Raw genomic sequence first — 115,343 nt, 5'->3', positions numbered from 1 at the left:
ACATCCGCAGCTTCCTGATGAAGCGTGACTTCCTGGAAGTGGAAACGCCGATGCTGCAAACCATTCCGGGTGGTGCGGCGGCCAAGCCGTTCGAAACTCACCACAACGCGCTGGACATGCAAATGTTCCTGCGTATCGCGCCGGAGCTGTACCTCAAGCGTCTGGTTGTCGGTGGCTTCGAGAAAGTGTTCGAGATCAACCGCAACTTCCGTAACGAAGGCGTTTCGACCCGGCACAACCCCGAGTTCACCATGCTCGAGTTCTACCAGGCCCACGCCGACTACGAAGACAACATGGACCTGACCGAGGAACTGTTCCGCGAACTGGCGCAGCTGGTCCTGGGCAGCACCGACGTGCCTTATGGCGACAAGGTGTTCCACTTCGGCGAGCCGTTCGTGCGTCTGTCGGTGTTCGACTCGATCCTCAAGTACAACCCGGACCTGACGGCCGATGACCTGAACGACATCGACAAGGCCCGCGCCATCGCCAAGAAGGCCGGCGCCAAGGTGCTCGGCTTCGAAGGCCTGGGCAAACTGCAGGTGATGATTTTCGAAGAGCTGGTCGAGCACAAGCTGGAACAGCCGCACTTCATCACTCAGTACCCGTTCGAAGTGTCGCCGCTGGCCCGTCGTAATGACGAGAACCCGAACGTCACCGACCGTTTCGAGCTGTTCATCGGCGGCCGTGAAATCGCCAACGCCTATTCCGAGTTGAACGACGCGGAAGACCAGGCCGAGCGCTTCATGGCGCAGGTGGCCGACAAGGATGCCGGCGACGACGAAGCCATGCACTACGACGCCGACTTCGTTCGCGCGCTGGAGTACGGCATGCCGCCAACGGCTGGTGAAGGGATCGGCATTGACCGACTGGTGATGTTGCTGACCAACTCACCGTCGATCCGCGATGTGATCCTGTTCCCGCACATGCGTCCGCAAGCGTAAATGTTTCAATTAAAAAGCCGCCTAAAACAGGCGGCTTTTTATTGCCTGTCTGGTACAAACGTATCAATTGGTTACTTTTGACGTTTAGAGAGGAATACCTGTCGTGAATCGTGCAATGGCTCAAGAAGGTGCAGCGGATATCGCCACTGCGGTCGCTGAAAGTGTTCAGTACCAGGGCCGCAAGGCCAGCCGACAGGGCAGCGAACAGCGTCGACAGGACATTCTCGACGCGGCGATGCGCATTGTCGTGCGTGATGGCGTGCGGGCCGTACGGCACCGTGCGGTAGCTGCCGAAGCGGGGGTGCCGCTGTCGGCCACCACCTACTATTTCAAGGACATCGATGACCTGCTCACCGATACCTTTGCCCAATACGTGGAACGCAGTGCGGCATACATGGCCCGGTTGTGGGCCAGCAACGAAGGCCTGTTGCGCGAGATGGTTGTCAGCAGTGATGGCACCGCCGAGTCGCGCTCACAGCTGGCGGACGATATCGCACGGCTGATGGCTGACTATGTTCATCGACAATTGATCAATCGCCGCGAGCACTTGATGGCCGAGCAAGCCTTCCGCCAGGAAGCGTTGCTTAACCCGCGTCTGGCGTTATTGGTGCGTTCCCATCAGCAAATTCTCTTGCAGGGCACCTGCCAGCTTTTCGAAGTATTGGGTTCCCGCGAGCCACAACAAGATGCCAAAGTGTTGACGGCGATTGTCGGACGGATGGAATATCAGGGCCTGCTCAACGATGCCGAGCCTGTTGCCGAAGAGGAAATGCTCGGCATCCTGACCCGCTACATGCACCTGGTACTGGCGTCGGCGTAAATCCCTTGTGGGAACTCAACCCTGTGGGAGCGGGCTTGCTCGCGAAGGCGGTGTGTCAGACAACGAAGAGGTTGAATGTTAAACCGCTTTCGCGAGCAAGCCCGCTCCCACAGGATAGTGACCAATTGAGGGCGTTGTGTTCATAGGGAGTGTTGAATGAAAGCCTGGCGCGTCGTTGTGATCGCCTTGTCGTTCCTGCTGCTCAGTGGCTGTCTGGTGACCTTCAAGGAACCGCTGCCCGCCAGCGAGCCCGTGCCCAAAGGTCTGCTCGGCAAATGGACCAGCACCAACGCCTGGGGCGAGCCGATGAACCTGGAACTGACGCGCATCGGCGACCACCGCTATCAGGCGGTCAGCTACTTCAAGGCCAAGCCCCATGAGCGCGAAGCCTATCCTTTTACGGTATCGCGCCATGGCAGTCGCTGGTACCTGTCGGCGAAGGTGCCGGCGCAGTTCGGCGGGCATTTCACCATCGCCGGTTTCGAGCTCAACGAAAAGCACGAACTGGTGGTCTACAACCTCGACCTTGAGCAGATCAGACAGGCCATGGGGCAAGAAGCCCTCAGTGGCGAAGGCTTTCAGACTGACAATGGCGAGGGGGTGTTGATCAACAACAGCCTGGATCAGGTGTTCGCCTACCTCGACGACCCGGCCAATTCCGATGTCTTCGTCGAAGCGGTGCGCTATCAGCGCCTGGCCAAAACCAGATAAACCCAGCACGTAACGGTTTTACTACAGGAGTTTCGGGTGGACGAATACCAGCAGACGATACGCATGTTGTCCGATCGCATAGTGCTGGCGCAGACGCCGATTCGCATTCTGGATGCGGTCAAGTGGGATGACAGTATTCGCAAGGGGTTCCTCAAGGGCAAGGGCAAGGAAATGCCGGCCGTGGACCGCGACTACTACCTCAATCGACCGCTGTCGTTCGACTCCAGCAAAGTGAAGCTGGAATTCCAGAACATCGAGCGCGACATCACTCGGCAACTCGGCCAGTTCAACCCGGTCGGGCAGATCATGCGCCGCATGTGCAAGGAATACCGCATGGTGGTGCGCATGCTTGAAGCGCGCGGCACCGAGGATTTCGGGCTGATTTCCCAGGAATTGTACGGCGCGGCGTCCGATGCGTTCCACGCTGGCGACCCGACCCTGGCCGATCTGGGGCTGATGCTCTCCGATTACCTGAACAACATCGACGGCCGTGGCGATCTCAAGGACGAACCGAAAGTCCTCACCGCCAAGGAAGCCGTCGACCTGTTGCAACATCGGTTGAACAAGGTGTTTGGCGAAAACGAGGAAACCATCCGGGTGTTCGAGTCCGACGGGATCGTCGCTGACGCGGCAGCCGGCGCCGACTACATCAAGATCCGCACCGACGCGATGTTCAACAACCGCGACGTGCGTGCGCTGGAAGTCCACGAAGGGCTGGTGCATGTGGGCACCACCCTCAACGGCCTGAATCAGCCGATCTGTACGTTCCTGTCCAAAGGCCCGCCGTCGTCCACCGTGACTCAGGAAGGCCTGGCGATCCTGATGGAAATCATCACGTTTGCCTCCTACCCGAGTCGCCTGCGCAAACTCACCAACCGCACCCGCGCCATTCATATGGTGGAGGAGGGCGCGGACTTCTTGCAGATCTTCGAGTTCTTCCGCGCGCAGGGCTTTGAAATGGCCGAAAGCTACGGCAACGCCAGTCGGGTTTTCCGCGGCTCGGTGCCGACCGGTCTGCCGTTTACCAAAGACTTGTCCTACCTCAAGGGCTTTATCATGGTTTACAACTACATTCAGTTGGCCGTGCGTAAAGGCAAGCTGGAGCAGATACCGCTATTGTTTTGCGGCAAGACCACGCTGGAAGACATGCGGACCTTGCGCCAATTGGTGGATGAAGGCCTGGTGGTGCCGCCCAAGTACTTGCCCGAGCAATTCCGCGACATGAACGCGCTGTCGGCGTGGATGTGCTTCTCCAACTTCCTCAACCACCTGAGCCTGGACCGGATTGAGGCGGATTACTCCAACATCCTCTAACGATAACCCAGTCCCAATGCGGGAGCGGGCTTGCTCGCGAAAGCGATTTAACATTCAACATATTAGTTGTCTGACACGCCGCCTTCGCGAGCAAGCCCGCTCCCACATTGGGTCCGTATTCCAACCCCGATTTTTGCGAGGCTTCACCGGATGAGAATCCTCGGCATCTTCTGTCTGCTTCTGACCCTCGGCGGTTGTGACTCTTTGCTGTTCTACCCCGAGCCCGGCCAGCCGTTCACCCCGGAAAAAGCCAAACTCGACTATCGCGACGTCACCCTGGTCACCGCCGACGGCCTCAAGCTGCATGGCTGGTGGCTGCCGGCGAAACCAGGCGTTCAGGTCAAAGGCACCGTGCTGCATCTGCACGGTAACGGCGGCAATCTGGCGTGGCATCTGGGCGCAAGCTGGTGGTTGCCCGAGCAGGGCTATCAGGTGTTGCTGGTGGACTATCGCGGGTATGGTTTGTCCGAAGGTAAACCGGCGTTGCCGGCGATTTACCAGGACATCGACGCCGCTTTCAAATGGCTCGACCAGGCGCCGGAGGTCAAGGGCAAGCCGTTGATCCTTCTCGGTCAGAGCCTCGGCGGTTCGATGGCCGTGCATTTCCTGGCCCAGCATCCCGAGCGTCAGCGGCAACTCAAGGCCTTAGTGCTCGATGGCGCGCCTGCCAGTTACCGCGATGTCGGGCGTTTTGCTCTGAGCACCTCCTGGATGACCTGGCCGTTCCAGGTGCCGTTGTCCTGGCTGGTGCCGGATGGCGACAGTGCGATCCGTTCCATGACACAGCTCAATGGCGTACCGAAACTGATCTATCACAGTATCGATGATCAGCTGGTGCCTCTTTCCAACGGCATCCGACTGTATCAAGCTGCGCCGCCACCGCGAGTGCTGCAACTGACCCGGGGCGGTCATGTGCAAACCTTCGCCGACCCGGTCTGGCGCAAAGTCATGCTGCGCTACCTCGAAGACCCGCAGCATTTCAACGGCCTGCGCCGCCTGGGTGAAGTCCCGAATTACCCAGCACCCCCGAATTCTGAAGATGAACCACCAGAGAGTCCGCAATGAGTGAAGAACGTAACGCCATCCCGCTGATCATCACCGGTATCTGCAGCATCCTCGGCACCGTCGGGGCCCTGTGGTGGTACGGCTACCTGCACTTCGCCAAACCCGAAGATGCGCTGCTACTCAGCGACTTCACCATGCTCAAGACCGTGCCGGGCGAAGACTACAAAATTTCCCTGGAACCGGCCGCGCAAGTGGCCCAGTGCATCGATGGCGTGCTGGTGATGTTTGATACCGAACAGAAAGGCCTGACCGGCGTACTGGTCAACAACAAGAAAAAAGCCGTGCGCTGCATGGGCCAGGAAACCCCGCAAAAACTCGAACAGTAAAGTCCCGCCTCCATTGGCAATGATGAACCCTTGTGGCGAGGGGGCTTGCCCCCGTTGGCTCGCGAAGCGGCCCTAAAACCTGCATTCGCGTTTTGTCGGGTACACCTTGCGGGATGGTTTCACGACTGCTTCGCAGCCGAACGGGGGCAAGCCCCCTCGCCACAGGGTTGCTTGGCCCCAGGACAAGTGTTCGATCAATAAGAAGCCCCGCCTGATCCGATCAGACGGGGCTTTTGTGTTGCAGACGAAGCTCAGTTAGAGCTGACGGCCGAACGCGGTATCACCGGCTGGTTGTCGTTGGAAATGGTCACTTCCACCCGACGGTTCATCGCACGGCCGGAGACGCTGGTGTTTTCGGCCACCGGGTATTCCTTGCCGTAACCCTGGACCACAATGCGCGCCGGGTCGACACCCATCTTGATCAGGGCCACTTGCACCGAGGTCGCGCGCCGCTCGGACAGCGACTGGTTGTACGACGCCGAGCCGGTGCTGTCGGTGTAGCCTTCGACAATCACCTTGCGGTCGGGGTTTTCCTGAAGGAACTGTGCCAGTTTGTTGATGTTCACCAAGCCGTTGGGCTTCAGGTCGGCCTTGTTGGTGGCGAACAGCACGTCGCCGAACGTTACCAGCGTACCGCGATCGGTCTGTTTGGCGTTGAGGCTGTCCTGCAATTGTTTGATCTGCTGGTCGCGGGCATCCAGACGCGCCTGGGCTCGCTGGGCCGCGGCGTTCTTCAGGTTGTTTTCAGCGGTGCGCAGGGCGATGGTCTGCTTGGCCACTTCAACACGCTGATTAGTCAGGTAAGCCAGTTGGTCGACCTTGTTCTGGTTTTCCTTGTCCTGATAAGCCTTGTCGGCCTTGTCCAGGTAATCGCTGGCGTCTTTGGTCTCCAGTGCCGCGACTTTGCTGGCTTGCGGGTTGGCTTGCAGGCCGGCGTAGTTGGTGCGGGCTTGCTCCAGGTTCGCGTTGGGCGGTGTGGAGCAGGCAGCCAGTGCAACGCTTGCGGCCAGGAGGGCGGGGATCATCAGTTGTTTGCGCATAATGGTTCGTCCTTTCTATCGATGAGTGTCAGGCCTGAAAATCGGGATGCGCGCTTACTGCACGGTGCGCTGACTTTCCTGACGCAGTTCCTGAACACCTTTCTGTGAGTCCTTTACAGCCTGTTCGGCTTTCATCGCCTGGGCCTTGCGTTCAGCCACACGGGCGTCCCACTCGGCCTGTTCGGCGAGCATTCTGGCCTCGTCATACTTTTTGTCGTGCATGGCGATTTCAGCTTGTTTGAGCTTGTCCTGAGCGGACTTCATTTCCACCGCGGCGAATTCGGTGCCGCCGGCGCTGACGGCACTGTTCACGGCCGATTGAGTCACGGCATATTGCTCGGTGGGCGGGTTACCGGCGCAACCGGCCAGAACCAAGCTGCTGCCGATGGCCAGGGCCGCCAGTTTGAGACCGCGCAGGTGGGTGAACGAGGAAGAAGCAGTGCTGGTCTTCATGGTTTTCAACTCCATTGGATAACTCCTGAAAAACATCTGAATCCATCCTGGGCAAGGAGCCGCAACCTTCGATTTCCAGTGCATTTCAAAACGGCCGTCCCAGGCGTGGTTACTGGGTTGACCCAAAGTGTTTTTTAAAAGTTCAGAGAAAATGGCCTGTCGCCGGAAAAACCTTGACCGAGCGGACAAGGCTCTAAATCGGGAACTTTGGTGATGTCAGCAGTATTCCCGACCGTTTCATGATCCCGGGAATACGCAATTATCGAAGGAGTATGCAAGCCAATGTGGGAGCGGGCTTGCTCGCGAAAGCGGTGTGTCAGACAACAGAGATGTTGAATGTTAAGCCGCTTTCGCGAGCAAGCCCGCTCCCACAAGTTCGACGGTAAATTCAGTGTTTTTGCTTGTCGTTATCGGCCGACAAATCGTGCAGATGACGACGGGACAACGCGAGAAAACGCGGGGTCGGGCCGACATCTTCATACAGCGGATCGCCTTCTTCATCAGTGGCGACCACCGTTGACCCTTTCACATACGGAAAGCTCTCTTCGAGCTCTTCAAGGGCGGCGCCGATCAATTCTCCGAGCAGTTCTTCGGGGTGCCGCTTGGGGTACATATCGATAATCGCCGCCAGCCGTGCGGCGGCCTCCACGTCCAGACGAATCGTGTAGCCGGAGTCGGTCAGGCGACCCTTGGCGTTTTCTTCCCAGTGCTTGGCGAGCTCGCGGATTTTCATAATGACCTCATTGCGCACCTGCTCGTGGCAGGCCGGGTGAGTATCCGGCGGTGGCCGGTGTAAGCCGTTGTACGGCTTGATATTGAGACTAGCTGCAACGTTTGGAGTTTGCAGTCCCTCGTCGTTTACTTGTAAGAACCGCTTTACAGCGGCACTCTCTATTCAAAGCCTCTTACACAAAAGCATAGCCGCCCGGATTTTCGCTGGAGAACTGCTGATGACTGATATTGATGCACGCTTGCGCGAGGACGTTCATCTGTTGGGTGAACTGTTGGGCAACACCATTCGTGAGCAGTACGGGGACGGCTTTCTCGACAAGATCGAGCAGATCCGCAAAGGCGCCAAGGCCGACCGTCGCGGTTCGATGGACGCCGAACTCAGCGCCAGCCTCAACCAGTTGAGCGAAGACGAGTTGCTGCCGGTGGCGCGGGCGTTCAACCAGTTCCTCAACCTGGCCAATATCGCCGAGCAATATCAGCTGATTCACCGCCGCGAAGAATCGCAACCCGCGCCGTTCGAGGCCCGGGTGTTGCCGGAACTGCTCGCTCGCCTATTGACTGCGGGGCATGACGCCGAATCCCTGGCCCGGCAATTGGGCCGGGTAGACATCGAGCTGGTGTTGACCGCGCACCCCACCGAAGTGGCGCGTCGCACGCTGATTCAAAAGTACGACGCCATCGCCGCGCAACTGGCCGCCCAGGACCACCGCGACCTGACCACCGCCGAGCGCGAACAGATCAAGACCACGTTGCAACGCCTGATCGCCGAAGCCTGGCACACCGAAGAAATCCGCCGCACCCGCCCGACACCGGTGGACGAAGCCAAGTGGGGCTTCGCGGTGATCGAACATTCGCTGTGGCAGGCGATTCCCAACTACTTGCGCAAGGCCGATCAGGCCCTGCATGCCGCCACTGGCCTGCACCTGCCACTGGAGGCCGCGCCGATTCGTTTCGCCTCGTGGATGGGCGGCGACCGCGATGGCAATCCTAACGTCACCGCCGCCGTAACCCGCGAAGTGCTGTTGTTGGCACGCTGGATGGCCGCCGATCTGTATGTGCGCGATGTCGATCACCTGGCTGCCGAGTTGTCGATGCAGCAGGCCAATGACGAATTAAAAGCCAGGGCTGGCGACAGCGCCGAGCCTTACCGCGCGGTGCTCAAACAGTTGCGTGAACGCCTGCGCGCGACCCGTAACTGGGCCCACGCCTCCCTGACGGCCACCACGCCGGCGTCCGCCGACGTGTTGCAAAACAACCGCGAGCTGCTGGCCCCGCTGGAGCTGTGCTACCACTCGCTGCATGAATGCGGCATGGGCGTCATCGCCGACGGTCCGTTGCTCGATTGCCTGCGCCGCGCGGTGACGTTCGGGCTGTTTCTGGTGCGCCTCGATGTGCGCCAGGACTCCTCGCGCCACACCGCGGCCATGACTGAAATCACCGATTACCTCGGCCTCGGTCGTTATGAGGACTGGAGTGAAGAAGAGCGCATCGCCTTCCTGATGCGCGAACTGAACAACCGCCGGCCGTTGCTGCCGGCGTATTTCAAGCCGTCTGCCGACACCGCCGAAGTGCTGGCGACGTGCCGGGAAATCGCCGCCGCGCCGGGGGCTTCCCTCGGCTCCTATGTGATCTCCATGGCCGGCGCCGCTTCCGACGTGCTGGCTGTGCAATTGCTGCTCAAGGAATCCGGCGTATTGCGGCCGATGCGTGTGGTGCCGCTGTTCGAAACCCTCGCCGACCTCGACAACGCGGGCCCGGTGATCGAAAAACTGTTGCTGCTGCCGGGCTATCGTTCGCGCCTGCAAGGGCCACAGGAAGTGATGATCGGCTATTCCGACTCGGCCAAGGACGCCGGCACCACGGCGGCAGCCTGGGCGCAGTATCGGGCGCAGGAGCGTTTGGTCGATATCTGCCGTGAGCAACAAGTGGAACTGCTGTTATTCCACGGTCGCGGCGGCACCGTAGGCCGTGGCGGCGGCCCGGCGCATGCGGCGATTCTGTCGCAGCCGCCGGGGTCGGTGGCGGGGCGTTTCCGCACCACCGAGCAGGGGGAAATGATTCGTTTCAAATTCGGCCTGCCGGACATCGCCGAGCAGAACCTCAATCTGTACCTGGCGGCGGTGCTGGAAGCGACCTTGCTGCCGCCACCACCTCCCGAACCTGCCTGGCGCCACTTGATGGACGAACTGGCCGCCGATGGGGTCAAGGCTTACCGCGCCGTGGTGCGGGAAAATCCGCAGTTCGTCGAGTATTTCCGTCAGTCCACCCCGGAGCAGGAGTTGGGGCGTTTGCCGTTGGGCAGCCGCCCGGCCAAGCGCCGCGCCGGTGGCATCGAAAGCCTGCGGGCCATTCCGTGGATTTTCGGCTGGACCCAGACGCGCCTGATGCTGCCGGCCTGGCTTGGCTGGGAAACGGCGCTGAGCAAGGCGCTGGAGCGCGGCGAAGGGGTATTGCTGGGGCAGATGCGCGAGCAATGGCCGTTCTTCCGCACCCGCATCGATATGCTGGAAATGGTGCTGGCCAAGGCCGACGCCGATATCGCCCAGTCTTACGACGAGCGCCTGGTCGAGCCGGATCTGCTTCCTTTGGGTGCGCATTTACGCGACCTATTGTCGCAGGCCTGTGCGGTGGTCCTGGGGCTGACCGGTCAGTCGCAACTACTGGCACATAGCCCAGACACCCTTGAATTCATCCGCCTGCGCAACACCTACCTCGACCCGCTGCATCTATTGCAGGCCGAACTGTTGGCCCGTTCGCGGCAACAGGATGGGGCGCAGGGCAGCCCGGTAGAACAGGCGTTGCTGGTGTCTGTGGCGGGGATTGCCGCCGGTTTGCGAAATACCGGCTAAGGTTTTCGTCATAGGGAACAGGCACTCGGTGTGAACGTCGAGTGCCTGCCGGCGAACGGTCGAAAAGGTCTGTCACGCGACAGTTAATGATGGGGTTGCGACTTGGGGTACCCCTTCGAAAGGGCTCATCCGGCACAGGTTTCTCCGACTTTCGGCGGCTTGTGTGGGCAGGGCCTGCTGTGTATCTTGATCAGCCTTTGGCCGTTTGGGCGGTCACGACCCTATTTTTTTGAGATTGGCCCTACGAGGCGAATCCATTGTTTTGTTTAAGTAATTCTAAATAAAAAATTGAGGAGCACATCTAATGCGCGTCATTCTGCTGGGAGCTCCCGGGGCCGGTAAAGGTACTCAGGCTAAGTTCATCACCGAGAAATTCGGCATTCCGCAAATCTCTACCGGCGACATGCTGCGTGCTGCGGTAAAAGCCGGCACCGAGCTGGGCGTCAAAGCCAAAAGCATCATGGATGCTGGCGGTCTGGTCTCCGACGACCTGATCATCGCCCTGGTCAAGGACCGTATCGCGCAGCCTGACTGTGCCAAGGGTTTCCTGTTCGACGGTTTCCCGCGCACCATTCCGCAAGCTGAAGCGCTGGTAGAGGCTGGCGTGGAACTGGACAACGTGGTCGAAATCGCCGTCGATGACGAAGAAATCGTTCAGCGTATTGCCGGTCGTCGCGTTCACGAGGCCAGCGGCCGCGTGTACCACACCGTGTACAACCCGCCGAAAATCGCTGGCAAAGACGACATCACCGGTGAAGAACTGGTGCAGCGCAAGGACGACACCGAAGAAACCGTGCGTCATCGCCTGTCGGTCTATCACTCCCAGACCAAACCACTGGTGGAGTTCTACCAGGGCCTGGCCGCTGACAAGGGCAAGCCGAAATATAGCCATATCCCAGGTGTTGGCTCGGTAGAAGCGATTACCGGCAAGGTGCTTGAAGCGCTGAGCTGAAAAGTCTGATCGGCTTCATCTTCTACGGCCCGCTTGCGGGCCGTAGTTGTTTATACTGGCGCACTTTTTCTGACCTCTTGTTACGGAAACATCGATGAGCACCTTGCTGGCCCTGGACACCGCGACCGAAGCTTGCTCCGTTGCCTTGCTGCATGACGGCAAAGTCACGAGCCATTACGAGGTGATCCCGCGCCTGCATGCGCAGAAGCTGCTGCCGATGATTCAGCAACTGCTGGCCGATGCCGGGACCACGCTGCAAGCGGTCGATGCCATTGCGTTCGGTCGTGGGCCGGGGGCGTTCACCGGGGTGCGAATCGCCATCGGCGTGGTGCAGGGGCTGGCGTTTGCGCTGGATCGTCCGGTATTGCCGGTGTCCAATCTCGCCGTGCTCGCCCAGCGGGCTTATCGCGAGCACGGCGTCAGCCAGGTCGCGGCGGCCATCGATGCGCGCATGGATGAGGTGTATTGGGGCTGCTACCGCGAAACGGCGGGGGAGATGCGGCTGGTGGGCAATGAAGCGGTATTGGCCCCGGAAGCCGCCGCGTTGCCGGTCGATGCCAGCGGCGAGTGGTTCGGCGCGGGCACGGGTTGGGGTTATGCCGAGCGCATTGCCGTCAATCTGAGCGGCCAGGACGCCGGCATGCTGCCTCACGCCCAGGACCTGCTGACCCTGGCACGTTTCGCCTGGGAACGCGGTGAAGCGATCGTGGCCGATCAGGCGCAGCCGGTTTATCTGCGCGATAAAGTCGCGACGCCGAAAGCGCGGTAATCCACGCCGTCTTTGTGGCAACAGGGTCTTCTGTGGCAAGGGGGCTTGCCCCCGTTGGGTCGCGAAGCGGCCCCAAAACCAACAACCGCATTCCCCCTGACACACCGCATTGGCTGGTTTTGCGACTGCTTCGCAGCCGAACGGGGGCAAGCCCCCTCGCCACAATCAGCATTTCATCTTTGGCAAATTGTCAGTTTCTGCCCGCCGCTTTTAAACCTTTTCGCTTTTCTGTGTTCTAGTTATCACTCGGCGGTTTGCGAAGTGGGTAATGCGCCACTAAACTGCCATCATCGATACCGGGCATGCACTTATGCGTATAGACGGCGTTTCCTCTCAGTCCTACCCCATCAAGCGCAAGCCTCGCAAAGGCCAGGTGGTGGAGGACGACTCCGTTGATATCGACGGCGAGCTGGAGTTTCCTACCGAAGAGCAATTGGCCGCCCGCGCCGCCAAAGCCTCCGCACAACGCCTGAGCAATCTCCCCGCTCGTCAACAAGACATGCTTTATCACCGCGCCATGAGCAAAAGCGTGGCGATGGCACTGGCCAGTTACCTGAGCACCGCCACTTTTGTTGATTGGGATGCGGATGTACTGGGTCTCGACCTGTACATCTGATGCTGCTGCCTTATTACCTCGGCTGCCCGTCCTGGAGTGAAAACGCCTGGCGTGAATACCTGTACCCCCAAGACGCCAGGCCCACCGAGTTTCTCAATCTTTATTCCCAAGTGTTCAACGCCGTGGAAGGCAATACGACCTTCTATGCGAGCCCCTCTGCCGCCACCGTGCAGCGCTGGGCCGAGACCATGCCCGAACACTTTCGCTTCACCGCCAAGTTCCCCGGCGACATCAGCCATAGCGGTGACCTGCGCGAACAATTGACCGCCGCCGAGACCTTTGTGCAATTGCTCAGCCCTCTGGGGGAGCGGGTTTCACCACTGTGGCTGCAATTGTCCAAAAGCTTCACCCCACAACGACTGTCGGAGCTGGCCGGTTTTATTGATGCTGTGGACCGGCCCTTGGCGGTCGAAGTGCGGCACGACGAATTCTTCGCCAAGGGCGAGGCCGAGCGAATGCTCAATCGTCTGCTGCTGGACCGTGGTGTCGAACGCATCTGCCTCGACCCGCGCGCGTTGTTCAACTGCACCTCGACCGATCCTTCAGTGCTGCACGCCCAATCGAAAAAGCCCAGGGTGCCGCCTCGTCCTGCGGCGTTCACTCAGTTTCCGCAGGTGCGCTTCATCGGCCACCCTGAGCTGGAAGCCAACGATCCATTCCTGGTGCCATGGGTCGAGAAAATCGCCGTCTGGATCGAAGAGGGCCGCACGCCGTATATCTTCCTGCACACCGCCGATAACCTGCTGGCGGCGAAACTGGCACAACGTTTTCACGCACAACTGATGCTGCGTTTGCCTGGCCTGCCGCCGCTGCCTGAGCTATACAGAGAACCCGCCGCCGAGCAACTTGGCTTGCTCTGAAGCGGCCTTGTTCCCTGATGCCAGTCAGTTAATGTGCGAAACCTGTGGGAGCGGGCTTGCTCGCGAAGACGGCGGCACAATCAACATTGATGTCGTCTGACACTCCGCTTTCGCGAGCAAGCCCGCCCCCATACAGATGGCGCTTAACTGACTGGTATTAGCTTCGTTTCCCCCTTTTCAGGAGACTGCCAATGGATGCGCAAACCCTTCGAGCCCAGGCGTTCAAAGCACTGCACGAACGCGAGGGCGCTTTTGTCATTCCCAACCCCTGGGACGCCGGCTCGGCGAAAATGCTCGCCAGCCTGGGCTTCGAGGCGCTGGCGACGACCAGTGCCGGCTACGCCTTTTCCCAGGGCCGTCCCGATGGTGGGTTGACGCTCGACGATACCCTGGCGAACGTTCGAGCGATTGTCGCGGCCACCGAGCTGCCAGTCGCGGTCGATCTGGAAAACGGTTTCGCTGACGCCCCCGCCGAGTGCGCCCAAAGTATTTTGCGCGCAGCACAAGCGGGTGCCGTTGGCGGCTCGATCGAAGATGCCACGGGGCGTGAGGACGGTCCGATCTACTGCTTCGAACATGCGGTGGCGCGTATCGAAGCCGCCGTTGCTGCGGCGCGCAGTTTGCCTTTTCCCTTCACGCTGACAGCCCGTGCCGAGAACTATCTACACGGCAATCCTGACCTGGACGATACCATTCGCCGCTTGCAGGCATTCGCCGAGGCCGGCGCCGACGTGCTTTACGCGCCAGGCTTGCGCAGTGCTGAAGAGGTCTTGGCGGTGGTCCGGGCCGTGGCGCCGAAACCGGTCAATGTGTTGATGTCCGGCGGACTCAAGCTGACGGTGGCGCAGTTGAGCGAAATGGGCGTCAAGCGCATCAGTGTCGGTTCGGCCCTGGCCCTGGCGGCGTATGGCGAGTTCTTGCGTGCCGCCGAGGAAATCCAGCAACACGGGACCTTCGGCTTCACTTCCCGGTCGATGCCGTTCCAGAAGGCCAATCAATTGTTCAAGGACTGAGGAGCGAGCCGTGGTAGCTGGGCCGCTGAGCGGTTACGCGGCGATGCGCAGGTTCTGCAGAACGATCGGGCGCGCCCAGCCGTTATCGAAATCGAGTTGTTTCTGCTGTTCCACCAGTTCCTCTGGCGAGAACGGCGGGAACGGCTTGTCCAGCAGGTCGAGTTCGAACTCGGCGATCGGCAAGTGCAGCGGACGCGGTTGCGGCGCGGCACCAGGCTCGGGCAGCGGTTGACCGGCGGTCAGCACGATCGGGCGAACCCAGCTGCTTTCGAAGTCCTGTTGTTTCTGTTGCGCGACGATTTCTTCCGGCGGGAACGGTGGGAACGGTTTGTCGGCCAGGTCCATTTCGAACTCGGCAATCGGCAGGAACAATGGTTCCGGCGGGCGGACTTCGGTTTCTTTCACATCACATTCGCGCTGGGAAATGATGTGTGCCAGCAGCTCGCTGCCGACGGTTGGTTCAACCGGGCTGTCGAGATCGACCGGCGGGAAGTTGAGAGACGCCGGCACCCCATCGCCCGACTGATCGGCCAGGGCCTGGGCAAAAAAATCCTGCCACAGGTGACTGACGCCGCTCAGTGCTTGGGAATTTCGCAGGCCAAAATCGCCGTGGGGCGAGATGTAACCTATCGATGTGCGTTGAATGCCTGACATTTTTCTCGATCGACGCTCAGCTCTGGCAAAATGCTCGATAGTTTGGTTATCGGCCGTTTTTGCCGATCATTAATTTTTTGAGCGTGTTTTCCCATGATTGAGCAACCTGCGGCCTGCCGCATCCATGTCGAAGCCTTGGGCGCGACTTTCCAGCCACAGGCCGAGCAATGGGCCGAGCGCCTGGGTTTGCCGCTGCAGGTGGATGACGGCGAGTTTGCCTTGCAGGTGGGCGAGCAGGGGTTGCAGTTGCAACAACTGGGGCCGGATGCACCGGGGCCGGTGCGGGTGGATTTCGTCGAGGGGGGCGCGGCCCATCGTCGGTTGTACGGCGGCGGCAGCGGTCAGATGATCGCCAAGGCGGTCGGCATCGCCCAAGGCGTGCGCCCGCGGGTGCTGGACGCCACGGCGGGGTTGGGCAAGGACGCGTTCGTGCTGGCCAGCCTGGGTTGCGAGATGAGCCTGATCGAGCGCCAGCCATTGATCGGGGCCTTGCTCGAAGATGGCTTGGCGCGTGGCGCGGAAGATTTCGACGTGGCGCCGATCGTGGCCCGGATGCATTTGCTCAAGGGCAATTCGATCGAAGTGATGCGCAACTGGGAAGGCGAGCCGCCGCAGGTGATCTACCTCGATCCGATGTTCCCCCATCGTGAGAAAACCGCGTTGGTGAAGAAGGAAATGCGCCTGTTCCGACCGCTGGTCGGCGATGACCCGGATGCGCCGGCCCTGCTCGAAGCGGCGTTGGCCCTGGCCAGTCACCGGGTGGTGGTCAAGCGCCCGCGCAAGGCGCCGTGCATCGATGGGCCGAAGCCAAGCCATGCGCTGGACGGCAAGTCCAGCCGGTATGACATTTATCCGAAGAAAGCGCTCAAGCCTTAAGACCGAGTCGCCCCATTCGCGAGCAAGCCCGCTCCCACATTGGATCTCCTGCGTACACAAAATCTGTGAACGACAAAGATCAAGTGTGGGAGCGGGCTTGCTCGCGAAGGCGTCAGACCAACCACCAAAGATTTGTCAGGCTGTCTCAGGCCGATAAGCCCGCATAAACAATCCCACCACTTCCCGCACATGGGCTTCGGCCGCATCCCCGGTTACCGGCTCGCCACAGCCATACAGCAAGCGGAAATTCCCCGCGCCCTTGAGCAGGCAGAAGAAGTGCTCGGCGGCATTGCGCGGTTTGTCGATGCTCAACACGCCACTCTGATCGATCTTGCTCAGCAAGCGCTCCATGCCGTGCAGCACGCGTTCTGGCCCGGCCTCGAAGAAGATCTGTGCGAGTTTCGGGTCCTGGCTGCCCAGCGTCATCATCAGCCGGTGCAGGTTCACCGATTCGTCGCTGTTGATCAGTTGATGAAAGCCGTGTGCGATGTTCAGCAGCACGGTTTCCACGGCGATGCCGTCCGGCAATTCAAAAACCAGCGGAGGCAATTGCTCCTCGCATTTGGCCACGACAGCGGAAGAGAACAGCGTCTCCTTGTCGTTGAAATGGCTGTAGACCGTCAGCTTCGACACGCCGGCCTCAGTCGCTACGGCATCCATGCTGGTGTTGGCGTATCCCTTACTCAAAAACAGGATTTTCGCCGCGTCGAGGATTGCCTGGCGCTTGGCCAGATCCTTGGGACGGCCCGGACCGCTGGGGGTGGAAAGATTGTCTGACATTCTTCGCTTTTAATACTGGACTGGTGAGTTTGCTATTAATAACATACTGGTCAGTATAATTATTCCAAGCACCATTAGCGAAAGGTCGTTCACCATGCTGCGCTATGCCTTGCCCCTTGCGTTGCCGGTCAGTCTGGCTTTTTTATTGTCGGCGTGTGGCCACGAAGAGGCGCCTCAAGTCACCGTCCGCCCAGCCATGGTCGTGCAGCCAGAGCCCTCGGCACAGGCAATGGAAAGTTACCCTGGTGAAGTCCGCGCGCGCTTTGAACCGGACCTGGCCTTTCGCATTGGCGGCAAAGTCAGCCGACGACTGGTCGAGGAGGGGCAGCGGGTCAAGGCTGATCAACCCCTGGCAGAACTCGATCCTCAGGACGTGCGCCTGCAACTGGAAGCCACCCGTGCCCAGGTCGCGGCTGCCGAAGCCAATCTGAACCTGGTGCGCGCCGAGCGTGATCGTTACAAGACCCTGATGGAGCGGCAGATGGTCAGCCGTTCGCAGTACGACAACGCGGAAAACCTCTACCGCTCCGGAGAGGCCCGCCTCAAGCAAATCAAGGCCGAATTCAACGTCTCGACCAATCAGGCCAGTTACGCGGTGCTGCGTGCGCCGCAGGATGGCGTGGTCGCCAAGCGTGCGGTTGAAGTCGGGCAGGTGGTGGCGGCGGGACAAACCGTGTTTACCCTGGCCACCGATGGCGAGCGCGAAGTGTTGATCAGCCTGCCGGAGCAGAGTTTCGGTCGCTTCAAGGTCGGCCAGCCAGTTTCGGTGGAGCTCTGGACCCAACCCGACCAACGCTTCCCCGGGCGCATCCGTGAGTTGTCGCCTGCCGCCGATCCCAAATCCCGCACCTTCGCCGCCCGTATCGCGTTTACCGCCGGCAAGGTTCCCGCCGAACTCGGCCAGAGTGCCCGGGTGTTTATCCAGAGCGCCGAGGTGGTGCCGTTATCGGTGCCGCTGTCGGCGGTCACCGCGGAAAATGGTGCCACCTACGTGTGGGTGGTCGGCGCCAACAATACCTTGAAAAAAGTCCCGGTGCGGGTCGGTGCATTCGGCGAGAAAACCGTGCCGGTGCTCGAAGGCCTGAATGCCAGCGATTGGGTGGTGGCGGCCGGTGTTCATGTGCTTCACGACGGGCAGCAAATACGCCCGGTGGATCGCTCCAACCGCGTGGTCAATCTGGCGCACAAGGAGTAATCCCAGATGGGTTTCAATCTTTCCGAATGGGCGCTGCGTAACCGCCAGATCGTCCTGTTCCTGATGCTTTTGCTGGCTGTGGTCGGCGCGTTGTCCTACACCAAGCTCGGCCAAAGCGAAGACCCGCCGTTCACCTTCAAGGCCATGGTGATACGCACCAATTGGCCGGGCGCCACGGCCGAGGAAGTGTCGCGTCAGGTCACCGAGCGTATTGAAAAGAAACTGATGGAAACCGGCGAGTACGAACGGATCACTTCGTTCTCCCGGCCGGGCGAGTCCCAGGTGACGTTCATGGCGCGGGATTCCATGCACTCGGTGGATATCCCGGGCCTCTGGTATCAGGTCCGCAAGAAGATCAGCGATATTCGCCAGACCCTGCCACCGGGCATCCAGGGGCCGTTTTTCAACGATGAATTCGGCACCACCTTCGGCAATATCTACGCCCTGACCGGCGACGGCTTTGATTACGCGGTGCTCAAGGATTACGCCGACCGCATCCAGATTCAGCTGCAACGGGTCAAGGATGTGGGCAAGGTCGACCTGCTCGGGTTGCAGGACGAGAAGGTCTGGATCGAACTCTCCAACGTTAAACTGGCCACCCTCGGGGTGCCGCTGGCAGCGGTGCAGCAGGCACTCGAAGAACAGAACGCGATGTCCACCGCAGGCTTCTTCGAAACCACCAGCGAGCGGTTGCAGCTACGGGTCTCGGGGAATTTTCAGACGGTCGACGAGATCAAGAACTTCCCGATCCGCGTCGCAGATCGCACGTTCCGCATCGGTGATGTGGCGGACGTTCGTCGTGGCTTCAACGATCCACCGGCGCCGCGCATGCGCTTCATGGCTGAAGACGCCATCGGTCTGGCGGTGGCCATGAAGGACGGTGGCGATATTCTGGTATTGGGCAAGGCGCTGGAAATCGAGTTCGCCCGGATTCAGCAAAACCTGCCGGCCGGCATGCAGTTGCGCAAAGTCTCCGATCAACCCGCCGCGGTGAAAACCGGTGTGGGCGAGTTCGTCCAGGTGCTGGTGGAGGCCCTGGCGATTGTGTTGCTGGTGAGCTTCTTCTCCCTAGGCGTGCGCACCGGCATGGTCGTAGCGCTGGCGATACCGCTGGTGTTGGCGATGACGTTCGCCTGCATGTATTACTTAGGGATAGGCCTGCACAAGATTTCCCTCGGCGCGCTGGTGCTGGCGCTGGGGTTGCTGGTGGACGACGCGATCATCGCCGTGGAGATGATGGCGATCAAAATGGAGCAGGGCTTCGACCGGATCAAGGCCGCCAGCTATGCCTGGACCAGCACCGCGTTCCCGATGCTCACCGGTACGTTGATCACCGCTGCCGGTTTCCTGCCGATTGCCACCGCGCAATCGGGCACCGGTGAGTACACCCGCTCGATCTTTCAGGTGGTAACCATCGCGCTGTTGGCGTCGTGGGTGGCGGCTGTGGTTTTCGTGCCGTATCTGGGGGAAAAACTCCTGCCGGACCTGGCGAAAATTCACGCGGCCAAACACGGCACCGACCAGCCCGACCCTTACGGCACGCCGTTCTATCAGCGCGTCAGACGGCTGGTGGAGTGGTGCGTGCGCCGGCGCAAAACGGTGATCACTCTCACCATCGTGATGTTCGTCGCGTCCGTGGTGCTGTTTCGCTTCGTGCCGCAGCAGTTCTTCCCGGCTTCGGGGCGGCTGGAGTTGATGGTCGATTTGAAACTCGCCGAAGGTGCCTCCCTGAGCAACACCGCCGAGGAGGTGAAGCGTCTCGAAGGCCTGCTCAAGGATCACGCCGGGATCGACAATTATGTGGCTTATGTCGGCACCGGTTCGCCGCGTTTCTACCTGCCACTGGATCAGCAACTTCCGGCCGCGAGCTTTGCGCAGTTTGTGGTGCTGGCCAAGACCATCCAGGACCGCGAAGTCCTGCGCACTTGGCTGATCGAAACCCTCAACGATCAATTCCCGGCCCTGCGCTCGCGGGTCACACGACTGGAGAACGGCCCGCCGGTTGGCTATCCGGTGCAGTTCCGGGTCACCGGTGAACACATTGCGGACGTCCGCGCCCTGGCGCGTAAAGTCGCGGCCAAGGTTCGCGAGAATCCACACGTGGCCAACGTGCATCTGGACTGGGAAGAGCCAAGCAAAGTCGTGTATCTGAACGTCGATCAGGACCGCGCGCGGGCACTGGGCGTGAGCACGGCGAACCTCTCGAGGTTCCTGCAGAGTTCGCTGACCGGTTCCAGTGTCAGCCAGTACCGCGAAGACAACGAATTGATCGAGATCCTGCTGCGCGGCACGGTGCACGAGCGCACCGAACTGGCGTTGCTGCCGAGCCTGGCCGTACCGACCGACAACGGTCGCAGCGTGGCGCTGTCGCAGATTGCCACGCTGGAATACGGCTTCGAAGAAGGCATCATCTGGCACCGTAACCGCCTGCCCAACGTGACGGTTCGCGCCGACATCTACGGCAAGGAACAACCGGCGACACTGGTGCAGCAAATCATGCCGACCCTCGATCCGATTCGCGCCGAACTGCCGGACGGCTATCTGCTGGAAGTCGGCGGTACGGTGGAAGACTCGGCCCGTGGGCAGAACTCGGTGAAGGCCGGCGTGCCGCTGTTCATCGTGGTGGTGCTGACGTTGCTGATGCTGCAACTGCGCAGTTTTTCACGCACGGTCATGGTGTTTCTGACCGCGCCGCTGGGGTTGATCGGGGTGACGCTGTTTCTGATGGTGTTCCGTCAGCCGTTCGGCTTCGTCGCCATGCTCGGGACCATCGCCCTGTCCGGGATGATCATGCGTAACTCGGTGATTCTGGTCGACCAGATCGAGCAGGACATCGCTGCCGGGCTCAAGCCCTGGCAGGCGATCATCGAGGCGACGGTGCGGCGATTCCGGCCGATTGTATTGACCGCGCTGGCGGCGGTGCTGGCGATGATTCCATTGTCACGCAGTGTGTTTTTCGGGCCGATGGCGGTGGCGATCATGGGCGGGCTGATTGTGGCGACGGCGTTGACGCTGCTGTTCTTGCCGGCGTTGTATGCGGCGTGGTTCAGGGTCAGGAAAGAGCCTGTGTGATCTTGGCTGCCTCGACCTCGTGGTTTGGCTCACCGCATTCCCTTATAGGAGCGGCCTGCGGTAGGTCCTACATGTATTTCAGATCCGTCTGATATTGAGTCAGAGCAAGGGCGGTGCTGTACTCAAGGCTCAGTTTCGTGAGTTTTTGAGACAGCAATGATGAAAAAGCCGCCCATGCTGAAGGGCAGATCCGACCCGGTGTTCGATCGGTTGGGGCAATCGCCCAATAAGGAACGCCTCTCGGACTACCTCGCACTGCTCAAGCCTCTGGACGATCAGGGGCGTTACCTTCCATTCGATGACTTGCGCTACCGCTGGGCGCCGGGGCTGGACTCGAATCTGTGCTGGGCCTTGGTCAAAAAAGCCCGGACCGCCCAGTACTCGACCCTTCTGCCATTGGGCGAGCCTGTCCAGTGGGGCCGCTTCGTGCTCACGCCGCTGGCGCAGAAAGCGATTTCTGCCGTCGATCGGCAAGCGACAACGGCAGCGCTGGAACACATGACCAGCCAGATCGGCGAGCACGCGCATTTCAGCTATCTGCTCAACGATCTGATCGAAGATGAAGCAATCAGCAGCAGCCAACTCGAAGGTGCGGCGACCACTACTCGAGTGGCAAAAGATATGCTTAAGCGCAAGCGGCTGCCGCGTACGCCGGATGAGCGGATGGTCATAGGCAACTACAAAATGATGAACTTCGCCTGGGAAAAGCGTTATGAACCCTTGAGCGTCGAGCTGATTACGGCGATGCATCGTGTCGGCGTCGAGGGCATCGACGACATTCAATATTCACCCGGGGTTTTCAGGGCTAGCGATGATGTGGTGGTGCAGGATGGCGAGGGTAACACCGTGCATACACCGCCGCCCGCAGCGGGGCTGCTGTCACGGCTGCAGGTGCTGTCGAATTGGATCAATCAGTCCCACAACGACCCCTATCAAGTGGATTATCTTCATCCGTTGATAAAAGGCATCGCCCTGCATTTTGCGTTGGGTTATGAGCATCCTTTTCGCGATGGCAACGGCCGGGTCGCGCGGGCGCTGTTTTACTGGTTCATGTTCAAGAATGACTTCTCGGCCTTTCGCTATGTAGCTATCAGCATTTTGCTGCGCAATGCGCCGGTGAAATATGGCCGCTCGTACCTGAATACGGAAGCTGATGAGCTGGACCTGACTTATTTCATCGATTTCCAGTGTTCGGTGATTCTGCGTGCTGTCAGTGGTTTTACTGAGGCTTATCGGAAAAGTCTGGCTTATGCCGAGAACTTTGATCGATGGTTGTTGGAATCCGGTTTTTTCGATCAATTGACCGAGAGGCAACGAGCTGTATACCAAGTGGCCAAGAGTGGAATGGCCAAGGAATTTACGGCGGTCAATGTGAAGGAGAATCTGGACTGTTCTTACAACACTGCGTCGACGACCTTGAATGGGTTGGTTGAGTTGAACGTATTCGAGAAGAGGAAAATGGGCAGGGAGTGGGTGTTCTTCTTGCGCGGAGCGCCATAGGCGCTGGCAAGCTGCCCTTCTTGAGCTGTGACATAAATGAAAAGCCCGCCGACCCTTTGAAAGGTCAGCGGGCTTTTTGTCGAGTCTGATTATTCCCAACACATGGAAACGATCAGGTTACGGCTCAGAACAATATCTTCGCCACATCCGCAAAGCGCTTGGCAAAGTGCACGGTAATGCCTTCCTTCAGGTAGTCCGGCAACTCCTCGAAGTTACCGCGGTTCGGCTCCGGCAAAATCAGTTCATTGATCTTCTGCCGACGCGCCGCGATGACTTTTTCGCGCACACCGCCAATCGGCAGTACATGCCCGGTCAGCGTCAGTTCGCCGGTCATGGCCACGCCTTTTTTCGGTGGCTGGTTACGGGCGAGCGAAAGCAGGGCGCTGGCCATGGTTACGCCGGCGCTTGGGCCGTCTTTCGGCGTTGCGCCTTCGGGTACATGGAGATGGACGAATGCTTCGTCGAAGAACGTCGGGTCACCGCCGAATTGCTTCAGATGGGAGCTGACGTAGCTATACGCAATTTCTGCCGACTCTTTCATCACGTCCCCCAGTTGCCCGGTGAGCTTGAAGCCTCGGTTGAGCGTGTGAATGCGCGTGGCTTCGATCGGCAGGGTGGCGCCGCCCATGCTGGTCCAGGCCAGTCCGGTGATTACGCCGACGCCGGACAGCACTTGTTCGTTGCGGAACACCGGGCGGCCGAGTGAGGCTTCAAGGTCTTTCGGACCGAGTTTGATCACCGTTTTCGGTTCGTCGATCAGCTTCATCACGGCTTTGCGCACTAGTTTGCCGATATTTTTTTCCAGTTGCCGTACCCCGGCTTCGCGGGCGTAGCCGTCGATCAAGGCTTTCAACGCATTGTCGCTGATGCTCAAACTACTCTTGGATACGCCAGCCTTTTCGAGCTGTTTCGGCCACAGGTGACGCTTGGCGATGGCGACTTTTTCTTCGGTGATGTAGCCCGACAGGCGAATGACTTCCATCCGGTCCAGCAACGGGCTGGGGATCGAGTCCAGGGTGTTGGCAGTGCAGATGAACAGCACTTTCGACAGGTCCATCCGCAAGTCGAGGTAGTGGTCGAGGAATTCGACGTTCTGTTCCGGGTCGAGGGTTTCCAGCAGCGCCGAGGCCGGGTCGCCCTGGTAGCTTTGGCCCATCTTGTCGATTTCGTCGAGCATGATCACCGGGTTCATCACTTCGACGTCTTTCAACGCCTGGACGAGTTTGCCCGGTTGTGCGCCGATGTAGGTGCGGCGATGGCCCTTGATCTCGGCTTCGTCGCGCATGCCGCCAACGCTGAAGCGGTAGAACGGTCGGCCTAGGGATTCGGCGATGGATTTGCCGACACTGGTCTTGCCCACGCCCGGTGGGCCCACCAGCAAGACGATGGAGCCGCTGATCTCGCCTTTATAGGCACCGACCGCGAGGAATTCGAGGATACGGTCCTTGATGTCGTCGAGACCGGCGTGGTGTTTGTCCAGCACCTTGCGCGCGTGCTTGAGGTTGAGCTTGTCCTCGCCATATACGCCCCAAGGCACCGAGGTCGCCCAGTCGAGGTAGTTGCGGGTCACCGCATATTCCGGCGAACCGGTCTCGAGGATCGACAGCTTGTTCATTTCCTCTTCGATGCGTTTCTGCGCCTGGGGCGGCAGTACCTTGCCCGTCAGACGCTGCTCGAACTGCTCGATGTCGGCGCTGCGGTCGTCCTTGGTCAGGCCCAGCTCTTGCTGGATGACCTTGAGTTGCTCCTTGAGGAAGAACTCGCGCTGATGTTCGCCGATTTTGCGGTTAACTTCAGCGGAAATCTCTTTTTGCAGACGCGCGACTTCGACTTCCTTGCGCAGCATCGGCAGGACTTTTTCCATGCGCTTGAGCATGGGGACGCAGTCGAGCACTTCTTGCAGTTCGCTACCGGTGGCCGAGGTCAGGGCGGCGGCGAAGTCGGTCAGCGGCGAGGGGTCGTTGGGGCTGAAGCGGTTGAGGTAGTTCTTCAGCTCTTCGCTGTACAGCGGATTGAGCGGCAGCAGTTCCTTGATCGCGTTGATCAGCGCCATGCCGTAGGCCTTGACCTCATCGGTCGGCTCGGTGGGCTGATGCGGGTATTCGACTTCCACCAGATACGGCGGGCGATGGTGCTTGAGCCAGGTTTTGATGCGCACCCGGGTCAGGCCCTGGGCGACGAATTGCAGTTTGCCGTTTTCGCGGCTGGCGTGATGGACTTTGACCAGCGTGCCGTATTGGGGCAGGGCCGAGGTGTTGAAGTGGCGCGGGTCTTCCTGGGGGGTATCCATGAAGAACAGGGCCAGGGAATGGTGGTCGGACTGGCTCACCAGTTCGAGGGTTTCGGCCCACGGCTCTTCGTTGACGATCACCGGCAAAACTTGCGCCGGGAAGAAGGGCCGGTTGTGGATCGGGATGATGTAGACCTTGTCCGGCAGGTTCTGGCCAGGCAGGGTGAGGCCTTTGCCGGGTGCATGGTGTTCGGCGTTGTCTGTTTCTGCGTATTCGCTCGGGTCTTCGGGGAATTCTTGCTGGTCGGTCATGGGGCACCTGCGCAATAGGGTATGGATGTTAGATGGGGCAGGTGGGGGGTGGTTTCAATGGCTCTGGATATTTCAGGGTATGTGTTCAGGGTTTTGACAGGTGTAGGGCATCTTGGCTGCCTGACAGCCGAACCGTCTCTTGCAGATGTACCCCATTCAACTCTGGGAGCGGGCTTGCTCGCGAAAGCGGGGTGTCAGGCGACTTCAATGTTGAATATGAAATCGCCTTCGCGAGCAAGCCCGCTCCCACTGTTGAATTGGGGTGTGGCGGGGATTGCAGCGCGCACAAAAAAGGCGACGCCCCTCGCAGGGCGTCGCCTTTGCTTTAACTGCCGCTACCGCTTATTCCGACAGTTTGTACGCAATCACATAGTCACCTTGCTTGGTGCCCAGCGAGCCGTGACCACCCGCAACGACGAGCACGTATTGCTTGCCGTCCTTGCCGGTGTAGGTCATCGGTGTGGTTTGCGCGCCGGCTGGCAGGCGGCCTTCCCACAGCTGCTTGCCGTTTTTCACGTCGTAGGCGCGCAGGTACTGGTCGAGTGTGCCGCTCAGGAAGGCCACGCCACCAGCGGTGGTGAAGGTCCCGCCCAGGCTGGGTACGCCCATGCTCAGAGGGATCGGAACCGGTGAGCTGTCACGCACGGTGCCGTTCTTGTGCTTCCAGATGGTTTTGTGGGTGGTCAGGTCGACCGCCGCCACGTAACCCCAGGCCGGTGCCTGGCACGGCAGGCCCATCGGCGACAGCAGCGCTTCGAGGATCACCCCGTATGGCGCGCCTTTGTTGGGCTGCACGCCTTGGGTTTCGCTCACGCGCGGGCCTTGTTTGGCGATTTCGGCGGCCGGGATCAGTTTCGATTTGAACGCCATGTAGCTCGGGTTCACGAAAGCGATCTGACGCACCGGGTCGACCGACATGCCACCCCAGTCGAACACGCCGAAGTTACCCGGATAAACGATCGAGCCTTGCAGCGATGGCGGGGTGAACATGCCGTCGTAACGCAGGGATTTGAAATCGATCCGGCACAGCATCTGATCGAACGGGGTCACGCCCCACATGTCGCGTTCCTTGAGGGTCGGCGGCACGAAGTTCAGGTCGGACATCGGTTGGGTCGGCGAAGTGTGGTCGCCTTCCACCGCGCCTTGCGGCACCGGGATCTCATTGATCGGCACGATCGGTTGGCCGTTGCTGCGGTCCAGCACGTAGATGCTGCCTTGCTTGGTGGATGCGAGCACCGCCGGTTTCACACCGTCTGCGGTTTTCAGGTCCATCAGGGTTGGCTGGCCACCGACGTCCATGTCCCACAGGTCATGGTGCGTGAACTGGAAGTGCCAGCGCACCTTGCCGGTGGCGATGTCCAGCGCGGTCAGGCCGGCGGCGTGCAGTTCCGATTCAGGGGTACGCGCGCCACCGAACTGATCCGGGGTTTGGTTGCCCATCGGCAGGTAGAGCATGCCGAGTTTTTCGTCGACGGCGAACATGGACCACATGTTCGGCGAGTTGCGGGTGTAGACCTTGCCTTCGGCAATCGGCGTGGTGTCGTCCGGGTTGCCGCTGTCCCAGTTCCACACCAGTTTGCCGGTGTGCACGTCGAACGCGCGGATCACGCCGCTTGGCTCGTCGGTGGAGACGTTGTCGGTGACGTGGCCGCCAATCACCACCAGGTCTTTGGTGACCGCCGGTGGCGAAGTGGAGTAGTAACCGCCGGCGGTGAAGCCGCCGATGTTGGCGGTCAGGTCGACCTGGCCACCGCTACCGAAGTCTTCGCACATTTTGCCGGTGTCGGCGTTCAGGGCGATCAGACGGGTGTCGGCGGTCGGCAGGAAGATCCGGCGCGGGCAGACGCTGGTCACCGGTGGGTTGGCAGTGCCGGTCGGGCTCTGCTCGGACGCATAGGCGGCGTCATCGTGATAGGTCACGCCACGGCAGGTCATGTGCGCCCAACCCTTGAAGTTCGCCGCGTTCTGCGTGGAGAGCTTCGGATCGAAACGCCAGATTTCCTTGCCGGTGTCCGGGTCCAGCGCGATCACCTTGCTGTGCGGCGTGCAGACATAGAGCATGCCGTTGGCTTTGAGCGGGGTGTTTTCGGCGGTGGTTTCGCCCGGGTCGTTCGGGCCAGGCAGGTCACCGGTGCGGAACGTCCAGGCGGGAACCAGTTTGCTGACGTTCTGCGGAGTGATCTGCGCCAGTGGCGAGTAGCGATCACCGTGGGCGCTGCGGCCGTAGGAATTCCAGTCACCGTCCGGCATGGCCGGGGCGGTGTTGGTCATGCCCGGCACGGCGTCACGGTCCAGTTGGCCTTTGATTTCACCGGGGTTGGTGAACAGGCTGGCCAGCGCGGCGATACCGGCGATGACCACGGCAGCGCTCAGCACACCGGTGCCGACCGGGTTGAAGTCGCCGCGACGCAACGGGCGACGAAACCATGGCAGCAGCATGACGATGCCGAGGGTAAAGAGCAGCGCCAGACGCGGCACCAGTTGCCACCAGTCCAGACCGACTTCCCACAGTGCCCAGACGGTACTGGCGAACAGCACCACCGCGTACACGCTCAGCGCCGCATAACGGTCGGCCAGCAGCAGCCCACCAGCCACCATCAGGCCGATACCGGCGAGCAGGTAATACAGCGAGCCGCCGAGCATGCTCAGCTTGATTCCCCCGGCCAGCAAGGCCAGGCCCATTAGCAGAAGCACGATACCGAGCAGGCTCGGCAGCAGACGGCTTCGACTCAAAGCACCATCAGTGCTCATAGTGTGGTTCTCCGTGACGTTTTAAGTAGTCCCGCGCAGTAGTCACTGTAGATGACGATCTGGCGTGGGCATGGTTCATCGAAAAAGTGGTTGGTTGATGCGGTCCTTGTGGGAGCGGGCTTGCTCGCGAAGCGGCCATCACATTCAACATCCTGGATGACTGACAGACCGCTTTCGCGAGCAAGCCCGCTCCCACAGGATTTGTGTGGTGTCAGTTAGAAAGACGACTGGATCTTGATCCCGCCAATCAGCGCGTCATCAACCTTGTCCACACCACCGGGGTGGCGGATGTATTGCAGGTTTGGGCGCACGGTCAGCCAGTTGGTGACGTGCACGCCGTAATAGAGCTCGCTGCTGTATTCGGTGTCTTGCGGTGGCAGGAACGATGGGTCGTCGAAGTCGAAGGCGGCGCGGGCCTGGTTGGTCGCCTCGGCGTTCTTGCGGTAGGCCGGGTTGACGTGGACACGGGCCAGCGCGAAGCCGATATCGTCTTTGGCGCGGGCATCGAACAGGCCTTTGTAGACGACGCCGGCCTGGACATAGTTGTCGATGGCGTTGGTCTTTTTGTCGTGCATCGTGGCGTTGGCGAAGACGCTCAAGCCGCGGGAGTTATCGCTGGCGACGCTGGTCAGCTGCTGCTGGATACCGAGCCACACGCCGTGCTTGCTCGATGCGCTGCGGTAGGCCTCGCCACTCAGTGCAGCCGGCTGGCCGTTGCTGTCCTTGTAGACGTCGCTGGCCTTGGCACTGCTGTAGTAGTAACCGGCGCGGTATTCACCCGGCAGGCCGTTGAGCTTCGGGGTCCAGACCAGTTCTACCGGCAGGATTGCGCCCTGAGTGCCGCTGCCGCTGAGCTTGAAACCGTTGCCGCGATCCAGATTGGACGGGTTTTGCTCGTAAGCCCCGACTTGTGCGTACAACTCTGGCGTCAGGTGATATTTGACGCGCATGGCCCACTGGCTGACGGGCCAGTTGTACCAGATGCCACCGACCCAGTTACCGACCTGGGAGCCACAGAACGCCAGGTTCTGGAAGTCGCAGGGGAAGCTGTTGAAGTCTTCACCCTCGCCAAAGCGGCCGACCTTGATGTCGAGCTTCTGGTCGAAGAATTTCTGCTGATACCACATCTGCGTCAGGCGCCAGGTCTGGCCACGGCCCCAGACTTCCTGCGCCGAGGTGAAACCGCCGACCCGTGGGTCGTTGATCCGGTCGTTGCTGATGTTGTTGCCGTTGCGTTCGGTGATGGTCAGCTGAAATTCAGCGTCGTTCCAGCCGAGAATCTTCTGCAAGTCCAGGTGGCTACCCAAGCCGAACTGGTCGCTGTAGCGCGCGGTACGGTCATGGTCGTAGCCACCGTGCAGATTGCTGCCCATTTCGCCGGTGTAATCGACTTTGAAGTCGTAGCCTTTTTCCGAGAGTTCGGTGCGAGTGCCGTTCCAGTCACCCAGCATCCATGGCGAGTCGCTATCGAAGGCTGGCGCGGCCTGGGTGCAAGTGGCGAGGCCCAGCGCGGTGAACCCGCTGATCAGCTTCAGGGTTTTTCGGCTGGACACAGTGGGTGAGACAGCGCTATCTCGCGGAGTTTGAAAATCAGGCATAGAGAAGAAATTCTTGGTCTTTTTCTAAAAGGGGGGAGCTGAACGCAGCAGGAATGCAGCAGGGGAGAAGCGTTTCAGCTGGACGGGCGTAAGGATAATGTTCTGTAACACATAGAGAAAGGGCTTTTACTGACATGGATCATTTCGGATTTGGTAACAGTCGGCTGCGACCGGTCGCCGCAGCTGTTTGGTCGTGGCAAAAAAAGGCGGACTGAAGCGTCCGCCACGGTCAAATCAGTTGAGCTTTCAAATCAGCGGTCGACCGCTTCTGCAACGGTGATGGCTTTGCTTTCCCGGGTGTAGGCCAGTACGAAATACGCCACGAGCCCGAAAATCAGCCCCCAGAATGCAGCGGCCAGCCCCAGGAAATTCATGCCCGAGGCGGTGACCAGGAAGGTGATCAGTGCCGCTTCGCGTTGTTTCTCGTCAGCCATGGCGCCGGTCAGCCCGGCGCTGATCGCCCCGAACAGGGCCAGGCCGGCGAGGGAGGCGATCAACTCTTTGGGCAAGGCAGAAAACACCGACGCCAGGGTCGCGCCGAAGATGCCCATCAGAATGTAGAACACTCCGCAGGCGATCCCGGCGATGTAACGCTTGTCGCGATCCTCATGGGCTTCGCGGCCGGTGCAGATAGCGGCGGTGATGGCCGCCAGGTTTAAGCCATGGGAGCCGAATGGCGCCATCAAAATCGAGCCGATGGCCGTGACCGAAATAATCGAGCGCGCCGGGGTGTTGTAGCCCGAGGTGCGCAACACCGCCATGCCCGGCACGTACTGCCCGGTCAGGGTGACGAGGGCCAGCGGCAGGCCGATATTGATGATTGCGTGCCAGCTCCACTGCGGGGCGATGAAGATCGGGTGGGCGACATCGACGGTGATCGAACCCGTGTTGAGTCCACCGAACGAGGCGGCCACGGCGCAGCCGACAATCAATACCGACAGGATGGCGTAGCGCGGTGAAAAGCGTTTGAAGACCAGGTACGCCGCGATCATTGACAGCACCAGGCTCGGCTGCAGCTTGATCGAGGTGAACAGTTCGGCGCCGAAACGAAACAGGATGCCGGCGAGCATGGCGGCGGCGATAGCTTTTGGCAGGCGACTCATCAGTTTGTCGAACGCGCCGGACAGGCCGACCACCGCGATAATCACCGAAGCCACCACATAGGCGCCGATGGCCTCGGGCAGGGAGACCGTGGGCAGCATCGATACCAGCAACGCCGCGCCCGGTGTCGACCATGCCGTAATCACCGGAACCCGCAGACGCCAGCTTAACAACAGGCCGGTAATGCCGCTGCCGATGGAAATCGCCCAGATCCATGACGACACTTGATCATTGGGCAGGTGCGCTTCCCGGGCCGCCTGAAACACGATGATCAGCGGGCCGGCATAGGAAATGATCACGGCGATGAAGCCTGCAATGATCGCTGACAGGGATAGATCCTTTCTGAGTGTGTCCATGATGTCTCGGCTTGGCGTGGTTGGCACGCAGTGATTCAGAAGTTGAATTGAGTCGATTGATTCGATTCTAGATGAGTGTATTTGAATGAATTGAGTTGATTCAATAGATTGAGAGGGTATTGCGAGATGTTTTTTTGCTATCAGCGTTTGTTTGTTAGATTTTTTGTATATAAATAATTGATTAATAAGAAAATAATCCCGTTGAAAAATGTTTTCTGTGAGGCATGTTTCTCGAATCAATCGGCGTATCAATCGACTCAATTCATTGATTGAGTCGATTGATTAATTGCCTGACCTCCCTGTGATATGCTCGGATATTCATCATTTCTACGATGGGCAGCGATCATTCATGTGGGTTCCTCAGCTAAGCGAGTTCAACCAGCCGATGTATTTGTCGATTGCCGACGCGTTGGCGCGCGATATCAGCAACGGCGTGTTGAACGAAGGTGATCGTCTGCCGACCCTGCGGGAGCTGGCCACCACGCTGAATGTCACGCCCGGGACCATCAGCCGGGCCTATAGCGAAGCCCATCGACGGCGCCTGGTGCAGGGGGAAGTGGGGCGGGGCACTTATGTGCTCAACCAGAAGCAGCTGGAACTGCCGGCCAGCAACAGTGCCGCTGCGCTGAATCTGGGGCAATCCGAATTATTGGATCTGTCGATCATCAAGCCTTACAGCGAAACCCTGGAATACTGGTTGCGCGGAGCCTTGGTGGGCATGGCCAAGAGCACGGATTTTGCCCGTGCCCTCGATTACGCCCCCGATGGCGGCCATCCGGCTCATCGCGAGGCGGGCGCGCAATGGCTGCGCCATTCGTTGCCCGATGCACAATGGCAGCAAGTGGTGATCACCGCCGGCGCCCAGCATGGTTTGATGGTCGCGATGAGTGCGCTGACCAACGCCGGTGATCTGGTGCTCTGCGAGGAGCTTTGCTACCCCGGCATCATTTCCCTGGCCCATGGTCTGGAACGGCGTCTGCGTGGCGTGCCAATGGACGATGAAGGGATCATTCCCGAAGCGCTGCGTGAGCTGTGCCAGCGTGAGAAACCGGCGATGCTGGTCTGCGTGGCGACGTGCCAGAACCCGACGGCGGCGATCATGTCGCCAAAACGTCGGGCGCAAATCGCGGCGTTGGCCGAGGAATTCGACTTCATTATCCTGGACGATGACATCTACGGTTTTCTCGCCACCGACCCGTCGATCAAGCCGCTGTCGGCGTTCGCTCCGGATCGTTCGGTGTACCTGACCAGTCTGTCGAAGTCGATCATGCCGGCCTTGCGGATTGGCTATCTTTATAGCCCGCCGAAACTGTTGTCGCGCCTGACTTCCATGGTGCGCAGCAGCGTCTGGATGCCGTCGCCGTTGACCGCTCAGCTGGCCAGCAACGTGATCACCGAGGGGCTGGATAAAAAACTGATCCGGATTCAGCGCAACGAAGCCGCCGGGCGGCAGGCGATCGCTCAGGAAATCTTCGCCAATTTCGAGCTCAAGACCCAGCCGTATTCCTACCACATCTGGTTGACGTTGCCCGAGCCCTGGACCTGCGACGAGTTCACCATGCTGGCCCGTGCCAACGGTGTGCTGGTACTCAGTGGCACCCAGTTCCAGGCCGAACGTACCGGGACTACCCGCTGTGTGCGATTGGTGTTGATGTCGCCCACCAGCCAGGACGAATTGAGGTTTGCCCTGACCAAGCTGGCCAGCCTGATCGATTCAGACCCTCGTCGTTATTACTGAACACAGGTGCAATCCGCTGACGTTTGTCCCTCGGAAGATGGCCAACTCACCTACAGTTAATTGAGCGCTGACAGAATGCTTCTGTCCGCAGCCCTTCCACCAGACGAAGCCCTCCGCTAAGGTGCGCGCCTTCCCATTCTTTCATCGCTCAAAGGCCCGGCATGACCGAACACAACCCTGATCCGCTGCACGGCGTGACGCTGGAGCAAATCCTCAACGCCCTGGTTAAGCACTACGAATGGTCGGGGCTGGCCGAGCGTATCGATATCCGCTGTTTCAAAAGTGACCCGACCATCAAGTCGAGCCTGACATTCCTGCGCAAAACCCCGTGGGCGCGGGAAAAGGTCGAACGCCTGTACGTGAAGCTGATGCGCACCAAGCGCCCGGTCTGAGCATGGTCATACCCTCGACGCCAGGTTCTGCCGCGAGGCGTCGTTATGTTGCCGTGGCAGCGATCCTGGGCTGGGCGGGTTTAAGCATTCAGCTGTACCTGATTCTCTATGCCCGCTGGAGTATCGAGGCCAGTCTGCTGGGCGGGCTGGTGAGTTTCTTCAGTTTTTTCACCGTGCTGACCAATACGCTGGTGGCGGTGGTGCTGACCTGTGAACTGACTTCCCGCGAGTCGGCGGCGCGACGCTGGTTTTTGCAGCCGTGGGTGAGCAGTGCCATTGCGGTGAGCATCGCTGTGGTCGGTATCGCCTACAGCCTGTTGCTGCGCCATTTATGGCATCCCGAAGGCTGGCAATGGCTGGCCGATGAGCTGATGCATGACGTCATGCCTCTGCTGTTTCTGGTTTATTGGTGGTTCTGTGTACCCAAAGGTACGTTGCGGCTGCGGCACATTGCGCGGTGGGTGATCTATCCGCTGATGTACTTCGGCTATACGTTGTGGCGCGGGCATCTACTGGCGACTTATCCCTATCCGTTCATCGATGTCGACAAGTTGGGTTATCCACAGGTGTTTATGAATGCCGGGGGATTGCTGGCGGGATTTGTGCTGATTTCGCTGCTGGTGGTCGGGTTGGATCGGTGGCGGGGTCGACTTGGCACAGGCTCGGACCGGTAGCGAGTCTGAAATAGCTTTCGCGAGCAAGCCCGCTCCCACACTGAATCGAGTCGCACACAAAAAATGTGTCCTCTGGAGATCAATTGTGGGAGCAACTGTCTTGATGGTTGTTATTCCTCGTCGCTGTCATCCAGCCGCCAGTAACCGACAGCCTTCACGAACTGCTCGTTCAGGCCATGCTCATCGAGCAACACCCGGCGGATCTGCCGCGACAATTTGGTTTCGGTCGCCACCCACGCATACAGATTGCCAGTGGGCAGCTTGATCTGTTGCACGGTGGTCAGCAGGTTGTTTTTGCCGCCTTCACGCAGGACCCAGATCACATCGACTTGCGCGGCGCTTACCAGGCGTTGTTGTTCTGCGCCGTTTTCCACTTCCACGATCACCAGCGCACGCCGATTGGCGGCCAGGCCTTCGAGTCGACGGGCGATGGCGGGCAGGGCGGTTTCGTCGCCGATCAGCAGGTAGCTGTCGAAAATGTCCGGCACGATCATCGAGCCACGCGGCCCGCCGATGTGCAGGAACTGGCCGGGTTTGGCCTGTTCGGCCCAGGTCGAGGCAGGGCCGTCGCCGTGCAGCACGAAGTCGATGTCCAGTTCCAGCGTGTCCAGGTCGTAACGGCGTGGCGTGTAGTCGCGCATCGCGGGCATCGGCCCGTTGTCCTTGCCGGCGCCGAGCACCAGGGTTTCCAGCGCCGCCTGTTCCGCTGCGTTTTGCGGGAACAGCAGTTTGACGTGGTCATCCGTGCCGAGGCTGACGAAGCCTGCGAGTTCCGGGCCGCCCAGGGTGATGCGGCGCATGCGCGGCGTCAGGTCGACCACCCGCAGCACTTGCAGACGACGGCGTTTGATCTCATGGCTGACACGGTGAATGGTTTGGGATGGCACGATAACGTCGGTCATTCGACTTTCTCCGAAACGGGTTGAACGGCGGGGCCGTCGACGATGGCTTTGGCCGTGTTGTTGAGCAGGTCGCGCACCCGCAGGATTTCTTCCGGGCTCCAGCGACCATGGTGCATTTGCAAGGCATGGCGCAGGTTGTGCACCGCTTCATGGATCTCGGCCGGGCGGTCCTGGCCGCGCAATGAGCGCTTGCTGACTTCGATGCGCATGCGCACACCGTCCAGGGCAATCGCCTGCTCGCTTAATGACAGACGTCCGGCGTCGGTGATGCTGTAGCGTTTTTTTCCGCCCTCGGCATCGCCCAGGATCATTTCGCTTTCTTCAAGGAAGGTCAGGGTCGGGTAGATCACGCCGGGGCTGGGGCTGTAGGCGCCGTCGAACATGCTTTCGATCTGGCGGATCAGGTCGTAGCCGTGGCAGGGCTGCTCGGCGATCAGCGCCAGCAGCAACAATTTCAGGTCACCGGGGGCGAAGACACGCGGGCCGCGACCGCCGCGTTCGCGACCGGAGCGTTTCTCGAAGCCGTCGCGGCCGTCGCCGTGTTCGCGGTGGGGGGAATGATGGTCTCTCATTTTTGCTTTCTCTCGTCGTGTTTAGATACAACTTAAGATATATCTTTTGGCTTGTGCAAGCGTTCTGGACCAACGGTCGAGATTGGGAGGGGCTTGGGGAAAGGCGCGAGTGGTGAGCGCATGGGAGTGACGAGGATGCTACGAAGGTTGATTTTTAGAGTAAATGAACTAATTATAAAGTTCTTCCGTTTATTGATGATCTATTCTTGTGTGAACAGTAGTATTGGTCTTACGGAAGTTTAAAGCAGTCTTGTCTGTGTGCTTTTTCAGTTAAAACTGTGTGTAGTATTTCTCTGAGGGTAAAACAGATTAATTGGTGTTTTTTTAACTTTTTTCCTGCTGTTCGAGAGCTATTGTTACTACATGTTCTTCGGAAGTTACGTACTTACTTTTTCAAGCGATTGGTCGATCATTCTCCGGCGTCGAAAGTTGAGCCAAAACGCCGTGCTTCGTGCCGGGTGTTGGCTTGTTGTGACTTTCCACGGTCCGATCATTTGAAAAAGACAGGTACTCAACAATGTTCAAGAAGTTTGCAATCGCCGTTCCGATGACCCTGCTGGCCCTGAGCTCTTCGGTAGCGTTCGCTGCGGAAGAATCGCGCACCTCCATCAACATCAGCGCCACCATTCCAAGCAAGGTATTCCATGCTCAGCCGCGGGACCCGAACTTCGGTAAAGATGAAAAAATGGCCTACGTACTGGGGGCCGGTACGCTGACTCCGATCCGTGCGACTTATGATGTACAGCACACCAACGGTTCGGTCGGCGCCTACGTCGAAGGCGGCCCGCAGCCATTGTCCAACGGCATCAACACCATCGCATTGAGTTACATGTTCAATGGCACAACCCTGACCGGCGTGTCACAGGAAGTGGTCGGCGACGCCGAGTCCAATGGCGGCATGCAAGCTGACCTGGTGATTGCCGCTGCCAAACCAACCGACAGCCAGAATGGCCTGTACACCGCCAATCCAGTGGTGATCTTCGATGCCATTCCTCGCATTCCGTAATACCGTTATTAACTAAGGTTCATCCTTAATTCATAACACTACCGATCGGCGGGCAAGTTTTGCCTGTCGATCGGGTTTCAACGAATTCATCTTCAGAGTATTCCGTTCATGTTCCCGATGACTCCCATCGCGACGGCGCTTGCCCTATGTTTTTGTGCAACTGCCCTGGCCGCGCCGGCGGATAACGGCCACACACCTCGAAGTCTGTTGGCGCAAGCCAAAGGTTTGCCGAGCGAGTTCGAAGAGCATTTCTTTGATGTGCCATTGGCGGTGCGCGTGGAACTTGACCAACAGTTTCTCGGTGAGGCGATGGTCGTGTTGACCCGCGACGATCGCATCACCCTCGTTGACTTCGCCGATGTCAGCGACAGCACGATCAAGCCCAGTGAACGCGACATCTGGGCCAACTATCTGAAACAAGGCGTAGCGTTGGGTGGCTGCCAGGCGAAATGCCCCGAGCAGCTATTGGCCGTGCACTACAGCCTGGAAAACTCACTGGTGTCGATCCTCACCCAAAACGCTGAGCGCGACGATCAGGTACAGCGTTATTACAACCTGCCCGAAAACGGCAGCACCGGGTTGATCGTGCGCAACCAGCTGAACCTCAACGGCGGGCAGAACCAGGACCTGGGCGGGCGCTACGGCCTGGAAGCCAGCAGCAGCCTGGGCAACTGGACCCAGGCCGTCAATATGCAACTGTCTCGACTCGGTGGTCTGGATAACAAGCTGTATCACGCGGTGCATGAGCTCTTTACCCAGCGCGAGCTGGAGGGCAACTTTCTGCGCCTGGGCTATTTCACACCCACGTCCGAAGGCCTGACCCGTCAGCCGCGCACGTTTGGCGTGAGCCCCGACACCGCATTGGGCGTCATGTACGGCAGCTCCGACAGCCTGGCCATCAACAACCCGAAACCGGCGGTCTATCCGATCTACGTTACCGCCAATCGACAGGGTTCGGTGGAGATCTACCGCGACGGTTTGCTGATCAACACCCAGGCGGTGCCTGCCGGGTTGCAGACCCTCGATACGCGTCCGCTGCCCGGCGGTATTTATGAAGTGGAAGTGCGCCTGATCGAAGACGGCCAAATCACCTCCAGCACTCAGGAGCTGGTCTACAAACCCAACAACTGGCGTAACCATGACGAGCGCTGGCGCTACAACCTGTTCGCCGGCCGCGAATCGAAATTGCTCAGTAACTGGGAAGAGCAGGCCGACGGCGACATGACGGCGGGGGCCGCGTTCAACTTCCTGCTGCACCCGCGAGTCATCCTGGGCCTGTCGGGTCGACAGGTGCGCGACTCTCTGCAATACGGCACGTCGGTCGATTGGGCAATCGTCAACAACGCCAGCGTCTATGCCAACGTCTACAAAACCGAGGACTACGGTACCGGCCTCGACGTGCAAGGGCTTTATTCCTATGGCAGCGGTAGCATTGTTGCCAGCCATAACCGTAGCTGGCTCGATACCACCCGGCTGTACGACACGCTGCCCGATGGCACGCGGGTGCGTCAGCGCAACGTATTCATTGGCCAGACCAGCAACTCTTCCCTGTCGATAAACCATCGACTCAGCAGCAAAAACTCGGTCAATGCCCGGGTGTCCCACAGCGAAGGCAACACCAACGGGACGGGCGTGGATCTGGGCTGGACCCAGCGCACCCAACTGTTTGGCAGTGACGCCAATTGGCGCCTGTCGCTGTTTGATCGACCGGGCAGCGTGAGTTCGGGAGACGACCGCAATCGGGGTATCGACTTGAGCGTCAACATCGCGCTGGGCGGCCCCGGTGAACAGCTTTCCGGCAGTATCGGCAGCCGCACCGACCGTGATGGCGGGCGCGACAACAACGCTTCGATCACCTACCGCAAAACCCTTCAGGACCATCTGCTGCAAAGCGTCTCCGCCACGGCCATCACCGACACCTACGGCATCGGGTTGAATGCCATGGCGACCATGAGTTCCGACCTGGTCAACGGCGACGGCTTTATCCAGCGCTCGTCCTTCAACAACGACTTTACCGGGGGCTTGAACCTCGACAGCACCGTGGCCGTCGGCGGGCAAAAAATGGTCATGACCAGCCAATATCACCGCAACGGTGCCGGCATGATCATCGACGTGGAGTCGGACATCGAGGACATCGCCTTGCGCGCCGATGATTTGAGTGGCGGCAGCGCGGTACTCAAGCCCGGGCGCAATTTCGTGCCGATCACCGCGTACAAAAGCAGCTCGGTCAGTTTCGATTTCGAGGGCAACCACGTTCCGGCCGCCACCATCCAACCGGCCCGTTCCAGCTATCACCTGAACAAGGGCGGTGTGGAATATCGCCAGGTGAAAGTGATGAAAACCCTGACCGTCCTCGGTCGCCTGATCGACCCGCAGGGCAATCCGCTTAAAGGCCACCACATCATCAACCACGCCAGCCGTGGGGTGAGCGAAGTGGACGGCTTCTTCTCCATGGAAATGAATGCGGGTTCACCGACCCTGGAAGTGCGCCACGGCAGCCAGTTGCTGTGCCAGTTCCGCCTGGACCCGAACAATGGGCGTACCGAAAACAACGTGCTGATGATCGGCGATTTGCGTTGCACGCCGGATACGTTGGCCGATGCGACTTTCATGGCTCCAACCGCGGGTTAACCCCCCGGGAAAACTTGATTAATTAACGAGGTAGGGACGATGAAACGTCTTTTGGCATTTGTGGGTTTTTGTTTGTTTTCCCAAGCTGTTCATGCCGGACCGAGCATCAATATCGGAACCGTTTACGACTATCTGGACGGCGATAAAAGTACGTACCTGAAACGCGTGTTCAACGGCGGCGACAGCACTGCATTCGTCAAGGTCAACATCCTCGAAATTCTCTACGACGCCGACGGCAAGTCGCAGGAAGTGCCGCTCAAATCCAACACCGACGGCAAGTCCCGGGATGGTTTGATGGCAAGTCCCGCGCGACTGATCGTGCCTGCCAATGGCATGCAGGGCACCCGTCTGCTGTTCATGGGCGAGCGCGACAGGGAGCGTTATTTCCGGGTGCGATTCGTACCCGTGGTGCCGGAGAAGGAAGACGAATTCGCGGTGTCCGGCGAAGAGCGGGAAGACTACAAAAAATCCCTGTCGGCCGGGGTTACCGTGCTGGCGGGTTACGGCGCGGTGTTTTTCGTACGGCCAAAGGAAACACGCTTCGACAGTGCGATTGAAAACGGCGCAGGCATGTATCGGATTCGCAACAACGGCAACAGCGTGGTGGTGATCGATGAGTTCAAGGATTGTTCGGTTAAAAACGAGCAGGACTGCCAGCCCACGACCAAGCATCACATTCTGGCGGGCCGTACTTTTGAGTTCGAAAAACAGGCCGGTCGCGAATATCGCTTCACCCTGGTTGAAGGTGAGCACAGCAAAAAACTGGACGTGAAGGGATAACCCATGAGCAGGAAGCTGACCCAGGTCTTTTTGTCGGTTGTCGCGATGTGGACGAGCGCTGATGTCTTCGCCGCCCGGGAAGAGCACACCTTCGAAGTGTTCGTGACGATTCCGACCCAGGCGTTTTATGTCATTCCATCGGACCCGGGCTGGATCCATCGCGAACAGCAACTGCCCTGGAACTTGACGTCGTCGACACTGGGTGGCTTGCGCAAGTACTTCGACCTGAAGAACGAAGCGGGCTCGATCGAGGCGCGGCTGGAAGGCCGGCCGTATCTGTCCAACGGCACCGACGCCCATGACATTGCCTTGCGGGTGCTGTTCAACGGCAAACAGTTGAGCGAGCACGAGAGCAGCGAAGTGGTGTCCCTGGCCGAGGCCGCGCCTGGTAAACGCGTGGTGCTGGAAATCCTCCCGATGCCGCCTGCCGATGGGGTTTACAAGCCCGGAAGTTACTTTGGCAGCGTCAACATGATCTTCAACGCGGTGATGCCGGGTGCTTGATACCGATTCTATGAGGCCCAAAGAGATGATTCGTTTTCAAGCATTACAACAATGTGCAGGTGTAATGGCCTTGCTCCTGGGATCGCTATCTTCGGTATGGGCGCAGGAGGTACAGATTCAAGCCTCGTTCAAACCGGACTCGGCGAATCCGCAACGCAATAAATTCCACAATGACACGCCACCCAGTGGTTATTGCGCCAGTTATCCTCAGCAATGCATCGACAACGAAATGTTCAGTCTCAGGGTGCCGATCCAATTCGAATCCATCGCGCCGATCACCGCCCATCACGAGGATCCACGCAAGGGTGCGTTGATAAAAGCGCCAGCGCAGTGGCGAGATCTGACGGTTTTCCACGAATCCACCGGCGAAGCGGAAACCGTTAAGGTGCGCATTGCGGGTATAGGATCCAGATATGTGACCGAAGACGTGATCAGTCTGGTAGGTGGAGGCGACGATTATCGGCTTGCCCACGGTCAACTGTGGGGGCAGAGCTGGGTTTACGCACCGTCTCCCTGTCTTTACAGCGGCGTGGGTTTGTACACGTCGAATACCTATGGTTTTTTCTGGAAAACCCCAACCGAAGGCTCGTGCCATAAACAGGCTAAATTCAATGTGCCTTGGCTGCGATATAGCTATCTCGATTTTGCCTATGAACTGGTGACCCCTAACCCGCTGGGTATGTCCTCGGGCAAATATGCTGGCAATCTGACCTACAGCGTCGGCCCTGGGGCGGATTTCGACATGGGCGACATCATGCTGCCCAGCAGTACTTCATTGAAGTTGAACTTCGCGCTGGACGTTCAGCACACCCTCAAGGTCGAGGTGCCTCCTGGTGGAAACCGTGTTGAACTGGTCCCGCAGGGCGGCTGGCAATCCTGGCTGACGCAAGGGCGAAAACCGACGCGCCTGTTCCGCGACCAGACCTTCAACATTTCCGCCAGTTCACGTTTCAAAATGCAGTTGCAGTGTCAGTACGTCCAAGGCAATACCTGCTCGCTGAATGAACCGTTGTCCGGTCACTTTGTGCCGCTGAACGTCGGCGTAAGTCTGCCCCATGGTTTGATGGACGCGGGCGGTCAACCTGTCAATCGTCGGCCACTAAACCTGGACGGCAGTGGCACGCAGTTGTTCATGCCAGGGATTTATGTGGATCGCAAACCGGGAACGCTGCATTTCGAAATACCCGCCAGTGAAGTGGCAGAAATGCTTCGCCCCGGACAACAACGACAGTATTCGGGACGCGTGACAGTGGTGTGGGATTCAGAAGTTTAGTGTCTTGCGCCAATGCAGTGAAAAGGAGTGCAGCAATCATGGAAATGCTCAGGAAAATCATCCAGCTGAGCGGCTTGGGTTTGGCGGGTGCGTTCATGCAGACCACGGTCGCCAGCACCGTTGAAATGACCGCGGTATTTCGTCCCGATCCGGCGAAACCGATGCAAAACACCTTTATCAATACGACCCCTCAGGGCGGGTATTGCGGAGATCACCCCGAGTACTGCGAGGCGGGCGTTTTCAGCATTTTGTTGCCCGTTCGCTTCCGGATGGCGGCAGACATACCAGCGATGCACGAGCAGCGTCGGGGCGCGATGTTCCGGGTTCCTTCCTCCTGGAGAGACGTCACGGTGGTGCACGACGATACCGGAGAGTCCGAGACGCTCAGGATGCGCGTCAACGGTATCGGTGCCGCTTACACAATCAAGACGCCTCTGCCCACAGGGGTCTGGCAAAGTACCTGGGTCAATGCGCCTCCCCCCTGTGGATATGGCGGGGTGGGTTATGGCACTGCCTTGTACTATGCGTTCTTTTGGCGAGTGCCGGCCAATGCGGGGGTGTGCGCCAAGCAGGCACAAAAGGACATTACCCAGGACTACCAGTTCGCTTATGAAAACACCGGGTTCAGCTACGAGCTGGCCACGCCCAACCCGCTCAAGATGTCGGCAGGTACCTATCGCGGCGTGCTGAACTACACCGTCGGACCGCACCAGGATTTCGACATGGGCGATGTCATGTTGCCTGACGACGATCTGATCACCCTCAATTTCACTTTAAGCGTTGAGCACACGTTGAAAGTCGAGATCCCGCCCGGAGGAAGCAGCGTTGAACTGGTGCCGCAGGGTGGCTGGCAAGCCTGGCTGACCCAGGGGCGTAAACCGACCCGGCTGTTTCGCGATCAGACGTTCAACATCTCGTCGTCGAGCCGCTTCAAAATGCACCTGGAGTGTGGAGAGGGCGGGTCGACGCATTGCTTGATCCGCGACCCTGTTTCCAGTCGCGTTGCCCAGGTACAACTGAGTGTCAGCCTGCCCAATGGTTTGACGGACGTCAGCGGCCAACCGGTCAACCGTCGACCGCTGCGCATAGGCCAGGTGAATGCGCAGGAGTTCAGGCCTGGTTTCTACGTTGATCGCGCGCCAGGCACCCTGCATTTCGAGATTGCACCGAATTATGTGGATTACATGATCCAGCCCGGGGTGTCGTCCAGTTATTCCGGAAACATCACCGTGATATGGGACTCCGAAGTGGGATAACAGTAGAAGACGCCCTGAAGGCTTGATCGCCTTCAGGGCGGGGGCTGATTATCCGGCGTTCTGCAGCGCCGCTCGGGTCAACCGACGGCTCAGCTGTTTTTCCTCGTAGCCGATGTCGTTGAGCAATCCGCCATAGACCTCGTCCGTCATTTCCTCGCCGGTGAGCACAAGGCTTTCCGGGACGTTGAGTTGACTGGCAAGGTCGAGTAACCGCTGCTTGAGTGCGCGTCGTTGCACAATCAACTGCTCTTTGGAACCGGCCCAGGCGCGTTGGGCCTCGCGCAGTTCATCCAGCAGGTCGGTCCTGTGTTCAAACATCCGGGCATTGCGCCGGAACTCCGCGGGATAGGTGTCACGCAGGTATTTCTCCCAGTACGGCTGTTCGATCATTCCATTGACCAACCCGTCGCCGGCTTCCATCGACATTACCGTATCGAACGCCGTGTCGAGCATTTCAGCGTTTACCCTGGCCAATTCGGGATACCGCAACAATGTCGATTGCCACGGCAAATCGAGACGTTGCGCCAGGCCGCTCTCATAGGCGAGGTACACTTCAATTTCGTCGCCGCCCGGACGTTTGGCGAAATCGGCCCGTGCAATATCTTCTACCCGCGCAAGACGGGCCGCCCCTTTTGCCAGCCTGACCAACCTGCTTTCCAGCATGGCGCCCGATGTCGACAAGGCATAGGCTTCGGAGGCAAGCACCTTGATGCCCATGTGGTTGAACATCTGGGCTCCCGCATCGGCGCAGGTCGTGGGCGACGTTGCCATTTCGAACAGATCGGCGCGCAACTCGCTGTCCAGGTCGACGGCTTCGACCATTCGCCATACCCGGCTGCTCAGTTGATTACGCAATTCACCGCCGGCCCGGTAATCGGCCGAGGTGGTCTGTTTCTGGATCAAGGCGAAAAAACCTTCAGAGCCAGGCTCGGACATCAGGTCGTGCCAGGCTTCCTGGCGGAAGGTTCCCAACCCGGAGACTTCGGCACTCCACCACTCCGAGTCATCCTTCATCGGCCATTGGGCCATCGCGTCGGTGGCGGCGTCGGTATAGACCTGTGTGGGCGAGATGCCGACTGAGCGTCGATACGCCTGGAACTTGACGACATTGGCCTGCGACAGGTTCATTTCGAACAGGCGGGTCCGCGCCACGATAAACGCATCGTCAGAGCCGGGCACGACGGTGGGAATGATCCTGATCGGGTTTTCCTGCAGATCCAGAAAAAATCCTCGAGGCCGACGCTTGTTGGGCGCAAAGAGCCCGTCCGGCCACGTGGTGGCCCCCGTGTTGCTCAGACTCAGGATGCTGAGCTTGGGCATGCGTTCAACGTTCGGCAGCATCCCCAGCCTTGGGTTGTCATCGAGCCTGAGTGTTTCGATACGGGTCAGGTTTCGCAGCTGCTCGACCGACGCCGGCGTCAGCCTGATGTCGTTGTTCATCAGGCGTAGCGTGCGCAGGTAATGCATTTTGCCGATGCTGTCGGGCAACTGCGTCAAGCCGCAACCGCGGGCGCTCAGTTGCCGCAGGTGGGGGAAGTCTTTCAACAGGCCGGAGGCTTTCTGGGAGAACGTCGTGCGGTCCAGGTTCAACGTGGTGATCTGATCGAGGTAGTGCTTGATGTCCGGCAGTTCCTTCCACCAGCGCTCGAGGTCGACAGGGTCGATTTCCGTGGAAAGGTCCAGTGCATAGCCGCCGTCGGAAGTGGTGCTGCGTTCACCGAATACGGTGGGCTTTCTCCTGAAACAATCGATGAGTCGTTCGCTGATGTGCAGCCCGCCACCGCGGACGAACCCTTGGCGATCCGGGCCCCAGCTATCAGGTTGGCGGTATCGCCATTTATTGAGCAACACCTCAAGATCATGCAGTTCGCGGTCCAGTCGTGTCAGGGTCTGATGCCCTTGTTCCGGCGAGCCAAGGGATCGCACAAAGGTATCGGCTTCTCGTTCGTTGAAGTGGGGGTAGAGGTCCCGCACTCTTTCCGTGAGGGTGGGTTTGCGGGTGGACAAACCAGGGCCGCGCAACAGCATCATGTCTTCGTGGTCCGCCCGCGGACGGATCGGTGGTGCGAGGAGCACGGTGCGGCGTTCGGCAGGCGTCTGGGTCTTGACCATGACCCATTGTTTGAAAAAGCGACCCTGGCCAGGTCGATAACCCAATTGCGTCTGTTTGTTTTTCGGCAAGGCGTTGAGCACCGCTTCGAAAAAATCGGCGGCTTCCCGCAGTTTGTGGTTTTGCGCGTCCCAGACTTCGAAGCGGTTCACCTCATCCCTGACCAGTACCCGGACGGTTGACGCATCCTGCGTGCCCACGCTGCAACGCAGGGGGCCGGCATCGCTGCCTTCGCGTACTTCGATGCGTAACTCATTGAATGTGTCGGAATGAATCCTGAGCGCATTGAGCACCAGGCTTTCGGTTTCCGGCACCCACTGCGCATCGTCGTAGAACCCTTCATAGGCATGGTTTGCCCGGACTTCGAAGTCCGCTTCACGGGCGCGGATCTTGATGTTCAAAGGCAGGCGCTGCTCTTGTTCCATTCGCTTGAGGTCAGGGCTGTCGGCACGGCTCAGCAGGGTCTTCACTGCACGGGACGGCAGCTGTGCAAACTCATGGCGCACGAGCCTGACCCGGGGATCGTCCGATGCTTGTGCACCTTGGTACAGCTGATTGACGATGTCTGGAAGCAGGCGATTGGCTTCGTCCGCCAGCCGATCGCGCAGCGCTTGCACCTGTTCGCTTTTCGCCATTGGCCGGCCGAGTACTGCTTGCAGTTCCGCTTCATCGAGGAAGTTGACGAGGCTTGGCGCAAACTGGTTGCTCAACAGGTGCGACAGGCTGGTGGCCAGCGTCTGCCCCGCCGTTGCCTCGGGATTGCCGTACTGGCGAAAGGGACCGGTCAGGTCGTCGTTGTGATAAACCTTCAGCGATTTATCCGCAGGCCAGCCGTCCAGGTAGGTCGCCAGCGGTTCAAACCAGTAGGAGGACGGATCCAGCGCCAGCCCTGTGCGAATCCGTTCAATACTGTGCCGGGCCTGGCGCTGGAGGTGCAGGCGTTCGAGACTGTCGTCCAGTAGCGGTGGCGCAGCCGTGTTGTCGATGTACATCCGGCGCAGTGCACTGTCGTCGGTGCCGCTGGCAATGCGCGCGCGTTCGAGATCCGCGTCGGTCAAGCCGTCGACGGTGTGGCCGAGACGGCGCAGCAGTTTCGGCGTACTCCATGCTCGCGGGTTTTCGCCTTCGTGAGTCCAGGCGCCGAGGCCGTTGTGTCGTAACTCGGGTGAATACGCATCGGCGCGGTGTGGATGCTTGATGCGATAGTTGCCGGTTTGCGGGTCTTTCCGCACGGCGAAGTGGGTGTCATCCAGCGGCAGGATGTCCTGGCCCTGGTGGGTATGCAGTCCCAGCTCGTCAGGACCGGAGTCGGCCGACAGCTTCACATCCGGCAGCTCGTAAGGCCGCAGATCGGGATGCCACAGGCGTGGCTCGCCATTGGGCAGCGTGACCGGTTTCATGCCTTCGATCAGTGGCGAGAGTTTCAGACGCACGACCTCGCCGATTTTTGCCCCGGCAGCGAACGCCGTCAATTGAATGGCATCCTCCACCACACCCACGATGTGCTCGACCGCTTCGTTCCACAGCCCCAATGTCATGTCGACGAAGCCTTCGATGACATCGTTGGCGATCTGATAGGCGGTGTAGGCCATCATCAATTCCCCCAACCCCGGCACGAACGGTGTGACGACCATCAGGGCGACGTTGAAGATGTCCGAGACTATTTTCTTGAAATTCTCCCACCAGGCCCATCGGGCATTGCGATCGGTGTCGGCGGTGGACACGGCGATGTGTCGGGCGTCATTGAGGATCTTGTTCAGCTTCTGCTCAAAGCGGTATTTCCAGAATTCGCCGCGGATCGGTGCGGCGCTGAAACGAAGATTGGGCTGCTCGACCGGTACTTCCCGCCAGCTGGGCCCTGGATCCAGCGGATCTTTCTGATGCCATTTCACCTCGAACAGCCGCTGTTGCAGCCCGCCGAAAAAATGCCCTCGCTCCGGCTGATCGACGAACCGGCTGAAGAACTGGCGATAAGTCATTCCAGTGGACGAGATGAGCGGGTTGTCCCGCAGCTGGCGAGTCAGTTCATTCATGAAGGCGACCGTTGAGGGGTACTCTTTCAACGGATGTTCAGGGTCCTGGGGGACATACGCGAATATCGGCTCGACCTCGCGCCTGTGCTCACGGTACAGGTCCGGTGTGATCAGCACGATCCCGGCCAGCCGGCTGCCCAGAACGGACAGTTCAGCGAAATGCATCACCCGGCCCTTGCGGGTGAGGTTGCGCTGGCCATCGAGCATCTTCAGGATCAGGTCGCTCGCGTCGGCATCAATGTCGCCGGTCATCAGCGCTTGTTGAACGGCTGCCTTGAAGGCAGCTTTCTCGCTGTCGATGATTTTGAGTTGCAGAAAACGCCTGGCGACGGCATCGCCGGGTAGCAAGCGGTCTTCAAGGTATCGGGCATAGCGCGCGCCAATGTCCAGCTCGCGACACAGGGTCTGGAACTGGGCGATGGACATTTTGCGTTTGACCGGCAGGACGTCGAACAGACCGCGCTCATCGGGCTGGCTGATGAAGTCGGAATCCGGCTCGCAGGTTTCGCTGCGTGCGAAGTTGTGCAGGGCTGCGTTCAGCAGGGAGACGGTTCGGGTGACGACGCCGCCCGTGAGGTCGATGGCATACCAGGGGCGCTCTTTGGGTAAGTAAAGATGCAAGTAAGTGGTTCTGACATCGACATCGACCCCGTACTGTTTCATCAATGCATCGGTGAGCAAGGGTTCAGCGAAGTCATCAACGTTTTGTAACTCTTCGAGAAACCGATCCACCTTGTTCTGGGCAGACCAGAGTTCAAGGTTGGCATCTTGTAACTGTGTGTGAGCAGATTGAGTGGCGGTCTTGATCCATTGTCCGGAACGAGGTTGTGTGAGGCTCAGTTCCCGCGCCCTGCGCAATGAAGCGTCCTTGAATGTCGGGTGAATTCGACTCTGGATGAAAGCGTAGTGACGGCCCTTATCGTCGTCTGCCCCTCCTGGGCGGGCAGTTTTACGTCCTTGTAAATCTGACATTGTTTTTATCAGCCTTGAGCAGTTATGGAAGGCAACAGCCTATCGTTCATCGCTCAAAGTAAAAGTCTGAATTACTGCGCGGAACACCTGCGGAGAGTGCCGAAAGCATTGGAATTTTGCATGCCGAAAATAACTATTTACCACCCGGTCAGCGGCGGGAGAGCTCCACGGGTAAACATCCGGTGCGACTCCCCGGTTGCAGATACGGCATCAGGATGGGCGCCATGCCCTTGAGCACTTGCACGGGCAACGCCGAGGTAAATTTGAAGGCTTCGGCCGTGCGCCCCGGCACGTAGGCGGTCAAGGTGCCGAAATGGCTATCGCCGATGTAGAACACGAACGTTGCGGTGCGGTTGATCGATTTCGAGCTCAGAATCCGCCCACCCGGACCGATGGCTTCGATGCGGTTGTCGCCGGTCCCGGTTTTGCCGCCCATGGCCAACGGGGTGCCGTTGGCCAGTTTGAAACTGCCTGCCACGCGTTTGGCCGTGCCGGCATCCACCACTTGCGACAAGGCCTCGCGCATGGCGGTTGCCACCTCGGAAGGCATCACGCGTTTGCCGACGACCGGATTGTTGATCAGCTGGGTTTCATAGGGCGTACCGGCCGCGAAGTGCAGGCTGTCGATACGCAGCGTCGGCAGGCGTACACCGTCGTTGAGGATGGTGCCGATCAGCTCCGCCAGCGCGGCGGGGCGGTCGCCTGAGCTACCGATGGCGGTGGCCAGCGAGGGCACCAGGTGGTCGAACGGATAGCCTACTTTCTGCCAGCGTTGATGAATGTCGAGGAACGCCTCGATCTCCAGCATCGTGCGGATGCGGCTGTCACGTGCGCCCTTGTGTTTGCTTTTGAACAGCCAGCTGTAAACTTCCTGGCGTTCGAATTCGCTGGCTTTGACGATCTGGCTGAACTTGGCGTCGGGGTTGTTCAGCAAGTAGCCGATCAACCACAGATCCAGCGGGTGAACCTTGGCGATGAAGCCTTGATCCGGCAGGTCATAGCTGCCCGGGCCGTAACTCAGGTACAGGCGTTCGAGGCGTTCGTCGGTGAGTTTTTCCGTGAGCTTGGCGCCTTTGAGGTGCGAGCGCACGAAGGTGTTGAAGCTCTCCTGGTCGCCCTGCGGGAATAGATATCGATGCACGGCAGCCATGCGGATCGGTGTCGGGTGCATGCTGTCGAGGAAGGTTTCGAGGCGTGTCTGGGTGTCTTTGTTCTGGTACTTCTTCCAGAACCGCAACAGGAATGCGGTGCCTTCGCGGTCGGCGAACTGGGCCAGGTATTCCTGACGCCGCGGGTCGCGGTCGTCCTTGAGCAATTCGGCGCTGCTGTTGGGGCCCGCGTAGGTGCTGTAGCGCACCAGGTCGCGCATCAGCCGGATGAATGGCAGGTTGATCGACTCACGAATGGCATCGCGCAGGGTCGGCATGCGGCCGTTGTCTTCCTTGCGGAAGTTAACGAATGTGTGCAGCCCGCCACCGGTGAAAAACGCCTCGCCGGGGCTGGCGGAATATTTGCGATCCAGTGCGGCGCCGAGCATTTTTGGCAAGCTGCGGTCGGTGTTCTGAATCATGTAATCGACGGCCCAGCTGCTCAGGCGATCCTGTTCGGCGACTTCGGTTTTCTTCAGTTCGGCAACGGTCATGGCTGCGTAGCGATCGTGCAACTCGGAGATGATCTGCAGGTAAGTGGTGAGCACCCGCATTTTGGCGGTGGAGCCCAGTTCCAGCTTGCTGCCTTCATTGATGTCGAACGGCTGGTCGGTGCTGTCGGTCTGCACCCGTACCCGCGAGCCGTCGGGGGTCAGTTCGAACAGGGTGAAGCTGTAGCGCACCTGGGTGGTGCTGGTGGGGGTGAGCAGGCGTTCGCCGATCAGGCCGATTTCCGCCGCATAAGCCGGGTCGGCCAGATGTTTGAGGTATGCGGTGGCCTGGGTTTGCAGCTCGCCTTGCAGAGTGCTGGTGGCGGACAGATCGAGGCGGTCGAGGTCATACAGCGGACGATTGAGCAACCCGCCCAGACGACTGCGCGCCACGCTGATGCCTTTATTGGTTTCGATCGGCTGAATGGTGGGCTGTGTCTGCCAGTCGCGGTAGGTCACTTTACTGGCCAGTGCCGCCGCCGCGAGGGGCGCATCGATCACCCCATTCTGTGACAGCAGGCGAATATGGCTGTCGGTCAGACTGGCCAATTCATCACGGCCCTTGGTCAAGTAATGGGAAGGGCGGCGCTGGGCAATCATCAGTGACAATACTTCACGCAGGGCCAGGCCTTTTTCCGCCAGGCTTTTCTGATCGGTATCGGTGCTGGCCAACCGTTCGTTGGCCTTGTTGAAGTCGGTGCCGTACCACACACGCAAACCTTCGGCCATGCCATGCACTTCACCGTGGCCCGGTACCGCGGACAGCGGAACACTGTTGAGGTAATCGCGAATCACATTTTGCCGTGCCTGAAGGGTTTCCGGTCCCGTCTGATAGGCCCGCACGCTGGCGGAAATCATTTGGCGGATTTTTTCCGCGCCCGACACGGTCAAGCCGTCGGGCGAGTGTCGATACTTCTCAAGCTGCGTCGCCAGAGTACTGCCGCCCGCCGACTGGCCGGGCAGGCGCAACAGCTTGGCCACCTGGGACCACGCCGCCATGCCGAACCGTGGCCAGTCCACGGCGGGGTTGGCCAGGGGCTGGTGCGGATCGAGCAGAAAGCGGTTTTCGATGAACAGCAAGCTGTTGACGACTACCGGAGGGATTGCGTCGAAGCTTGAATAAAGCTGTTGCGGGTACTTGAACTGGTACAGCGGGGCCGCGCGGCAATCGGTGATCGACAGCCCGGCCTGGATTTTCTCGGCATAGGGAATGAAAAAGCCCTTGTCGCTGTACTTCAACAGCGCCGGGGAAAAGCGGGTTTGTGCCGCTACGATGTAATCGCGCTTGAGCAGGCGCGGCAGAAATTCATCCAGGGCGCTGTAACCCAGACGCTGATCGAACGGGCCTTCGCCGGGGTAGCGAATCGCGTCGCTGGGGCCGGGTTGCAGCTCGTACTTCAGCGAAGCCGCATATTTGCTGATCTCCCGGGCTTGAAACTTGGAGGTGCGCATTTCCTTGGCCGCGGCCAGGCCCAGGACAATCAGGATAATCAGCAGCAGCAACCAGAACGCCCCCCAGCCGTGCCGGGAGCGACGGGGTTTTTCAGGTAAAGGCGCTTCATCCACACGTTCAGTCGGAACCACAGTTTCACTCGAATCGGTTTGCCACAAAGCGCCCATAGTCGACTGATCCATTCACGCAGATTGATCGGACTTGTTTGAAGCTTAGACGGTGGTTGGCGTTGGTGAAAAAATTGTGAACAACCAAATATCAGATGCGCACGATTACCTATGGAGAAGGGCTGTTGTGGCGAGGGAGCTTGCCTGTGGCGAGGGGGCTTGCTCCCGTTGGACTGCGCAGCAGTCCCAAAAACCATTTTTCAGACACACCGCATGTACAGGATTCACGACTGCTGCGCAGCCGAACGGGGGCAAGCCCCCTCGCCACAGTAAGCCCCCTGCCCACAACAGTTCCCTCACCACAAGGGGGGCGTCTGAAAGGTTTGAGTTAGACGCATCGAAGAGGTAAATGCTGCCTAGGTAGGGACATGACGATGCACCATTGTTGTGCAATACTCGGCAACGTTTCGATGGCGGATATTCCTGCATAAGCCAGGTAATGCCACTCCGTATAGCGGGAATTACCCGTGAGTTCTCGCTGAATATTGTGTTTTATATAGTGAAAACACCTGTCGTTAGCTTTTTATACTGCACGCCCCGCTGATCTTGCAGGTTTTGTCCTACAAGACGTGCCTGTCCACAAGGCAGGCCCGGTTTCACCAGGTACTGGCTTATCGGTCGGTGCTTCGACACTCGGTGGTCATATCCAATAACAAGACGAGGTTGTACCTATGCCAGTCGGCAATCACCTGCCCCACGGCGAGACCGCTCAGGGCGGCCCGCTCAAACGCGAGCTCGGCGAACGGCACATTCGCTTGATGGCGCTCGGTGCCTGTATCGGCGTCGGCCTGTTCCTGGGTTCGGCCAAGGCCATCGAAATGGCCGGCCCGGCCATCATGCTGTCCTACATCATCGGCGGTCTGGCGATCCTGGTGATCATGCGCGCCCTCGGCGAAATGGCCGTGCACAACCCGGTCGCCGGCTCGTTCAGCCGTTATGCCCAGGATTACCTCGGCCCTCTGGCGGGCTTTCTGACCGGCTGGAACTACTGGTTCCTGTGGCTGGTGACCTGCGTCGCGGAAATCACCGCGGTGGCGGTGTACATGGGCGTCTGGTTCCCTGACGTGCCGCGCTGGATCTGGGCACTCGCCGCGTTGGTCAGCATGGGCTCGATCAACCTGATCGCGGTAAAAGCCTTCGGTGAGTTCGAGTTCTGGTTCGCCCTGATCAAGATCGTCACCATCATCGCGATGGTGCTCGGCGGTGTTGGCATCATTGCTTTCGGCTTCGGCAACGATGGCGTGGCCCTGGGGATTTCCAACCTGTGGGCCCACGGCGGCTTCATGCCCAACGGCGTGCAAGGCGTGTTGATGTCCCTGCAAATGGTGATGTTCGCCTACCTCGGCGTCGAAATGATCGGCCTGACCGCCGGTGAAGCGAAGAACCCGCAGAAAACCATTCCCAACGCGATCGGCTCGGTGTTCTGGCGGATTCTGCTGTTCTACGTCGGCGCCTTGTTCGTGATCCTGTCGATTTATCCATGGAACGAAATCGGCACCCAGGGCAGCCCGTTCGTGATGACCTTCGAGCGTCTGGGCATCAAGACCGCCGCCGGCATCATCAACTTCGTGGTGATCACCGCCGCGCTGTCGTCCTGCAACGGCGGGATCTTCAGTACCGGGCGCATGCTCTACAGCCTGGCGCAGAATGGCCAGGCCCCGGCCGGTTTCGCCAAGACATCGAACAACGGCGTGCCCCGTCGCGCGTTGCTGCTGTCGATTGGTGCGTTGCTGCTGGGCGTACTGCTCAACTACCTGGTGCCGGAGAAAGTCTTCGTCTGGGTTACCGCGATTGCCACCTTCGGCGCGATCTGGACCTGGGTGATGATCCTGCTGGCCCAGCTCAAGTTCCGCAAAGGCCTGAGCGCCAGCGAACGTGCCGGCCTGAAATACCGTATGTGGCTGTACCCGGTCAGTTCCTACCTGGCGCTGGCCTTCCTGGTGCTGGTGGTCGGCCTGATGGCGTACTTCCCGGACACCCGCGTAGCGCTGTATGTGGGCCCGGCGTTCCTGGTGCTGCTGACGGTGTTGTTCTACGTGTTCAAGCTGCAACCGACCAATGTGTCGCAAGGCGCGGTGCGTTCGGCGTCTTGAATCTGTAACGCCAGCCATACAACAGCCCCGGTCTGAATGATCGGGGCTGTTGCATTTAAACGGCTGTCATGGGTATCGGCCTGTTCAACCGCTTATTGAAATCCAGCCAGGCCCCCAGCAACGCCATCAACCCGACCCCCAACATTGCGCTGAATAGCTGCATCGCCAATACGTTCCCACCCAAGGCATTGAGCATGTCCGCCAACGGCGCCAGCAACACACCAAAACAAAACACCTCCAGAGAATATCGGCCCATGCGACAGCTTTGTCGCGCCAGCCAGTGTTGCGTCCAGCCGGTGTCCGGCAACAACTTGGCGGTGACGTAGGCGAGGGCGAGGAAGTGCAGCAGACGCGCCGGCGAGAGGTGGGTCTTGCTGATCGGATAGAGCCATTCGCCGAGCCATTGGGGCATGACCGCGTCATGCACGGTCGGCCATTTCCACGACAGCGCGATCATCCCGGTCATTGCCAGATAGCTCAGAGCCGCGATGAAAACCGGCTGCCGAGTCAGCGGTCGAGGTTGCGGCGCCCGAGGCCTTTGCCGGTGAATCGCCGCCGCGCCCCCGAGAATAAACAGCAGCTGCCAGGCCATCGGATTGAAAAACCACACGCCGCCGTCGATGCCCGCCAGGTTCCACTGCAGCCATGGCGCCAGCAGGTACGACACCACCGACAGCCCTACCACGTATTCAGCCTTGCGCAGCAGCATCGGCAGTACCAGCGGCAGGCCGAGCAGCAACAGAATGTACAGCGGCAACGGGTCCATCAGGTTCGGCTTGAAGCGCAGCAGCAACTCGTCCATCAACGCTTGCTGCGGATTGCTGAGGAAATACTGTAAGCCCATTTCCTGCACCAGATCGCGGGTTTCCACGTGGCTGTTGGCGAAAAACACAATGCCCATCAGCAGCGCCAGCAAAAAGATATGCACCACATACAGCACCCAGGCGCGTCGCAGGATTTTCACCGTGGCCACCATGAGCCCGTCGCGCCGGGCGATCTTGCCGTAAGCCAGCACGGCCGCATAACCGGCCAGGAACACGAAAATCTCCGCCGCGTCGCTGAAGCCGAAGTTGCGCACCGTGAACTGCGCGAGTGGATTCTGCGGTACGTGGTCCCAGAAAATGAAGATCAGGGCCAGGCCGCGAAAAAAATCGATTCGGTGATCGCGTTCAAACGTCATGACGGCGGGCTCTTGAACGGGGGGAAATAAGGTGTGGGCGCAGTAAAAGATGGCGCGCCGCATACCGGCGGCGCGCAGGGTGCCGTGATTCACAGGCAATTGCAAAAGGCTGGATATTACCGAATGTCTCAGCTGCTTATCGCGAACGGATCGAACGGCGTGGCCGTCGGTCTGCCGGACGGTTCGCACACCGGAACGCCGCCTGATGGCATCTGGCGAGCATCTACACTTCGGTTCTCAGGAGTGTGAAACGTGAAGGTTTCGCTGATTGTCCCGGTATTCAACGAAGAGCAGGCGATCAGTCTGTTCTATCAGGCGGTGCGCCGTGAATTGAGACTCGACCTGTGTGACGTGGAGATCGTGTTCATCAATGATGGCAGTACCGACCAGACGGCTGAGCAGGCAAAGGCATTGGCCCGGGCCGATGAACAGGTATTGCTGATCAATTTCTCGCGCAACTTCGGCAAGGAACCGGCGTTGTTTGCCGGGCTGGAATACGCCACCGGCGATGCGGTGATCCCCATGGACGTGGACCTGCAGGACCCGATCAGCGTCATCCCGAGGTTGATTGCCGAGTGGCAGAAGGGCGCCGACGTGGTGCTCGCCAAACGCCGGGATCGTGCCAGCGACAGTTATCTGAAACGCCACAGCGCGGCGATGTTCTACCACCTGCTGAACAGGATTTCCTACACCCGCATCGAAGAAAACGTCGGGGATTTCCGGCTCATGGACCGCAAGGTGGTCAATGTGATTCGCGCACTCCCCGAGCATCAGTTGTTCATGAAAGGCGTTCTGTCGTGGGCCGGTTTCACCACCGTGGTGGTGGAGTACGAGCGGGCCCGGCGAGTGGCGGGCCGCAGCAAGTTCAATGGCTGGAAACTGTGGAACCTGGCGCTGGAAGGCATTACCTCATTCAGCACCGTGCCATTGCGGTTATGGACTTACATCGGCGGCGCTATCTCGATCTTCGCGGTGCTGTACGCGGTGTACATGGTGCTGGACAAGATTTTCTTCGGCAACAGTGTCCCCGGTTACCCTTCTTTGATGACAGCCATATTGTTTCTGGGCGGTGTGCAACTGATCGGCATCGGCATCCTGGGTGAGTATATCGGGCGCATTTACATCGAAGCCAAGCACCGGCCCCGGTATGTGATCAAAGACATCATCGGCGGCAAAGACCGGGTCGGGCTTTAGCATGGGCAGACTGAGCGATTTTTTCAGCAGCGAAATCGGCCGTCGTCGGGTCTGGCTGTTTTTTCAGTTCGCGACCCTGATTTATGTCATTCCGCTGATCCTGGCGGACTATCCCTACATCGATGACAACTGGCGTTCGCTGTCCGCCGGCACGGCCTGGGCGAGCCAGGGGCGGTTGTTCACCGAACTGTTCTATAACGTTCTGACCTTCAGTGATGCCGCGCCGAACATCTTTCCGTTGCCGCTGTTGATCGCCACCCTGGCCATGGCGTTTGCGTTGACCAGCCTGACGTTCCATTACTATCCCCGGCCGACGCTATCCTGCTGCCTGGTGGTGTTGCCACTCTGGTACAACCCGTTCTTTCTGCAGAACCTGTCGTATCAATACGACGGGCCGGCCAACGCCTTGAGCCTGGTGGCGGTGATCTACGCGATCACGTTTCGTCATCCTTCGCGCATCCTGCAATGGCTGGTGCCGGCCTTCCTGATTGCCTTGGGGCTGGGGCTCTATCAGGTGAGCCTTAATGTGTTTCTGGGCCTGTGTTGCCTGGAACTGCTCAGGGCCGCGAACGACAAGTGGGCCTGGCGGCAGTGGTGCGAGTTGATTGGTTGGAAACTCGCCCAGGTGGCGCTCGGCGGGTTGATCTACAGTGTCACCGCTTATCCATACATGGATCAGACCCGCGTTTTGTTCCTGAACTGGGCGGCGGCGCCTTGGCTGCAACTTGAGATCAACATTGGCCGCGTGCTGGAAAAAGTCGTGCTGCTGTTTCACGGTGGATTCACCTGGGTGTTCGCCGTGCTGTTGTTGTGTGCCATCGCTGGCAGCGTGCGGCTGGCCCGGAACGTGATGGAACGCCAGGACACAGGGCTGAGGAAAGTCGTGATGGGCCTGGTGTGCGTGCTGACCGTGCCGGTCGTGATCTTGCTGGTGTCGGGGGCTGCGCTGTTTTTTCGCGACTTCAATGAGGGCGCCAGAACCTTGATGGGGTTTGCGGTGTTGTTGGTGCTGTTGTTCTATTTGAGCCATCTGGCGCTGGCGCCCATCCATGAACGGCTGGCGCTGCTGTTGGTGGTTCCGCTGTTGGCGATGCTTTCGTTGTCCTACGCTTACGGCCGCGTACTGACGGTGCAGAACACCTTTGCGTCCAGCGCGCTGTTTTCCCTGGGGCATGACATTGCGGCCCATCGACAACTGCGTGAGGCCAAGCGCATTTACATGTCGGTGAGTTATTCCGATCACTGGCTGGTGGCGGCCGCAGGCTCGTTCAAGCGGATGCCGGTTTTGCATTATCTGCTGAACATCAACTTCTACATGCTGGCGGAAAACCTGCCGAAGGCGGGCATCACCAATGTGGTCGCGGAGAGGGAGCGACGCAACGCGACGATGGTGGGTTATCAGGGTTATCCACCACTGGTGGAGAACCAGTTCTACAGCCTCTATCTGTTGGGGGATTACGGTTTCATCGTGATGAAAGAGCCGGCGCCGATTGCCACGCTGCAGTGGTGAAGCCGATGAGCGCCCCTGGGATCCGTTTCAAACGTTTTCCATCCGGTCTTGCCGACGGAGCGGTTCTGCTGGTGGTGCTGGTGATCGCATTGTTCGCAAGGTTTCACGCCATCACCGTGCCGGTCATCTGGTACGACGAGGCTTACAGCATACTGCTGGCCGAGGGCTCGCCTGCGTACATCTGGGCCACAACGGCTCGGGATGTTCATCCGCCGCTTTACTATGTGTTGCTGCATTACTGGATGTTGCTGTTCGGTCATGGCGTGTTGTCTGCGCGATCCCTCAGTGCACTGGCCGATGTCGGCACCCTGGTGCTGTGCATTAAATTGATGAGCCTGGTGACGACGCGAAGGGCGACGTGGACAGCGGCATTGTTGTTGGCATGGCTGCCGATATCGGTGCGCTACAGCCAGGAGGTGCGAATGTACACCTTGCTCGGCTTCTGGCTCATGGGCGCGACCGTGGCGCTGGTTTGCTGGCTCAGGGCAATGGATCAAAAGCGTTTTCCGATCCTTTACGTGCTGCTGATGACGGCGGCTTTCTACACGCACTACTTCGCCGCATTGTGCGTGTTGGTGCATTGGCTTTTTTGGTGGCGGGTGCGCAAGGTTCAGGGCACGGTATCCGCACGTGCGTGGATACTGGCCAACAGTACAATCGTCGTGTTGTACCTGCCGTGGGCACCGCCTCTCATCAGTCAATTGTTGCGAATGGACGGGCTCGAATGGATACCGCCGCTGACCTGGCCGACGGTGCTGACCTTCGTTTGGCAACTGGTGGTGATGGGGGATTCGACCAGTTATTCATCCTTATGGCGCGTATTGCCCACGGTGCTGATCGTTGTTTGCGCTACGGCGGTGCTATTCAAGGCACGCCCTTTCAGCGTCTTGCTGGTGGGTTATTTCTTTGTCCCGGTGCTGACCGTGTTTCTGGTGTCGCTGATCGTTCCGGTTTTCAATGCCCGGTACCTGGTGTTCGCTGCGGCAGCGTTGCCCCTTATCGTTGCGCTCGCGCTGGAGGCATTGAGCCAACGCCATGCCGCCCTTGGGGCTATCGCCATGGTTTTTGTTGTGTGGGTAGAAGCCCATGGGCTGGCGGAGGTTTATGCACAAACGGATGAGATGAACGGCACCAGCATTCGCAGAGACGCGAAACTGGACGCCGTGGTCGCAGGTCTTGGTCGGGAGGTGCGTCCGGGTGACGAGATCATTGTGGATAACCTGTATTGGTACTTGCCGTTCACCTACTACAACGCCACCGGCATTCAACCAAGGCTATACGTCGTCAAGTCACCGATCGGCACCCTGTGGGGAACCGCCGAATACGGTGGTTGGGCACTCATTCCCCATCATCTGCTCTGGATTCTCTTCAATGACTTTTCGACCCTGAAACTGAACGCCAAGAGGGTCTGGTGGGTAACGGGTTATGTGCGCCCTGAACATGACGCCTTGTTTCCCGAACACTGGAAACAGGTGCTGACGCTGAAAGAGGGAGACAGTGAGGCTCGTTTGTTCATTCTGGAGGGAGCGCCAACCGTTGAGGTCGGCGCGCAAAAACACCCTATGCGGCAGCCGTTTCGTTAGGCTCAAAACTGTCCGCCCGCGCCATCTGCCACATCCGCGAGTAAAACTCGCCATTCACCTCACCGGTCAGCAACTCGCCTGGCTTGAGGAACACATGCAACTGCGAGAACAGCTTGATCTCGGTCGCCGACATGCGCCGCACCAGATGTTTGGCCGACAACTGTGAAGGATGTTCCAGGCCTGCGGCGGCAAGCATTTCGGCCAAGGCTTTGAGCGTATTGCGATGGAAGTTGTACACGCGCTGGGCCTTGTCCGGAACGACCAATGCGCGCTGGCGCAGGGTGTCCTGGGTGGCGACGCCGGTGGGGCATTTGTTGGTGTGGCAGCTTTGTGACTGGATGCAGCCGATGGCGAACATGAAGCCGCGCGCCGAGTTGGCCCAGTCGGCGCCGATGGCCAGGACACTGGCGATGTCGAAGGCGCTGACGATTTTGCCGCTGGCGCCGAGTTTGATCTTGTCCCGCAGGTTCAGGCCCACCAGGGTGTTGTGCACGAACAACAGGCCTTCACGCATCGGTACGCCGATGTGGTCGGTGAATTCCACGGGCGCGGCGCCGGTGCCGCCTTCCTTGCCGTCGACCACGATGAAGTCCGGGAGGATGCCGGTTTCCAGCATGGCCTTGGCGATGCCCATGAATTCCCACGGGTGGCCCAGGCAAAACTTGAAGCCCACCGGTTTGCCGCCGGACAGTTCACGCAGTTGCGCGATGAAGTGCATCAGTTCGATCGGCGTGGAAAACGCGCTGTGGCGCGACGGCGAAATGCAGTCTTCGCCCATCGGGATGCCACGGGTTTCGGCGATTTCCTGGGTGACTTTGTGCTTGGGCAGAATCCCCCCGTGGCCGGGTTTGGCGCCTTGGCTCATTTTGATTTCGATCATCCGCACTTGCGGGTTCTGTGCCTGGGCGGCGAAGCGTTCCGGGTCGAAGCGGCCATCGGCGGTGCGGCAGCCGAAGTAGCCGCTGCCCAGTTCCCAGGTCAGGTCGCCGCCGTTTTCCCGGTGATAGGGGCTGATGCTGCCTTCGCCGGTGTCATGGGCGAAGTTGCCGAGCTTGGCGCCCTGATTCAACGCGCGAATGGCGTTGGCGCTGAGGGAGCCGAAGCTCATGGCCGAGATGTTGAACACCGACGCCGAGTACGGCTGGGTGCACTGCGGGCCGCCGACCGTTACCCGGAAACCGCTCGGGTCGCTCAACGGCGCCGGGCGCATGGAGTGGCCGATGAATTCGAAACCCGACTGATATACATCGATCAACGTGCCGAAGGGTTTGTCGGCGCTCTCGTTCTTGGCCCGCGAATACACCAGCGAACGCTGGGCCCGGGAGAAGGGCAGGGCGTCGCTGTCGGATTCGAGCAGGTACTGGCGGATTTCCGGGCGAATGCCCTCCACCAGATAACGGATATTGCCCAGGATCGGGTAGTTGCGGCGCACCGCATGAGGGCTTTGCAGCAGGTCGAACAGGCCCACCATACTGAGGACACCGGTGACGGCCGTGATCGGCCAGAGCCAGTCGTATTCCAGAAAGGGCAGGCTGGCGAGGGTGAATATCACACACACGGCAAAGAAGGCGTAGCGGCTCAGGAGTGACAGGCTCATACGGTTTCCTTGGGTTCGGACTCGGTTGTTTTCAGCACAGTGGAATGCCGGGATACAGATATCTCCTGTGGGAGCGGGCTTGCTCGCGAAGACGGTTTTACATTCAACATTGATGCTGGCTGGCACACCGCATTCGCGAGCAAGCCCGCTCCCACAAAAAATGCTCCACTGGCGGTCAGGCATTCTGCGCCTGGAGAAATGACGAAAACAGCTCGGACTGGGATTTTTGGTCAATTGTGCGCCTTTGACCGATCATTCCCACGCAGAGTGGGAACGATCAAACACAGGTGTTCAAGCCGCTGTTTTAGTCTGGCGCACCGGCAACTCGACCCGAAAGGTGCTGCCCACTCCGACTTCGCTACGCACCGAAATATCGCCCTGGTGTTTTTTCACGATGCCATAGGACAGGGACAACCCGAGCCCCGTCCCCTGGCCCACCGGTTTGGTGGTGTAGAACGGGTCGAATATTTTCTGCAGACATTCCGGTTCGATGCCCGATCCGGTGTCCGCGACTTCGATCGACACCGTTTCACCTTCAATTCCGGTGCGCAGGGTGATGGTGCCTCGTTCCGGTCCCATGGCCTGCGATGCGTTGACAATCAGGTTCATGATCACCTGATTGATCTGTGATGGCAGGCATTCGATATCGGGCAGGTCTTGAAACTCCTTCACCACATCGGCCTTGTACTTGAGTTCATTGGCGACGATGTTCAGGGTCGATTCGATGCCCTGTTGCAGGTTGGCCCACTGCCATTCCTGATTGGAATCGACGCGGGAGAAGTCCTTCAGGTCCTTGACGATCTGACCGACCCGGCCGATGCCTTCCTTGGATTCCTTGATCAACAGCGGAATGTCTTCGCGCAGAAATTCCAGCTCGACCTTTTCACGTAGCTGGCCGAGTCGTTCGAGGACTTCGTTTGAGGTAATGACGTCCTCTGCCTCCCGATAGGCATCGAGCATGGCCTGCAGTTGCTTGAAATAGCCATCGAGGGTGCCGAGGTTGGAGGAAATGAAACCGATGGGGTTATTGATTTCATGGGCGACGCCCGCCGCCAGTTGCCCCAGCGAGGCGAGTTTTTCCGACTGCACCAGTTGGCTTTCCAGTTGTTTGCGCTCGTCGATTTCCCGCTGCAATGCTTCGCTGGCCTGCTTGAACTGGGTCGTGCGCTGGTCCACCAGATGCTCCAGATGGCTCATCTGAATAGACGCCCGTTCGGTCATTTCCCATTTGGTGAGCAGGGTGTTGGCCATCTGCTGGACTTCGATATTGTCGAACGGCTTTTTCAGAATCAGCAGGCGGTCGTGGGCGTGCAGGCGCTCCAGCAGTTCATCCCACGAATAGTCGGAATAGGCGGTACACACCACCACTTGCAGGTTCGGGTCTTCCTGCCACAGGTGTTCGATGGTCTGCGCACCGTCCCAGCCCTCGGGCATGCGCATGTCGACGAAGGCCAGGGCGTAGGGGCGGTTTTCCTGTAAGGCCTGGACGAGTTTGCCCAGGCCCTCCTGACCGCCATAGGCCGAATCCAGTTCGAACAGCAGTTGGGTCGATTTCACTTCGCTGCCGAACAGCGCGGCCTCCATTTCGTCCAGTTCGGCATGTTTGGCCGATGTCGGGGTAAGGATCTTGCGAAAGTCATCGTGGATGGACGGCGTGTCGTCGATCAGCAGAATGCGGCGGTTCGATAGATCGCTCATGCTTTCTCCATGACGGGGTTCAACGGGATCTGCAGGGTGAACAGGGCGCCCTTGCCCGGCCCGTCACTGTGGGCGGTGAGATGGCCGTTCATTTCGATCGCGGCCAGCGCGCAGCTGTGCAGGCCGAAGCCGTGGCCTTCCTTGCGGGTGGTGAAGCCGTGGGCAAAGATCCGTGTCATGTTTTCCGGCGCAATGCCTTCGCCGTCATCCTTGACGCTGATTTGCAGGATCGTGTCCTCGACGACTTTTACCCCGAGGGTGATCTGTCGGGCTCGGTTACTGAGGTCGGACATGGCGTATTTGGCGTTGCTGATCAGATTGATCAGGATCAGCAACAAGCGGTGCTTGTCGCCCATCACTTGCGGTACGTCGCCGTACTCCTTGACCACCGTGACGTGATGCCGGGTCAAGGCACCGGCGTTCATGCGCAGGGCGTCCTCGAGCAATTCGTTGATGTACAGCGGCTCCACCAGGTTGTTGGCCCCCGCGTAGGACTGCTGGGTGGCGACGATGTCTTTGATGTGGTCGACGCTTTTGCTCAGTTGTGCGAGTTCGTCGCTCATGCCTTGCTGTTCAAGGGCAATGGCTTCTACCAGCTGATTCAGATAACCGGGCAGCAGCTTGCCTTTTTCGTTCTGGGTCAGAAAGGTGCCCAGGTCGCTTTGATGTTCGTTGATCAGCTGCATCGCCTTGCCCAGCCCCTGGGCTTTGCTGCTGCGCAGCCGACGGGTGACCAGGTCGGCCGAGATGTTCACGCTGTTGAGCACGTTGCCGACGTTGTGCAGCACGTTGGTGGCGATTTCGGCCATGCCGGCCTGGCGTGCGGTGTCGAGCAATTCGCTCTGGGTATCCTTGAGTTGGCGAGTGCGCTCTTCCACCCGTTGTTCGAGGACTTCGTTGGCGGTTTGCAGTGCCTTGTTGACCCGCTGGATCTCCCCGAAGCTGCGCATCAGGCGAATCGCCAGGTACACCAGCACCAGTACCAGCAGCGTCGAAAACACCAGCATGTAGAAGTGGTAGCGCCGGTCGATGGCATCGGTTTGCTGCTGGTCCTTGTTCAGCAGGCCGGTAATGTCGTCCAGTCGTTCGGCCACCGGAATGGCTTCGATGTTTTCCAATAACCGATTGACCACCGGTTGCTCACGCAGGATCAGGCTGACGTGGTTACTCAAAATATCGATCGGGCTGTGAAACTGCTCCGGCAATCGTTGCTTGTTAACCCCCAGTTTGTTCATCCCCAGCAGAATATCCGCCGCTTTATCGTCGGAGGTGACCTGGGCGAATTCCAGGCTGCTGAGCAGCAAGTCGTAAGTGTCGGTGGCGATGTTCTGCAGTTGCAGCTTGTTTTCATCTGGCAATTGGGCGAGCGGTTGCTGGATGTCGTCTTCGGCCGTGGGCAGGAACGCCAGTGAGTTGCGCAGCACCGCATTGTGGGATTTGAACTGTTCCACCAGCCGGGTTTTTTCCTGGATGGCGGCGTGGTATGCATCATGGCTGGCATGCCAGATGGGGTCGTTGCGGCCGTGATTGGACTCCATGGTCTCGAACAGCTCCCACAGGCGTGTCATCTCGCTCAGCGGTGCGACCAGCGGATCGTAGTTGTGACTGATGGCGATCCTGGACTTGAGAATCTCGGTTTCCCATTGCGCGTTCAGTTGTTTGATCTGGCTGATCAAGTCCCGGGATTCGGTGTAGGTCGACGTCTCGTTCGAGTTGGATTTGAGGTACAGAAACAACAGCGTCGAGGCCAGCAGCACGGCCACGGCACCGAGCAGCGCCAGGTTGCGGCGGTGGTACGTTTTCATAATGGTTTTCCTCCCCACTCACCGGTCAGGGTCTTGAGGAATTTGATGATCAGGTCCTTGTCCTTGTCGGAGGGCACGCGACCGAGCTGGAACTTGAACATCACATCGACCGCTTCTTCGAGGGTTTTAGCCGAGCCGTCGTGAAAGTACGGCGCGGTCACGGCGACATTGCGCAGGCTCGGCACCTTGAACACGTTGCGGTCCTCTTCGGCCTTGGTGACCAGGTAGCGGCCCAGATCGGCTTCGGTGGGGTTGCCTCGGGCCTGAAAGTAATCGCCCATGACCCCGAATTTCTGGAACATGTTGCCGCCGATGTTCACCCCCTGATGGCAGGCGATGCAGCCGTAGTCCTTGAAGCGTTGGTAACCGTATTTTTCGTCGAGCGTGAGAATCTCGGTATTGCCCGACAGGTATTGGTCGAAACGCGAATTGGCACTGATCAGCGTGCGCTCGTAGGTGGCCAGGGCGTTTTGCACATTGTTCATGGTGACGCCGTCCGGGTAGGCCTTGGCGAAAGCGCTTTTGTAATCCGGATCGGCGGACAGCATCTGGACTACATGTTCCCAATGACTGCCCATTTCACTGGGGCTCTGCACCACTTCGTGGGCTTGCGTTTCCAGAGAGTCGGCGCGGCCATTCCAGAATTGCCGGAAATTCAGACTCGCGTTGAACACGCTCGGGGTATTGATCGTCAAGGGCTCGCCTTTGAAACCGGTGGACAACGCCTTGTCGTCGGCGCCGCCGATTTCCAGACGATGACAACTGGCGCAAGACAGGCTGTTGTTGACCGACAGCCGTGGTTCGTTGAACAGCCGGCGGCCGAGTTCGACTTGCAAGGGGTTTTGCTCAGGCACCTTGGGCAAGGGGCTGAGCGGTTCGTCCAGCGGTGCGCCGCTGGCTATCAGACAACAACTGAACAGGGGAGCAAGAAGCAGGTAGTAGAAGGAGCGCGACATCTTATGATTCCTTGGCGCAGAGCCCTGGGTGTCGTTGCACGTCGTTCATTTGGCTGTGGAGGAGGCCGGTTGTACCGATCTCAGATATTGCACGAAGGCATCCGGCTCCACGGCTTTGCTGAAGTAGTAACCCTGGCCTTCCTCGCAATGCAGGGCCTTGAGAAAGTTCAGTTGTTCGAGGGTTTCCACCCCTTCGGCAATGACCCTCAGATTGAGGCTCTTGCCCAGACTGATGATGGCGCCGACCAGGGCCGCGTCATTGCTGTCACAGCCCAGGCCCCGAATGAACGACTGGTCGATTTTCAGTACATCGATGGGAAACCGTTGCAAGTAACTCAGGCTGGAATAGCCGGTGCCGAAGTCATCGATGGCCAGCTGTACCCCCAATGCCTTGAGCCGACTCAGCGCGACCATCGTGGCATCGACGTTCTGCATCAATACGCCTTCGGTGATTTCCAGCTCGAGCAAGGCCGGGTCCATGCCTGTGTTCTGGAGTATCTGTTCGATGCCGTCGACAAAATCCCGCTGGCGGAAATCGATGGCCGAGACGTTCACCGACATACAGAGCTTCGGCAGGCCATTGGCCTGCCAGTCGCAGGCTTGCCGACAGGCCTGGGCCAGCACCCATTTGCTCAACGGCACGATCAAGCCGCTGTCTTCGGCCACTGCGATGAAGTCTGTCGGGTAGATCCAGCCGTGCCCCGGTTTTTGCCAGCGGATCAATGCCTCGGCACCGACCACCTTGCCGCTGCCCAGGTCGAGTTTGGGCTGATAGTGCAGGACAAACTCGTCCCGTTCCAGCGCCAGGCGAATACCCGACTCGATGGTTTGCTGTTCCCGGGCGCGCTGGTTCATCTCATCGATGAAAAAGCTGAAATCGTTGGGGCCGCTTTCCTTGACGTTGCGCATCGCGGTTTCGGCTTTCTTGATCAGTGCGATGGCATCGAAACCGTCATCGGGATAGATGCTGATGCCCAGGCTGGCCGTCACGCTCAGGTCGTGGCCCGCTATGTGTTGAGGCGTCCGTATGGCGTTCAGGAGTTTTTCGGCAATACCCTTGGTCTGCTGGGGGTGGTGGATGTCAGCCAGGATCACCACGAACTCATCGGAACCGTAGCGAAACACCGAGTCGGACTTGCGCACGCAGGCCACCACGCTTTGCCCGACACGTTTGAGCATCTCGTCACCGGTGGGGTGACCCAACGCATTGTTGATGCGCTTGAAGCGATCGAGTCCCAGAAACATCACGGCCAGTTGTTTGTCATGGCGTCTGGACAGGGCAAGGGACTGGTTCAGCCGGTCACCCAACAAGGTGCTGTTGGGCAGCTCGGTCAATACGTCGTACTGCAACAGATGAGACACCTTGAGCAGTTCGTGGACCCGGGCTTCGATGGTTTGCTCCAGGCTCAGCACTTTCATCGCCGCGTCCTGCGCCATCTGCCACTTCCAGGTCAGGGCGCTGGCCATCTGGCGGATTTCCAGACTGTCGAAGGGTTTTTTCAATACCAGCAACTGATCGCCGAACTCCAGCCGTTCGGCCATGGCTTCCCAGGTGTAATCCGAGAAAGCCGTGCACAGCGCGATTTGCAGGTGCGGATCCACTTTCCAGAGCCGTTCGATGGTTTCCAGCCCGTCCCAACCCGGGGGCATGCGCATGTCGGTGAACGCCATGGCGTAAGGACGACCTTCTGCCTGGGCACGCTTGACCAGTTTGAGCGCTTCCTGGCCTTGATAGGCGGAGTCGAGCTGGAAGACCAGCCGGGTCGACTGCTGGGTGCCGAACAGCGCGGCCTCGGTGCCGGCGATGGTTTGTTCATCGTCGGTATCTGCGCCGAGAATCTTGCGAAAGTCCTCATGGATCGAGGGCGTGTCATCGATGATCAGGATGCGTCGGTTGGCCTGGATAAACGGAGTTTTCATCCCTTGTCCTCCGTCGCTCGCCGCGAATCGTCCGGTAATGCTCCGGGATTGTGGTTTGCGTGCACGATGCTCCCGGCCTTCAGCAGTTCGGCGGCCTGCTGGCTGCTGACCGCTTTGCTGAAGTAATAGCCCTGGGCGTTCATCGGTGAGCCGGTGGCCATCAGCGAAGTGCGTTGCTCCTGGGTTTCGACGCCTTCGGCGATGATGCCGATCCCGACCTCACGGGCGAAATTGATAATGGCCCGCAAGGTGGTGGCGCTGGCCGCGTCGTGGGCGGCGGTGTCGATGAACGCTTGAGCGAGTTTCAGATGATTGACCTGGTAGGTCTTGAGGTAATCGAACGAAGAGTATTCGGTGCCGAAGTCGTCGATGGCGATCTTCACCCCCAGCTCTCGCAGGCGCGGCAGTACATCGTTGTGCGTCCATTTGGTCTGGGCCAGGGTCGCTTCGGTGACGTCGAAGCGCAGGTCCCACGGGCACAGTTCCCAACGCGCGGTGGTACGCAACACATCGTAGATCAGCTCGGGACCACTCTTGAGCTGTGCCAGGGACAGTTTTATCGCCACCACCGGTGGCGCCATGCCTTCGTCACGCCATTGGCGCATTTGCCGACAGGCGCGCTCCAGCACCCAGTGGCCGAGGGCGACGATGGCGCCGGTCTTTTCCGCCGCGGGCAGAAACGCCTGGGCTTCCAGCAACCCACGCTGGGGGTGGTTCCAGCTGACCTGCGCTTCCATGCCGAGGATCTTGCCGCTGCTCAAGTCCACTTCCGGCCAGTAATGCAGTTCAAGTTCGTCGCGTTCGATGGCCGTTTTCAAGTCGCTGGCGATGGTCATGCGCTCGACCACTTCCTGATTGATTTCCTCGGAGTGGAAGTGGTACTGGTTGCGGCCCTTTTCCTTGGAGCGATACAGCGCCATGTCGGCCTGGGTCAACAGGCTTTCGGCGCTGAGGCTGACCTGGGTGTAACTGCTGATGCCGATGCTGACCGAAACCCGCACATCATTGCCGGCCAGGGAGTAGGGCAGCACCAGTGCATCGCGGACCTTGGCGGCCAGGGCCGCCGACTGGGTCGGATCGCCGACGTCCAGTTGCAGAATCGCGAACTCGTCGCCCCCCAGGCGGGCGACCACGTCGTTTTCCCGCACGCAGGTTTTGATCCGTCGGGCGACTTCCTGCAACAACAGGTCGCCCACCGGGTGGCCCAGGGTATCGTTGATGCGTTTGAAGTGATCCAGGTCCAGGTAAAACATGGCAAACGGGGTGGCCCCTCGCCGGGCGGCGGCGAAGGCCTGGTGCAGGCGTTCGATCAGCGTCGCGCGGTTGGCCAGCCCGGTCAGGCCGTCGGTGCGGGCCAGCAGGGCGATCTTTTCCTCGGCCAGTTTGCGTTCGGTGATGTCGATGATGATGCCTTCGACTTCCAGCAAGCGGCCCTCATCGTCGCGCACCGGGATATAGCGGTTTTCGACCCAGCGCCAGTCACCGTCGCCGGTGCGCATCCGGAATTCGATGGAAGCACCCGCCGCATGGCGGTCCAGCACCCGGGCCATGGCGGTGTCGACTTTCGATTGGTCTTCAGGATGAATCAGTTCCTGAGCCCAGTTGGACGAAGCCACCAGGGCCGCCGCGATATGGCCGTACTTGGTAATGTTGTGGGAGATGTACATCAACGGAAACGAGGGTTCACCCCGCAGCCGATACAGGATGGTAGGACTGTTCTGCACAATGATGTTGGCGTCGGACAGCTCCCGGGTACGCTCCTCGACCGCTTGCTCCAGCAGGGACATCTTCAGCGCCGCGTCTTCGGTCATTTGCCACTTGGCGGTCAATGCGCTGGCCATCTGGCGGATTTCGATGGCATCGAAGGGCTTTTTCAGGATCAGCAGGCGATCGCCCAGCTCCAGGCGCTGGTCGATGTCTTCCCAGGAATAGTCGGAATACGCGGTGCAGAGCGCCACTTGCAGCTTGGGATCGGCCTGCCACAGGCGTTCGATGGTTTCCAGGCCGTCCCAGCCCGGCGGCATGCGCATGTCGATGAAGGCCATCGCGTAGGGCGAATCATTGGCCAGTGCGGTTTCGACCTTGTCCAGCGCCTCGCGGCCCTGAAATGCGGAGTCCATCACGAAACCTTGCGACGATACCGTCACTGAGGTTCCGAACAGGGCGTTTTCGGCGCTGGCCAGGCTGTCGTCATCGATGGATGACGGGCTGAGAATCTTGGCGAAGTCTTCATGGATCGACGCCGTGTCGTCGACGATCAGAATCCGACGATTAGTCCGCGCAAGCAGCGTATTCACTGACATGCGCCTGTACCGACAGCAGTTTGGTGCGATGAGCTCATAGAGGGTATCCCTTCCCTGATCGCTGGACGGAGTGGGTATCGTTCTTGGATCCGAGTGATCTGAGCATAGTCGTCCGGCCAGATATTCGCTTGATTGACTGAAACGAATCATTTCCCGGGTCGGCCTGAAAATCATCTAGCCTGTAGGTCAGGCTCGGGAAAGTCGGAGGACGTATGTCCGGGCCTGACATAAAGAGGCCGGTTTCACTTGAGGTATCGCCATGGAAGAGCAACTCCCCACGACTGTGACTGATAAACCCACGTTACTGCTGGTGGACGATGAGGAGTCGATTCTCAACAGCCTGCGCCGACTGTTACGCAGCCAGCCCTACGAGGTGCTGCTGGCCACCAGCGGTGCCCAGGCCCTGGAAATCATGGCGCAGCGGCCGGTCGATCTGGTGATGAGTGATGCGCGCATGCCCAATATGGACGGCGCCACGCTGCTGGCCTACATCCATCAGCACTACCCCAACACCACCCGGATCATGTTGACCGGTTATGCCGATCCGTCGGCCATTATCAAAGCCATCAATGAAGGGCAGATCCATCGATACATCAGCAAGCCCTGGCACGATGAGGAAATGCTGCTGACGTTGCGACAATCTCTCGCCTATCAGTATTCCGAACGTGAGCGGTTGCGTCTGGTGCAGGAGACGTGGGATCAGAACGAGAAATTGAAACTGCTCAACGCCACCCTGGAAAAACACGTCGCGGCCCGCACCAGCGAGCTGCAACAGACCGCCGACATGCTGGACCTGGCCTACGAAGAGCTCAAACGCAGCTATGTCACCGGCACGGAAGTGTTTTCGTTGCTGGCCAACCTGCGCCTGCCGCCCGCCAAGCAAACCAACCGGCAAATCATCGAAGTGGTGCGGGTGTACTGCAAACTCCATAGTCTGGACGAAGGCACCAGTCGCGACCTGACCATGGCGGCGGCGCTCTACAACATGGGTAAGTTGAGCTGGACCGACAGCATGATGAGTACGCCTTCGGACCTGCTGCATCACAATGACCGCGAGCGCTATCGGGGTTATCCGAAGCAGAGCGAGTCACTGTTGATGACGCTCGACCCGATGAAGGATGCCGCGCGGCTGATCCTGCACCACCAGGAGCGCTGGGACGGCAGCGGTTTTCCCGACCGGCTCAAGGGCGAGTCGATTCCGTTCGGTTCACGGTTGCTGAAGCTGGCGGTGGATTTCATCGAGTTGCAGCGCGGGCTGATCCTCGAGCGGCAGATGAACAGCGATGAAGCGCTGGTGTATATCCGCCAGTACGCCGGTCGGCTCTATGACCCGGAACTGGTGGAGGATTTCATTCAGGTTTGCGCGGCTTACCTGAGCGATGTGACGCTGGCTGACCCGACGGTCAAGGTGCTGAGCACCCGGGATCTGGTGGCGGGCATGATCCTGGCGCGCAACCTGAATGCCGACAACGGCATGCTGCTGCTCAATGCCGGCAAGGTATTGAACGGGCCGTTGGTGGAAAAACTGATCGCCTTCGAGGCGATGGAAGGGGCCAAGTACAGCATTTTTGTGAAGGTGCCGGAGGAAGTGGAGGCTGCGATTCTGGAGACGAGTTGAGTGTTCAGACTCAGTACCGATCAACGGCAGGAGGCTGTGTGATGCCGGTCAGTCAAGACGCAGAACCCTGTGGGAGATTCTATGTTGCAGGACAACCCTGCAACGGTCGATTCGGTTGGTATTCGCTCTGGTTTTTCATCAGAGCGAACGCCACCCGGGCGAGTTTTCGGGCAAGGATTACCAGGGCCTGAGTCCTCTTGAAACCTCTGGCCAGGTACCCTTCATAAAATGGTTTCCAGGTCGCTGAACGACAGGCGGCCATGGCCGAGTTGTGGGCCAGACGTCGTATTTCCGGATCCCCTTTCTTGGTCAGACTGCGACTCCCCGTCTTTTTTCCCGAGTCATCGACCCTCAAGTCCATGCCCAAAAAAGCGATGAAGGCATTGCTGTCCTTAAACTCGCCACGCAAAAAAGCCGTCGCAAATCCAGTTGCCGTCAGTACACCAACGCCTTCAATGGCCTTGCAACGCTCAATATTTTCGGCGGCTCCGGCCTCTTTGCTCAGGTCACGCAGCTGTTTTTGAATGGCCAAATCCGAGCGCTTAAACGTCTCCATCAGACATTTCAGCTCTTCTTCCAGGCGCGGCTCATTGGCCCAGCTCTGAGCCAGGCTGACACGCGCCTTGATCAGTGCTGCCCGTCGATGAAGCAGGCTTTGCAGGGCCTTGTAAGCCTTGGGCGGCGGGCTCCAAGCGCGTAACCCACCCTGTTCATGCGCCAGATACCGAGCCAGAAGACGAGCATCACACGGATCATTTTTAGCTCGTTGGCCGACACTGCGGCGGTAATGACTCAAGCGATAACCGTCCACGACGTAGACCTGATGACCCAACTCATAGGCCAACTCAACCGTGTCCAAGTGGTAAATGTTGGTGGCCTCAACGGCAATGCCACTTTTGGCGGGCAGCGTCTTGAGCCAACGTTTGAGTGCTGCTCGATTATTGGAGATGGCTTGTGTGGTTTGCAGATCGGCGCGATAGACGAGCACCTCAGCCTTGGCCACATCAACACCCACGACCGCTTGCGAAGTAAGGATTGTCATGACGAATCCTCGGAGCTAGGGTTTAAGAGCTTGTTGGGGTCTACCGTTGCGCTGGCTTGTCTCTATCGTCGGCCTAGCCGATGAATTCCTTATTGGCGCTTTTAGGTAGAAGGGGTGGGACGAAGTCTCCCACGGTCTGTACTGGCTAGAGTCAGAATCGGGCTTTTAGTCCCACCCACCCCTTCAAGTCTAAACATACAAGCGGGCTTGCCCGCGAAGAATGCGCCGCGTTTTTTCAGGTATTGCGCGTCATCGTTCTTCGCGGGCAAGCCCGCTCCCACAGGGTTCTCGATGAATGTTTTTTTACGGCGTGACGAAGAACCGAAGCTCATGTGATCCTTGTGGCCCTTTACCCAAGGCCGATCCTGATCCATGACGCTTTCATCCGCTGCTTCGCCCCGTATCATCCGCATTGCCGCTGCCCTGCTGATCGGCCCCGACGGTCGCACCTTGCTGGTGCGCAAGCGCGGCACCCAGGCGTTCATGCAGCCGGGCGGCAAGATCGAGGCTCATGAGCAACCGGTCCACGCCCTCGCCCGTGAGCTGGAAGAGGAACTGGGGCTGGTCATCGACCCGGCGCACGCCATTTATCTGGGGCCATTCTCGGCCCCGGCCGCCAACGAGCCGGGTTTTGTCGTACAGGCCGAACTCTTTCAGCTGACCATTGATTCCCATGTCTGCCCGGCGGCGGAGATCGAAGAGGTGTGCTGGATCGATCCGGCCACCGACGGTGATCTCACCCTGGCGCCATTGACACGGGACCTGATCTTGCCGTTTTATCGAGCTTCGCTGATCGAAACCGACTGATCGTCCATGGACGGAGGATGCCCATGATCCCACTTCAAGACTTACTGATTTTTGCCGCCGCTGCATTGCTGATGGTGCTCACCCCCGGGCCGAACATGATCTACCTGATCTCCCGTTCCATTTGCCAGGGGCGCAAGGCCGGTGTGACATCGTTGCTGGGCGTGGTCGCGGGATTTCTCGTGCACCTGTTCGCTGCCGCCGCGGGGTTGACCGCGGTGTTCATGGCCGTGCCGGTGGCCTACGAAGTATTGAAGTGGGCCGGCGCGTTGTACCTGATGTGGCTGGCCTGGCAGGCGGTCAAGCCCGGTGCGCGTTCACCGTTCGAGGCGCAGCAACTGCCGGCGGACTCGTCCCGCAAGCTGATCACCATGGGCTTTCTGACCAGTGCCCTGAACCCGAAGATCGCGGTGTTTTACCTGTCGGTGTTTCCGCAGTTCATTACCCCTGAGCACGGTTCAGTGTTCAGCCAGAGCATCATCCTCGGCCTGACCCAGATCAGCGTGAGTTTCAGCGTCAACCTGCTGATCGCGATGTTCGCCGCAGGCATCGCGTCCTGGTTCGTCAACAACCCGAACTGGTTGGCGATGCAGCGTTACTTCATGGGTTTCGTGCTGTCCGGGCTGGCGGTGCGGTTGATGCTTGAGCAGCGGCGAGCAGCCTGAACATGTGGATTCAGCGGCTTGATGCCAGCCATGCCCTGGATTATCGGGCCCTGATGCTCGAAGCCTACGACTTGCATCCCCAGGCGTTCACTTCCAGCGTGCGCGAGCGCGCCGCGATGCCGCTGGGGTGGTGGGAATCACGCCTGACCAGCAAGCTGGATGTGGTGCTGGGGGCGTTCGAGGAGGGCAGGTTGGCGGGCATCGTCGGCCTGGCCTTCGAGGTCAGGGAAAAGGCCCGGCACAAGGCCACGCTGTTTGGCATGTACGTGACCGGCAAGGTGCGGCAGCGCGGGCTCGGTTATCAACTGGTTCAGGCGGCGTTGGCTGAAGCGCAGAGTCATCAGGGCCTGCGGCTGATCCAGCTGACCGTCACCGCCGGCAATGAAGCGGCATTCAAACTGTATCAGCGCTGCGGCTTCGTGCAGTTTGGCCTGGAACCGTTGGCGGTGCGAGTGGGCGAAGACTACTTCGACAAGATCCACATGTGGCGCGAGATTACCCCTGAGCCTTGATCGGTTGCTCTATCGCACCGCACTAACCCCATCCAGCGTCGAAAACGACGTGTCCTTGGCCGTCAGCAAAAAGTCGCGCATGTAGGGCGCATCGAGCATGTCGGCGCGGATCCCGGCATACAACGTCGCAAACAAACCTTTCTCGCCCAGTCGCTTGGCCTTCACATAACCCCGTGAGCTGTATTCATGCAGCGCCCAATGGGGCATGCCGCACACGCCGCGACCGCTGGCCACCAGTTGCATCATCATCACCGTCAGCTCCGAGGTGCGTACCTGCGCCGGTTCGATGTCGGCCGGCTCCAGGAAGCGGGTGAAGATGTCCAGCCGATCGCGTTCCACCGGATAGGTGATCAAGGTTTCCGTGAGCAGGTCTTCAGGCACGATGTACGGCTTGTTCGCCAAGCGGTGCTGGTTCGCCACCGCGAGCATGGCTTCGTAGGTGAACAACGGCACGTAAGTGATCCCCACCAGTTCCAGCGGATCGGAGGTCACCACCAGGTCCAGGTCGCCTCGGGCCAGCGCCGGCAGCGGGGCGAAGGAGAAGCCCGAGGCCAGGTCCAGCTCGACTTCCGGCCAGGCATCGCGGAACTGGTCGATGGTCGGCATCAGCCACTGAAAGCAGCTGTGGCACTCGATGGCCATGTGCAAACGCCCCGCGGTGCCGCCGGCCAGCCGCGCAATGTCACGCTCGGCACTGCGCAGCAACGGCAGGGTGGCGTCGGCCAGTTGCAGCAGGCGCAAGCCGGCACTGGTGAAGCGCACCGGTTTGGTCTTGCGCACGAACAGCGGCATGCCCATGCGCTCTTCCAGTTCCTTGAACTGGTGGGACAGCGCCGACTGGGTCAGGTGCAGGCGGTCGGCCGCATCCACCAGGCTGTCGGCTTCGCGCAAGGCGTGCAGGGTCTTCAGGTGACGGATTTCAAGCACCGGATGGCTCCATGAGGAAAACTTGTGATCAACACGAAAAGGTTGAGTTTGTCTCATGTTGGGTTGGCTGTCGACAATAGCGCCATGTTTTACAGCATTCTTTATGGAGAGAAATTCACCATGGCTCTGGCCCACACACTTGGTTTTCCACGCATCGGCGCGGACCGCGAACTGAAAAAAGCCCTCGAATCCTACTGGAAGGGCGATCTGGATCAGGACGTGCTGAACAGCGTCGGCCGCCAATTGCGCGCCACCCACTGGCAATTGCAGAAAGACGCCGGCATCGACTTGCTGCCCGTGGGCGACTTCGCCTGGTACGACCAGGTGCTGACCCATTCCCTGACCTTCGGTGTAATTCCCGAGCGCTTCGACAGCGCCAGGGGGGCCAAAGGCCTGCCGACCCTCGACACTCTGTTCGCCATGGCCCGTGGCGCCACGGCAGCCTGCTGCGGCAGCGAACACGGCACCGCGCAATACGCCCAGGAACTGACCAAGTGGTTCGACACCAACTACCACTACCTGGTCCCGGAATTCACCGCCGACCAACAGTTCAAGCTGAGCTGGGAACAGCTGTTCGACGAAGTCGACGAGGCGAAAGCCCTCGGCCACAACGTCAAACCCGTCATCATCGGTCCATTGACTTACCTGTGGCTGGGCAAAGCCAAGGGCAACGACTTCGACAAGCTCGATCTGCTGGAACGCCTGCTGCCGATCTACGGTGAAATCCTCGGTCGCCTGGCTGCCCAAGGCGTGGAATGGGTGCAGATCGACGAACCGATCCTCACCCTGGATCTGCCACAAGCCTGGAAAAACGCCTTCGAACGCGCTTATCACATCCTCCAGTACTCGCCGCTGAAAAAGCTTGTGGCGACCTACTTCAGTGGCCTGGAAGACAACCTCGGCCTGGCTGTCGGCCTGCCGGTGCAAGGCCTGCACATCGACGCGGTGCGGGCGCCGGATCAACTCGGCCAGGTGCTGGATCGTCTGCCGACCTACAAGATTCTCTCGGTAGGCCTGGTGAACGGTCGCAACGTCTGGCGCTGCGAACTGGAGCAAGCCCTCGCGCAACTGCAACCGGCCCAGGAACGCTTTGGCGATAACCTGTGGGTCAGCAGTTCCTGCTCGCTGCTGCACAGCCCGGTAGACCTGGAGCGTGAAGACAAACTCGACCCCGAACTGAAAAGCTGGCTGGCCTTCGCCGTGCAGAAGTGCGGTGAAATTGCCGTGCTGCGCGATGCCCTGAACGACCCGCAATCGCCCAAGGTGCAAGCGGCACTCGCCCAAAGCCGGACGATTCAGGCCAGCCGCGCCGAGTCATCGCGTATCCATAAAGCCGACGTGCAGGCGCGCATCAACGCTATCGGTGCAGCGGACAGCCAACGTCATTCGCCGTTTGCCAAACGCATCGAACAGCAGCGTGCGCGCTTGCAACTGCCGGCATTCCCGACCACCACCATCGGCTCGTTCCCGCAGACCGGTTCGATCCGTCTGGCGCGCCAGGCCTTCAAGCAAGGCAAGCTGTCGGCCAACGATTACACCGACGCCATGCACAGCGAAATCCGCCATGCCGTGCAAGTCCAGGAACGCCTGGGCCTGGACGTGCTGGTGCACGGTGAGGCCGAACGCAACGACATGGTCGAATACTTCGCCGAGCAACTGGACGGCTACCTGTTCACCCGTTTCGGCTGGGTCCAGAGCTATGGTTCGCGCTGTGTGAAACCGGCCATCATCTACGGCGACCTGAGCCGCCCGAACGCCATGACCGTCGACTGGATCACCTACGCGCAAAGCCTCACCGACAAGGTCATGAAAGGCATGCTCACCGGTCCCGTGACCATGCTGATGTGGTCGTTCCCGCGCGAAGACGTCTCGCGCAAAATCCAGGCGCAGCAGCTGGCATTGGCCCTGCGTGACGAAGTGGTGGACCTGGAAGCCGCCGGCATCAAGATCGTGCAGATCGACGAAGCTGCGTTCCGCGAAGGCCTGCCGCTGCGTCGGGCGCAATGGCAGGAATACCTGGATTGGGCGGTGGAAGCGTTCCGCCTGAGCGCATCGGGTGTGCGTGACGAAACCCAGATTCACACCCACATGTGCTACAGCGAATTCAATGACGTGATCGAGTCCATCGCGGCGATGGACGCCGACGTAATCACCATCGAAACCTCGCGCTCGGACATGGAATTGCTGGAGGCCTTCGAAGCCTTCGACTACCCGAACGACATCGGCCCGGGCGTCTACGACATCCACTCGCCCCGGGTGCCGGACACGGCCGAGATGGTCAAGTTGATGAGCAAAGCGGTAAAGCGCATTCCGGCCGAGCGGTTGTGGGTAAACCCCGATTGCGGGTTGAAGACCCGGGCCTGGCCGGAGACTGAGGCGGCGCTGGTGAACATGGTGGCGGCGGCGCGGCAGTTGCGCAGTCAGTTGGCCTAAATCCTGCGGCGCCTGTTCTGGCGCCTTCGCGAGCAAGCCCGCTCCCACATTGATCGGTGTCGTACACAAATTCTGTAATCGACACAAATCCAATGTGGGAGCGGGCTTGCTCGCGAAGAACGATAACGCGGTCTTGAGGATGACCGCTCGGCACTCTTCATCAAACTGTCACGTAACTGTGGCAGCGCGCTTGTACAAACTTCATCAGACTCGCGCTCTACTGGAGTTCTGCGTTTCGGTGTTTTTCATGCGTGCACGATTTTTATCCACAGCGGTCTTTCTGATCGCTGTGTTGTTCAATTTTCCGTCTCTTGCGGCGTCTCGTTGCGACGTTAACGTTCCAACCGAACATGTCGATCTGGATCAGGTGAGTCTGGCTTACCAGAGCATCGGCCGTGCGTCCGACCCTGCGTTGTTGCTGGTGATGGGCCTGGGTGGGCAGTTGATTCACTGGCCGGACGAGGTGGTGGTCGCGCTGTGTCAGCAGGGTTTTCGGGTGATTCGCTATGACAATCGCGATGTCGGCCTGTCGACCTGGCGGCAGACACCCGCTGAGGCCAATCTGACGTTCGAAGTGTTGCGCTACAAACTCGGCCTGCCGGTATCGGCGCCCTACACCCTGACCGACATGGCGGACGATGCCCTTGGGCTGATGGATGCCTTGCACATCCAGCAGTTTCACGTGCTGGGTGCCAGCATGGGGGGGATGATCGCCCAGCATCTGGCGGCCATGGCGCCGCAGCGGGTCGAGAGCCTGACGTTGCTGATGACCAGCTCGGGCGCCGAAGGTTTGCCGGCGCCGAGTGCGGCCCTGGTGCAGCTGCTCGCGCGACGCGGCGCGCCGAACCGCGAAGTGGCGCTGGAGCAGCAGGCTGATTTGCTGGCGGCGCTGGGCAGTCCTTCGGTCACTGATGATCGGCAGGCGTTGCTGCATCAAGCGGCGCTGTCTTATGACCGGGCGTTTAACCCGGAAGGCGTGAAGCGCCAGATCATGGCGATCCTTGCCGAGCGCAGTCGTGTGGATCTGCTCAACCAATTGCGGGTGCCGACGCTGGTGGTTCACGGCACCGCTGATCCGTTGTTGCCGGTAATGCATGGCGTGCATCTGGCGGCACACATTCGTGGCAGTCAGTTGAAGTTGATCCCGGGGCTGGCCCATCGTTTTCAGGAAGCGTTCAAGGCGCCATTGCTGGCGGCGGTGTTGCCGTATTTGCAGGCCCATCGCGAAGATACTTCGCACTGGGCGCAGATTGATCCCGTGGCCGAACGCAATCTTCTATAACACCCAAATCCAATTGTGGGAGCGGGCTTGCTCGCGAAGGCGGTGTATCAGTCAAAGCAGATGTCGACTGACACACTGCCTTCGCGAGCAAGCCCGCTCCCACAAGGGATCTCTGCGCGCTGTGGCCCCTCGGGTGGTTGAAAAATATATCAATATGCCACTACGGTTTTTGACGATGCTGCCGACATAAGCAGCATCGTTAATAATCATAGGGACTTGATCCATGAATCTTCACGCTCTACGCACTTGGGCAGCACTGACGTTGCTCGCCTGCCTGACCCTCACTGGCTGTGCCCACGTGCAACCTCCAGTACCGCTGGATCACCAATTCTGGGATGCCAAAGAGCCGACTATCGGCGTGGCGATCACTGTGGTGCCGGAGCCGGTGCTGGCGTTGACCGGCAATCAGGGGATTCTCGATTACGCCATCAACAAGGGCGTTAACAACAAGCTCAGTGACAACGTCGCAAAATGGCAAGTGGGCGACCTTCACACCTTGCCGGATGTCCTTGTCGCCAAGCTGCAGGCCAAGGGTTACAAAGCCAAGCGGATCAACGAGCCGGTCGACCTGAATGCTTATAAGGAAACCAGTTTCCGCGAAGGCTACATGACCCGTGACATGACGCCGGTCAAGGCCGCCTACGGCGTCGATCGTCTGCTGCTGGTGAATGTCTACGCCACCGGTGCCACCCGCAGCTACTACAGCGTTGTGCCAACCAGCGTACCGATGGCGCAGGTGGGCGGACAGGGCATGGTGATCGATCTGGCAGACAACAAACTGCTGTGGTTCAAACCCTTTGTCGCTACGCAAGCCGCCCAGGGCGAATGGGACGAGCCGACCTATACCAACTTGTCCAACGCGTTCTATCAGGCTATGGACAATAGCCGTCAGCAAATGATCACCCCGTTCGCGCAATGACGCGCCTGCCCATAGTGGCGGGTGCGCTGGCCCTGCTGATGCTGACGGGGTGTGCGCAAAAACCGGCTCCTGAGGCCGGTTTCAAGGACCAGAGTGCCTTGCCTTACGTCCAGGCCCACGGGCTTAAGGTCGACGTGCAGTTGCCGCCATCCTTTGTGGGTGCCAGCACCGTGATTGACTCGCAGGTGGCTTTGAAGGCTGCGTCGTCGAGTCATAATCTGGTGGCCAGTTCAGGCAACGGTGCCGGGCTTGCCGGTTTGCTGGTGGCCAGCCTGATCAACACCCAGATGGGCAGCGGCAGCTTGCAGCGCGATGCGGAAAAAACCGCGCTCAACGAGGCGCGACCGATGGCCGACTTGCTTGCAGGCGTTCCATTGCAGGAGCGCCTGCAACAGCGCTATCAACAGGCTTCGCAAGCGGCCGGGTTCAAGCAAGGAGAAGGGCAGGTCACCGCACACCTGGTGATTGAGCCCAAACTGATGCTTACCCCCGATCGCGGCAGTTTCGTGCTGATCAATCAGGTGCAGGTCCAGGATATTGCCGGTTCGGCGCTGTATCGCATGCGGATCGAAGTCGTCAGCCAGCCGATTCGGCGCTGTGGCAAGCAGTGCATCGACGACGGCGACCTCGATTTGGCGAAGGTCACGGCGGTGCTCGACGAGTGTATCGATGAATCGATGCGAGTTCTGGCCACTGACCTGATGCAGCCGACACCGCCAGCGACTGCCCAGGAAACCTTGCGTTATAACCTTGATGGCCAGCGAGTGGTCGAGCGTGGTTATCAACTGGCCAACAACGGAAACTATTGGCGTTATCGCAACCTCTATGGGGCGGTGAAATCGGTGCCGGTGCCGTTTGAGGATGCGTTGACACCAACGCAGTTGCAGAAGGTTTACGGGCAGTAACCACTTACCCCTGCAGGAGCCGCCTTCGCAGCTCCTGCAGGTGTATGCAAATGCAGCAGGCCGCGATTTTTTTGAATTTAGCCGTGCAGGCGCACCCACACACTGACCAGCACCGTCGCCGCCATCAACCACGCCACCGCCGCCACCGCCAGCGAAGCCTCCAGGCGCATCCGGTCGACCAGCACATACAAGGTCGCCAGGTAGACGAAGTACGGAATGATCGACCACATGCCAAACACGATGGTGGTCTTCAGATCATCCAGCGAACGCCCTTTGCCGACGATGTAATGGGCGATCAGCGCAAAGGTCGGAAACAGCGGCACCAGGCCTGCGATGTAATAGTTTTTGGTCTTGGCCAGCATGGCGAGGATCACCACCACCGCCGCGCCCAGGGTTGCCTTGAAAATCAGGTCCATCAGTGGCTCAGCCCGTATTTCTTCACTTTGTCGAACAGGGTGGTCTTGGCCATTCCCAGTTCCTGGCTGGCCTGGGTCAGGTTGCCGCCGCTGCGCTGCAAGGCGTCGCTGAGCAGGTTGCGTTCGAAGGCCTCCACCGCTTCGGCGAAGGCCAGGCCCTGGTTGCTGCCGCTGGCGCCGGTTTTCTTGAAGGCCGGCAGGCCGAGGGCGAAGCGTTCGGCGACGTTGCGCAGTTCGCGCACGTTGCCTGGCCAGTCGTGGCTCATCAGGGTCGACAGAGTCTGGTTGTCCAGTTCCGGCACGGCGCGGTCGAAGCGCAGGGATGACTGCTGCAAAAAGTGCTCGAACAATTGCAGGATGTCTTCGCGGCGTTCGCGCAGCGGTGGCAGTTCCAGGGTCACTACGTTCAGGCGGTAATACAGGTCGCTGCGAAACTCGCCGGCCTTGCTCGACTCGTCCAGATCGGACTTGGTGGCGGCGATCACCCGACAATCCACCGCCACGCTCTGGTTCGATCCCAGGCGTTCGAGGGTGCGCTCCTGCAACACCCGCAGCAGTTTGATCTGCAACGGCAGCGGCATGCTTTCCACTTCGTCGAGGAACAGCGTGCCGCCATCGGCGTGTTCGATCTTGCCGATCCGTCGTTTGCCGGCACCGGTGAAGGCGTTGGCCTCGTGGCCGAAGATTTCGCTTTCGAACAGGTTCTCCGGCAGGCCGCCGCAGTTCAGCGCGACGAACTGTTTGCTGTGCCGGCGGCTGAAGTCGTGCAGGCAGCGCGCAACCAGTTCCTTGCCGGTGCCGGTCTCGCCTTCGATCAACACGTTGGCCGATGTATCGGCGACGTTGGCGATCAGTTCCCGCAGGTTCTGCATGGCCGGCGAGCGACCGATGATCCGGCCTTCGAGGGAATCACGCTCGAACAGTTGTCGACGTAACGAGGTGACTTCCCGCGCCAGGCTGCGTTGCTCCAGCGCGCGGCGGGCGACGTCCACCAGACGTTCGGGGGAGAAGGGTTTCTCCATGAAGTCGTAGGCGCCTTTCTGCATTGCGCCGACGGCCATCGAGATATCGCCATGGCCGGTAATCAACACTACCGGCAGGCTGCGATCACGGGCCTTGAGCCGGGTCAGCAGTTCCAGGCCATCGATGCCCGGCAGGCGGATGTCGCTGATGACGATGCCGGCGAAGTTATCGCCCACCCGTTCCAGTGCTTCTTCGGCGCTGCCGACGCCGATGCAGGGAATGTCTTCCAGGGTCAGCGCCTGTTGGCAACCGAGCAGGACATGGGGGTCGTCTTCGACGATCAGCACACTAAGGTCGTTGTTCATATCGGCTCGGCGGGAGTAGGGCTTACCAACGGTAAACTGAGGACGAAGGTGGTGCCACCGCTGGCCGGGTGTTCGACACCCAGATGCCCGCCAGTGGCGGCGGCCAGGCTCGCCGACAGGGTCAGGCCGAGGCCCAGGCCTTGTTCGCCGGGTTTGGTGGTGAAGAACGGTTCGAACAGATGCTTGCGCGCTTCGGCATCGATGCCGTGGCCGTTGTCGCGTACCCGCAGGCGATACTTGCCGTCGAATTCCTCGCCTTCGAGCCAGAGCGCTGGTTGAGGCTGCGATTGCATGGCGTCGAGCGCGTTGCCGATCAGGTTGACCAGGATCTGCTCCAGGCGGGTCTGGTCGATCTGCACCTGCACGTCTTTGAGGTCGCGATGCAATTGCAGGTGCGCGTTTTCCATTCGACTGCCCAGCAGTTGCAGGGCGGCGTCCACGGCTTTGCCCAAACTGGCTTGGCCCTTGTCATCGCCACGGCGGGCGAAGGAACGCAGGCTGGCGGTGATCCGGCCCATGCGGTCGATCAGTTCGTTGATGGTCTTGAGGTTGGTGCTGGCCACATCCAGCTGACCCCGTTCCAGAAAGCGCACCGTGTTGCCGGACAAGGTCCGCAAGGCTGCCAGCGGCTGGTTCAGTTCGTGGGCAATGCTGGTGGACATCTGGCCGATGGCCGCCAGTTTGCCGGCCTGGACCAGTTCATCCTGGGCGCGGCGCAAGGTTTCTTCCGCCTGGCGGCGTTCGCGGATCTGACCCTTGAGCCGTTCGTTGCTGGCGCGCAGGTCGGTGGTGCGTTCGGTAATCCGACGCTCCAGTTGATTGTTGGCTTCCTGCAAGGCTTCCCGCGCCGCGAGGCGGGTGGCGATCACCTTGCGCCGCTCGTTCCAGGCGATCAGCAGGAACGCCACCAGGGCAAACGCCACCGCCACCAGAATCCCCTGATTGATCGCTTCACGCCGCAGGTCTTGCAAGGGCGTGAGCAGGGTGAAGTTCCATGGCGTATCGCTCAGCGGCCGGGTTTGCGAGAGGTAGCTGATGTTCTCTTCGTCGGACATCAGCTCACTGTTGGCGGGGAAGGTCAGTTTTTCCTCGCCTTCGGCCAGTTTCTCCCGCGCCAGCGGTTGCAGTTCATTGAGCGGATACCAGTAGTACTGGAGGCTGCGGGCCAGGCGTTCCTTGGTGTCGTCGCTCAACGGCACCACGGACTTGAGCCGCCGCGCCGGATCGCTGGAGAGGATGATGATGCCGTTCTCGTCGCTGACGAACGCTTCCAGGCGCGCACGCTGCCAGCGTTCTTCCATGGCTTCGAGGCGAACCTTGACCACCGCGACGCCGATGATCTTGCCGTGCTCTTCCAGGCCATGCGCCAGGTAATAGCCGGGTTCGCCGCTGGTGCTGCCGATGCCATAGAAACGCCCCGGCTGACCGCGCACGGCGTTCTGGAAATAGGCACGGAACGACAGGTCTTCACCCAGATAACTGTCGACATCGCGCCAGTTGCTGGTGGCCAGTACGCGGCCAGTGGTGTCCATCACATAAATGGCCCGGCTGCGGCTGCGCCGGTTCAGGCCTTCGAGGTATTCGTTGACCGTCTGCCGCAGTTCCGGGGACGGCTCGGCCAGCAGCTGGGAAACACTGGATTCGAGCTCCAGCAGGCTGGGCAGGTAGGTGTATTTGCTGATCTCGCTCTCGACGGCGCGGGCGTGTAGTTCCAGCTGACGCTGGCCGTTCTCGCTGAGGCTGCGAATGCCGTAGTGCTCACTGACCCAGAAGCCGATGTAACCCAATCCGATCATCAGGGCGATGATCAGCGGCGGCAGGAACAGATGGCGAATCAGACGGGGTTTCACGGCGAGTGATGGCGGCGCGGCGCGATAGAGAGTGGAGTCGCATTTCATCACAGAAGCCTTGGGTCAACCACAACACAATATCCATATCCCCACGGGTCCCGTGGGAGTTGCTGTGTGGCGAGGGGGCTTTTGTGGCGAGGGGGCTTGCCCCCGTTGGGTCGCGAAGCGGCCCCAATATCGGGATTCGGGTTGTATCTGACAATCCGAGTATTCAGGTATTGGGACTGCTACGCAGTCCAACGGGGGCAAGTCCCCTCGCCACAGCGGCCCCCTCGCCACAAAAGCCCGCTCCCACAATTGGGGGAGCGGTGTCTTCCTTCTTAGTGCTGCAGAATCTTCTCGAGGAAATGCTGCGCACGTTCGGAGCGGGCGTTGATGTCGCCGAAGAACTCTTCCTTCTTGCAGTCTTCGATGATCTTGCCGGCGTCCATGAAGATCACCCGGTCCGCGACCTTGCGGGCGAAGCCCATTTCGTGGGTCACGCACATCATGGTCATGCCTTCGTGGGCCAGTTGCACCATCACGTCCAGCACTTCGTTGACCATTTCCGGGTCCAGCGCCGAGGTCGGTTCGTCGAACAGCATGACGATCGGGTCCATCGCCAGTGCACGGGCGATCGCCACACGTTGTTGCTGGCCACCGGAAAGCTGGCCTGGATGCTTATGCGCATGGGCAGACAACCCTACGCGCTCAAGCAGCTGCAGGCCTTTCTTGGTGGCTTCTTCCTTGCTGCGACCCAGCACCTTGATCTGCGCGATGGTCAGGTTTTCGGTGATGGTCAGGTGCGGGAACAGTTCGAAATGCTGGAACACCATGCCCACGCGCGAGCGCAGTTTCGGCAGGTTGGTCTTCGGATCGGCGATGGACGTGCCATCGACCACGATGTCGCCTTTCTGGAACGGTTCCAGTGCATTGACGCACTTGATCAGGGTGGATTTGCCGGAACCGGACGGCCCGCACACCACGATCACTTCGCCTTTTTTGACCTCGGTGCTGCAATCAGTCAGTACCTGGAAGTCCCCATACCACTTGTTGACGTTCTTGATAGAGATCATACGGCGAACCTTTTTTGCAGACGCTTGACCAGCTGCGAGGCGGCAAAGCTGATGATGAAGTACGTGAGACCTGCGAAGATCAGGAACTCATTGGAGCGGCCGATGATGTCGCCACTGGCACGCGAGGCATTGAGGAAGTCCACCAGACCGACCGCGTAGACCAGCGAGGTGTCCTGAAACAGGATGATGCTCTGTTGCAACAGCAGCGGAGTCATCTTGCGGAACGCTTGGGGCAGGATGATCAACCGCATCATCTGGCCATACGTCATGCCCAGGGCCTGGGCTGCGCCCATCTGCCCCTTGGGAATCGACTGCACGCCGGCCCGGACGATTTCGCAGAAGTACGCCGCTTCGAACATCATGAACGCCACGATGCACGAGGCGAACGCGCCGATCGGGGTGTCTTCGCCGGTGATCCAGCGCAGTACGAACGGCACCGCCAGGTAGAACCAGGTGATGACCAGCAGCAGCGGGATCGAGCGGAAGTAGTTGACGTAGGCGCCGGCAATGTTCGACAGCACTTTGTTGTGGGACAGGCGCATCAACGCCAGGACCGTGCCGAGGATGATCCCGCCGCTCACGCCCAGGGCCATCAGCTGGAGGGTCATGACCATGCCGTTCCACATACCCGGCAGGGACGGAATGATGCCCGAGAAGTCGAATTCCATCATTTACCCCCTACGGAAATCAGGCCCGGTACGGCGACTTTCTTCTCGACCGCGCGCATCAGCAGCATCAGGCTCATGTTCAGGGTGAAGTAGATCAGCGTTGCCAGGGTGAAGGCTTCGAACAGGTTGGCGGAGAACTCGGCGGTCTGTTTGGTCTGCGCGAGCAGCTCCATCAGGCCGATCAGCGACGCGACGGAGGAGTTCTTGAACACGTTCAGGAATTCCGAGGTAAGCGGCGGAATGATGATGCGATAAGCCTGGGGCAGCAGCACGTTCCAGTAGATCTGCGGCAGCTTGAAACCCATGGCGCGGGCAGCGGATTCCTGGCCGCGGGGCAGCGCCTGGATACCGGTGCGCACTTGTTCGCAAACCCGGGCCGTGGTGAACAGGCCCAGGCACACGACGACACTGAGGAAGGCCGAGGTGGTTGGGTTCAGGTCCTGCTTGTACCAGTCCTGCAGGTTTTGCGGCAGCAGGTCGGGCACCAGGAAGTACCAGATGAACAGCTGCACCAGCAGTGGCACGTTACGGAAGAGTTCGACGTAGCAGGTCGCGATGCCCGATACGATGCGATTCGGCACCGTGCGCATGACGCCCAGGATCGAGCCCAGCAGCAGCGCGATGATCCAGGCGGCGACGGCGATGGCGATGGTCCAGCCCAAGCCGGAGAGGTACCAGTCGAAATAAATTTCGCTGCCCACGCCGGTGGACTTGAAGAACACGCCCCAGTCCCAGTTGTAATTCATTAGGGTCTCCCCTCGGATTCGATCGATGTACAAGTGCCCGATGACGGTCAGGCACACGCGAACGGCTCGACAACCACCGGTTCGAGTGTTTCCAGAAATGCCAGCAGGGAGTGACAACCCCTGAAAGGGCAAAGGCCTTCTCAGGGGGTAACGTTAGTCAGAAATCAGGATTTCTTTTCGTCAGCCGCTTTGTCGGTCGGATTGGCGATCAGGGTCTTGAGCTCGTCGCTCATCGGGAAGTTCAGGTTCAGGCCTTTTGGCGGGATTGGCTGCATGAACCATTTTTCGTAGATCTTGTTGATCTCGCCCGACTTGTAGGTCGCGATGATTGCGTCGTCGACGGCTTTCTTGAACGGCGCGTCGCCCTTGCGGACCATGCAGCCGTAGATTTCGAACGATTGTGGTGTGCCGGTCACGGCCCAGTCATCCGGCTTCTTGGCCTTGGCCATTTCACCGGCCAGCAAGGCGTCGTCCATCATGAAGGCCACGGCACGGCCGGTTTCCAGCATCTGGAATGATTCGCCATGGTCTTTGGCGGAGATCACGTTCATGCCCATCTGCTTGTCGGCGTTCATCGACTTGAGGATGCGCTCGGACGTGGTGCCGGCGGTGGTCACGACGTTCTTGCCTTTCAGGTCGGCGAAGTCTTTGTAGGGCGAGTCCTTCTTGGCCAGCAGCTTGGTGCCGATTTCGAAGATGCCGGTGGAGAAATCAACTTGTTGCTGACGCTCGACGTTGTTGGTGGTGGAGCCGCACTCGACGTCCACGGTGCCGTTCTGCACCAGCGGGATACGGGTTTGCGAGGTCACCAGGTTGTATTTGACCTGGAGGTTGGGCATGTCCAGGTCTTTCTTGATGGCTTCAACGATTTTCAGCTGGATATCGTGGGAGTAGCCAACCGGTTTGCCGGAAGCGTCCGCGATGTAGGAAAACGGAATGGAAGCGTCACGATGCCCGAGGGTGATGGTGCCGGACTCTTTGATCTTCTTCAGTGTGCCGGTGAGTTCGGCGGCGAAAACTGGAGTGCTAATCAGAGCGGCAGCAATGGCTGCGCCCAGGATATGGGGAACGATGCGCATCAAATTTTCCTCGACATTGTTTTTTTTATGGAGCCAGTTCATCGGCCTTTGCTGTGCTTCGAATGCCTGACGGCTCTTGAAGGGGGAGCGCAACAAACATTCGTCCGGGAGTGTAGAGCATGACTCGTGCCAGGCTTGGTGGTATGGAGCAAGTTATTGATTTTTAAGGGATGGCAACTATTTATGGCGTTGAATTTGCGGCTGCTCGATCCGGTTTACCGAATCGACCGGCAAGTCGCGTTCGGAAAACCGAATGCATGGGCTCATGCATAACCTTGTGGGAGCCGGGCTTGCCCGCGATGGCGGTATGTCAGCGACATTAATATTGGCTGTGCTGGCTCTTCACGGGCAAGCCCGGCTCCCACAGGGATCAAAGGGTGTTCGGAATACAAAAAAGCCCCTGAATCGTGAGATTCAGGGGCTTTTGGGTTCAATCGGATTGCCGATCAGGCTGCTTCGATTTTGCTGCGGTTCTGTACGACCTTGTTCAGGTAATCCTTGAGCTTTTGCTGCTCCGCCGCAGTGGTGAACAGCCCAAGCTTGCTGCGACGCCAGAGGATGTCGTCGGCGGTGGTTGCCCATTCTTCGCTGCACAGGTAATCGACTTCGCGGGTGTAGAGGCCGCCGCCGATGTGTTCGCCCAGGTCAGCGAGGCTTTCCACGCCTTCGAGCATGCGCCAGGTGCGGCTGCCGTAGGTGGTGGACCAGCGACGGGCGATTTCGGCAGGCACCCAGTCGTACTTGTCGCGGATCCGCGAACTCAACGCCTGCGGGGTCGTCATGTCTTCGCCGCCGGGCAGGGGGGCACTGGCGGTCCAGCTTGGCTTGATGTACGAGAAGTACGGGGTCAGCTGCGCCAACGCCGATTCGGCCAGCTTGCGGTACGTTGTCAGTTTGCCGCCGAACACCGACAGCAACGGCGCTTCTTCGGCACCGCCCGACAACGCCAGGGTGTAGTCGCGGGTGACGGCTGACGGATTGTCGGATTCGTCGTTGCACAGCGGACGAACACCGGAATAGCTGTGCAGGATGTCGTCGCGGCTGATTTGCTTCTTGAAGTGAGCGTTGACCACTTTGAGCAGGTAATCGGTTTCGCCTTCAGTGATCGCAACTTTCGCCGGGTCGCCAGTGTATTCGCGGTCGGTGGTACCGATCAGGGTGAAGTGGTTCAGGTACGGAATGGTGAAAACGATGCGCTGATCTTCGTTTTGCAGAATGTGCGCGTGTTCGCCTTCATACAGTTTCGGCACGATCAGGTGGCTGCCCTGGATCAGGCGGATGCCATAGGGCGATTCCATCTTCAGGTCGTCACGGATGAACTGGGCGACCCATGGGCCGGCTGCGTTCACCAGTGCCTTGGCGCGGATCGAAAACAGGCTGCCGTCGGCGCGTTCCAGGTGCAGGTGCCACAGGCCCTTGGTGCGACGGGCGTTGACGCAGCGGGTTTGCGTATGGACGTGCGCGCCTTTCTCGCGGGCAGCCATGGCGTTCAGCACGACGAGACGCGCGTCATCGACCCAGCAATCGGAGTATTCGAAGCCTTTGGTTATTTCGCTTTTGAGCGGGTTGTCCGGGCCGAACTTCAGGCTTTTCGAACCTTCGAGCTTTTCCCGTTTGCCGAGGTGGTCATAAAGGAACAGGCCGGCGCGGATCATCCAGGCCGGGCGCAGGTGCGGGCGGTGGGGCAGCACGAAGCGCATCTGCTTGACGATGTGCGGCGCCTTGGCCAGCAACACTTCGCGCTCGGCCAGGGCTTCGCGCACCAGGCGGAATTCGTAATGTTCCAGGTAGCGCAGGCCGCCGTGGATCAGTTTACTGCTGGCCGACGAAGTGTGGCTGGCCAGGTCGTCCTTTTCGCACAGGAACACCGAAAGGCCGCGACCGGCGGCATCCGCTGCGATCCCCACGCCATTGATTCCACCACCGATGACGGCGATATCGTAAACCTCGGCGAGAGGGGGCGTAGGCAAGGTGGAAGTGGGCATCGGCTGGCCTCGGTTTTTTGAATTTCTATATTTGAATTCGAACATTAATGTTCATTTGCGAAAATATTAGCCCATAAAGACGCCCACAGCCAGTGAGCTTCGATTGAAAATACTGATCGAAGGGGCGTTAAAGGAAAATTTCCGAACATTCAGATGCGCGGTAGGCCGCAAAAGGTGTATGGCGAGGACGACCGTCATCGCGGGCAAGCCCGCTCCCACAGGTTATGTGCAGACCCTGTGGGAGCGGGCTTGCCCGCGATGGCGTCGGTACAGACGACGAAAATGTTGGGGGAGGGTTAAACGACTTCCAGCCGAATCTTGTGCTGGCTCAACAACTGCGCCAGGGCCGGGGAAGGCTGCTGGTCGGTGACCAGGCAATCGACCAGGCTGATCGGGCCCAGGCGAATCATCGCGTTGCGCCCGAATTTGCTGGAGTCGGCCGCGAGAATCACTTGTCGGGCGTTGGCGATGATCGCCTGGGACACCCGCACTTCCTGGTAATCGAAGTCCAGCAGGCTGCCGTCTTCGTCGATGCCGCTGATGCCGACCAGGGCGAAGTCGACCTTGAACTGGTTGATGAAGTCGACGCTGGCCTGACCGACCACGCCACCGTCACGCCGCACGTTGCCACCGGTCAGCAGCACGTCGAAGTCGTCCTTGGCGCTGAGCATCGAGGCCACATGCAGGTTATTGGTGATGATCTTCAGGTGGCTGTGGTTGAGCAGCGCCCGAGCGATGGATTCGGTGGTGGTGCCGATATTGATGAACAGCGAGGCATGATCGGGAATCTGCGCCGCAATGGCTTCGCCGATACGCTGCTTTTCATCGCGCATCTGATCGGCGCGCATGGCGTAGGCGGTGTTTTCGACACTGGAGTCGTAGGCGGCGCCGCCATGATAGCGACGCAACAGATTCACTTCCGCCAGTTGATTGATATCGCGGCGGATGGTTTGCGGTGTAACGACGAACAGCTGGGCCATTTCCTCGATGCTGACATAGCCGCGTTCGCGGACCAGTTCGAGGATTTGCTGCTGACGGGGAGGCAGATTCATGGGGCTTCCTTTGGGCTGCCGTGCAAAATTTGCCCATGATGCCGCAGGAATCCGCTCCCTACCAGTTACAACCGGATACGAGTCCGGCCCGTGGCTTATTCAGCGCCTTCGTGCGGTTCCCAATCGCGAGTGCGGCTGACGGCTTTTTTCCAGCCGGCGTAGAGTTTTTCCTTCGCGGTTTCGTCCAGCGCCGGTTCGAACTCGCGCTCGATCACCGCCTTGCCGCGCAACTCGTCCAGGCTGCCCCAGAAACCGCAGGCCAAGCCCGCCAGGTAAGCGGCGCCCAGCGCTGTGGTTTCGCGCATTTTCGGACGCTCGACCTGAGTGCCGAGAATGTCGGCCTGGAACTGCATCAGGAAGTTGTTCGCCACTGCGCCGCCGTCCACGCGCAGGGCCTTCAGGCGCTCGCCGGAGTCCTGCTGCATGGCGTCCAGAACATCGCGGGTCTGGTAGGCAATCGACTCAAGCGCCGCACGAATGATGTGATCCACGCGTACACCGCGGGTCAGGCCGAACAGCGCGCCACGGGCATACGGGTCCCAGTACGGAGCGCCCAGGCCGGTGAAGGCTGGCACCAGGTACACGCCGTTGCTGTCCTTGACCTTGTTGGCGAAGTATTCGGTGTCGTGGGCGTCGTTGATGATTTTCAACTCGTCACGCAGCCACTGCACGGTGGAGCCACCATTGAACACCGCGCCTTCCAGCGCATAGGCCACTTCGCCGCGCGGGCCGCAAGCGATGGTGGTCAGCATGCCGTGCTTGGACTTCACCGCTTTGTCGCCGGTGTTCATCAGCAGGAAGCAACCGGTGCCGTAGGTGTTTTTCGCCTGGCCTGGCTCGACGCACATCTGGCCGAACAGGGCGGCCTGCTGGTCGCCGGCGATACCGCCAATGGCGATGCCACTTTTGGTGTGGCCGTAGATTTCGGACGAGGACTTAACTTCCGGCAACATCTCGCGCGGGATGTCGAGGACGTCCAGCATCTTCGCGTCCCACTCCAGCGTGTGGATGTTGAAGAGCATGGTGCGCGAGGCGTTGGTGTAGTCGGTGACGTGCACCTTGCCGCCGGTAAATTTCCAGATCAGCCAGCTGTCGATGGTGCCGAACAGCAGTTCACCCTTGCGCGCCCGCTCACGGCTGCCTTCGACGTTGTCGAGGATCCACTTGAGCTTGGTGCCGGAGAAGTACGGGTCGGTGACCAGGCCGGTGGTATCGCTGATGTATTGCTCGTGGCCATCGCGCTTGAGCTGCTGGCAGATTTCGGTGCTGCGGCGGCACTGCCAGACGATCGCGTTGTAGATCGGGCGGCCGGTGGTCTTGTCCCAGACCACGGTGGTTTCGCGCTGGTTGGTGATGCCGATGGCCGCGACCTGATCGTGATGCAGGCCGGCTTGCGCCAGGGCCTCGACCATCACGGCGCTTTGGGTGGCGAAGATTTCCATCGGGTCGTGTTCGACCCAACCGGCTTGCGGGTAATGCTGTGCGAATTCACGCTGGGCGGTGCAAACCACGTTCGCGTCGCGGTCGAAAATGATCGCGCGGGAGCTGGTCGTACCCTGATCGAGGGCAATGATGTAGTTCTTATTCTGAATGTCGGTCATGTCGATTGCCTTGGATGAAATAAGGAAGTGAAGTCAGGCGCGAGACCAAATGGGCAGGATCACGCGCCAACGGTTTCAAGAAGTTCTTGGTTTGCCGTCAATGGCCGGTGTTGCGTCCTTTGTAGCAGGTATGGCGCCGGGCAGATGACGGGCAATCAACCCGCGATAAGCTGCAGCACCGAGACAGGCACCGACAATCGGTGCAAAAACCGGAATCAGGAAGTACGGGATATCGCGCCCGCCAGTGAAGGAAATTTCACCCCAGCCCGCGAAGAAAGTCATTAGTTTAGGACCGAAGTCCCGGGCCGGGTTCATCGCGAAACCGGTCAGCGGGCCCATCGAGCTGCCGATCACGGCAATCAGCAGGCCGATCAGCAACGGTGCCAATGGCCCTTTTGGCAGGCCATTGTTGTCGTCGGTCAGCGACATGATCACGCCCATCAGGATGGCGGTAATGATCACCTCAACCAAAAAGGCCTGGGCGGTGGACAGGGCAGGGTTCGGGAAGGTGGAGAACACCGAGGCCAATTCAAGGCTGGCTTCAGTGCCACGAACCATTTGGTGAGTTTGTTCGAAATCGAAGAGCAGGTTGCTGTATAGCGTGTAAACCAACAAGGCTCCGCAGAACGCGCCGGCCACCTGGGAGAAGATATAGAAAGGCAGTTTGCGCTTTTCGAAGTCAGCGAAAATGCTCAGTGCGATGCTCACGGCCGGGTTGAGGTGAGCGCCGGAAACGCCGGCGGTGAGGTAGATCGCCATACTGACGCCAACCCCCCAGATGATGCTGATTTCCCACAGCCCGAAGCTGGCACCCGCAACCTTGAGCGCGGCAACGCAACCCGTGCCGAAAAAAATAAGCAGTGCAGTACCCAGAAACTCAGCCATGCATTGGCTCGAGAGCGACGGTTGTTGTAAAGCAGTTGTCATTGAAAACCTCGTTTTTGTTGTTGTCTGGCGCTTTTTCATCAAGGTCAAAGCGCGATTTTCACCGAGGCAGGATCCCCATCCTGTGCTCGGCTTACTGCCGGGTGCTGCGGTGAGACATTCGTACAGTATTCACATTCGAAAAAATATAGACAAGAAACACTGCTGTCAAAGGTCGAAAGTGAACTGTCGGTCATATTTAAACTATTAGTCCTGTGAATGATCGCGTCATTCATCCGGCAGGAAGAGCCCGGGCGCATCGCGGAAAACCGGGTAAGGCCTTTGAAATAGCGCCGCAATAGAGCCTTTTGTCGATCGATGACCTAGAATCCTGCGCAGTATTTTTTCTTCTGTCGCCAAGCCTGGAGCTGTCATGACCCCCGCATTGGATTTGTTGAAAAAAGTTCGTGCCGAACATCGCGTGCACAGTTACGAACATGACCCGAAGGCAGCGTCCTACGGTCTGGAGGCCGCGGAAAAACTGGGTCTGGACCCCGCGCAGGTGTTCAAGACGTTGCTGGCGGCGAGCGAGAAGGGGGAATTATTGGTGGCGGTGGTGCCGGTCGTCGGAAGTCTGGACTTGAAGGCGCTGGCACAGGCCGCTGGCGTGAAAAAAGTCGAAATGGCCGATCCTGCCGCCGCACAGCGTTCGACGGGGTATCTGTTGGGCGGCATCAGCCCGCTCGGGCAGAAGAAGCGCTTGCGCACTTTCATCGACCATTCGGCTCAGCCTTTTGCCAGCATCTTCGTCAGTGCGGGGCGACGTGGCCTGGAGGTCGAACTGGCGCCCGCGGTATTGGCTGAGCACACCCAGGCGAAGTTCGCTGATATCAGTCGTGCCTGAGGGGCAAGCCTCGCTCCTGCGGAATCAGGGTTCAGCTAGCGGGGCTGTAGCGGCGAACGCCGGATTCGACGGTGGAAATCTGCGCTGCCGTGCTGCCGGGAGCCTGGAACAGCACCAGGTGTTCCGCGGCGACCCGGATGCCGACTTCAGTACCGACCAGATGATCGGCATGGCTCGGAAAGATCGACTCCAGCTGTGCGCCCGTGGGCAACTGCAGGCGGTACAAGGTTGAAGCACCCTGGAAGCTCTTGCCGATAATCCGCGCCTTCAATGGGCTGTTTGGCGCATAGACGATATCGTCCGGACGCAGCAATACGTCCACGGCGCCTCCAGTCGGCCAGGTGTAGGCGCGATTGCCGCGCAGTTCACCCAGCTCGGTCTGCACCGACTCCGGGCTGCTCAACTGACCGCGAATGAAGTAGCCCTGGCCAATGAAACTGGCCACATAGGGCGTCAGCGGTTCGTGGTAGAGGTTGTAGGGCGTGTCCCACTGCTCCAGGCGACCTTCCTTGAAAACGCCTACATGGTCGCTGACCGCGAAGGCTTCTTCCTGATCGTGGGTCACCAGAATCGCACTGGTGCCGCGAGCCTTGAGAATGTCACGTACCTCATGACTGAGCTTGCGTCGCAATTCGCCGTCGAGGTTGGAGAAGGGCTCGTCGAGCAATAGCAGTTGCGGTTCCGGTGCCAGGGCGCGGGCCAGTGCGACACGCTGCTGCTGACCACCGGACAGCTCATGGGGAAAGCGCTTGCCAAGATTTTTCAGGTTGACCAGTTCGAGCAACTCTTCGGTGACGCGTTCCTTTTGCGGGTGCTTGCGGATCCCGAACGCGATGTTCTCGGCCACGCTCAAATGCGGAAACAGTGCGTAATCCTGGAACACCATGCCGATCCGGCGTTTCTCCGGGGCGAGGGTGAAACCGGCGCTGGAGATGGTCTCGCCCGCCAGCTGGATTTCACCTTCGTGCACCGGTTCGAAACCGGCAATCGCCCGCAGGGTGGTGGTTTTGCCGCAGCCCGAAGATCCCAGCAGGCAACCGATATCGCCGGCATTCAAATGCAGGTTGAGGTTCTGCACAACCCGCTGGTTTTGATAACCACAGGCCAGATTGCGCAGGTTCAGCAGTAATGGCGGGCTCATGCGTGGTGGTACGAAGCTGGGACGAGAAATTCGAGCAAGGCCTTTTGTGCATGCAGACGGTTTTCGGCTTGATCCCAGGCTACCGAGCGCGGGTCGTCGAGCAGGTCGAGGCTGATTTCCTCGCCACGGTGGGCCGGCAGGCAATGCATGAACAATACGTCCGGCGCGGCCAGATCGAGCAGCGCCCGGTTGACCTGGAACGGTGCGAACAGCTTCAGGCGCTTGGCGGTTTCCTCTTCCTGGCCCATGGAGGTCCAGACATCGGTGCTCACCAGATGCGCGCCGCGCACGGCTTCCTGCGGATCGCGGACGATGCTTACCCGATCGCCGGCCTTGGCCACGAATTCAGGGTTGGGTTCGTAACCCTCCGGGCAGGCGATGCGCAGCTGGAAGTCGAACTGGATCGCCGCTTCTATATAGCTGTTGCACATGTTGTTGCCGTCGCCGATCCAGGCCACGGTCTTGCCTTGGATCGAACCGCGATGTTCGAGGAAGGTTTGCATGTCGGCCAGCAACTGGCACGGGTGCAGATCATCGGACAGGCCGTTGATCAGCGGGACTCGCGAATTGGCGGCGAATTCGGTCAGGGTACTGTGCGAAAACGTACGGATCATCACTGCATCGAGCATGCTCGACATGACAATGGCGGCGTCGCCGATCGGTTCGCCACGGCCCAGCTGAGTATCGCGTGGCGACAGGAAGATCGCCTGGCCCCCAAGCTGGATCATGCCGGCCTCGAACGAAATACGGGTACGGGTCGAGGACTTCTCGAAAATCATTCCCAGGACGCGATTCTTCAAAGGCTCGAACAGTACGCCGCGGTTACGCAGGTCCTTGAGCTCAACGCCTCGACGGATCACGCTGACCAGCTCTTCGGGCGTGCAATCCATCAGGGAGAGAAAGTGCCTTGCGCTCATCATTGACTACCTTTTTGCAACAGACCGCAGATACTCAAAGCCTTGTTTAACTGAAAAACGGGCGAGACCTGCGGCGTAAGCCGCACGGGGCGACGAAATAGGGGGAGGCGCGATATTGACATTAAATGTCGCGTTTTTCCAATAGGCTACGGTGTTTAGGGGATTTCAGAGGGGCTACGGGGTGATCGCGGTAGCGCTTTTGAAGCCTGTGTCCTGACTGCAGCTGACCATTTGTACACTGGCCCCGCCGGGCTTGGCAATCAGGCGGGGCGCGGGCGACCTGGCGACGGTCGGTTTTTGACCTGTCATGCGAGGCTTTGGCGGGCAATGTGTCTGGTCCGAAACATTTGCTAATGCAAAGTGCTGGGTTATAACTAGACCCAGCCCCGATGCGGTCTTGGGAAAGACTGGATGACAGGCCCTCACGCCGACGCAGGAAGACTCTGGAATGGAATCGAAAGAACAATTGTTAATGGAGCTACTCGGCCTTACGGCACGCTCTCTGACCCACCTCACTGCTTCCATGACCTCAATGTCTTTCGAGTTGTTGCGCAGTGAAGATGAAATCACGAAGGCGGCTGGCAAACGCATGATCGACCGCATGGCCACCATCAGCGCCGGGCTCGACGAGCATTGGCGGCTGATCGGCGAGCTCACCGGCGTGCATGTCGCCCACGAACAGATCGAAACCATCCAGGAGATCCAGCTGCAGGCACCGCCGAGCCTGCCGCCGAGCTGACCCCCTTGCTGTCATCGGCTGGCCTGATGGTCGTCGATTCACAAGACGAACGTCGCTGGCGCGGTGGCGAGTCACGCGCCATAGTTTTGTTCCCGCGGCCGACATTGCCCGCCCAGAACAAAACAGAGACTGGCCATGACCAAGACTCTCCATCACCGCGCGTGCCACCTGTGCGAAGCCATCTGCGGCCTGACCATCGAAACCACTGAAGTCGAAGGCAGCGGCGTGCAGATCACTTCGATCAAGGGTGATCCTCAGGACTCCTTCAGTCGTGGGCATATCTGCCCCAAAGCGGTTGCCCTGCAAGACATTCAGAACGATCCGGATCGCCTGCATCAGCCGATGCAGCGAGTGGGTAGCGAGTGGCAGCCTATCGAGTGGGAAGATGCCTTCAACCTTATAGCCGAGCGTCTGGCGGCGATTCAGGCGCGTCACGGGCAGAATGCGGTGGCGGTCTATCAGGGCAATCCCAGCGTGCATAACTACGGGCTGATGACTCACAGCAATTACTTCCTTGGTCTGTTGAAAACCCGTAACCGGTTTTCCGCGACGTCGGTCGATCAATTGCCCCATCACCTGACCAGTCATTTGATGTACGGCCACGGCTTGCTGTTGCCGATCCCGGACATCGATCACACCGATTTCATGCTGATCCTGGGCGGCAACCCGCTGGCCTCCAACGGCAGCATCATGACCGTGCCGGATGTAGAGAAGCGCCTCAAGGCGATTCAGGCCCGGGGCGGCAAAGTGGTGGTGGTCGATCCGCGTCGCAGCGAAACGGCGGCGATTGCCGATCAGCATCTGTTCGTGCGCCCCGGTGGCGATGCGGCGCTGTTATTCGGGATGCTCAATACCTTGTTCGCTGAAGGCCTGACCCGCGACAGCCATTTGCCGGTCGATGGTCTGGATGAGGTGCGTGAAGCGATCGCAGGTTTCACCGCCGAGGCCATGAGCCCGCTGTGCGCGGTGCCGGCCGGGCAGATCCGCCAGCTGGCGCGGGACTTCGCGGCAGCACCGACAGCGGTCTGCTACGGCCGCATGGGCGTCTCGACCCAAGCCTTCGGCACCTTGTGCCATTGGCTGGTGCAACTGATCAATCTGGTGACCGGCAACCTCGATCGGGTGGGCGGTGCGTTGTGCACCGAGCCGGCGGTGGACCTGGTGGCGTCTACTTCGGGCGGCCATTTCAATCTGTGGCAAAGCCGTGTGTCCGGGCGTCCTGAATACGGCGGCGAGTTGCCGGTGTCGGCGCTGGCCGAAGAGATGCTCACCGAAGGCGAAGGGCAGGTTCGCGCATTGATTACGGTGGCTGGCAACCCGGTGCTGTCCACGCCCAATGGCCGACAATTGGAGCAGGCGCTGGACGGACTGGAGTTCATGGTCAGCGTCGACCTGTACATCAATGAAACCACGCGTTATGCCGACCTGATCCTGCCGTCGACTTCAGCGCTGGAAAACGATCATTACGACACCACCTTCAACATGTTCGCGGTGCGCAACGTTACCCGTTTCAATCGGGCGATCCTTGCCAAGCCGCAGGGCGCGTTGCATGACTGGGAGATCTTCGTGGGGTTGGCCAAAGCCTTTGCGGCGAAGACCGGCAAAGAGCTGAAACCGACCATCGCGCCGGCGCAGATGATCGACCGGGGGCTGCGAATGGGCCTGTATGGCGATGCTTCAGAGTACAAGCTGTCGCTGGCGACTTTGTTCGATCACCCTCATGGCATCGATCTTGGGGCGCTCAAACCCAATCTGGCGCCACGGCTTAAGACCGCTAACCAGCGAGTCCAGGCAGCACCTGTCGAGATCCTCGCCGATCTGGCGCGTTTTGCTGCGCTACAGGCACCGGCCGCCGATGAGTTGCTGATGATCGGTCGCCGCCATGTGCGTAGCAATAATTCATGGATGCATAACTATCACCGGTTGGTGAAGGGCAAGCCGCGCCACCAACTGCTGATGCACCCGGACGACCTGGCCAGCCGCGGGCTCAGCGATGGGCAGCGGGTGCGTGTCAGTTCACGGGTGGGGGCGATCGAGGTTGAAGTGGTGGCCAGCCTGGATATGATGAAAGGCGTGGTCAGCCTGCCTCACGGTTGGGGCCATGCGCGACCGGGCGTGCAGATGACGATTGCCAGTGGCCAGCCAGGCTCCAGCGCCAATGACCTGACTGACGAATGTCAGCTCGATGAGTTGTCGGGCAATGCGGCGTTGAACGGCGTGCCGGTGACCGTGGCGGCGGCTTGAACATGTCTGGGCGGGAGGCCGAGCATGGCGCTCGGGTTTCCGTTACAATGCGCCACCGTGCCGACCACTGAGTCGGAAAGTTCAGCCGAGGTGCTCCATGGATATCATCGAAACGATTAAAGAGCAGATTGCCAACAACACCATTCTGCTTTACATGAAAGGCTCGCCGAATGCCCCGCAGTGTGGGTTCTCCGCGAAAGCCGCCCAGGCTGTGATGGCCTGTGGTGAAAAGTTTGCCTATGTGGATATCCTGCAGAACCCGGAAATCCGCGCCAACCTGCCAAAGTACGCCAACTGGCCAACCTTCCCGCAACTGTGGGTCGCCGGTGAGCTGGTTGGTGGTAGCGACATCATGACTGAAATGTCTGCCGACGGTTCGTTGCAGGCACTGATCAAAGACGCCGCCGCCAAAGCCGCCGCTGCCAAGACCGAAGCCTGATTCGCTGTGTGTGGGAGCGGGCTTGCCTGCGAAAGCGGTACAACATTCAACAGACAAGTTGACTGACCTATCGCTGTCGCGAGCAAGCCCGCTCTCACATTTTTCCCAGGGTGAGTCTGAAGTCCGGTCATTAAAAAGCCCCGCCTCTGTAAAAGAGCGCGGGGCTTTTTATTGTCTCGAGTTTATTCTTCGCCCATCTGCGATTGCAGATAGTTCTCAAGACCGACTTTATCGATCAGGCCCAGCTGGGTTTCCAGCCAGTCGATATGTTCTTCTTCGGATTCAAGGATGTCTTCGAGCAGTTCACGGCTACCGAAGTCGCCAACGGTTTCGCAATGGGCGATAGCCACTTTCAGGTCGGCATGGCCGTCGCGCTCGATCTTCAAGTCGCACTCAAGCATTTCCTTGGTGTGCTCGCCGATGTGCAGCTTGCCCAGGTCCTGGACGTTCGGCAGGCCTTCAAGGAACAGGATCCGCTTGATCAGCTTGTCGGCGTGCTTCATCTCGTCGATGGATTCGTGGTACTCGTGCTTGCCGAGCTTGTTCAGGCCCCAATCTTCATACATGCGAGCATGCAAAAAGTATTGATTGATCGCGATCAGTTCATTGGCAAGGATCTTGTTGAGATGCTGGATGACTGTAACGTCGCCTTTCATGATGGGGTCCTGCCCTGTATTAGCTGTCTATGAGGCGGAGTTTGAGCTGCGTAATTACGAGTGTCAAACCTAAGTAATTGAAACTTAAATGAAAATTAATCGGAATAAGAATGTTTGTGTTCCGCGTCTACGCCTTAAGCGATTGATTTTCAGACATAAAAAAACCGGACATCGAGTCCGGTTCTTTTAAATAGGGTAGTTATGCAGCTGTAAATTCTACAGGGTAGGGGATCGCCGCCTGAGCCGATTGCACTTTGCCCAGGGTTTCGCGGACCACTTCCTTGGCCAGGCAAGCGCATTTGCCGCATTGGCTGGCAACGCCGGTGGCCTGACGTACTTCCCGATAGCTGCAGCAACCTTCATAGATTGCATCGCGGATTTGACCGTCGGTGACGCCAGTGCAGAGGCAGACATACATAAGTGAGAACCGTCGCTGGTTGTGACTCAATTGCGATGGATCTTAATGTTAACGAGAATGATTGTCAAAGTGGTTTCTGAAGGCTTTTCGCAATAAGGATGTATGACTGACGAACGGCCTTCTCCCATACCTTTCATCGGCCATCCAGGGTAGTGGCGTTTTTGCACCAGAAAAAACCACTAAGGACAGGCGAAAAACGCGGTGTATGATGGTCGGCCTTTTGCGAAGGAGGTTCATGTCACAGGGCTGTCGCCTGAGAGTGGCAGGCTGGCATGAACCCTGTTCTTCAACGTTATTACACCAGGAGATATCCAATGAGCGTACTCGTAGGCAAACAAGCCCCTGACTTCACCGTACCGGCCGTACTCGGCAATGGCGAAATCGTAGACAGCTACACCCTGTCTTCGGCCATCAAAGGCAAATACGGCCTGGTGTTCTTCTACCCACTGGACTTCACCTTCGTTTGCCCGTCCGAGCTGATCGCTCTGGACAACCGCATGGCTGACTTCAAGGCGCGCAACGTTGAAGTGGTCGCCGTTTCGATCGACTCGCACTTCACCCACAATGCATGGCGCAACACCCCGGTGAACAATGGCGGTATCGGCCAGGTTCGTTACACCATGGCTGCCGACCTGAAGCACGAAATCGCCAAGGCCTACGACGTTGAGTCCGAAGGTGGCGTGGCTTTCCGTGGCGCGTTCCTGATCGACGACAAAGGCGTTGTCCGTTCGCAGATCGTCAACGACCTGCCACTGGGCCGTAACATGGAAGAGCTGATCCGTCTGGTCGACGCTCTGCAATTCCACGAAGAGCACGGCGAAGTTTGCCCTGCCAACTGGAAAAAAGGCGACAAGGGCATGAACGCTTCGCCAGAAGGCGTTGCCGCTTACCTGACCGAGAACGCTGCTGCACTGTAAGCCCGGCGTTTGGCAATAAAAAACCGGCCTCACTGAGGCCGGTTTTTTTATGGGCGGGATAAACCGGCGACTGGTATCAGTCGTTGTAGTCTTCCCAGCCGCCCATTTGTTTCCAGCGATTGACGATGCCGCAGAACAGCTCAGCGGTTTTCTCGGTGTCGTAACGAGCCGAATGAGCCTCGCGACCGTCGAAGTCGATGTCCGCTGCCTGACAGGCCTTGGCCAGTACGGTTTGACCGTAGGCCAGGCCGGCGAGGGTCGCGGTGTCGAAGCTGGAGAACGGGTGAAACGGGTTGCGTTTCATGTCCAGGCGCGCGACAGCCGCGTTGAGGAAGCCCAGGTCGAAGCTGCTGTTGTGTCCGACCAGAATTGCCCGTTTGCAACCGTTGGCCTTCAGGGCCTTGCGCACACCGCGGAAGATATCGTTCAGGGCCGCTTCTTCGCTCACCGCCATGCGCAGCGGGTGATCGAGCTTGATCCCGGTGAACTCCAGGGCGGCCGCTTCGATGTTCGCGCCTTCGAAAGGCTCGACCCGGAAGAAGTAGGTGTGCTCTGGGTACACAAAGCCTTTTTCATCCATGCCGATCACCGTGGCGGCGATTTCCAGCAGAGCATCGGTGGCCGAGTTGAAGCCACCGGTTTCTACATCGACGACAACCGGCAGGTAGCCCCGGAACCTGGCTGCCATTGGATGACGGGAACCGCCTCCGCCGCCATGACCGTCCTGTTCGTCATCGAAATGGTCTTCACTCACGCGTGTTCCTCCAGCAGGCGCCAGCGCAGTTTTTCACCGGCGCGCAGCGGGATTACGGTCAACTCGCCAAATGGCAGGCTGGTTGGGGCGGTCCACTCGTCGCGGACCAGGGTGATGCGATCGGTGTTCGCCGGCAGGCCATAGAAACGCGGGCCATTGAGGCTGGCAAAGGCTTCGAGCTTGTCCAGCGCATTGCGCTGTTCGAAGGCCTCGGCATACATCTCGATCGCGGCATAAGCGGTGTAGCAACCGGCACAGCCGCAAGCCGCTTCTTTGGCGTGCTGGGCATGGGGTGCCGAGTCGGTGCCGAGGAAGAACTTGTCGCTGCCACTGGTGGCGGCGTCGAGCAGGGCTTCCTGGTGGGTATTGCGTTTGAGGATCGGCAGGCAATAGAAGTGCGGCCGAATCCCGCCCACCAGCATGTGGTTGCGGTTGTACAGCAGGTGATGCGCGGTGATGGTCGCGCCAACGTTGGCCGAAGCCGCGTTGACGAACTGCACGGCGTCGGCGGTGGTGATGTGTTCGAACACCACTTTGAGGGTCGGGAAACGCTCGACCACCCGACGCATGTGCTCATCGATGAAGATTTTTTCGCGATCGAACACGTCGACATCGCCGCGGGTGACTTCGCCGTGAACCAACAGGGGCATCCCGACTTCGGCCATGGCCTCCAGTGCAGGGAAAATCTTGTCGATGCTGGTGACGCCAGAGTCCGAGTTGGTGGTCGCGCCGGCCGGGTACAGCTTGGCGGCGTGAATGAAACCGCTGGCCTTGGCCTCACGAATTTCTTCGGGCTGGGTGCGGTCGGTCAGGTACAGAACCATCAGCGGTTCGAAACGGCTGCCGGCCGGACGTGCGGCGAGAATCCGCTGGCGATAGCCATTGGCTTCAGCAGCGTTGCGCACCGGAGGTACCAGGTTGGGCATGATGATGGCGCGACCAAAGGTGCGCGCGACATCCGCGACGGTATTGGTCAACACGGCACCATCGCGAAGATGAATGTGCCAGTCGTCGGGACGCAGCAGGGTCAGGCGGTCGGACATGAGGGGATTCCAGGCGGGTCAAACTCAGGGGAATGCTACCGGAAAAGACTCTTCCAGGCACTCGCTATCAAGTTTTGCGACAAGCTTCCGATATCCAACAGGTATGCCGTAAATATGTGTGTCGGTCTTTTTGTTGCAGAAGCCAGTGGAGCCTCTCCCGTGCGCCAGCGTTATTTAGCCTTGCTCAGTGTGTTTGCCAGCCTTCCCGCGATGGCGCTCACTTTCCAGACCCGTCTGGAGAGCATTGAGTGGACGGTCGAAGGTGACAAGTTCGAATGCCGCCTGACTCAACCGATCACTGATTTCGGCTCGGGTGAGTTCGTGCGTCGCGCCGGCGAGCAGGCGACGTTTCGCCTCAAGGCCTACAACTCAATGATCGGTGGTGGTTCCGCGACCTTGCTGGCGGCTGCTGCGCCATGGCAGCCGGGGCGTGGCGACATCAACCTGGGGTCGGTGAGAATCGGTAGCGGCGACGTGCTGTTCAACAGTTCGCAAGTGCAGGCCGGGCGCCTGATCAGCGGGTTGATGGAGGGGCGCAGCCCGGTCGTTCGACATTCATCGGGCGACGGTCGGGTGTCTGAAGTCCGTCTGTTGCCGGTCAAGTTCAGCAAGGCCTATGGCGATTATCAGGGGTGCGTGGCCAAGCTGCTGCCGCAGAATTTCGAGCAGGTGAAGCAGTCCGAGGTGGGCTTTCCGGGGGAAGGTATTGATCTCGACGCCAGGGCCAAGGCCCAGTTGCAGGTCATGCTGGAATTCATGAAAGCCGATCCGACGGTCAACCATATTGAGCTCGACGGCCATTCCGACAACAGCGGCAACCGCCTGACCAACCGTGAACTGTCGCGACGTCGGGCGCTGGCCGTGATGGACTTCTTCAAGGCCAATGGTATCCAGGAGTCGCAGATCACCCTGCGTTTTCACGGTGAACGCTATCCTCTGGCGCCGAATAACAACGCCGCCAACCGGGCAAAAAACCGCCGTGTTGCCGTACGCCTCGAGCGCGTAGCGCCGACCGAGAAACCGGCGCCTCAAGCCACTGCCGCCACGAGCAGCGCGACGACCTCCTGAACCTGCTGAATTCGTCGCTCGCTCGACATAATCTGTCGCTTCGTCGTCATAAGCTGTCGCGCCTCTGTAAATTATCCTGCATGAGCGGTAGACTTGACAGCTTTCCGTAGAACCCCGTGGAGTGATGGCATGGCGGACGTAAACAAGGTCGTTCTGGCGTATTCCGGCGGCCTGGACACTTCGGTGATCCTCAAGTGGCTGCAGGATACTTATAACTGTGAAGTAGTGACCTTCACCGCTGACCTGGGTCAGGGCGAAGAGGTCGAACCGGCCCGCGCCAAGGCACAGGCCATGGGCGTAAAAGAAATCTACATCGACGATCTGCGCGAAGAGTTCGTGCGTGATTTCGTGTTCCCGATGTTCCGCGCCAACACCGTTTATGAAGGCGAGTACCTGCTGGGTACTTCCATCGCTCGTCCGTTGATCGCCAAACGCCTGATCGAAATCGCCAACGAAACCGGCGCTGATGCCATTTCCCACGGCGCAACCGGCAAGGGCAACGACCAGGTTCGTTTCGAACTGGGCGCCTACGCCTTGAAGCCAGGGGTAAAAGTGATCGCTCCATGGCGCGAGTGGGACCTGCTGTCCCGTGAGAAGCTGATGGATTACGCCGAAAAGCACGCGATCCCGATCGAGCGTCACGGCAAGAAAAAGTCCCCGTATTCGATGGATGCCAACCTGCTGCACATCTCCTACGAAGGCGGCGTGCTGGAAGACACCTGGACCGAGCACGAAGAAGACATGTGGCGCTGGACCGTCTCCCCGGAGAAGGCTCCTGACAAACCGCAGTACCTGGAACTGACCTACCGCAACGGCGACATCGTCGCGCTGGACGGCGTCGAAATGACCCCGGCCACCGTACTGGCGACCCTGAACCGCATCGGCGGTGAACATGGTATCGGTCGTCTGGATATCGTCGAGAACCGCTACGTCGGCATGAAGTCCCGTGGCTGCTACGAGACGCCTGGCGGCACCATCATGCTGCGCGCTCACCGTGCGATCGAATCGATCACCCTGGACCGCGAAGTGGCTCACCTCAAAGACGAGCTGATGCCCAAGTACGCCAGCCTGATCTACACCGGTTACTGGTGGAGCCCTGAGCGTCTGATGCTGCAACAGATGATCGACGCTTCCCAGGCCCACGTGAACGGCGTAGTGCGCCTGAAGCTGTACAAGGGCAATGTGATCGTCACCGGCCGCAAGTCCGACGAATCGTTGTTCGACGCCAACATCGCGACCTTCGAGGAAGATGGCGGCGCCTACAACCAGGCCGATGCGGCGGGCTTCATCAAGCTCAACGCCTTGCGCATGCGTATCGCGGCGAACAAGGGTCGCAAGCTGTTCTGAGACCTTTGACCCGGTAATGGAGATGTGGCCTTGTCGATGACAAGGCCACATCTCTGAAAAGGGGCTGCTGCATAGTGCGTTTCGCTGTCTTTATGTTTCTTCTAACCGTTCCTTCTGCCTTCTGTCTTTGATCTCAGTTCAAGGACTGCCTTCTGCTGCGTAACCGATCGGAATCTAGCCCATAATCGTCACGCCCTGTGAACTCAAATTGTAAGAAATACAGAAGGTTGCGCTGTTGCGTTTCTTTATTTGTTTCCGATGTTTGAGCGCATTTTCCTTCAGCAATATCTCCGAATCAGCGCATGTGAGAAAGACAATCACTTGTGCGGGATTATCCGGAGGGTGCTGGATACTCTCCATCAGCGTGCTGAACGCCAGTCTTTTGTTTATCCACCGTGCATCAATGATATGCAGATCCTTTAGGGGCGCGGGCAGGTGCACATGATGTTGGGCCGGGTTTTCAGGCGGTTCCCTCGAAGTGCTGTTTCCCGAGTGATCAGCGTTGTCCATGGCCTTTATGAAGTGCTTCCCCTTCTCGAAGTCGGAGGGCGCGTAAAGCGATCGATAGTTGAAGTTGAGTGTGGCGAAGAAAAGAAAAAGCAAATAAAAGGGAAAGCTGATCAAAAACCAGATATAGAGTTCTCTTTCCTTATTGTCGAGAAAGGGTAGGGATACGGCGGCGGAAGTTTCGGACAGTGTTGCAAATATTGCAATTATTGTCATGGGGTTGGTGATTCTTTTTTTGAATTTTGTCATGTCTTTTGCTCATGAGATATTATCTTTTTCTCTGCTTGTTTATGGGGGCGGTGATGGTGATAAGTATATGGGTTTTATATTGTTGTATTGAATTCCTTTTTTTGAAGTGAGTGAGGGAGCATAGTAGCTGTATTGTTCTTCGGTTGGGTATGGTTGTTTATTTGTTTTAAAGTTGTGTGGGGTTGTTCTGCTTGTGAAATGTTACGGTGTGTGATCTTTCCTCTGACATTCTCGGATCCAGTTATGAATGGCGCTGGAGAATATCCGTTACTTTTAAGGGTAGCTCAATAGTTTAGGAATGTCGGATCACTGGCGTTGAGCCCAGTGCTTTTGTTTTTTTTGGTTGTAAATTGATACAAAGAATCTGTCGGAGTGTTGTGCAGAGATCGGCAAATAAAGTCTCTGGGCCATCATATGCAACGATTTTTTGTAGGAATAATCCGTGTTGTTTGTAGGTAATGTCTCTCGGTGCGAGTGGCCGGGGGGGGCGGCATGCCATGGGGGAAACGACTAGGCTATGGTGCGGGCTCTAAAAATTCGAACAGCGAAAATTGGACTTGCCCATGAATAAAGTGCTGATCGTGGATGATCACCCCGTCATTCGTCTTGCGGTACGTATGCTAATGGAGCGTCACGGCTACGAAGTCATTGCAGAAACAGACAATGGCGTGGATGCATTGCAACTTGCCCGTGAACTTATGCCGGATATTGTTATCCTGGATATTGGAATACCGAAACTGGATGGGCTGGAAGTTATCGCGCGCCTGACATCGGCGGCTATGCCTCTTAAAGTGCTGATATTGACGTCACAGGCCCCCGGGCATTTTTCCATGCGTTGCATGCAATCGGGCGCTGCTGGCTATGTCTGTAAACAACAGGATCTCACTGAGTTGCTCAGTGCAATAAAGGCTGTACTGTCAGGCTACAGCTATTTTCCTAATCAGGCGCTGCATACCGTGCGTTCCAGCCTTGGGAATGCCAGTGAAGCTGATATGGTGGATCGCCTGTCCGGGCGGGAAATGATGGTCTTGCAACAGTTGGCCCGAGGAAAGACAAACAAGGAAATCGCCGATGGAATGTTCCTCAGCAATAAAACCGTCAGCACTTACAAAACGCGCCTGCTGCTGAAGCTTAATGCTCGTTCACTGGTCGATCTCATTGAGCTGGCTCAACGCAATGGCCTGGTATGAGTACGCCAGCGTTTGACAAGGCGCGATGAGCGGAGGGGGCGGCACTTAGTAAAAAGCCTCCGTTTCGGGAGGCTTTTAGGGGCTACAGGTCAAAATCGTAATCGGCCAATTGCTTTTGCAGTCGGCGCTCCTCCAGCAGATTGTCGATGGTGCGGCGTTTGCTCAGGTTGGTCTTCGCCACTTCCACCGCCGGTTCTGCGTCATCGGCCTCAACAGGGATGAAGTCGTCTTCTACGTCCAATTGCTCTTTGCCAGTGCTCATAAGGTTAACTCCAGGCTAAGACTGCCTTTGGCGCTCCTTATATCGACAATTTCCCGGCGGGTAAAAAAGATTTTTTCAATCGGTTAATCAAAAAAACTAATAGTGCCTCAATCGTCCGAGGTTTTTTGCTTGTATTCGCATAAGTCCTCGATTCGGCAGCTGCCACAACGCGGCTTGCGGGCCAGGCAAACGTAGCGTCCGTGGAGAATCAGCCAGTGATGGGCGTCGAGCAGATACTCCTTTGGCACGAATTTCATCAGTTTCTGTTCCACCTCGACCACATTCTTGCCCGGAGCAATGCCGGTACGGTTGCTGACCCGGAAAATGTGAGTATCCACAGCCATGGTCAGCTGACGAAATGCAGTATTGAGCACCACGTTGGCGGTCTTGCGACCGACACCGGGCAGGGCTTCCAAGGCCTCACGGGTCTGCGGCACTTCACCGCCATGGCGCTCCACCAGCAAGCGACAGGTTTCGATCACGTTTTTTGCTTTGCTGTTATACAGGCCGATGGTCTTGATGTACTCCGATAATCCTTCAACGCCCAATGCGTAAATCGCCGCTGGCGTATTGGCCACCGGAAACAGTTTGGCGGTGGCCTTGTTGACGCCGACATCGGTCGATTGCGCCGAGAGAATCACGGCGATCAGCAGTTCGAACGGCGAGGAATAGGCCAGCTCGGTCTTCGGTTCAGGATTGTCTTCGTGAAACCTGCGGAAAATTTCCAGACGTTTTGCGGCATTCATGGGCGATGCGTTTCCTCGAAGGAGGTCAATGTGGATGTCGGGCGGGTCCAGGCCTGACGTGCGGCAATCAGCAGTCCCAGCAGAATAAACCCACCGGGGGCCAGCGTGGCCAGGCGCAGGCCACCGTCAGCGGTGAGCACCCAACCTTGCCAATCCGGTTGAGCACCGGCCAGCCAGGACAGATGGCTGCCCAGTGTCCCGTTGCCGATAAACTCGCGTAGCAGGCCCAGGCCGATCATCAAGGCGCCGAACAGGCCACACAGACGCAGGCGATCACGCCCGGTGCTCTGGAAAAAACCGTTGTGCTCCAGCACCACACACTGCAAGGCGATCAATCCGGTATAGAACCCCAGATGCTGGTGCCATTGAAGTGACCAGGCTTGCATGGCGAGTTCCGCGCAACTGGTCAGCGTGGCAGCCACCAGGAGGCAGGCCAGCAACTGTGTTGCCGGAATCAGTCGCGAGCGCAAGGCGCCCATGCCAAGGCCATATGCACTGAGCACCAGAACGAACATCAGCCACACGCCCAGGGCCGTTACCAACGAATCAGTGGCGCCGATCAAAGGCGTAAGCATCAGCGAGTTCCGCAGGGTCGATGACTTATTCATGGGCGCTGCTCCCGATCAGCGGTTGCCGGTGTTCATCGAAGTAACGCAATGCATCATGGGTGGCATTGATCACCGCTCTTGAGGTGATGGTTGCGCCCGCGATCTGATCGAATTGCCCTTGGTCTTTTTTCAAGGCCCAGCCATTGCCGTCAGGTTCGGTCGATGATTTGCCGGTAAACACCTGAAGCCAGGCATTGGGCCAGTCAGCGAGTTTGCCGCCCAGCCCAGGGGTTTCCGATTGCTTGAGGGTTTTGACCCCCAGCAACTTGCCAAGGGGGTCGATGGCAATCAGCAGGTCGATGGAGCCGGCGTAGCCCAGTGTCTGGCTGCGCAGCAGGACAGCGCTCGATTGGCCGGCCTTGGTCGCCAGGTAGCCACCCAGCAGCGTGCTGTTGGCCAGGTGAGTGTTTTCAACGCTGAGGGGGTGTTCCAGTGGCTGATTGTCGTAGCTGTCGGGCGCTAGCAGATCCAGCAAATTGTGGCTGTCGATCAGGCGTTGTTCGGCGGCAATGCGCGCAGCGCTGGTGTGCTGCATGAGGTAAGTCGCGCCAATCCCCAGGCCTGCCAGCAATACCAGAACCACAACGCTCGTCGCTCGGTTCATGGGGCTGCCTGCTCCTTGCGGGATACGGCGAACCGCTCCAGCGCCGGTACGCAGAGGTTCATCGACAGGACCGCAAACGCCACCCCGTCCGGATAGCCACCCCATGTGCGAATCAGGTAAGTCAGCAATCCCACACCTGCGCCGAACAACAACCGTGCTGTAGGGCTTTTCGCACCAGACACTGGTTCCGTCACGATGAAGAAGGCACCCAGCATGCTCGCGCCGGTGAGCAGATGAAACAATGGGGAGCCATGGGAGTCAGAGCCCGAACCGTTCCAGCACAACAGGCTGATGACGAACAGGCTGGCGAGCATGCCCACCGGCGCATGCCAGCTGAACACCCGCCGTTGCAGCAGAAACACGCCGCCGGCCAGAAAGGCCAGGTTGACCCATTCCACGCCCCGGCCGCCGAAATGGCCGAATGCCGGGTTGCCGGCAAACAGTTCGTCCATGGTCAGGCTTTTGTTGATTCGCAGGCTGTCCAGCGCGGTGGCCTGGGCCCACGCGTCTGGCGTCTGGCCGAGGTTGAAGCCGAACACTTGTTGCAGGCCAGCGAGAAAGTCCATGCCATGGGACGACGGCCAATGGGTCATTTGCTGGGGAAATGTCACTAAAACCAGGGCGAAACCGAGCATCGCCGGGTTGAACGGATTCCTGCCGACGCCGCCATACAGGTGCTTGCCGAAAAAAAGTCCGAATGTCGCAGCGCTGACCGTCAGCCACCATGGGCAATAAGGCGGCAAGGCCAGGGCCAACAAGGTCGCGCTGACCAGCGCACTGCCGTCGCTCACTGTCGGTTTTACAGGTTGCTTGCGCAGCTGCAACACCGCTGCTTCAACGGCCAGTGCGGTAGCTGCCGTCAGAATCAGGTTGATCAACACGCCCCAACCGTACAGCCAGAACAACATCAGCATTCCCGGCAGGGTGGCCAGCAATACCAGCTTCATGGCCTGCTGAAGGCGTTCGTCCACCGGTTCAAGGGACGGCATAGGCATCCACCTGACGCTCGGCTTCGCTAAGCGCGCGTTCCAGTGCTGCGATCTGTTCGGTTGAAGCGTCGCCTGTTTGAGCTTTCTTGAGTTCGGCGCGGCGCATGGCCAACTGGATCTTCGCCCGTTTCAGTTCGGCATCGTTTGCTGGAGCTGCTGGAGCTGCTGGAGCTGCTGGGGCGGAGGCCGGCAGCGCGCTGCTTTCCAGCTGCGCCAGCGCTTGTTCGGCGGCTTCGAACTGCTGTTGCAGCACGATCAGTTGCGATTGCTGTTCGAAGGTCGGGGGATGCCCGAAGGCTTTGAGCGATTTGTTCAACTGCGCCCGACTCATCGCCAGATCGACCTTGGCCTTTTTCAATGCGGCATCGGCAGTGGCGGCTTTCTGTGCGCGAACGCGTTCCAGTGCAGCCTGCACCGGGTCGAGTGTCGCCTCACTGGGTTGTGCGGCGCGTTGGGCGCGGGCCTGGCGTTCGGCGAGTCTCTGTTCCTCTTCGCGGCGCAAGCGGGCATTGCGCTGTTCGAAGCGGCGCCGCGCACGGTTGCGCTTGGCGGTCCGGGCCTGTTGTTCCTCCTGGCTGAACGCCAACCCGCCGACAATCGGCAGCACCGTGGCCAGTGGCAACGGATGCATCTCGATGCAATCCACCGGGCAGGGCGCCACGCAGAGGTCGCAACCGGTGCATTCGTCAATAATGACCGTGTGCATGAGTTTCGCCGCCCCGACAATGGCGTCGACCGGGCAGGCCTGAATGCACTTGGTGCAGCCGATGCATTCGGCTTCGCGGATGTAGGCGATCTGCGCCGGTGCCGAGCCGCGACTGACGTCCAGTTCCAGCACCGGCACTTTCAGCAGCTCGGCCAGGGCCGCGATGGTTTCGCTGCCACCGGGTGGGCACTTGTTGATCGGCTCGCCGCTGGCGATGCCTTCGGCGTAGGGTTTGCATCCGGGATGGCCACACTTGCCGCATTGGGTCTGCGGCAAGAGGGCATCGATGCGTTGAATCAGACTCATGTTTTGATCAGCCCGCTGAATCCGAGAAAAACCACCGCGATCAATCCGGCGCCGATCAATTCGATCGGCAGGCCGCGAAAGGGCAGCGGGATGTCGTTATCGAGTGTGCGCTGGCGCAAATCGCTGAACAGGCTCAGCACCAGCCAGAAACCCAGCCCGGCACCAAGGCTCAGGGCTATGGCGTGGAAAAGTCCCTTGTCGTCCTGAGCGTTCAGCAGGGTCAGCCCAAGTACGCCGGCATTGCCCAGCAGCAGGGGCCAGAGACCGTCGAATGAAAGCTTGGCAAATAACCGTGCAAGCAGCTTCAGCAGCGGGCCGATCAGCAGGACGCTCAGTGGCAGGAACACGAACAGTCGCAGCGATGTCAGCCCCAACGGCACCAGCAGCCAGTGGTAGAACCCATGGCCGAGCGTGCCGACGATCAGCATCAGGCACGTCGTCGCGATGCCCAGCGCGTGAACCTGTTGCCGCTCGCTGCCCAGCACTGGATCGACGCCCAGCGGCCAATGCAACACGAGATTGTTGATCAGGGCAGCGCTGATAATCGTAAGAAGCAGTTCGGTCATGATCGTGCCGGCAAAAGGAAGCCTGTCTAACAAGGTTAGGCATTATCCGGCAAGGAAGGAGGGTGGGCCAGATATGAAAATCCCACAGTCGCGCCGGGCACGACTGTGGGATCGGTTTAGCGCACAGCTTTACTTGATGCGCTGACCTGGCTTGGCGCCGCTGTCGGGGCTCAGCAGGTAGATTTCTTCACCGCCAGGGCCGGCTGCCATCACCATGCCTTCGGAAATCCCGAAGCGCATTTTGCGTGGCTTGAGGTTGGCAATCATCATGGTCAGGCGACCTTCGAGCTTGGCCGGGTCCGGGTAGGCGCTCTTGATGCCGGAGAACACGTTGCGTTGCTCGTCGCCGATGTCCAGGGTCAGGCGCAGCAGCTTGTCGGCACCTTCGACGGCTTCGGCCTTGAGGATCAGCGCGACACGCAGGTCGACTGCGGCAAAGGTATCGAACTCGATCTCCGGCGACAGCGGATCCTTGGCCAGTTCGCCATTGCCTTGAGGCGCGGCGGCTTCGCCGGTGTCGGTCTGGCTGGCGGTCAGGTCTTCTTTCGAGGCGTCGGTCATGGCTTGCACTTTTACCGGGTCGATGCGGGTCATCAAGGGTTTGAACTCGTTCAGCTGATGGTTGCTGAGCAAGGTGGCGTGGTCGTTCCAGGTCAGCGGGGCGACGTTCAGGAACGCCTCGGCATCGGCGGCCAACAGCGGCAGCACCGGCTTGAGGAAAATCACCAGTTGGCGGAACAGGTTGATGCCCAGGGCGCAAATGGCCTGGACTTCATCCTGCTTGCCTTCCTGTTTGTTCAGCGACCATGGCGCCTTGTCGGCGATCCAGGCGTTGGCTCGGTCGGCCAGGCCCATGATTTCACGCATGGCCCGGGCGAAGTCACGCGCCTCGTAGGCTTCAGCGATGCTCGGCGCTGCGGCCAGGAACGCTTCGGTCAGCTCCGGCGCGGCGTTGCCGGCGACCAGCACACCGGCGTTGCCCTTGTGGATGAAACCGGCGCAACGGCTGGCGATGTTGACGACTTTGCCGACCAGGTCCGAGTTGACCTTCTGCACGAAGTCTTCGAGGTTCAGGTCCAGGTCATCGACGCCACGGCTCAGCTTGGCCGCGTAGTAGTAGCGCAGGTATTCCGGCGACAGGTGATCCAGATAGGTCCGGGCCTTGATGAAGGTACCGCGGGACTTGGACATCTTCTGGCCGTTGACGGTCAGGTAGCCGTGTACGTTGATGCCGGTCGGTTTACGGAAACCGGCGCCTTCAAGCATGGCTGGCCAGAACAGGGCGTGGAAGTTGACGATGTCCTTGCCGATGAAGTGGTACAGCTCGGCGGTGGAGTCCTTGCCCCAGAACGCGTCGAAGTCCAGCTCCGGCGTACGGTCGCACAGGTTCTTGAAGCTGGCCATGTAGCCGATCGGCGCGTCCAGCCACACGTAGAAGTACTTGCCCGGCTCGTCGGGAATCTCGAAGCCGAAGTACGGCGCATCGCGGGAGATGTCCCATTGCTGCAGGCCGGCATCCAGCCATTCGGCGATCTTGTTGGCCACGGCCTCTTGCAAGGTGCCGCTGCGGGTCCAGGCTTGCAGCATTTCCTGGAAGTCCGGCAGCTTGAAGAAGAAGTGCTGGGAATCCTTGAGCACCGGCGTGGCGCCGGAAATTGCCGACTTCGGATCCTTGAGGTCGGTCGGGGCGTAGGTCGCACCGCATTTTTCGCAGTTGTCGCCGTACTGATCTTCGGTGCCGCATTTCGGGCAGGTGCCCTTGATGAAGCGGTCGGCCAGGAACATTTTCTTTTCCGGGTCGAAGTACTGCGTGATCGAACGCGTGGCGATGTGCCCGGCGTCGCGCAGCTTCAGGTAGATCTGGCTCGACAGCTCACGGTTTTCTTCGGCGTGAGTGGAGTGGAAGTTGTCGAAGTCCACCAGGAACTCGGCAAAGTCGGCGCTGTGTTCAGCCTGGACGTTGGCGATCAGTTGTTCCGGGGTGATGCCTTCCTTTTCCGCGCGCAGCATGATGGCCGAACCGTGGGCGTCGTCGGCGCAGACATAAATGCATTGGTTACCGCGATGCTTCTGGAAGCGCACCCACATATCGGTCTGGATGTATTCCAGCATATGGCCGAGGTGGATCGAACCATTGGCATAGGGCAGGGCGCTGGTGACGAGGATCTTGCGTGGCTCGGACATGGGGCTCGGCTACTTGATGAAACGGAGGTCGGCCACTATAAAGCGCCGGCGCATATTTTTCACCCCTGTGGCGAGGGGGCTTGCCCCCGTTCGGCTGCGAAGCAGTCGTGAATCCAGACAACTCGGTCGGTCTGACAGATTGCAGGGGGCCGCTGCGCGACCCAACGGGAGCAAGCCCCCTCGCCACAGGGATGCTCTCTAGGCAAAGGGAAGTGTTTGCCACAAATCATCGTGGGGCATGCCGTCTATGATGTAGAACGGTTAGGATACCCGCCTGATTTTCCAGTCTTGCTATCGGAGTTGCCCATGAGCGCCGTCAATCGCGCAGCGGTGGAAGCCGTCCTTCGCCAATACACCGACCCTTACCTGAACCAGGACCCGGTCAGCTCCGGGTGCGTGCGCAGTATCGATATCCAGGGCGATCGCGTCAGCGTCCAGCTGGAGCTGGGTTATGCCGCCGGTCTGTTCAAGAGTGGCTGGGCGCAGTTGTTGCAACTGGCCATCGAAGGTCTGGACGGGGTGGTCACTGCCCGTGTCGAAATCACCAGCGTGATCGCCGCGCACAAGGCCCAGGCGCAGATTCCGGGCTTGGCCAACGTCAAGAACGTGGTAGCCGTGGCATCCGGCAAGGGCGGGGTGGGCAAGTCCACCACGGCTGCCAACCTGGCGCTGGCGCTGGCTCGTGAAGGCGCCAAGGTCGGGATTCTCGACGCGGACATCTATGGTCCGAGCCAGGGCATCATGTTCGGCATCCCTGAAGGCACCCGTCCTCAGGTCAAGGATCAGAAATGGTTCGTGCCGATCAAGTCCCATGGCGTCGAAGTGATGTCCATGGCTTTCCTGACCGACGACAACACGCCGATGGTCTGGCGCGGGCCGATGGTTTCCGGCGCCTTGTTGCAACTGGTGACGCAAACGGCCTGGGGAGATCTGGATTACCTGGTCATCGACATGCCGCCAGGCACCGGCGACATCCAGCTGACCCTGGCGCAGAAAGTCCCGGTGGCCGGTGCAGTCATCGTGACCACTCCCCAGGATCTGGCGTTGCTGGACGCACGCAAGGGTGTGGAGATGTTCCGCAAGGTCAACATACCGGTGCTGGGTGTGGTCGAAAACATGGCCGTACACATCTGCTCCAATTGCGGACATGCCGAGCATCTGTTCGGTGAGGGTGGTGGTGTGAAGCTGGCCAACCAATACGGTGTCGAATTGTTGGCTTCGTTGCCGTTGTCGATGCTGATCCGCGAACAGGCCGATGGCG

The 115,343-nt window shown here is 59.3% G+C and carries 94 protein-coding genes (2 of these 94 only partly in view); 46 read left to right on the top strand and 48 right to left on the bottom strand.

Going from position 1 to position 115,343, the window contains the following annotated elements; translation table 11 throughout:
• From lysS to PSH64_RS24545, 6 genes are all read left to right on the top strand, one after another.
• A protein-coding gene (gene lysS / locus PSH64_RS24570) for a lysine--tRNA ligase (RefSeq protein WP_007940175.1) crosses the window boundary here: on the top strand, window positions 1-941 show its 3' portion. Its footprint begins 562 nt before the window's first position; 941 of the gene's 1,503 nt are visible here — the last part of the coding sequence; its start codon lies beyond the left edge, outside the window; it ends in the stop codon at window positions 939-941.
• A 103-nt stretch (window positions 942-1,044) separates the two neighbouring features.
• The gene (locus tag PSH64_RS24565; protein ID WP_181150693.1) at window positions 1,045-1,761 is read left to right on the top strand and encodes a TetR/AcrR family transcriptional regulator; all 717 of its coding nucleotides are present in this window, start codon (window positions 1,045-1,047) and stop codon (window positions 1,759-1,761) included.
• Between the two features lie 156 nt (window positions 1,762-1,917).
• On the top strand, window positions 1,918-2,472 hold the full coding sequence (locus PSH64_RS24560; RefSeq protein ID WP_105344909.1) for a hypothetical protein: 555 nt from the start codon (window positions 1,918-1,920) through the stop codon (window positions 2,470-2,472).
• A gap of 63 nt (window positions 2,473-2,535) precedes the next feature.
• A complete protein-coding gene (locus PSH64_RS24555) occupies window positions 2,536-3,786 on the top strand; it encodes a flavohemoglobin expression-modulating QEGLA motif protein (protein ID WP_305481204.1) in 1,251 nt (416 codons plus the stop codon).
• 150 nt (window positions 3,787-3,936) lie between these two features.
• Window positions 3,937-4,851, top strand: coding sequence for an alpha/beta hydrolase (locus PSH64_RS24550; protein WP_305478952.1), 915 nt, complete (start codon window positions 3,937-3,939; stop codon window positions 4,849-4,851).
• Window positions 4,848-5,177, top strand: coding sequence for a hypothetical protein (locus PSH64_RS24545; protein ID WP_007940182.1), 330 nt, complete (start codon window positions 4,848-4,850; stop codon window positions 5,175-5,177). Before PSH64_RS24550 ends, PSH64_RS24545 begins: the two co-directional genes overlap by 4 nt.
• Before the next feature lie 251 nt (window positions 5,178-5,428).
• Here the strand turns inward: PSH64_RS24545 and PSH64_RS24540 are convergent, their stop codons facing one another.
• From PSH64_RS24540 to PSH64_RS24530, 3 genes are all read right to left on the bottom strand, one after another.
• Window positions 5,429-6,217 carry an OmpA family protein gene (locus tag PSH64_RS24540; RefSeq protein ID WP_305478951.1) on the bottom strand — a complete coding sequence of 263 codons (789 nt, stop codon included), beginning with the start codon at window positions 6,215-6,217 and terminating at the stop codon, window positions 5,429-5,431.
• Window positions 6,218-6,271: 54 nt separating this feature from the next.
• Entirely contained in the window at window positions 6,272-6,685 is a 414-nt protein-coding gene (locus PSH64_RS24535) for a DUF4398 domain-containing protein (protein ID WP_105344920.1), read from the bottom strand.
• Between the two features lie 373 nt (window positions 6,686-7,058).
• Window positions 7,059-7,403 (bottom strand): pilin assembly protein, encoded by a 345-nt coding sequence (locus tag PSH64_RS24530; protein ID WP_105344925.1) that lies wholly within the window; start codon window positions 7,401-7,403, stop codon window positions 7,059-7,061.
• A 217-nt stretch (window positions 7,404-7,620) separates the two neighbouring features.
• On the opposite strand from PSH64_RS24530, the gene ppc reads away from it, so the two are divergent.
• From ppc to PSH64_RS24500, 6 genes are all read left to right on the top strand, one after another.
• Window positions 7,621-10,251 (top strand): phosphoenolpyruvate carboxylase, encoded by a 2,631-nt coding sequence (ppc, locus tag PSH64_RS24525; RefSeq protein WP_305478950.1) that lies wholly within the window; start codon window positions 7,621-7,623, stop codon window positions 10,249-10,251.
• A gap of 304 nt (window positions 10,252-10,555) precedes the next feature.
• Entirely contained in the window at window positions 10,556-11,203 is a 648-nt protein-coding gene (gene adk / locus PSH64_RS24520) for an adenylate kinase (protein ID WP_105344930.1), read from the top strand.
• A gap of 94 nt (window positions 11,204-11,297) precedes the next feature.
• Window positions 11,298-11,972 (top strand): tRNA (adenosine(37)-N6)-threonylcarbamoyltransferase complex dimerization subunit type 1 TsaB, encoded by a 675-nt coding sequence (tsaB, locus tag PSH64_RS24515; protein ID WP_305478948.1) that lies wholly within the window; start codon window positions 11,298-11,300, stop codon window positions 11,970-11,972.
• A 310-nt stretch (window positions 11,973-12,282) separates the two neighbouring features.
• Entirely contained in the window at window positions 12,283-12,588 is a 306-nt protein-coding gene (locus PSH64_RS24510; protein ID WP_105344937.1) for a hypothetical protein, read from the top strand.
• The gene (locus tag PSH64_RS24505; RefSeq protein ID WP_305478947.1) at window positions 12,588-13,448 is read left to right on the top strand and encodes a DUF72 domain-containing protein; all 861 of its coding nucleotides are present in this window, start codon (window positions 12,588-12,590) and stop codon (window positions 13,446-13,448) included. The genes PSH64_RS24510 and PSH64_RS24505 overlap by 1 nt, the downstream gene beginning before the upstream one ends.
• A gap of 191 nt (window positions 13,449-13,639) precedes the next feature.
• Window positions 13,640-14,461 (top strand): oxaloacetate decarboxylase, encoded by an 822-nt coding sequence (locus tag PSH64_RS24500; protein WP_305478946.1) that lies wholly within the window; start codon window positions 13,640-13,642, stop codon window positions 14,459-14,461.
• Between the two features lie 33 nt (window positions 14,462-14,494).
• Here the strand turns inward: PSH64_RS24500 and PSH64_RS24495 are convergent, their stop codons facing one another.
• Window positions 14,495-15,115: an energy transducer TonB gene (locus PSH64_RS24495; protein ID WP_105344945.1), complete on the bottom strand. Its 621-nt coding sequence runs from the start codon at window positions 15,113-15,115 to the stop codon at window positions 14,495-14,497.
• A gap of 93 nt (window positions 15,116-15,208) precedes the next feature.
• Between PSH64_RS24495 and PSH64_RS24490 the strand changes: the two genes are divergently transcribed.
• Window positions 15,209-15,991 (top strand): class I SAM-dependent methyltransferase, encoded by a 783-nt coding sequence (locus PSH64_RS24490; RefSeq protein ID WP_105344947.1) that lies wholly within the window; start codon window positions 15,209-15,211, stop codon window positions 15,989-15,991.
• A 135-nt stretch (window positions 15,992-16,126) separates the two neighbouring features.
• On the opposite strand, the gene PSH64_RS24485 is transcribed toward PSH64_RS24490, so the two are convergent.
• Complete coding sequence (locus PSH64_RS24485; RefSeq protein ID WP_105344949.1) at window positions 16,127-16,771, bottom strand: TetR/AcrR family transcriptional regulator; 645 nt, start codon at window positions 16,769-16,771, stop codon at window positions 16,127-16,129.
• A gap of 94 nt (window positions 16,772-16,865) precedes the next feature.
• Here PSH64_RS24485 and PSH64_RS24480 point away from each other — a divergent pair, with 94 nt between their 5' ends.
• From PSH64_RS24480 to PSH64_RS24470, 3 genes are all read left to right on the top strand, one after another.
• Window positions 16,866-17,966 carry an efflux RND transporter periplasmic adaptor subunit gene (locus tag PSH64_RS24480; RefSeq protein WP_105344952.1) on the top strand — a complete coding sequence of 367 codons (1,101 nt, stop codon included), beginning with the start codon at window positions 16,866-16,868 and terminating at the stop codon, window positions 17,964-17,966.
• A 6-nt stretch (window positions 17,967-17,972) separates the two neighbouring features.
• The gene (locus tag PSH64_RS24475) at window positions 17,973-21,038 is read left to right on the top strand and encodes an efflux RND transporter permease subunit (RefSeq protein ID WP_105344955.1); all 3,066 of its coding nucleotides are present in this window, start codon (window positions 17,973-17,975) and stop codon (window positions 21,036-21,038) included.
• Between the two features lie 159 nt (window positions 21,039-21,197).
• Entirely contained in the window at window positions 21,198-22,538 is a 1,341-nt protein-coding gene (locus tag PSH64_RS24470) for a Fic family protein (protein WP_105345255.1), read from the top strand.
• Between the two features lie 124 nt (window positions 22,539-22,662).
• Here the strand turns inward: PSH64_RS24470 and lon are convergent, their stop codons facing one another.
• The 4 genes from lon to PSH64_RS24450 form a co-directional block, all read right to left on the bottom strand.
• Window positions 22,663-25,080, bottom strand: coding sequence for an endopeptidase La (lon, locus tag PSH64_RS24465; protein WP_105344957.1), 2,418 nt, complete (start codon window positions 25,078-25,080; stop codon window positions 22,663-22,665).
• A gap of 342 nt (window positions 25,081-25,422) precedes the next feature.
• Window positions 25,423-27,831 carry a glucose/quinate/shikimate family membrane-bound PQQ-dependent dehydrogenase gene (locus PSH64_RS24460; protein WP_305478945.1) on the bottom strand — a complete coding sequence of 803 codons (2,409 nt, stop codon included), beginning with the start codon at window positions 27,829-27,831 and terminating at the stop codon, window positions 25,423-25,425.
• 215 nt (window positions 27,832-28,046) lie between these two features.
• Entirely contained in the window at window positions 28,047-29,429 is a 1,383-nt protein-coding gene (locus PSH64_RS24455; RefSeq protein WP_305478944.1) for a carbohydrate porin, read from the bottom strand.
• Between the two features lie 251 nt (window positions 29,430-29,680).
• Window positions 29,681-30,886 (bottom strand): benzoate/H(+) symporter BenE family transporter, encoded by a 1,206-nt coding sequence (locus tag PSH64_RS24450; protein WP_305478943.1) that lies wholly within the window; start codon window positions 30,884-30,886, stop codon window positions 29,681-29,683.
• 349 nt (window positions 30,887-31,235) lie between these two features.
• Here PSH64_RS24450 and PSH64_RS24445 point away from each other — a divergent pair, with 349 nt between their 5' ends.
• From PSH64_RS24445 to PSH64_RS24435, 3 genes are all read left to right on the top strand, one after another.
• Window positions 31,236-32,624, top strand: coding sequence for a PLP-dependent aminotransferase family protein (locus tag PSH64_RS24445; protein WP_305478942.1), 1,389 nt, complete (start codon window positions 31,236-31,238; stop codon window positions 32,622-32,624).
• Window positions 32,625-32,785: 161 nt separating this feature from the next.
• Window positions 32,786-33,016, top strand: a complete 231-nt coding sequence (locus tag PSH64_RS24440) for a VF530 family DNA-binding protein (RefSeq protein ID WP_105344969.1) — start codon at window positions 32,786-32,788, stop codon at window positions 33,014-33,016.
• Window positions 33,017-33,018: 2 nt separating this feature from the next.
• Entirely contained in the window at window positions 33,019-33,690 is a 672-nt protein-coding gene (locus PSH64_RS24435; RefSeq protein ID WP_305478940.1) for a Pr6Pr family membrane protein, read from the top strand.
• A 110-nt stretch (window positions 33,691-33,800) separates the two neighbouring features.
• Here PSH64_RS24435 and PSH64_RS24430 read toward each other — a convergent pair whose 3' ends face one another.
• Together PSH64_RS24430 and PSH64_RS24425 are read right to left on the bottom strand one after the other, a co-directional pair.
• Window positions 33,801-34,592: a siderophore-interacting protein gene (locus PSH64_RS24430; RefSeq protein WP_105344975.1), complete on the bottom strand. Its 792-nt coding sequence runs from the start codon at window positions 34,590-34,592 to the stop codon at window positions 33,801-33,803.
• The gene (locus PSH64_RS24425) at window positions 34,589-35,164 is read right to left on the bottom strand and encodes a PadR family transcriptional regulator (RefSeq protein WP_105344977.1); all 576 of its coding nucleotides are present in this window, start codon (window positions 35,162-35,164) and stop codon (window positions 34,589-34,591) included. The genes PSH64_RS24430 and PSH64_RS24425 overlap by 4 nt, the downstream gene beginning before the upstream one ends.
• Window positions 35,165-35,681: 517 nt before the next feature.
• Here PSH64_RS24425 and PSH64_RS24420 point away from each other — a divergent pair.
• The 6 genes from PSH64_RS24420 to PSH64_RS24395 all read left to right on the top strand — a co-directional run bounded on the left by PSH64_RS24420 (window position 35,682) and on the right by PSH64_RS24395 (window position 42,614).
• Window positions 35,682-36,170, top strand: a complete 489-nt coding sequence (locus PSH64_RS24420) for a CS1 type fimbrial major subunit (protein WP_105344979.1) — start codon at window positions 35,682-35,684, stop codon at window positions 36,168-36,170.
• 108 nt (window positions 36,171-36,278) lie between these two features.
• Window positions 36,279-38,801, top strand: coding sequence for a TcfC E-set like domain-containing protein (locus tag PSH64_RS24415; protein ID WP_305478939.1), 2,523 nt, complete (start codon window positions 36,279-36,281; stop codon window positions 38,799-38,801).
• Window positions 38,802-38,840: 39 nt separating this feature from the next.
• A complete protein-coding gene (locus PSH64_RS24410) occupies window positions 38,841-39,581 on the top strand; it encodes a pilus assembly protein (RefSeq protein ID WP_105344984.1) in 741 nt (246 codons plus the stop codon).
• A gap of 3 nt (window positions 39,582-39,584) precedes the next feature.
• A complete protein-coding gene (locus PSH64_RS24405) occupies window positions 39,585-40,085 on the top strand; it encodes a CS1 type fimbrial major subunit (protein WP_305478937.1) in 501 nt (166 codons plus the stop codon).
• Between the two features lie 25 nt (window positions 40,086-40,110).
• Window positions 40,111-41,358 carry a hypothetical protein gene (locus PSH64_RS24400; RefSeq protein WP_105344988.1) on the top strand — a complete coding sequence of 416 codons (1,248 nt, stop codon included), beginning with the start codon at window positions 40,111-40,113 and terminating at the stop codon, window positions 41,356-41,358.
• A gap of 38 nt (window positions 41,359-41,396) precedes the next feature.
• Complete coding sequence (locus tag PSH64_RS24395; RefSeq protein ID WP_105344991.1) at window positions 41,397-42,614, top strand: hypothetical protein; 1,218 nt, start codon at window positions 41,397-41,399, stop codon at window positions 42,612-42,614.
• 48 nt (window positions 42,615-42,662) lie between these two features.
• Here the strand turns inward: PSH64_RS24395 and PSH64_RS24390 are convergent, their stop codons facing one another.
• Both PSH64_RS24390 and PSH64_RS24385 read right to left on the bottom strand, forming a co-directional pair.
• Window positions 42,663-47,615 carry an NEL-type E3 ubiquitin ligase domain-containing protein gene (locus PSH64_RS24390; RefSeq protein WP_370694457.1) on the bottom strand — a complete coding sequence of 1,651 codons (4,953 nt, stop codon included), beginning with the start codon at window positions 47,613-47,615 and terminating at the stop codon, window positions 42,663-42,665.
• Between the two features lie 262 nt (window positions 47,616-47,877).
• Window positions 47,878-50,988: a transglycosylase domain-containing protein gene (locus PSH64_RS24385; RefSeq protein WP_305478934.1), complete on the bottom strand. Its 3,111-nt coding sequence runs from the start codon at window positions 50,986-50,988 to the stop codon at window positions 47,878-47,880.
• A 671-nt stretch (window positions 50,989-51,659) separates the two neighbouring features.
• Here PSH64_RS24385 and PSH64_RS24380 point away from each other — a divergent pair.
• Window positions 51,660-53,081 carry an amino acid permease gene (locus PSH64_RS24380; protein ID WP_305478933.1) on the top strand — a complete coding sequence of 474 codons (1,422 nt, stop codon included), beginning with the start codon at window positions 51,660-51,662 and terminating at the stop codon, window positions 53,079-53,081.
• Window positions 53,082-53,136: 55 nt separating this feature from the next.
• Here the strand turns inward: PSH64_RS24380 and PSH64_RS24375 are convergent, their stop codons facing one another.
• Window positions 53,137-54,261 (bottom strand): OpgC family protein, encoded by a 1,125-nt coding sequence (locus PSH64_RS24375; protein WP_305478932.1) that lies wholly within the window; start codon window positions 54,259-54,261, stop codon window positions 53,137-53,139.
• Between the two features lie 252 nt (window positions 54,262-54,513).
• Between PSH64_RS24375 and PSH64_RS24370 the strand changes: the two genes are divergently transcribed.
• Genes PSH64_RS24370 through PSH64_RS24360 form a run of 3 tightly spaced genes read left to right on the top strand, consistent with a single transcriptional unit; the run spans window position 54,514 to window position 58,548 of the window.
• The gene (locus PSH64_RS24370) at window positions 54,514-55,455 is read left to right on the top strand and encodes a glycosyltransferase family 2 protein (protein WP_105345003.1); all 942 of its coding nucleotides are present in this window, start codon (window positions 54,514-54,516) and stop codon (window positions 55,453-55,455) included.
• A 1-nt stretch (window position 55,456) separates the two neighbouring features.
• The gene (locus PSH64_RS24365) at window positions 55,457-56,965 is read left to right on the top strand and encodes a glucosyltransferase domain-containing protein (RefSeq protein ID WP_305478931.1); all 1,509 of its coding nucleotides are present in this window, start codon (window positions 55,457-55,459) and stop codon (window positions 56,963-56,965) included.
• Window positions 56,966-56,970: 5 nt separating this feature from the next.
• Complete coding sequence (locus tag PSH64_RS24360; protein ID WP_305478930.1) at window positions 56,971-58,548, top strand: glycosyltransferase family 39 protein; 1,578 nt, start codon at window positions 56,971-56,973, stop codon at window positions 58,546-58,548.
• Here PSH64_RS24360 and PSH64_RS24355 read toward each other — a convergent pair.
• From PSH64_RS24355 to PSH64_RS24330, 6 genes are all read right to left on the bottom strand, one after another.
• Window positions 58,526-60,145, bottom strand: coding sequence for an FMN-binding glutamate synthase family protein (locus tag PSH64_RS24355; RefSeq protein WP_105345007.1), 1,620 nt, complete (start codon window positions 60,143-60,145; stop codon window positions 58,526-58,528). The two genes, PSH64_RS24360 and PSH64_RS24355, sit on opposite strands and share 23 nt — an antisense overlap.
• 291 nt (window positions 60,146-60,436) lie before the next feature.
• Window positions 60,437-61,843: an ATP-binding protein gene (locus tag PSH64_RS24350; RefSeq protein ID WP_105345010.1), complete on the bottom strand. Its 1,407-nt coding sequence runs from the start codon at window positions 61,841-61,843 to the stop codon at window positions 60,437-60,439.
• The gene (locus tag PSH64_RS24345) at window positions 61,840-63,648 is read right to left on the bottom strand and encodes a DAHL domain-containing protein (protein ID WP_305478929.1); all 1,809 of its coding nucleotides are present in this window, start codon (window positions 63,646-63,648) and stop codon (window positions 61,840-61,842) included. Before PSH64_RS24345 ends, PSH64_RS24350 begins: the two co-directional genes overlap by 4 nt.
• Window positions 63,645-64,604: a cytochrome-c peroxidase gene (locus tag PSH64_RS24340; protein WP_305478928.1), complete on the bottom strand. Its 960-nt coding sequence runs from the start codon at window positions 64,602-64,604 to the stop codon at window positions 63,645-63,647. Before PSH64_RS24340 ends, PSH64_RS24345 begins: the two co-directional genes overlap by 4 nt.
• Before the next feature lie 45 nt (window positions 64,605-64,649).
• Complete coding sequence (locus PSH64_RS24335; RefSeq protein ID WP_105345018.1) at window positions 64,650-66,524, bottom strand: bifunctional diguanylate cyclase/phosphodiesterase; 1,875 nt, start codon at window positions 66,522-66,524, stop codon at window positions 64,650-64,652.
• Window positions 66,521-68,827 (bottom strand): EAL domain-containing protein, encoded by a 2,307-nt coding sequence (locus PSH64_RS24330; RefSeq protein ID WP_105345020.1) that lies wholly within the window; start codon window positions 68,825-68,827, stop codon window positions 66,521-66,523. Before PSH64_RS24330 ends, PSH64_RS24335 begins: the two co-directional genes overlap by 4 nt.
• 259 nt (window positions 68,828-69,086) lie before the next feature.
• On the opposite strand from PSH64_RS24330, the gene PSH64_RS24325 reads away from it, so the two are divergent.
• The gene (locus tag PSH64_RS24325; protein WP_305478926.1) at window positions 69,087-70,445 is read left to right on the top strand and encodes an HD domain-containing phosphohydrolase; all 1,359 of its coding nucleotides are present in this window, start codon (window positions 69,087-69,089) and stop codon (window positions 70,443-70,445) included.
• 79 nt (window positions 70,446-70,524) lie between these two features.
• On the opposite strand, the gene PSH64_RS24320 is transcribed toward PSH64_RS24325, so the two are convergent.
• Window positions 70,525-71,487 carry a transposase gene (locus PSH64_RS24320; RefSeq protein WP_305478208.1) on the bottom strand — a complete coding sequence of 321 codons (963 nt, stop codon included), beginning with the start codon at window positions 71,485-71,487 and terminating at the stop codon, window positions 70,525-70,527.
• Window positions 71,488-71,859: 372 nt separating this feature from the next.
• On the opposite strand from PSH64_RS24320, the gene PSH64_RS24315 reads away from it, so the two are divergent.
• From PSH64_RS24315 to PSH64_RS24305, 3 genes are read left to right on the top strand one after another with little or no spacing between them, the layout of a single operon-like run.
• Entirely contained in the window at window positions 71,860-72,294 is a 435-nt protein-coding gene (locus PSH64_RS24315; protein ID WP_105345024.1) for an NUDIX domain-containing protein, read from the top strand.
• Between the two features lie 23 nt (window positions 72,295-72,317).
• Window positions 72,318-72,956: a LysE family translocator gene (locus tag PSH64_RS24310; RefSeq protein ID WP_105345026.1), complete on the top strand. Its 639-nt coding sequence runs from the start codon at window positions 72,318-72,320 to the stop codon at window positions 72,954-72,956.
• Window positions 72,957-72,958: 2 nt separating this feature from the next.
• Window positions 72,959-73,468, top strand: a complete 510-nt coding sequence (locus PSH64_RS24305) for a GNAT family N-acetyltransferase (RefSeq protein ID WP_105345028.1) — start codon at window positions 72,959-72,961, stop codon at window positions 73,466-73,468.
• Window positions 73,469-73,477: 9 nt separating this feature from the next.
• Here the strand turns inward: PSH64_RS24305 and metR are convergent, their stop codons facing one another.
• On the bottom strand, window positions 73,478-74,395 hold the full coding sequence (gene metR, locus PSH64_RS24300; protein ID WP_105345031.1) for a transcriptional regulator MetR: 918 nt from the start codon (window positions 74,393-74,395) through the stop codon (window positions 73,478-73,480).
• A gap of 120 nt (window positions 74,396-74,515) precedes the next feature.
• Here metR and metE point away from each other — a divergent pair, with 120 nt between their 5' ends.
• The 4 genes from metE (at window position 74,516) to PSH64_RS24280 (ending at window position 79,934) form a co-directional block, all read left to right on the top strand.
• The gene (gene metE / locus PSH64_RS24295) at window positions 74,516-76,828 is read left to right on the top strand and encodes a 5-methyltetrahydropteroyltriglutamate--homocysteine S-methyltransferase (protein WP_305478925.1); all 2,313 of its coding nucleotides are present in this window, start codon (window positions 74,516-74,518) and stop codon (window positions 76,826-76,828) included.
• 247 nt (window positions 76,829-77,075) lie between these two features.
• Window positions 77,076-78,110 (top strand): alpha/beta fold hydrolase, encoded by a 1,035-nt coding sequence (locus tag PSH64_RS24290; protein WP_105345036.1) that lies wholly within the window; start codon window positions 77,076-77,078, stop codon window positions 78,108-78,110.
• A 223-nt stretch (window positions 78,111-78,333) separates the two neighbouring features.
• Window positions 78,334-79,029, top strand: coding sequence for a hypothetical protein (locus tag PSH64_RS24285; protein WP_028939457.1), 696 nt, complete (start codon window positions 78,334-78,336; stop codon window positions 79,027-79,029).
• Window positions 79,026-79,934, top strand: coding sequence for a hypothetical protein (locus PSH64_RS24280; protein WP_105345041.1), 909 nt, complete (start codon window positions 79,026-79,028; stop codon window positions 79,932-79,934). The genes PSH64_RS24285 and PSH64_RS24280 overlap by 4 nt, the downstream gene beginning before the upstream one ends.
• Window positions 79,935-80,011: 77 nt before the next feature.
• Here PSH64_RS24280 and PSH64_RS24275 read toward each other — a convergent pair whose 3' ends face one another.
• From PSH64_RS24275 to PSH64_RS24225, 11 genes are all read right to left on the bottom strand, one after another.
• On the bottom strand, window positions 80,012-80,341 hold the full coding sequence (locus tag PSH64_RS24275; RefSeq protein ID WP_181150699.1) for a GlpM family protein: 330 nt from the start codon (window positions 80,339-80,341) through the stop codon (window positions 80,012-80,014).
• An 8-nt stretch (window positions 80,342-80,349) separates the two neighbouring features.
• Entirely contained in the window at window positions 80,350-81,630 is a 1,281-nt protein-coding gene (locus PSH64_RS24270; protein WP_244914240.1) for a sigma-54 dependent transcriptional regulator, read from the bottom strand.
• 44 nt (window positions 81,631-81,674) lie between these two features.
• Window positions 81,675-83,576, bottom strand: coding sequence for a sensor histidine kinase (locus PSH64_RS24265; protein WP_305478924.1), 1,902 nt, complete (start codon window positions 83,574-83,576; stop codon window positions 81,675-81,677).
• A 272-nt stretch (window positions 83,577-83,848) separates the two neighbouring features.
• Entirely contained in the window at window positions 83,849-84,583 is a 735-nt protein-coding gene (locus PSH64_RS24260) for an amino acid ABC transporter ATP-binding protein (protein ID WP_007938941.1), read from the bottom strand.
• Entirely contained in the window at window positions 84,580-85,251 is a 672-nt protein-coding gene (locus PSH64_RS24255; RefSeq protein ID WP_305478923.1) for an amino acid ABC transporter permease, read from the bottom strand. The genes PSH64_RS24260 and PSH64_RS24255 overlap by 4 nt, the downstream gene beginning before the upstream one ends.
• Entirely contained in the window at window positions 85,251-85,997 is a 747-nt protein-coding gene (locus tag PSH64_RS24250) for an amino acid ABC transporter permease (RefSeq protein WP_018926619.1), read from the bottom strand. The genes PSH64_RS24255 and PSH64_RS24250 overlap by 1 nt, the downstream gene beginning before the upstream one ends.
• A 164-nt stretch (window positions 85,998-86,161) precedes the next feature.
• Window positions 86,162-87,076: a glutamate/aspartate ABC transporter substrate-binding protein gene (locus tag PSH64_RS24245; protein WP_105345263.1), complete on the bottom strand. Its 915-nt coding sequence runs from the start codon at window positions 87,074-87,076 to the stop codon at window positions 86,162-86,164.
• A gap of 446 nt (window positions 87,077-87,522) precedes the next feature.
• Window positions 87,523-89,061: a glycerol-3-phosphate dehydrogenase gene (gene glpD, locus PSH64_RS24240; RefSeq protein ID WP_105345266.1), complete on the bottom strand. Its 1,539-nt coding sequence runs from the start codon at window positions 89,059-89,061 to the stop codon at window positions 87,523-87,525.
• Window positions 89,062-89,357: 296 nt separating this feature from the next.
• On the bottom strand, window positions 89,358-90,113 hold the full coding sequence (locus PSH64_RS24235) for a DeoR/GlpR family transcriptional regulator (RefSeq protein WP_105345052.1): 756 nt from the start codon (window positions 90,111-90,113) through the stop codon (window positions 89,358-89,360).
• 95 nt (window positions 90,114-90,208) lie between these two features.
• Complete coding sequence (gene glpK, locus PSH64_RS24230) at window positions 90,209-91,714, bottom strand: glycerol kinase GlpK (RefSeq protein WP_105345054.1); 1,506 nt, start codon at window positions 91,712-91,714, stop codon at window positions 90,209-90,211.
• A gap of 75 nt (window positions 91,715-91,789) precedes the next feature.
• The gene (locus PSH64_RS24225) at window positions 91,790-92,641 is read right to left on the bottom strand and encodes an MIP/aquaporin family protein (RefSeq protein ID WP_305481203.1); all 852 of its coding nucleotides are present in this window, start codon (window positions 92,639-92,641) and stop codon (window positions 91,790-91,792) included.
• Between the two features lie 370 nt (window positions 92,642-93,011).
• On the opposite strand from PSH64_RS24225, the gene ybaK reads away from it, so the two are divergent.
• On the top strand, window positions 93,012-93,482 hold the full coding sequence (gene ybaK / locus PSH64_RS24220; RefSeq protein WP_305478922.1) for a Cys-tRNA(Pro) deacylase: 471 nt from the start codon (window positions 93,012-93,014) through the stop codon (window positions 93,480-93,482).
• 31 nt (window positions 93,483-93,513) lie between these two features.
• Here the strand turns inward: ybaK and PSH64_RS24215 are convergent, their stop codons facing one another.
• Together PSH64_RS24215 and argF are read right to left on the bottom strand one after the other, a co-directional pair.
• Window positions 93,514-94,623 (bottom strand): ABC transporter ATP-binding protein, encoded by a 1,110-nt coding sequence (locus PSH64_RS24215; RefSeq protein WP_105345060.1) that lies wholly within the window; start codon window positions 94,621-94,623, stop codon window positions 93,514-93,516.
• Window positions 94,620-95,540: an ornithine carbamoyltransferase gene (gene argF, locus PSH64_RS24210; RefSeq protein ID WP_105345062.1), complete on the bottom strand. Its 921-nt coding sequence runs from the start codon at window positions 95,538-95,540 to the stop codon at window positions 94,620-94,622. The genes PSH64_RS24215 and argF overlap by 4 nt, the downstream gene beginning before the upstream one ends.
• 448 nt (window positions 95,541-95,988) lie before the next feature.
• Here argF and PSH64_RS24205 point away from each other — a divergent pair, with 448 nt between their 5' ends.
• From PSH64_RS24205 to grxD, 3 genes are all read left to right on the top strand, one after another.
• Entirely contained in the window at window positions 95,989-96,279 is a 291-nt protein-coding gene (locus PSH64_RS24205; protein WP_105345065.1) for a hypothetical protein, read from the top strand.
• A 135-nt stretch (window positions 96,280-96,414) separates the two neighbouring features.
• A complete protein-coding gene (locus PSH64_RS24200) occupies window positions 96,415-98,523 on the top strand; it encodes a molybdopterin oxidoreductase family protein (RefSeq protein ID WP_305478921.1) in 2,109 nt (702 codons plus the stop codon).
• 97 nt (window positions 98,524-98,620) lie between these two features.
• Entirely contained in the window at window positions 98,621-98,962 is a 342-nt protein-coding gene (gene grxD / locus PSH64_RS24195) for a Grx4 family monothiol glutaredoxin (protein WP_007938922.1), read from the top strand.
• Window positions 98,963-99,144: 182 nt separating this feature from the next.
• On the opposite strand, the gene bfr is transcribed toward grxD, so the two are convergent.
• Window positions 99,145-99,618, bottom strand: coding sequence for a bacterioferritin (gene bfr / locus PSH64_RS24190; RefSeq protein ID WP_105345071.1), 474 nt, complete (start codon window positions 99,616-99,618; stop codon window positions 99,145-99,147).
• Between the two features lie 199 nt (window positions 99,619-99,817).
• A complete protein-coding gene (locus PSH64_RS24185; RefSeq protein ID WP_105345073.1) occupies window positions 99,818-100,036 on the bottom strand; it encodes a bacterioferritin-associated ferredoxin in 219 nt (72 codons plus the stop codon).
• Between the two features lie 314 nt (window positions 100,037-100,350).
• Here PSH64_RS24185 and PSH64_RS24180 point away from each other — a divergent pair, with 314 nt between their 5' ends.
• Window positions 100,351-100,953 carry a peroxiredoxin gene (locus PSH64_RS24180; RefSeq protein WP_105345076.1) on the top strand — a complete coding sequence of 201 codons (603 nt, stop codon included), beginning with the start codon at window positions 100,351-100,353 and terminating at the stop codon, window positions 100,951-100,953.
• Between the two features lie 76 nt (window positions 100,954-101,029).
• Here the strand turns inward: PSH64_RS24180 and rnt are convergent, their stop codons facing one another.
• A complete protein-coding gene (gene rnt / locus PSH64_RS24175; RefSeq protein WP_105345078.1) occupies window positions 101,030-101,707 on the bottom strand; it encodes a ribonuclease T in 678 nt (225 codons plus the stop codon).
• Window positions 101,704-102,750 carry a dihydroorotase gene (pyrC, locus tag PSH64_RS24170; protein ID WP_105345080.1) on the bottom strand — a complete coding sequence of 349 codons (1,047 nt, stop codon included), beginning with the start codon at window positions 102,748-102,750 and terminating at the stop codon, window positions 101,704-101,706. Before pyrC ends, rnt begins: the two co-directional genes overlap by 4 nt.
• A 159-nt stretch (window positions 102,751-102,909) precedes the next feature.
• Between pyrC and PSH64_RS24165 the strand changes: the two genes are divergently transcribed.
• A complete protein-coding gene (locus PSH64_RS24165) occupies window positions 102,910-103,818 on the top strand; it encodes an OmpA family protein (RefSeq protein WP_105345083.1) in 909 nt (302 codons plus the stop codon).
• Between the two features lie 129 nt (window positions 103,819-103,947).
• Window positions 103,948-105,165, top strand: a complete 1,218-nt coding sequence (locus tag PSH64_RS24160) for an argininosuccinate synthase (protein ID WP_020799894.1) — start codon at window positions 103,948-103,950, stop codon at window positions 105,163-105,165.
• 174 nt (window positions 105,166-105,339) lie between these two features.
• Here PSH64_RS24160 and PSH64_RS24155 read toward each other — a convergent pair whose 3' ends face one another.
• Window positions 105,340-105,921: a hypothetical protein gene (locus PSH64_RS24155; RefSeq protein ID WP_105345086.1), complete on the bottom strand. Its 582-nt coding sequence runs from the start codon at window positions 105,919-105,921 to the stop codon at window positions 105,340-105,342.
• A gap of 563 nt (window positions 105,922-106,484) precedes the next feature.
• Here PSH64_RS24155 and PSH64_RS24150 point away from each other — a divergent pair.
• Window positions 106,485-107,111 (top strand): response regulator transcription factor, encoded by a 627-nt coding sequence (locus PSH64_RS24150; protein WP_018926602.1) that lies wholly within the window; start codon window positions 106,485-106,487, stop codon window positions 107,109-107,111.
• 82 nt (window positions 107,112-107,193) lie between these two features.
• Here the strand turns inward: PSH64_RS24150 and PSH64_RS24145 are convergent, their stop codons facing one another.
• The 8 genes from PSH64_RS24145 to metG form a co-directional block, all read right to left on the bottom strand.
• Window positions 107,194-107,373, bottom strand: a complete 180-nt coding sequence (locus tag PSH64_RS24145; protein WP_305478920.1) for a PA3496 family putative envelope integrity protein — start codon at window positions 107,371-107,373, stop codon at window positions 107,194-107,196.
• A 107-nt stretch (window positions 107,374-107,480) separates the two neighbouring features.
• Complete coding sequence (gene nth / locus PSH64_RS24140) at window positions 107,481-108,119, bottom strand: endonuclease III (RefSeq protein ID WP_018926600.1); 639 nt, start codon at window positions 108,117-108,119, stop codon at window positions 107,481-107,483.
• Window positions 108,116-108,727: an Rnf-Nqr domain containing protein gene (locus tag PSH64_RS24135; protein WP_105345089.1), complete on the bottom strand. Its 612-nt coding sequence runs from the start codon at window positions 108,725-108,727 to the stop codon at window positions 108,116-108,118. The genes nth and PSH64_RS24135 overlap by 4 nt, the downstream gene beginning before the upstream one ends.
• The gene (locus PSH64_RS24130; RefSeq protein ID WP_305478919.1) at window positions 108,720-109,331 is read right to left on the bottom strand and encodes an RnfABCDGE type electron transport complex subunit G; all 612 of its coding nucleotides are present in this window, start codon (window positions 109,329-109,331) and stop codon (window positions 108,720-108,722) included. Before PSH64_RS24130 ends, PSH64_RS24135 begins: the two co-directional genes overlap by 8 nt.
• Window positions 109,328-110,320, bottom strand: a complete 993-nt coding sequence (locus tag PSH64_RS24125) for an RnfABCDGE type electron transport complex subunit D (RefSeq protein WP_105345094.1) — start codon at window positions 110,318-110,320, stop codon at window positions 109,328-109,330. Before PSH64_RS24125 ends, PSH64_RS24130 begins: the two co-directional genes overlap by 4 nt.
• Complete coding sequence (gene rsxB / locus PSH64_RS24120; protein ID WP_305478918.1) at window positions 110,307-111,332, bottom strand: electron transport complex subunit RsxB; 1,026 nt, start codon at window positions 111,330-111,332, stop codon at window positions 110,307-110,309. Before rsxB ends, PSH64_RS24125 begins: the two co-directional genes overlap by 14 nt.
• Entirely contained in the window at window positions 111,329-111,898 is a 570-nt protein-coding gene (locus PSH64_RS24115) for an Rnf-Nqr domain containing protein (RefSeq protein ID WP_305478917.1), read from the bottom strand. Before PSH64_RS24115 ends, rsxB begins: the two co-directional genes overlap by 4 nt.
• Window positions 111,899-112,027: 129 nt before the next feature.
• A complete protein-coding gene (gene metG / locus PSH64_RS24110; RefSeq protein WP_105345102.1) occupies window positions 112,028-114,082 on the bottom strand; it encodes a methionine--tRNA ligase in 2,055 nt (684 codons plus the stop codon).
• 306 nt (window positions 114,083-114,388) lie between these two features.
• Between metG and apbC the strand changes: the two genes are divergently transcribed.
• On the top strand, window positions 114,389-115,343 hold the 5' portion of the coding sequence (gene apbC, locus PSH64_RS24105; RefSeq protein WP_105345104.1) for an iron-sulfur cluster carrier protein ApbC. Its footprint extends 140 nt past the window's final position; 955 of the gene's 1,095 nt are visible here — the first part of the coding sequence; its start codon is at window positions 114,389-114,391; its stop codon lies beyond the right edge, outside the window.

It is taken from the genome of Pseudomonas sp. FP1742 (assembly GCF_030687145.1).
GTDB classification, from domain to species: domain Bacteria; phylum Pseudomonadota; class Gammaproteobacteria; order Pseudomonadales; family Pseudomonadaceae; genus Aquipseudomonas; species Aquipseudomonas frederiksbergensis_D.
Note: the sequence above shows the minus strand (reverse complement) of the source record. Positions and strands in the feature narration are given on the sequence as shown.

Excerpts from the sequence above, each read along its gene's own strand:
- PSH64_RS24560 (WP_105344909.1), top strand. The coding sequence starts at position 1,918 with ATGAAAGCCTGGCGCGTCGTTGTGATCGCCTTGTCGTTCCTGCTGCTC.
- PSH64_RS24555 (WP_305481204.1), top strand. The coding sequence starts at position 2,536 with ATGTTGTCCGATCGCATAGTGCTGGCGCAGACGCCGATTCGCATTCTG.
- PSH64_RS24550 (WP_305478952.1), top strand. The coding sequence starts at position 3,937 with ATGAGAATCCTCGGCATCTTCTGTCTGCTTCTGACCCTCGGCGGTTGT.
- PSH64_RS24545 (WP_007940182.1), top strand. The coding sequence starts at position 4,848 with ATGAGTGAAGAACGTAACGCCATCCCGCTGATCATCACCGGTATCTGC.
- PSH64_RS24540 (WP_305478951.1), bottom strand. The coding sequence starts at position 6,217 with ATGCGCAAACAACTGATGATCCCCGCCCTCCTGGCCGCAAGCGTTGCA.
- PSH64_RS24535 (WP_105344920.1), bottom strand. The coding sequence starts at position 6,685 with ATGGAGTTGAAAACCATGAAGACCAGCACTGCTTCTTCCTCGTTCACC.
- PSH64_RS24530 (WP_105344925.1), bottom strand. The coding sequence starts at position 7,403 with ATGAAAATCCGCGAGCTCGCCAAGCACTGGGAAGAAAACGCCAAGGGT.
- ppc (WP_305478950.1), top strand. The coding sequence starts at position 7,621 with ATGACTGATATTGATGCACGCTTGCGCGAGGACGTTCATCTGTTGGGT.
- adk (WP_105344930.1), top strand. The coding sequence starts at position 10,556 with ATGCGCGTCATTCTGCTGGGAGCTCCCGGGGCCGGTAAAGGTACTCAG.
- tsaB (WP_305478948.1), top strand. The coding sequence starts at position 11,298 with ATGAGCACCTTGCTGGCCCTGGACACCGCGACCGAAGCTTGCTCCGTT.
- PSH64_RS24510 (WP_105344937.1), top strand. The coding sequence starts at position 12,283 with ATGCGTATAGACGGCGTTTCCTCTCAGTCCTACCCCATCAAGCGCAAG.
- PSH64_RS24505 (WP_305478947.1), top strand. The coding sequence starts at position 12,588 with ATGCTGCTGCCTTATTACCTCGGCTGCCCGTCCTGGAGTGAAAACGCC.
- PSH64_RS24500 (WP_305478946.1), top strand. The coding sequence starts at position 13,640 with ATGGATGCGCAAACCCTTCGAGCCCAGGCGTTCAAAGCACTGCACGAA.
- PSH64_RS24495 (WP_105344945.1), bottom strand. The coding sequence starts at position 15,115 with ATGTCAGGCATTCAACGCACATCGATAGGTTACATCTCGCCCCACGGC.
- PSH64_RS24490 (WP_105344947.1), top strand. The coding sequence starts at position 15,209 with ATGATTGAGCAACCTGCGGCCTGCCGCATCCATGTCGAAGCCTTGGGC.
- PSH64_RS24485 (WP_105344949.1), bottom strand. The coding sequence starts at position 16,771 with ATGTCAGACAATCTTTCCACCCCCAGCGGTCCGGGCCGTCCCAAGGAT.
- PSH64_RS24480 (WP_105344952.1), top strand. The coding sequence starts at position 16,866 with ATGCTGCGCTATGCCTTGCCCCTTGCGTTGCCGGTCAGTCTGGCTTTT.
- PSH64_RS24475 (WP_105344955.1), top strand. The coding sequence starts at position 17,973 with ATGGGTTTCAATCTTTCCGAATGGGCGCTGCGTAACCGCCAGATCGTC.
- PSH64_RS24470 (WP_105345255.1), top strand. The coding sequence starts at position 21,198 with ATGAAAAAGCCGCCCATGCTGAAGGGCAGATCCGACCCGGTGTTCGAT.
- lon (WP_105344957.1), bottom strand. The coding sequence starts at position 25,080 with ATGACCGACCAGCAAGAATTCCCCGAAGACCCGAGCGAATACGCAGAA.
- PSH64_RS24460 (WP_305478945.1), bottom strand. The coding sequence starts at position 27,831 with ATGAGCACTGATGGTGCTTTGAGTCGAAGCCGTCTGCTGCCGAGCCTG.
- PSH64_RS24455 (WP_305478944.1), bottom strand. The coding sequence starts at position 29,429 with ATGCCTGATTTTCAAACTCCGCGAGATAGCGCTGTCTCACCCACTGTG.
- PSH64_RS24450 (WP_305478943.1), bottom strand. The coding sequence starts at position 30,886 with ATGGACACACTCAGAAAGGATCTATCCCTGTCAGCGATCATTGCAGGC.
- PSH64_RS24445 (WP_305478942.1), top strand. The coding sequence starts at position 31,236 with ATGTGGGTTCCTCAGCTAAGCGAGTTCAACCAGCCGATGTATTTGTCG.
- PSH64_RS24440 (WP_105344969.1), top strand. The coding sequence starts at position 32,786 with ATGACCGAACACAACCCTGATCCGCTGCACGGCGTGACGCTGGAGCAA.
- PSH64_RS24435 (WP_305478940.1), top strand. The coding sequence starts at position 33,019 with ATGGTCATACCCTCGACGCCAGGTTCTGCCGCGAGGCGTCGTTATGTT.
- PSH64_RS24430 (WP_105344975.1), bottom strand. The coding sequence starts at position 34,592 with ATGACCGACGTTATCGTGCCATCCCAAACCATTCACCGTGTCAGCCAT.
- PSH64_RS24425 (WP_105344977.1), bottom strand. The coding sequence starts at position 35,164 with ATGAGAGACCATCATTCCCCCCACCGCGAACACGGCGACGGCCGCGAC.
- PSH64_RS24420 (WP_105344979.1), top strand. The coding sequence starts at position 35,682 with ATGTTCAAGAAGTTTGCAATCGCCGTTCCGATGACCCTGCTGGCCCTG.
- PSH64_RS24415 (WP_305478939.1), top strand. The coding sequence starts at position 36,279 with ATGTTCCCGATGACTCCCATCGCGACGGCGCTTGCCCTATGTTTTTGT.
- PSH64_RS24410 (WP_105344984.1), top strand. The coding sequence starts at position 38,841 with ATGAAACGTCTTTTGGCATTTGTGGGTTTTTGTTTGTTTTCCCAAGCT.
- PSH64_RS24405 (WP_305478937.1), top strand. The coding sequence starts at position 39,585 with ATGAGCAGGAAGCTGACCCAGGTCTTTTTGTCGGTTGTCGCGATGTGG.
- PSH64_RS24400 (WP_105344988.1), top strand. The coding sequence starts at position 40,111 with ATGATTCGTTTTCAAGCATTACAACAATGTGCAGGTGTAATGGCCTTG.
- PSH64_RS24395 (WP_105344991.1), top strand. The coding sequence starts at position 41,397 with ATGGAAATGCTCAGGAAAATCATCCAGCTGAGCGGCTTGGGTTTGGCG.
- PSH64_RS24385 (WP_305478934.1), bottom strand. The coding sequence starts at position 50,988 with ATGGGCGCTTTGTGGCAAACCGATTCGAGTGAAACTGTGGTTCCGACT.
- PSH64_RS24380 (WP_305478933.1), top strand. The coding sequence starts at position 51,660 with ATGCCAGTCGGCAATCACCTGCCCCACGGCGAGACCGCTCAGGGCGGC.
- PSH64_RS24375 (WP_305478932.1), bottom strand. The coding sequence starts at position 54,261 with ATGACGTTTGAACGCGATCACCGAATCGATTTTTTTCGCGGCCTGGCC.
- PSH64_RS24365 (WP_305478931.1), top strand. The coding sequence starts at position 55,457 with ATGGGCAGACTGAGCGATTTTTTCAGCAGCGAAATCGGCCGTCGTCGG.
- PSH64_RS24360 (WP_305478930.1), top strand. The coding sequence starts at position 56,971 with ATGAGCGCCCCTGGGATCCGTTTCAAACGTTTTCCATCCGGTCTTGCC.
- PSH64_RS24355 (WP_105345007.1), bottom strand. The coding sequence starts at position 60,145 with ATGAGCCTGTCACTCCTGAGCCGCTACGCCTTCTTTGCCGTGTGTGTG.
- PSH64_RS24350 (WP_105345010.1), bottom strand. The coding sequence starts at position 61,843 with ATGAGCGATCTATCGAACCGCCGCATTCTGCTGATCGACGACACGCCG.
- PSH64_RS24345 (WP_305478929.1), bottom strand. The coding sequence starts at position 63,648 with ATGAAAACGTACCACCGCCGCAACCTGGCGCTGCTCGGTGCCGTGGCC.
- PSH64_RS24340 (WP_305478928.1), bottom strand. The coding sequence starts at position 64,604 with ATGTCGCGCTCCTTCTACTACCTGCTTCTTGCTCCCCTGTTCAGTTGT.
- PSH64_RS24335 (WP_105345018.1), bottom strand. The coding sequence starts at position 66,524 with ATGAAAACTCCGTTTATCCAGGCCAACCGACGCATCCTGATCATCGAT.
- PSH64_RS24330 (WP_105345020.1), bottom strand. The coding sequence starts at position 68,827 with ATGTCAGTGAATACGCTGCTTGCGCGGACTAATCGTCGGATTCTGATC.
- PSH64_RS24325 (WP_305478926.1), top strand. The coding sequence starts at position 69,087 with ATGGAAGAGCAACTCCCCACGACTGTGACTGATAAACCCACGTTACTG.
- PSH64_RS24320 (WP_305478208.1), bottom strand. The coding sequence starts at position 71,487 with ATGACAATCCTTACTTCGCAAGCGGTCGTGGGTGTTGATGTGGCCAAG.
- PSH64_RS24315 (WP_105345024.1), top strand. The coding sequence starts at position 71,860 with ATGACGCTTTCATCCGCTGCTTCGCCCCGTATCATCCGCATTGCCGCT.
- PSH64_RS24310 (WP_105345026.1), top strand. The coding sequence starts at position 72,318 with ATGATCCCACTTCAAGACTTACTGATTTTTGCCGCCGCTGCATTGCTG.
- PSH64_RS24305 (WP_105345028.1), top strand. The coding sequence starts at position 72,959 with ATGTGGATTCAGCGGCTTGATGCCAGCCATGCCCTGGATTATCGGGCC.
- metE (WP_305478925.1), top strand. The coding sequence starts at position 74,516 with ATGGCTCTGGCCCACACACTTGGTTTTCCACGCATCGGCGCGGACCGC.
- PSH64_RS24290 (WP_105345036.1), top strand. The coding sequence starts at position 77,076 with ATGCGTGCACGATTTTTATCCACAGCGGTCTTTCTGATCGCTGTGTTG.
- PSH64_RS24285 (WP_028939457.1), top strand. The coding sequence starts at position 78,334 with ATGAATCTTCACGCTCTACGCACTTGGGCAGCACTGACGTTGCTCGCC.
- PSH64_RS24280 (WP_105345041.1), top strand. The coding sequence starts at position 79,026 with ATGACGCGCCTGCCCATAGTGGCGGGTGCGCTGGCCCTGCTGATGCTG.
- PSH64_RS24265 (WP_305478924.1), bottom strand. The coding sequence starts at position 83,576 with ATGAAATGCGACTCCACTCTCTATCGCGCCGCGCCGCCATCACTCGCC.
- PSH64_RS24260 (WP_007938941.1), bottom strand. The coding sequence starts at position 84,583 with ATGATCTCTATCAAGAACGTCAACAAGTGGTATGGGGACTTCCAGGTA.
- PSH64_RS24255 (WP_305478923.1), bottom strand. The coding sequence starts at position 85,251 with ATGGAATTCGACTTCTCGGGCATCATTCCGTCCCTGCCGGGTATGTGG.
- PSH64_RS24250 (WP_018926619.1), bottom strand. The coding sequence starts at position 85,997 with ATGAATTACAACTGGGACTGGGGCGTGTTCTTCAAGTCCACCGGCGTG.
- PSH64_RS24245 (WP_105345263.1), bottom strand. The coding sequence starts at position 87,076 with ATGCGCATCGTTCCCCATATCCTGGGCGCAGCCATTGCTGCCGCTCTG.
- glpD (WP_105345266.1), bottom strand. The coding sequence starts at position 89,061 with ATGCCCACTTCCACCTTGCCTACGCCCCCTCTCGCCGAGGTTTACGAT.
- PSH64_RS24235 (WP_105345052.1), bottom strand. The coding sequence starts at position 90,113 with ATGAATCTGCCTCCCCGTCAGCAGCAAATCCTCGAACTGGTCCGCGAA.
- glpK (WP_105345054.1), bottom strand. The coding sequence starts at position 91,714 with ATGACCGACATTCAGAATAAGAACTACATCATTGCCCTCGATCAGGGT.
- PSH64_RS24225 (WP_305481203.1), bottom strand. The coding sequence starts at position 92,641 with ATGACAACTGCTTTACAACAACCGTCGCTCTCGAGCCAATGCATGGCT.
- ybaK (WP_305478922.1), top strand. The coding sequence starts at position 93,012 with ATGACCCCCGCATTGGATTTGTTGAAAAAAGTTCGTGCCGAACATCGC.
- PSH64_RS24215 (WP_105345060.1), bottom strand. The coding sequence starts at position 94,623 with ATGAGCCCGCCATTACTGCTGAACCTGCGCAATCTGGCCTGTGGTTAT.
- argF (WP_105345062.1), bottom strand. The coding sequence starts at position 95,540 with ATGAGCGCAAGGCACTTTCTCTCCCTGATGGATTGCACGCCCGAAGAG.
- PSH64_RS24205 (WP_105345065.1), top strand. The coding sequence starts at position 95,989 with ATGGAATCGAAAGAACAATTGTTAATGGAGCTACTCGGCCTTACGGCA.
- PSH64_RS24200 (WP_305478921.1), top strand. The coding sequence starts at position 96,415 with ATGACCAAGACTCTCCATCACCGCGCGTGCCACCTGTGCGAAGCCATC.
- grxD (WP_007938922.1), top strand. The coding sequence starts at position 98,621 with ATGGATATCATCGAAACGATTAAAGAGCAGATTGCCAACAACACCATT.
- bfr (WP_105345071.1), bottom strand. The coding sequence starts at position 99,618 with ATGAAAGGCGACGTTACAGTCATCCAGCATCTCAACAAGATCCTTGCC.
- PSH64_RS24185 (WP_105345073.1), bottom strand. The coding sequence starts at position 100,036 with ATGTATGTCTGCCTCTGCACTGGCGTCACCGACGGTCAAATCCGCGAT.
- PSH64_RS24180 (WP_105345076.1), top strand. The coding sequence starts at position 100,351 with ATGAGCGTACTCGTAGGCAAACAAGCCCCTGACTTCACCGTACCGGCC.
- pyrC (WP_105345080.1), bottom strand. The coding sequence starts at position 102,750 with ATGTCCGACCGCCTGACCCTGCTGCGTCCCGACGACTGGCACATTCAT.
- PSH64_RS24160 (WP_020799894.1), top strand. The coding sequence starts at position 103,948 with ATGGCGGACGTAAACAAGGTCGTTCTGGCGTATTCCGGCGGCCTGGAC.
- PSH64_RS24155 (WP_105345086.1), bottom strand. The coding sequence starts at position 105,921 with ATGACAAAATTCAAAAAAAGAATCACCAACCCCATGACAATAATTGCA.
- PSH64_RS24150 (WP_018926602.1), top strand. The coding sequence starts at position 106,485 with ATGAATAAAGTGCTGATCGTGGATGATCACCCCGTCATTCGTCTTGCG.
- PSH64_RS24145 (WP_305478920.1), bottom strand. The coding sequence starts at position 107,373 with ATGAGCACTGGCAAAGAGCAATTGGACGTAGAAGACGACTTCATCCCT.
- nth (WP_018926600.1), bottom strand. The coding sequence starts at position 108,119 with ATGAATGCCGCAAAACGTCTGGAAATTTTCCGCAGGTTTCACGAAGAC.
- PSH64_RS24135 (WP_105345089.1), bottom strand. The coding sequence starts at position 108,727 with ATGAATAAGTCATCGACCCTGCGGAACTCGCTGATGCTTACGCCTTTG.
- PSH64_RS24130 (WP_305478919.1), bottom strand. The coding sequence starts at position 109,331 with ATGAACCGAGCGACGAGCGTTGTGGTTCTGGTATTGCTGGCAGGCCTG.
- PSH64_RS24125 (WP_105345094.1), bottom strand. The coding sequence starts at position 110,320 with ATGCCGTCCCTTGAACCGGTGGACGAACGCCTTCAGCAGGCCATGAAG.
- rsxB (WP_305478918.1), bottom strand. The coding sequence starts at position 111,332 with ATGAGTCTGATTCAACGCATCGATGCCCTCTTGCCGCAGACCCAATGC.
- PSH64_RS24115 (WP_305478917.1), bottom strand. The coding sequence starts at position 111,898 with ATGACCGAACTGCTTCTTACGATTATCAGCGCTGCCCTGATCAACAAT.
- metG (WP_105345102.1), bottom strand. The coding sequence starts at position 114,082 with ATGTCCGAGCCACGCAAGATCCTCGTCACCAGCGCCCTGCCCTATGCC.